The sequence below is a fragment of the Bacteroidales bacterium genome (genome assembly GCA_016707785.1).
In the GTDB taxonomy this organism is placed as follows: Bacteria; Bacteroidota; Bacteroidia; order Bacteroidales; family UBA4417; genus UBA4417.
The window spans coordinates 1-98629 of record JADJGZ010000020.1; the positions used below are offsets into that span (position 1 = coordinate 1).

Sequence of the window (98629 nt, forward strand, 5' to 3'; positions counted from 1 at the left end):
GCACTTTAGGGGCAGGTAAAGGGACCATTGTTGATTACCTCGTGAGTGTTCGTGGGTTCAAACACTATTCGGTAAGGGAATACATCAGCAGGGAGATAGTGAAACGAGGGCTCCCTGTAAACCGCGACAGCATGGTTGTGGTTGCCAATGACCTCCGCTCTTCTTATGGCCCCTCCTATATTGTAGACAGGCTTTTTGAAGAAGCCCTGCTTTCGGGTAACGACTGCGTGATTGAGAGCATACGTACCCCGGGAGAAGTGGAATCCCTGAGGGAAAAGGGAAATTTTATCCTGCTGGCAGTTGATGCAAGTCCCAGGCTTCGTTATGACCGTATTGTCTTAAGGAACTCCGAAACCGACCAGGTAACATTTGAAACTTTTATGGGTAATGAGAAAAGGGAAATGGATTCCAATGACCCCAATAAACAGAACCTGAGGAAATGTATTGAACTGGCCGACCATCTTCTGATGAACGACACAAGCATCGAAGACCTGACCCAACAGGTTTCCGGGATACTGAAGGCTTACCTGCAAAACTAATGTATTCAGGCAACTGAATCGAACAGTAATAATTTTCGTTATTTTGTAACTGCAACCTTTGCCCCTCATGTAACGATGAATCTCAGCCGGAATTTTAACCTGATTTTAGCCATTCTCCTGCTCCTGTTAATAGGCGTAGTTGGCATTTCAGGTTTTATGATGATTGAAGGGTATACGATGCTGGAAGCGGCCTACATGACTACCATCACTGTGGCCACGGTTGGATTTTCGGAAGTCCGTGATTTATCGGATGAAGGCCGGTTATTTACCATTATATTAATCATATTGAGCATTGGTATTTTCGCTTACTCCATATCCACCATAACCTCCTATGTTGTGGAGGGCAGATTAAGAAGCCTGTTTGAGGGCACAAAGAAAAATAATGAAGTCAAAAAGATGAAAGACCAGATCATAGTTGTGGGCTACGGCCGAAACGGGCAGCAGACTGTTCATGACCTACTGTTGCTTGGCAAACCGGTGGTTGTGATTGAAAAAGATCATGAAACCATCCTTTCCCATCAATCCACAAAAGTGGTTTTTATTGAAGGCGATGCCACTGAAGATGAGGTACTGGAAAGGGCAGGCATACAGAAGGCAGAGGCACTCATCACCTCTCTTCCCATCGATGCCGACAACCTTTATGTGGTGCTGACAGCACGTTCTCTTTGCCCTAATCTGAAGATCATCTCAAGGGCTTCGCATGATTATTCAGAGAAAAAGCTGAAAACAGCAGGAGCATCCCATGTGGTGATGCCTGAAAAAGTGGGAGGAACCTTTATGGCCAGCCTGGTTGCAAAACCCGACCTTGCCGAGTTCTTCCATCATCTTTCTATTGAAGGATCCGAAGGGGTTAACCTTGTGGAAGTAGTTTGCTCTGACCTCCCTGATGAATTCCAGGGTAAAACCATACACGATCTGAGCATCAGGCGGCTTACCGGCGCCAATATCGTGGGCTTCAGGACTCCGGAAGGGCAATACATCATTAATCCCGGTGGAGATACGGTAATGCTGCCCAATGCAAAATTGTTTGTCCTTGGAACCCCTGACCAGATTGAAAAAGTAAAGAAAATCATCCGGGAAAGAATTAACTGAGAAACGTTAAAAGACAATCTCAAAAAGCCGCTCAGAATCCAGAATATCTACCAGGTTTTTTCCATTCGACAAACCGACTTATGAACTTTAAACATTTTGTGAAGTTTAGACAGTTGGAAAACAAAATAAAAAAAAAATCAACACAACAAAAAAAAACAAACAACACTTTTTACTCCATTACATTTAACCTACAAAATGACAGATTCAACAACTTATATAAGGCCAACCTGGGACGAATATTTCATGGAAGTAGCCATGACCATCGCCAAACGAGCCACCTGTGACCGTGGCAGAAGTGGCTGTGTGATTGCCCGAAATAAACAGATTTTGGTGACAGGGTACGTCGGTTCACCTATCGGACTTCCGCATTGCGATGATGTTGGACATTTATTCAAGCAGGTAACCCATGAGGATGGCAGCACCACCAATCATTGTGTAAGAACAGTGCATGCAGAACAGAATGCCATTTGCCAGGCAGCAAGGTTAGGTATTTCGTTACTGGGTTCCACTTTATATTGCAGGATGACTCCTTGCCGCACCTGTGCAATGCTTATCATCAATTGCGGGATCGAAAGGGTGGTTTGTGAATTCAGGTATCATAATGGAACAGAATCTGAAGCTATGTTCAGGGAGGCGGGCATTCAGCTGGATTTTGTGAATGATGATGTCCTCAAATACGAAAAGCAGTAATTCTCAACCAGGAGTTCAGGAGATCTGATCTTTGGGTGTTTCATCAGGAAGATCCCTTCTGCGCATGATCAGGTGAAACGACCAGTATACCATATTCAGAAACAGTCCCATAAACAGGGTAACACCCCAGGCTTTAAGGTTATGCAGGGGATTGACGATGCTATCACGAATGTCGTATAAAATGGCTGAGGATTCAGTGATCACATCCCAGCTATTCCAGCGAAGGTAACGGCCAATGTAAATTCCGTATGCTCCCAGGAAAAGTAATCCTATTGTGGTGATTTTGAGGAATTTCTTCGGAATCCGAATAGCCAGGATTTTTTCAATGTCCCAAAGACTGAAGATACCGAAGAGCAAGCCCGTCCATGCAAAAGAAAGGATCAGCACCAGGTCGAACCAGAGGGGCATATTCTGGCTATGCCTGAGGTGAAACAGGTCTGTAAGAATATAGGGAGCATTCGGGAAAAACAACAGCCATAGCAGGATCAGCACAGTGGCCGCTCTTTTCTTCTTTCTGAGATTGGGATAAATCGAGAGAATACTGCTGAACAACCAGGGAATAAAAGCCAGGAACAGGTTCCAGTTCAGGAAGAGGAAAGTGGTTTTATCGGTATATACGAATCTGAAAACCGATAAGGCAAAGCAGGCAAAACTTATAAATCCCAGGAATAGTGTTTCTTCTAAACGATTTGCACTTTTAAGTTGTCGGATCATCAGTTATAGGGAGTATCAATAACAATATAGCCCTGCAAAGGTAGGTATAACCCTTTACCTGAAATATTAAGGTTTGTTAAAGTACTTCAGAATAAAAAGGGTCGTTCAATAGATCAACGAACTTATAAATGGTAAATAACCCCTGAATCCAGTCCGAAGGAATACTCGAATTCCCTGATAGGCGCATCCAGGATTGGGAAAAATGACCTTCTGTAATTGGGTTCGAACCTGATTGAAATCCGATCGTTTACAGGCAGTTCAATACCAGCACCCAGAGAACCACTCATATTGAACGCAGAAAAATCATAATCCATCCGGCTGGATGATTTTTTAACATGGCCATCATCATATTTCAGGAAGCTCACTGTTTTAGCCACCAGGAAAAGATCACAGTAAACTGCGGCAGCAACGTATACCTTGACCTTACCGGAATAAACATTGTAAGTACCTTTCACAGGTAATGAGAGGTAATAAAAATGACTGGAAGATTTGAATTTTCTTATACCCTCATCTACTTCAAAAATTATATCCCTATAGGTTGAACTGTAATGCCTGTCGGAGAAATTTAGGCCTGATTCAAAACTCAATTTATCATTCACCTTATAAAGAATGCATGCACCTGTTGTATATCCAAAGGATGGGATCTCCATATTATCGCGATAATCAGCCATACCATTCCACCCATCAGTGGCATGAAGCGAACGATAGGCATATTCAGGGGCAAAGCGTAATCCGGCCGACCACTTCCCAAAACCTGATTCACTTTGTGCAAAAGAAAATAATGGGAACAGTGACAATAAGGCCAGTAGAATCCTAAAAGAAAATACATTCAATAATTTATTCATGATAAAAGTAATAATAGTAGTTACGGTTTTATTTCAATTTTTGTTCCGATGGGCACTGATTTATAAAGTTCATCTACCTCTTCATTTGTCATGGCGATACAGCCCGCAGTCCAATCAAACCATCGCTGAAATTTTACCAATAAATCCCAGTCCATTCTTTAATCCATGGATCTTTATTTCTCCTCCAATGGGTTCCTTGTTTCCTTTATGTCTTTCGATATCCTGGTCATTTGGATAGGATATTCCAAGATTCTTATGATATCCACTATTGGGGTTTTTATCAAAAATCACATACGATCCTTCAGGTGTTCTCTTATCTCCCTCGCATTGCTTTGGACCAACAGGGTTTTTGCCTAAAGATATTTTATAAGTTTTGATGACCTTCCCAGCAGTATTTTTCCGACTTTTGTTGCGAGTCAATTTTTGACTCTGCCCTTTAAAGTGTCCGCCTGGCGCTCCGGGGCGGCGGGAGCACGTTGCCAGCATCGCGTCAATGAGGCGTTTGGGAGCATACCTGAGCCTTTGCAATTTTGTTGGTGCTTGTCATTGGCTCGGAAAACAGAGGTAAAACATCAAGGCATTACATAATATTAATTGGTTCTTCGGCCCCGGCGCCAAGTCTTTTGCCTATGATTCTTATCATATTTGCTGTTGTGGGATGTCTAGCTACTTAATTCTATCTTCACATTTTCTTCTTTCCCTTTCAATAAACCCGGGACAATCAGAGATTTTTCTATAGATTAAATGGTCTTTCATAGGCAAAATATGAGGCCTCCAGCCGAAAACATTCATCGAACCGGTCGTCCCTAACTGAAAAGTAAAACATTTTGCGATGGTTTGCCCGTCCTGATCGAAAAGAACGCCAATCACAGCCCATCCCGGGTAGATTCCGGGTTTGTTACAACATTTATCCCAATAAGCATCTTTGACACAAGGCATCGTTTTAAACCAGGAAGTAAGCGAATCTAGGCCAGGGGAATGGGTCACCTGCATGCCGCTCCCGGGGCCGTTATCATAGGTTACTCCATGCCTGTACTTGCGGGTTTCATGCTTTAATATCCGTTCCACTTTCCTGTAGTTTCCGTGTTGAACGGCATTGCAGAAAGGTCTGTTTGACTGTCCGAAAGTAACGTTCAGTGCCAGAAAGAGAATGAAAATTAAAGGGATAAATTTTCTCATCAGCAGGGTTAAAAAAGCAAACTATACCGAATTGGAGCAGGATTGCGAAAATTAATGAAATTCCTCCTCCCGGCAAAACTCAGTCTGTGCAGTTTCGGTCAGTTGAAGGATCGTAAACCTGGCAAGAATGAAAATACTACAACTTTCAAGCCATTGATTTACCATAAATGAAAATTTTGGGTACATAACCCTGTCAGGGTTTCCAACCCTGTCAGGGTTATGCTTCCTGGAAAAGCAAGTTACCTGAAAATTGCTGTTCCCCTGTCAATCCTGCCGTTCTCCGACTTCAGCCAGCCCCTGAACATTCCTGAGGTATTGAATACCATTGCAATATTTCCGTTTCTATCGATTCCGATGATGCCCCCATTGCCTCCCTGTTCTTTTAGTTTGGATTGAATTACATAGGTTGCGGCTTCACTGAGGCTCATTTCCTTGTATTTCATCAAGGCACTAATGTCATATGCAACCACATTCCTGATGAAAAACTCACCATGCCCGGTTGCAGAAATCGCACAACTTTCGTTATCCGCATAGGTACCGGCCCCGATAATAGGAGAATCCCCCACCCTTCCATATTTCTTCATCATCATCCCACCGGTGGAAGTCCCGGCTGCCAGGTTTCCCATCTTATCCAGTGCCACACAACCTACGGTTCCATGTTTCCCTTCCGCTTTTTGAATGGAATCCATTCTCGCTTTGGCTTTCTCAAAGTCGTTCCAGCGCTGTTCGGTGCGGAAATAGGAAGGGTCCACGATTTCGAGTCCCTGCTCTTTGGCAAAGAGTTCTGCACCCTTTCCTGTCAGCATCACATGGGGAGAGTTTTCCATCACTTTTCTTGCTGCTGATATCGGGTGCCTTACAGTTGTCATTCCTGCCACACTTCCAGCCTGATGGGTAGCACCATTCATGATACTTGCATCCAGCTCATTTTTCCCTTCTGCCGTAAAAACTGCGCCCTTACCGGCATTGAAAAGGGGGCAATCCTCCAGGAAACGGATGCATGCCTCCACAGCATCCAGACTGCTTCCCCCATTGCGCAGGATGCTATCTCCTATTTCCAGCGCACGGTTGAGGGAGTCGGTATAGATTTTTAACTTTTCAGGAGTGAATGCTTCAGCTGACAGATTCCCAGCCCCTCCGTGAATAGTAAGAGAATAATTCTCCTTTATGTTCTGAGCCTGAACTGAAGAAATCAACAGTATCATTACCAGGGAGATTGGCATCAGCAATAGTTTCAACTTCATAAGACCTATTCTAAAAATTATGAACAACTTAGTTCTTTCAGGCAAGCTTATTATTAAAAGGAATCACTTTCAATTTTGGGAAGATAGAAGCTTCACCAAAGGAAGCAATTTCATCGGGAATCCGTAAAAAAAACATCATATCCATACCTGACTATCATCATTAAAACAATCACCAGGAAAAGCATCCTGATGAAACTATTCCCTCTTTTCAGGGCCATCCTGCTGCCTGCCAGGTTTCCGGCAATATTGCACACAGCCATGAGCAGGGCAATCTCCAGTAAATAATTCCCCTGGCGGATAAAAACGATTAATGCAGAAATATTGGTCATACAGTTGATGAATTTGGCATAGGCAGATGCCGTCAGGAATTCAAAACCCAGGATAACCACAAACCCAAGGACAAAAAAGCTACCCGTCCCGGGGCCAAAAAAACCATCATAAAACCCCACGGAAACTCCGATAATGGAGCCAAAAACAATCTGTTTTTTTTCAGATAAATGCCTGGTTTGTATTGAACCAAGATCCTTATTGATAAAAGTATAAATCGCTATGAGGATGAGTATAACAAGTATCAGGGGTTTCAGCGTTTCCACATGAATATAGCTCACCACTTTTGCCCCGGTAAAGGAGGCTACAAAAGCAAAAAATGAAATAATAAATAAAAGTTTGAAATTAAATTTTATATGCCTTGAATATTGATAAGCAGCTACTGAAGTTCCTGATAGAGCTGCAATTTTATTGGTTCCAAAGAGAGTAGGCAGTGACTGACCCGGGAAATTTATGAGCAATGCCGGAATTTGTATGAGTCCACCTCCTCCAACCACAGAATCAATGAAACCGGCTATAAAAGAAAAAACCACTAATGCGATTAGTGTCAGGGTTGAATATTCCGAAAACAATTCCAAAAGATTCATTTCTCATTATGCATTAGCTGGTGTAGGAATATGCTCTGACCAATCACCCTTTATTCTTTAATTCTCAATAATCAAATCTTTAAGTTGGCTTGAATCCTAAAAACAGTCTCCATAGGGCAAGCCCTAAGTCCTAGAGGCCCGTTATGATTTGTTTTATGCTGATCAATCCCAGCAGGTCGGCAGAAAACACAAGAATGATGACAATGATCATCCATCGGACAAATCCCACACCCCTTTTAATTGCCATCCTGGAGGCAATCCAGGCACCCCCAATATTTCCGAGAGAATGGATCAGTCCGTATTCCCAGTGTACCTGTTTATTCAGGATAAACACCACAATAGCAGCCAGGGTATAAAGAAGCACAATATAAACTTTGATGGCGTTGGCTCTGACAAGGTCGAAGCCTGAACCAAGAACAATCCCGGCCAGCAGATAATATCCCACCCCAATCTGAATGAAACCTCCATAAATTCCAATCAGGAAAAAAATGACAACTTCTATCCATGAGACAGGCTTTTCTGTAAGATGCTTTCTTTCCTTAAGCCAGACAGAAGGTTTTACGATCACGAAGAACAGCATGATCAGCATGATCACTGCCATGGCTTTGCGGAAGAAGGTTTCGTTGATATCAACAGCGATCCATGCTCCCAATACTGAGCCGATAATAGTGGGGATCGCCAAAAGGGTTGATTTCCGCCAAGGGATCAGGTCTTTCTTCCCAAATGCCTGAACAGAGGTAATATTCTGAAAGATAACAGCAATGCGGTTGGTACCATTGGCCACATTGGCAGGCAATCCCAGCATCATCAGCACTGCAATACTTATCGCGGTTCCTCCTCCTGCCAGGGTATTGATGAACCCGACAAACAGACCCGAGGTAATCAGCAGGAAAATGGTGAACCAGGACATGAGCACTTATTAATATTGCGGGTAAATTTAGCAAGAGTTTTCAATCTGTGAATTAAAACCTTTTAGCCTCTTGACACTTACAAATGCTTTGTAGGATTTTTCCTGGCTTACCGTATTTATTGAAGAGGTGGTATTTTTTCACAGCTTTATAAATATTTTTACAATCTTTACAGAACAGTAAGATCAGCTTGATTCTTTATGATTCTCAAACCCATATCCAAATGATAAAATTGAATATTAAAGTATTGATTTCACTCTTTATCCTGGTGATGCCTTTGTTAGCTTTCACTCAAAAGGTCAAACATCAGTTTGAATTCAGCAACAGGGATTTTCTTTTGGATGGCAAACCGTTCCAGATCATCGGTGGAGAGATGCACCCAAACCGTATTCCTGCTGAGTACTGGCGGCATAGGATACAGATGGCAAAAGCCATGGGGTGTAATACCATTGCAGCCTATATTTTCTGGAATTATCATGAAGAGAAAGAGGGTGTTTATGATTTTACGACATGGAACAGGGACATCAAAAAGTTTGTGAACATAGCCAAGGAAGAAGGCATGTGGGTAATCCTAAGGCCAGGACCCTATGTATGTGCTGAATGGGATTTCGGTGGCATCCCTCCATACCTTTTAAAGATTCCTGATCTGAAAGTTCGCTGCATGGATTCCCGCTACATGAAAGCAGTAGAAAATTATATTACTGCCTTATCCAAAGAAATTCTTCCCCTGCAAATCACTGAAGGAGGCCCGGTGCTTATGTTGCAGGTGGAAAACGAATATGGGAGCTATGGGAATGACCGTGAGTACATGAAAACCCTTGAAAAACTCTGGAGAAAACAAGGGATAAGCATTCCATTTTTCACCGGCGATGGTCCGACGACCTTTATGCTTGAAGCTGGAAGTCTGCCCGGCTGTGCGGTTGGACTTGATTCGGGTTATGACCAGGCCTCTTTTGACCTGGCTTATAAAATGAACCCCGGAGTCCCGGTTTTTAGTTCAGAAACTTACCCCGGTTGGTTAACCCACTGGGGGGAGCAGTGGCAAAGGCCTGATACCGCCTCTTTAATGAGGGAGGTGCGCTTCCTGATGGACACCAAAAAGTCATTCAACCTTTATGTGATCCATGGCGGGACCAACTTTGGATTCACAGCCGGCGCAAATTCAGGAGGCAAAGGCTATGAACCCGATGTTACCAGTTATGATTATGATGCACCCATTGATGAACAAGGAAATGCTACGCCTAAATATATGGCTTTGAGAAATCTGATCGCCTCCTACCTTCCAAAAGGAGCATCTTTACCTAAAATACCATTACCCATTAAAGCCATTGAAACAGAGGAGGTTAAAATGTCAGTAAATGCCTCACTCTGGGATCATCTGCCCATGCCTGTTTCATCTGTTCAACCTGTCCCTTTTGAAAACCTGGGCCAAAACCAGGGATTTATGGTATATAAAACCAGGCTGATCGGCCATAAAAGCGGTAAACTTAAAGTCACTGAATTACACGACTATGCCACCGTTTTTCTGAATGGAAATTATATAGGATACCTCGACCGCAGGGAAGGCATACAAACCATAGATTTACCCGTTACCGAGCAGTTGAATCCAGAGCTTGAAATTCTGGTTGAAGGCATGGGTCACATCAATTTTGCCCAGGAAATCATTGACCGTAAAGGAATTACTGACCGGGTGAGCCTGAATGGAATGACATTGATGAATTGGAAGATTTACCAGTTACCTATGGACCAGGAATACCTTCAACAGTTAGGCCACTCAGCCGGGATCCCGGATGTATCAAAACCTGGTGTATTTTTTTCAGGGACGTTTGATCTTACAGAGGTTGGCGACACCTATTTTGACCTTTCCAGCTACAAAAAGGGTGTTGTATGGGTCAATGGACATAACCTGGGCAGGTTCTGGGAGATTGGCCCTCAAAAAAGGTTATTCTGCCCTGCGATATGGCTGAAAGAGAAGAATAATGAAATCCTGGTTTTTGACCTTCACCAAAGGCAGGCCGGGAACATCAAAGGTTTTACAAAAATGAATTAACAGATAGAACTTAGAATTCAATATCCAAGCCAAAGGCTTCCCTTCGGGAGTAGCCAGAATATTTTACAATCTGCTCAATATTTTGAAAATTATTCTGAATTCCTGGATTCTTGAATTCTGGATTCTTGAATTCTGGATTCTTGAATTCGGATTCTTGAAAATTCTACCATTAATCATTATTTTGTGAAATATAACTATCTCTTACATTTTCAATATTTTAAAAAAAATCTCCGGAAAAAGCGCTGAAACCCTATTACCTTTTGGGTGTTTCCGGATTAATGTACGATGGATTGTATAATCAGTCTTCCCTTACAATGACAGGGAGCACATGACATTCTACTGATTTACAAATCGTTGCATACAGTTTTTTACTTTGTACCTACTAAATTAGACTCATATAACTCTCTGCCGAAATGAACAAAACTGTAGTTTTCCTATCCCTTCTCTCCATTTTTTCCCTCACTTCCTGTATTAAAGATTTTGATGATCTCCCTGCCCCTGTGCCAGATAATCTGAAAGAGATCAATGTTTCATCAAATTTCGACTGGAATACCAGCAGAAATATTGACATCAACATTACCGGTCTTCCGACTCAGATACCGATTTTTTCGACACTGACCATCAGTTTGAATGATGGCAGTAACCTTTTCCAGATGAACCATGAAATGAGCAAGACCATTAAACTTGAGCTCGTAGTGCCCAATTTGGAAGAAAACATTAGGATAAAGTATGGTACTATGGAATATACCCTTCCGATTGAAAACAACAAAGTAGCATTCTCATTTATTCCAGAAGTCACTGATTAACCTCCAATTTCCAACTTTACGATGAAACGAATCCATACATACATTTTTGTAAGCAGCTTATTGTTTTCGCTCACGCTATTATCATCAAGAGCAATAGCGGATGTCACGCTGAACTGTGAATCAGGAAACCGGGCCATTGAGCAGGGCAACTGCTGGGGCTTTGGTGCCACCACCTATTCAAACCAGAATAACCTGGTGATTGCAGGCTCATGGTCAACACGGAGTAATTCCCTGACAAGTACCAGCTTGACTTCCTGCTGGATTAAAACACCCTGGATGAAAACAGGCAATGGAAATATCACTTTCCAGGCCCGCCTTGATGGCAATGGTAATGGGGTTTCCTCGAAGTCCATTGTGGTTTGTTATATCCCTTATGTTGCCAATGCATCCTATGGCGAAGGCACTGCTGTACAATTCTACACCTATAATTTCCCTTCCTTTAACAATACAACGATAAGAGATATATCCGTTCCAATCCCTGCTGAAATACAGAACTCCTCCGTTGTATATAAATTCAGGGTAAGCTTCATTGGACAAGGGGGCAATGAAAGAGCTTATTCTGATAATTATATTTTCCCGGGCACCTATTGGTCCGATCCATCCAACAACTGCGGTCCGATGAGCACTGTTCAGGATATGGATGGAGATGGAGTTGCAGACGATCAGGACAATTATCCAAATGATGCCTACAGGGCCTATAACAGCTTTTATCCTTCCTCCAGCTCATTCGGAACCCTGGCTTTTGAAGACAGTTGGCCTAATCGGGCTGATTATGACCTGAATGACATGATTATAGGCTATAAGTTCAATACAGTCACCAATGGGCAGAATAATGTAGTAGAGATACAGGGTAACATCATCACAGTAGCTTCAGGGGCTTCCTTTAAGAATGCTTTTGGTTTCCAGCTTGATGGTATTGCACCAAATAAAATAACCAGCGTCACCGGTAATTCGATCTCTTCAAATTCTATTTTCAATTTCAATTCCAATGGGCTGGAATCGCTCCAGACCTATGCGAATTGTATTGTTTTCGACAACTTCTACCAGGTAATGCAACATCCTGGATCAGGCACAGGAATCAATACCAGTAAAACCGCACCTTTTGTTGATTATGATACTTTAAATGTCAACATTGTTTTCATCGACCAGGGTGTAAATCCACCCGGGGGAACCGTGTCAGTTTCACAATTAAGTTCCAATGTTTTCAATTTTTACCTGGTTGTAAATCAACAACGCGGAAATGAGATCCATCTTGCAGACAGGATTCCTTCGAGCCTAGTGAATTCAATGTTATTCGGAGCGGGGAGTGATGATTCCAATCCCGCAGCAGGCAGATATTACAAAACCAGCAACAACCTTCCATGGGGCATCAACATTCCAAGGGATTTCAATTATCCAACTGAGAAGACTCCCATCAATGAGGCATACCTGCATTTCATGGACTGGGCAGGCAGCTCAGGGGTGAACTACCAGGATTGGTACATGAATCTTCCCGGTTACAGGAACAGCAACAATATTTATTAATAAACGCTTCCTCGTTTATGCAAAAAGGCAGCACCGGGAACGGGCTGCCTTTCTTCATTTGTGCATTCAGTTATTGAATTAATTTAAGATACCTTGAATCTGTACTTTTACATCCTTCATGAATTCACTGTAGGATTCCGGTCTCATCCGGTTAAGATACATCAGCAACATCCCGGGAATTAAATACTGCAAGGCCTTTTTCCTGTTTTCAACTTCATTTTTTGAGTAAATTTTTTGCTCAACACAACACTTCCAATCTTCAAGTGTAAGCTCTACTGGGAAGTCAAAAATCAAGTCTGCTGTAGGGTGCTTACTGCTGATCGTCGACATTCTTTCAAGATAAAACAGTTCAAAAATTCCGGGGTATTGCACAAAATAATCGATCAGAGCAGTGGTCAACGCCAGAATTCTGTCTTTACCCTCTGCAGATGATGCAGCTTTCTCCTTTGCGAAAGTCTCAGCCTCAGTCTGGAAATCTTTTACACAGATGAATACCAATTCCTTGATATCCTTGAAGTAATTATACAAAGTTGCATAGGAATAGCCTGCTCTTTCAGCGACTGCCCTGACATTAATACTCTTTAGACCTTCACCCTTTAACATTTCACGGGTGGCCTCAATAAAATAGGAACGAATTCTTTGCTCCTGGATTTCTTTTCTTTCCATCATTAAATATTTAACGATGCAAATATACTGAACATTGTTAAATAAACTAACATTGTTAAATAAATGAGAGTTCGATGTAAAGGATTACTATAACATATCTTCATGTCGTTCAAAATCAATAAGGTAATAAGGTTTGCTGCTATTATCGCCAGTAACTTTACTAAGGTTAAGAATTAATAATAAGGTTTTTAGTGATTATCAACCTTATCTTTTTCTTTTCAGAACCTTAGTAAAAAAAAGAATAAAATTAGATTTACTTTATTTCCTTATTTTCCAGTTACTTCTGAATTTATTCACATCGAATTCACGCTAATTTAAAAATTTTCTTACTCAAATAAAGTTGCATATTTTTGAAGAATAGCCTTAAGAAATTATGAAGTCCATTCCCCTGATTCTCCTTATTTGCCTATTACTTCAGATGGAAGTAGTTTCCCAGACTGAAGCCGACACTTATCAGTGGCCAACAGATTCATTGGTAAGAAAGAAACTTGATGCATGGCAGGATATGAAATTTGGTGTGCTGATATCCTGGGGGTTGTATTCACAAAAAGGGATACTCGAATCATGGGGGTTATGCCCCGAAGATGAAGACTGGATAGGAAGAAACGGCTACGCGGACTATTTCGGGTATGCCCGTGATTACAGGGAAACTGCCAGGATATTCAATCCGCATCAGTTTCAGCCGGAAAAATGGTCAGAAAACTGCAGGAAAGGAGGAGTGAAATACATGATCTTCGTCACCAAGCATCATGATGGGTTCTGTATGTTTGACAGTAAATTCACAGATTTTAAGATAACAAATCCTGATTATCCTTTCTCGGCTCATCCCCGTTCGAATATTGCTAAGGAAATTTTTTCCGCTTTCAGAAATGAGGGCCTTTCGGTGGGTGCATATTTCTCAAAACCAGACTGGAGTTCCAACGATTTCTGGTGGACTTATTTCCCGCCAAAGGACCGAAATCCCAACTTCGATATTACCAAACATCCCGAACGTTGGAATAACTATATTAAGTACACCCACAACCAGCTGAATGAGTTGGTTACTGATTATGGAAAACTCGATATTCTATGGCTGGATGGCTGCTGGGTAAGGCCATTAAATACACTGAATGAACGTGTGGAAGAATTTTGCAGGTATCCTTATGACATGGATATTGATATGGCTTCGATTGCTTCAAATGCCCGTAAAAAACAAGCCGGAATCCTGGTAGTAGATCGATGGGTACCCGGTCCATACGAGGATTATCTCACACCAGAACAAAAGACCCCTGACCAGGCATTGAGTGTTCCATGGGAAAGTTGCATCACCATGGCTACCGACTGGGGATGGACCCCGAATGCAAAGTATAAAAGTGCTGAACAGCTTATCCAGCTGCTGGTGAATATTGTAGCTAAAGGAGGGAACCTTTTGCTGGGTATTGGTCCGGATAAAGAGGGAGAATTCGATTCTATAGTTTATCAACGTCTCGAAACCATAGGAGCCTGGCTCGATCTTAATGGTGAAGCAATCTACTCAACAAGGCCTGTTGAGCCCTTTAAAGAAAAGGACGTAGCTTACACTTCAAGGGGTTCTGATACTTTGTATGCAATCTATCTCCCTGAGTTAACCAAACCCTTGATTCCGGAAGAAATATTCATCAGGACACAAATGCAGGACCAATTGAAAGTAACCGCACTTCATACCATGAAACCACTTAAATACAGAAAAACTAATGGAGGTATCTTTGTAGCAATTCCTGAAAAGCTAAGACTTTTGATGAGTAATCAACCCGCTTTCGTGATAAGAATCTGCAAGTAGGTGCATCTATTTATTCAATTCCGGCGAACCCGCTTTGTGTCTTTTGTTTAAAAGGCTATGACTGGCACCATAGGTAAAATACAACACAAGCCCAATCGCCAGCCATACTAAAAATCTCATCCAGTTAGTTACACCCAGTTCACTCATCAAATAAAGGTTGGTCAGTAAACCCAGGACAGGGATAAGTGACCACTGTCTTATGATAGCCATGGTGGTAACCCAGATGCTCATCAGGAAAAATATATAAACAGGAATATGAAGATAGGCTTGCTTCAGGGAGTCCATAAAACCAGAAACCAAACTGCTAACTTCCAGCATTCCGGTAAGGAAAAGGGCAAGAATGATCACAGTCCATAAAGGGATGAGGTAATGACGGCTGTTGAAATACGGTATCTTAAAACCTTTGGCATTCCTGTTTCCCCTGGGATTTAAGACCAGTATCCCGCCAGAAACCAAAATAAAAGCGAATAGTGTACCGATGCTGGTAAGATCAGTGACTTCAGTGAGATTGAGAAATAGTGAAGGGATGGCTACAATTAACCCGGCGACTATAGAAGCAAAGAAAGGGGTTTTATATTTGGGGTGCAGGCGGGAGAAAATGGGAGGAAGAAGTCCGTCGCGGCTCATACTCATCCATATCCTCGGCTGTCCTACCTGGAAAACCAGTAATACCCCAGCCATGGCAATCACAGCGCTAAAAGCAATAATGCCCGATAATTTGGTAAGGTGAAGCTTTTCAAAAGCATAAGCAAGCGGATCGGCCACTCCCAATTCGGAGGAAGATACCATCCCTGTAAGCACCAGGCTGATCAGAACATACAAAACGGTAGTAATTGCAAGGGAATAAATCATCGACCTGGGCAGATCCCTCCTGGGATTGCGGCATTCTTCAGCCGTTGTAGAAATAGCATCAAAGCCGATATAAGCAAAGAAAACACCAGAAACTCCTTTCAATACTCCGGTAATGCCATTGGGAGCAAAAGGTGACCAGTTATCCGGATCTACATAAAAAGCGCCTACCCCGATTACAAGCATCAAAATCCCAATTTTCAGCAAGACCATTAGGTCACCGGCTATCTTTGTTTCATAGATTCCTTTGAGCACAAGCCAGGAGATCAGAACTACAATTCCCAATGCAGGCAAATCACCAATGAGTCGCACTCCCTGGATGGCCGGTGCAGTATTCCATGCTTTGAAGGCTTCCTGTATCCCGGTATTCAGTTCATTGAATGATATCCCATTTTTCATGGACATAACTGCTTCAGCGTATCCCCTGGAGGCACTCAGGTAATCGATACACAGATATTCAGGGATATGAATGCCAAGTCCGTGCACTAACCCGGTAAAGTATCCTGACCAGGAAATAGCCACTGCAATATTACCAATAGCATATTCCATGATGAGGTCCCATCCGATGATCCATGCGATGAGTTCTCCAAAGCTGGCATAGGCATATGTATAGGCACTCCCGCTTATTGGGATTGATGAGGCAAATTCAGCATAACACATAGCAGAAAGTCCGCAGGCGATTGCTGTGAAAACAAACAAAAGAGAGACTGCCGGCCCCCCGCTGGCAGCGGCATTTCCAATGGTACTGAAAATCCCTGCACCAATTATTGCAGCTATTCCCATTGCGGTGAGGTCGAACACAGTAAGCGTCCGCCTCATGCCCGATTTTCCTGAAGAATCACCGGAATGTGAGAGCAGATCATGAACCGATTTCCGACGAAATAGTTGGGATCGCTGCATGAGTTTAATTTTTGTAAATGTATAACTTTCCTTTTGAACTGCTTACCGACTTCCGGCTTTTCAGGCCGTGTTCCCGCTATCCATTCATTACTTTAATTAAGATAAGTTCAAAATATTACGGCGTTTTTCGAACCATCCCAAAACCTGAAATCCTTTGAAAAATATCACGAATTATTATGGAGAATAAAATATTAAACATATGTATATATCTGTTTGTCATTAATTTAGAATCCAAAGCTCTAATGAATCTGAAACCTTTACTATTTCAGTAATCCTAATTTAAATTAGCTTCAATACGCCCTCAATTTCTTCCCATTTTGGGACATTTTCTCGAAAGAGGAATGAACATAAAAGAAAATTTCCTTGTTCACAACAGACTCAACATTTGCTTTCAGGCTCATTATATATTAGTTTTGTATATATGTAAAACTAATATATGTTACTGTCTCTGAATGAATCATAATGATGAAGTTGTATTAAACTCTTGCATAAAGAAGAATTAATTGCCCAAATAGATTATTCAAGTAACAATTTTTATAAAAAGGTTATTTATGATTGATCAGGCATTGACATTTCTCAGGGACGAACTTGCCTCTTATATATTGGCAAGGACTAACTCCAATAATGTGGAAGTGAAATTGACCAAACTGGTCAATGAAACCGGGAAATATGCCTTTGGAGAGGAAACCATTGCATTGTCAGTAATCAATCTTGAAGAAGACCGGACTTTCAAATCGCAATTACCGGAATATTCTTACGTGAATGGTCAGCATGTAAAGCTCGAGCCAGAACTGAAATTTAATGTACACCTTATGGTGGCCGCCAATTTTAATGTTTATGCTCAAGCCTGGAAGGCCATATCTCTTGTTTTAGCCTTTTTTCAATCCCATAGCTCTTTCTCAAGCCAGGAATACCCGGCTTTGAGCCAGACCATTGAGAAGATAACTGTTGAATTAACATCCCTCACTTACGAACAACAGAACCAGGTATGGGCATACATTGGGGGGAAATACCTTCCATCAGTCCTTTATCGTATCAGGTTGGTAGTGATCCAGGATGATTCCATATCAGGAATTGGTAAACCCATAACTCAAATTGAAACCAATCTCAAAAGTAAATGAGTACATCATTTGGCATACTATTCTCAGTGAAGATAGCACATTCCTATTATTCAGGAAACTGCCAGGATTTTGATTTTATCATACCCAGGGATTGTTCTGGTAAAGCCAGGAATTGCAGGATGATCATCAGGATTTTCAATGGGATATTATATGTACTTACCGAGAAACAGTCGGATGGTTCTCCTTTGGTATCAGCCCATGGCCAAACTTTTCGTTTTGGTCTCAGGCTCAAAAATCCTTTTTTCAGCAATTTTACCCAACTGGACTTCCCCGCGGGGTCTATTCCGTTGTATAGCAATGTGAGTGTGGTGAATCAACTGGACGCTGGTTCAGCAGTATTCATGACCGGTCCCCTTTTCTCCCATTCCATATCGAGGGTTAACCGACCAGTTACTATAACCCTGAAAGATAACGCCCAAAACGAAATACTGAACAAAGTACTGACAGATCCACTTGTAACAGATCCGCTTCCGGTGGATTTAAGGGATTATCCCTATGGACTATACCAACTCACTGAAAAGTATGCATCTATTACAAAGAAGTTTGGTTATTACCTTGATCCTGAATTAATCACTTCCAATCTTTTTGGACTGCTTGAGATTAAGGCTGATACCAGCTTCTATTCCGCCACACCTCCTGAATTCCAGGTAGCTTTTACTGCTAAAGAAGAAGTTCTCAAGTATTATGTAGTAGGTAAAAAATACACAACAACGGAGCTGAATAACGTCCTGGTTTCGGATGCAGGCTTCAATGAGGAATCAAGGCCACAGGTAGTCTTCACCAGGGTTAACCAGAACAATTTCACCGCAAATGACCTTCCACCCACGCTGCTGGCTGATTCCACGTCAAAGGTGGTGCTTTTCAAATCACAGGGAGTGGTGCGTCGGTTAGAAAAACCCAGGAAGAAAATTCAGTTAAGCAAAAGTACTGATTTAATTATCAAGCATTTGCCACAGCCTTCAATAGAACAGTCTAATTCTGATATGATAATCCAAATTTCAAAACCATAAAAAAACGCAATTATGGCAACCTACAAAACCCCTGATGTTTATGTGGAAGAGATTTCGATCTTTCCACCTTCCGTTGCTGAAGTTGAAACAGCAATCCCGGCATTTATCGGATACACCGAAAAAGCCATCCGGAAAACCGTGGATGATCTGATCCTCGAACCCACAAAAATATACTCCCTGAAGGAGTTTGAAACCTATTTCGGCTTACCTGAGGAAGACACTATTGCAATTTCAGTAGCAGATGACACTGCTACAGGAGGACTTGCCCTTGCAGGTTTTACGGAACCGGATGTGAAATATTTGTTGTATTTCAGTGTGAAGATATTCTTTGAGAATGGTGGTGGTCAATGTTATATTGTTTCCGTCGGTACCTACCAGGCAGTACCTGCTATAGACCTGAACGGTGACAATGGAACGGCAAAGCCAACCATGTATGGACTTAAAGACGGTCTCGACAAGATTTCCCTATTCGATGAGCCTACCATGATTGTGATTCCTGAAGCTGTTAAACTGGCAACTTCAGCTGAATACCAGACCCTGGTACAGGCTGTACTTTTGCAATGCAATACCCTTGGCGACCGTTTTGGGATCTTCGATATCTATGAGGGCGGTGTGAGTCTTGACAGTACAGCACTTTCCACTAACCGGGGCTATTTTGGCAACAATTTCCTGAAATATGGCGGTGCCTATTACCCCTTCATCAAGACTTCCATGAATTTTCATCTGAAGAGTGATGAGTCGAATGTAAGTGTTACTTATGGAGGTTCTACAGCGAATCTCGACACACTGAAAAGCACTAAGACAGCTGTATTCAATTTTGTAAGAAATGAATTGAAAAATCATTTCGTAGTGCTGCCACCCAGCGGTGCTATTGCGGGTGTTTATGCAAGCACCGACAGCAATCGCGGTGTTTGGAAAGCCCCGGCCAATGTAAGCCTGGCCAGCGTAGTAGAGCCGGTTATCAAACTGGATAATGCCAGGCAGGATGTGCTAAATGTAGATTCGGATACCGGAAAATCCATCAATGCTATCAGGGCATTTGCCGGGAAAGGCACCCTGGTATGGGGTGCACGTACCCTTGCCGGAAATGACAATGAATGGCGCTATATACCCGTCAGAAGATTCTTCAACATGGTGGAGGAATCGGTGAAGAAATCCACCTATTGGGCTGTATTTGAGCCTAATGATGCCAATACCTGGGTGAAAGTAAGGGGAATGATAGAGAACTATCTGACTCAGAAATGGAGGGAAGGTGCCCTGGCAGGAGCTACGCCCAAAGATGCATTCTTTGTTAAATGCGGCCTTGGAGTCACAATGACATCACAGGATATCCTGGAAGGACGCATGAATGTCGAAATCGGGATGGCTGCAGTTAGGCCCGCAGAATTTATCATTCTCAAGTTCTCCCATAAGTTACAGACATCCTGATAACCCGGGGAACCCTCTTCATTTCAGATGAGGAAAAGATTAGATAGCCTATTCATTTTCATTTGTTGAACCATCAAATCCTATTAATAATGGCAACCAAGACCTATCCATTACCTGTTTTTCATTTCACTGTTGAGTGGGGTGGAACCCGAATCGGATTCTCAGAAGTATCAGGCCTGACCCAGGAAAACCAGGCTATAGAATATCGGGATGGATCATTCCCTGAGTATTCTTCTATTAAAATGCCCGGATTAAGGAAATTTTCCAATATAACCCTGAAAAGAGGCATTGTAAAATCAGACAATGAATTTTTTAATTGGCTGAATACCATTAAACTGAATACGGTTGAACGTCGCGACCTTGTTATCAGTCTGCTAAACGAAGAACATGCACCGGTGATGGTATGGAAAGTTCATAACGCTTTCCCCGTTAAGGTAGAAGGCCCGCAGCTGAAGGCATCAGGCAATGAGGTGGCCATCGAGTCGATTGAACTGGCACATGAAGGCCTGGTTTTACAGAATGACTAATGGCGATCTACTATCCACCGGTTGGTTTTCATTTTAAGGTTGAAGTCCTTGGGATTTCTCCAAATGAAAGTGATACCCGTTTTACCGAGGTAAGCGGATTATCTGTTGAAGCAGGTATGGAAGAGGTGGCTGAAGGAGGAGAGAACAGGTTTATACAGAAGTACCCTGTGAATCCAAAGTATTCCGACCTGATCCTGAAACGTGGATTACTGGTTCATTCGGAAGTTACTGATTGGATTTTACGTTCGATCAATGACCTCGATATTCAGCCCAAAAACGTGGACGTCACACTCCTGAACGACAAGCATGAGCCTTTAGTCACCTGGCATCTTGTAAATGCATACCCTGTGAAATGGGTCATAGGTGATTTTAATGCCTCCGAAAATGCTGTAGTAGTAGAAACCCTCCAATTATATTACCAATATTTCACTGTCGACAAATCCTAAGCTATGCCAATCATTGTTGATGAAGTTGTTATTTCGGTAGAAGTCCCCAACCAGCCATCAGGCGCCACACCCGCACCTATTGTTGACCGGCAGTTGATCATTAATGAATGCGTGGAAAAAGTCCTGGAAATCCTGAAAGAAAAAAATGAACGATAGCCATGAGCGCAAGAGGAACCTTGGAACGACTTATTATTCAAGCTTATACCACTCCTGATTATTCAGGAAAAGCAGTGGATGAGTTTGAATCTTATGTAAATCCCAATGAAATAACACTTTCGTATGAAGTTGAATACGACAGTGCCCAGGGAACCGGGACTACAAAAAGCCGGATGGAATTCAAGAAGATGAAACCCGGTGATCTGACCCTGAATTTCTTTATCGATGGTACCGGGGCCAATGGAAGAAAGGCAGAAGTTCAGCAACTGGTAGAAAAGTTCCAATCAGTTACAGGCTATAACGGGGATATCCACCGGCCAAATTACCTGATCATTGTTTGGGGAACCATTCAAGTGAGGCGCTGTATCCTCAAAAGTGCGTCTATAGCCTATAAGATGTTCCGTCCGGATGGCATCCCCCTCAGGGCGGTGATAACGGCTGTATTCACCGATAATGCGGATGATCAGTCAAGGGTTGCAGAAGCACAGGACCAATCTCCCGACCTCACCCATATCAGGATGGTAAAAGCTGGAAGCTCCCTTCCGGCTATGTGTTATGAAATTTATGGTGATCCCTCCTATTATTTGGAGGTTGCCCGTGCCAACCGACTTGACAATTTCCGGAGACTGGTTCCGGGCAGTAAAATTTTCTTCCCTCCCCTTGAAAAGTAGACCATGCCAGAAGAAAGAACCATACCCGTCCCGGCAGAGCACCGCGAATTCACTGTTAAGGTGAATGGACGTGTCATTGAGAGGGTTAATCAACTTCTTTCTGCCAGTGTCACAAAAATGGCAGGAAAAATCAGTGCTGCCAGGCTGGTTTACCTGGATGGCAATGCATCTGCCGGAAGTTTCCCTCTTAGCAATTCGGATGTTTTTATCCCGGGGAAATCCATTGAGATAGAAGCCGGTAGCCAGGGGAATATCGTATCGTTATTCAAAGGAATTATCATCAAGCAAAGCATCAAAATCAGGGATCATTCTTCTCCTCAACTCATTGTCGATTGCCGGCATAAGGCAATAAAACTGACCGTTGGACGAAAGAATGCCTATTTTTTTGACAAGAAAGACAGTGAAGTAATTGAGACAATTATTGGGAATGCTGCTATACAGGGAACTATTGAGGATACCAGCGTAGTTCATAAACAACAGGTTCAGTATTATTCAACGGATTGGGACTTCCTGATGACGAGGGCACAAGCCAACGGAAAACTTGTGTACACGAATGATGATACTATTGTTGTTAAGAAGCCTGTTTACCCGGGGCAGGCTGTATTTACCCTTCATTATGGTGCCACTATCCTGGAAATGGATGCTGAAATAGATTCAAGGTATCAGTACAGAGGGGTAAAAAGTTTCTCCTGGGATGCTGCAAACCAGGAGCTGATTGAAAATGAGGCCAGTGACCCGGGCAACCAGGCTTCCGGTAATCTAAGTGCTGAAGATTTGTCAGAAACAGTCGGCCTGGATCATCTCCGTCTTCAACAGGGTATGCTTACCGAGGCTGAAGCCAGGGCCTGGGCAGATGCTAAATGGTATCAATCAGCTATGAATCGTGTTTCCGGCCGGATCAAATGTGAAGGTATTGGGAATATACAACCGGGAGATACAGTTCAATTAAGCGGGGTCGGCGACCGGTTCAATGGAGACCTGTTAGTGAGTGGAATACGGCAAAGCTTCGACCCGGCCGATGGCTGGAAGACAAATCTGCAATTTGGAAATGATGATTCCTGGTTTGGTTCAGATGACGAAATCACAGCACCAAAGGCAGGGGCCCTTTTGCCTGCAGTCAATGGCCTTCAGATAGGCATTGTTGTTGACAATGAAGATCCTGAAGGAGAATTCCGGGTGAGGGTTAAAATGCCTTTGGTTGACAATGCTGAAAGCGGCACATGGGCAAGGGTTTCCACTTTGGATGCCGGTAATCAGCGTGGGTTTTTCTTCCGACCGGAAGTGGGAGATGAAGTTATTCTGGGTTTCCTGGATGACGACCCCCGGCAGGCTATTATCCTGGGAATGCTGCATTCCTCAACATATGCAGCACCTCTGACAGGCAGTAATGAAAACCATGAAAAATTATACCAGAGCCGTGAAGGACTGAAACTATATTTCAACGATGAAAAAAAGGTTATTCGTCTGGAAACCCCGGCAGGAAAGAAATTCATTATGGATGACGGGGAAGAACAGTTGATTCGCTTGGAAGATGAAAATGGCAATAAATTCGAAATGAATGCACAGGGCATAAAGATTGAAAGTGCAATGGCCCTGGAATTGAAGGCAGCTACCGATCTGAAACTGGAAGGCTTGAATTTAGGTATCAAAGGCTCTGCTTCGATGAAGGCTGAAGCTTCAGGAAGCCTGGAATTATCGAGTTCCGGAAGTATGGTTATAAAAGGAAGTATTGTTCAAATCAACTAAATATAAATCAAGATGCCTGCAGCAGCAAGGGTTACAGATACAACCAACCATGGCGGCACCATTACAGGTCCAGGGGTACCTACCGTTCTTATCGGGGGAAAACCAGCTGCTGTAATGGGAGATCTGCATGTTTGTTCCCTTCCTCCTAACGGGCATCAACCTACTGTAAGCCCCTTCCCGGTTGGAAGCGCAACAGTATTGATCAATGGCAGGCCTGCACTGAGAACTTCAGATGCCTGCATTTGCGGGGCAATGGCACTTATCGGGGAACCACTGGTAATTATCGGAGGTTAAGAATGATTAAAGCAATTCAGCATGGAGACAGAAGCAGAAAACAAGATCTATACTTCATTCCTGGGTACCGGCTGGAGTTTCCCGCCGGAATTCAATAATGAATTACATACAGTGGTCATGACTTCCGATGAAGAGGATATACAGGCAAGTCTGAACATCCTGCTAGGGACAGCCGCAGGTGAACGTTTCATGAATCCAAAATATGGGCTGGATCTTCATTCCATGTTATTTGAACCGATGGGGACTACTGCCAGGACTTTACTCAAGGATCGCATCAGGATGTCGATACTGGTTTATGAACCACGCATCAACCTGATTTCCCTGGATCTGGATTCCAGCGCAGAACTTGAAGGGAAAATCATCCTCATACTAACCTATGAAGTAAGGGCTACCAATTCGCGCTTCAACCTGGTTTATCCTTTCTATTCAACCGACAGCAACGAATTGACAAGAACCATGGATCCCATTAACCGATAGTTTAGGAGTTATGGCTGAAAAAGATATCATACAGAAACTGATCTCTCAACCCGGACAATCGCAGGATATGCGTATGCCAAAGGAATTGGATATCCATTTTGCCGATCTGGATGAACGTACGGCCGAAGAGACCCTTTCCTATGCTTCAAAGTTTTCGGAACTCGTCAATTTCTTTAAAGAAAATACCTCAGCTCCTACTGGTGACTGGAAAGGATTCTTCCCTTCTGATGAATCTGAAATCAGGCTATTATTGTCAGACCCTGATGGAAAAATGGCCCCTCATCTTGCCCTATTCCTAGCTTTCAGAAGCATGTACGGAGAAGGGGCGATGGAATTGATGAACAGGATTACCGGGCGCCATCTCGATTTCTACTTCAAAGACATCCTAAGGCTTGAGTTAAAACCAGCCATCCCTGACAAAGTCCATCTGTTACCGGAACTTAAAAAGAACTCATCAGCCGTGCTTATTCGCCCCAGTGACCAGCTGACAGCAGGAAAAGATGCCATAGGGCGGGAATTGATATATTCCCCGTTGCGGGAAACAGTGATCAATGGTTCAAAGGTAGAGTTGCTGCAATCCGTCTTTTATGATAAATCCGGAAAAGGAATCATCCGTTTTGCACCTGTTGCAAATTCATCTGATGGTATCGGGGGCAAACTGAAACAGGAAGACCCTCAGTGGCCCGGATTTGGGAATGAACTTCTACCTCCGCTTGAAAATGGTTTTGCTTTTGCAAGCCCGATCCTCAAAATGAAAGAGGGTACACGGAAAATTCAAATCAGTCTTACTCTTGACAATGCCGACCAGGATACCCTCTCAGAGACAGCCCTCAAAGGTGCCCTGGAAGCTTATGTGAGTGGTGAAAAGAACTGGATAGGCCCATTTAGCCTGAAGCCAACCTGGCAGAAAGCCGGAAACCTCCTCCTTGAATTTACCGTTCCTGAAACCGAAAAAGCCATTGTCGGGTATAATCAAACTATTCATGGATACCGGTATTCAAGCCATCTCCCGATTGTCCAGGTTCTGCTGAATGTGTCGGATCCGGCAGTAAGTATCGGCTATAATGACCTGAATGAACTTGGCCTGCAGGGTGCGTCCCTATCGGTTGAAGTGACGGGCATTCATTCCCTGGCACTTGAAAATGATCTTGGCGCAATGCCCTCAGATAAACCGTTTAATCCTTTTGGTTCTATTCCTGTAAAAGGATCACGCTTCCATATAGGGAATGATGAAGCACTTTCCAAAAACCTTACTGAACTTTCGATTGAACTGAACTGGAAAAACCCTCCGGCCAATTTCGCCACTCATTACCAGGCATACCAGCTAAGCGTCAATAATGATAGTTTCACTGCTCATGTGGCATTTGATTATGGAGATAACAAGCATCATTCAAAGGCAGCCGTTGGATTATTTAATTCAGTAAATGCCACCCAGACACAAACACTGACTTTTATCTCAAGTCAACCGACTGTTTCGGCTTCTTTTTCAACAGGCAAGCACCTGGTCGCTCTAAAAAATTCAGGTTCAGCATGGTCGAAGGTACTCATCAAAAATTTTATAACCAGGAGACCTTACCTGGAATTATTCACTTCTGCTGCATTACCTAATCAGCCAGGTTTTATCACATTTACACTTAATCACAGTTTTTATCATGCTGAATTCAGGAAAAAATCAGTGGAGAATGTGGTTAATTTTGTGACAGGAGCCGGTGATCCTCCAAGTCCGTATGTGGCTTTGAATGAACCTTATACTCCTACCGTTCAGAAAATATCTCTCTCTTATAAAGCATCCACCGGCGAAGTCCCGATTTCCTCTGTTAAGGCAGAAGACTTCTCAAATGATGCTTTGGATTTCTTCCACCTGGCCTATTCCGGCCAAATGATAGAACATGCTTATCAAAGGAATCAGTTCAGTTACCTGGTGGATAAATCAGTTTCCCTTTTCCCATCCTATCCTCATGAAGGGGAAATGCTGATTGGAATAAGTAAACTGAACCCTGGGGACAGTGTCAGCATATTATTCCAGGTTGCTGAAGGCAGCGAGGACCCGGATATTCCACAGCAAGAGATCAGTTGGTCTGTATTATCCGATAATTACTGGAAACCCCTTTCAAAGTCGGAAGTAGTGCTGGATTCAACCAATGGTTTACTCACCAGTGGGATCATTCAATTTGTGATTCCAACAGATGCTACAACCGAACACACTCTCCTCAAACCGGGCCTGATATGGTTAAAAGCCGGAATGATCCGGAATATTACAGCTGTTTGCAACTTACTTTCAATAGACACCAATGCCATTGAAGCGGTATTCACTAATAACGGCAATGATCCGAACCACCTTCTTACTGCCCTCGAAGCCGGGAAAATTAAAAAGTTCAGGGATGGGGTTGCTTCTATAAAGTCCGTTTCTCAGCCCTACAGTTCCTTTGGTGGCAGCAGCATTGAATCTGATAAAGCATTTTATACAAGGGTTTCAGAACGATTGCGGCATAAAAACAGAAGCATCACTTCATGGGATTATGAGCGGATGATTCTGGAGTCATTCCCTGGAATACATAAAGTGAAATGTATCCCACATGCCCGTTACTTCGACGATTCGAAGAAATATTGCTGGCTTGCACCCGGATATGTGCTGATTGTTGCGGTTCCCGACCTCAGGAATAAAAATGCTGTGAATCCCTTACAACCAAAGGTCAACGGCCAAACCATCAGCCAGGTCACCGGAATGATCAACAAACACTCGGGAATGCAGGTAAATATCAGGGTGAAAAATCCAAGATACCAGCAAATTCGGGTTGAATGTAAGGTTAAACTCAGGCCGGGTTATGAATTCAACTTTTTCAGTGAAGAAATCAGCAGGAAACTGGTAGAATTTCTCTCACCATGGGCTTTCGATGGTAACAAGGAAATAAGCTTTGGCGGAAAAATTTACAAATCGGTGCTGCTCAATTTTGTTGAAGAACTTGACTGTGTGGATTTTATTGAAGACTTCTTCCTTTACAGTATCAGTGATGCCGCCGGGACTTCCGATGATTTGCAACAGGTGGAACCGGAAACACCGGACACCATATTGGTTTCAGCTCCCTCCCATTTTATTCATGAAGTCAAATAAGCACTATGCTATCGCAACTCACCATACCAAAAAAAGGGGGAACCCCGGATCACAGCCGGTTATATGCGATCGGGCTTGAACATGTGCAACAACTGTCCAATCAGATCTGGACGGACTATAATGTACATGATCCCGGGATCACGATCCTTGAATTGTTGTCATATGCATTGACCGACCTGGAGTACAGGGCTTCATTCCCAATGAAAGACCTGCTTGCTTCTCCCACCGATAATCTTGACAATATGGCCCGGCAATTTTTTACTGCCAGGCAGATTTTCCCTAATATGGCCCTGAATGTCAATGACTACCGCAAGATACTCATCGACCAGGAAGGTGTTAAGAATGCATGGCTTCATAAAAGATCATTATCCTATTTTGCTGATACCATCAGGGGGGAATTACTCCATACTCATCCCGGACTTGAAGGGATAGAAGAAGTTGAAATTTCCGGTCTTTATGATATTACTATTGATTATGAAGAATTTATCAATACGCCTGAACTAAAAGAGGCAACAAAGCAACGGGTGCTTACTTTACTTCATGCGAACCGAAACCTCTGTGAAGACTTTGTGGGTTATCATGAAATTGAGACTCAACTATTCAATCTGTGTGCTGAAATAGAGCTGGAACCGGATGCCAATGTCTCTGAAGTCAAAGCAGCTATCTATTTCCGGGTCAGCAATTACCTGAGTCCACCGGTTCATTTTTATTCACTGAGCGACATGGTTGGGAAGACCAGGATGGATGGCAGTAAATACACTCCCGACCAGGTATTCGAAGGCCCTGTACTAACCCATGGCTTCATTGACACTGACGAGCTGGATGCCAGTCAGTTAAGGACCAGTCTGCGACTATCTGACATCATCAGCGAAATCATGGACATCAAAGGTGTGATAGCGGTAAGGGATATAATTCTACTTCCTTTCAACCCTGAATCCGGCACATCTGCATCTGAAACCGGCAATAAATGGGTCATCCCTGTTGAAGAAGGGAAAAAACCAGTTCTTAATATTGATTTCCTTGATGATAGTTATACATACCTTAAATTCTTCAAAAGGAACATCCCTGTTTTTGCTGACCTTGAACAAGTAGTAGCCGCCCTCAGTAACCTGAAGCCAAAGAACAAGATTCTGCTTCCCTCTGAAAGTAATGATTTCCCCATCCCAATGGGTAAATACCGGAATCCCGGCAGCTATCTTTCATTCCAAAACCATTTTCCTGCTATTTATGGACTGGGTGAAGAAGGATTGGATGCAAAAGCAACAGAGAAAAGGCAAGCACTGGCATTTCAGTTGAAAGGGTACCTTTTGTTTTACGATCAGTTGCTGGCCAATTATTTTGCGCAGATAGGACATATCCGTGAACTGTTCACGACTGATCCTGAAATGCATCATACCTATTTCACGCAAGTGGTAGATTCATTTAATGACTTCCAGAAAATATACAAGCCTGCATTGATTGACCTTTCACCTACCCTTGAAACCATTTCATCCGATCAGGCGATTGATACAGGCAGAAGAAACCGTTTTCTCGACCACCTGATTTCCAGGTTTGCTGAAAGATTCAATGATTATGCCAGCATTGTTCACCAGGCTTTGGGAAGCAGCCAGGAAAGTATTGCAGCCGTTAAATGTGATTTCCTTGCGGGATACCGGCAAGTAAGCAGTGAGCGCTCAATGGCTTACAATTATACACTTACTGAAGAAACTGCTTTATGGAATAGCAATAATATTTCGGGCCTGGAATTCAGGATTTCAAAATTGATTGGGCTCAGAAATACCCTGAGAAGGAATCTGAGTGATTTCACTTTCACCATTTATTCAGAGATCGACCCCACTCCGGGAGATGAATTCAGGTTCAGGATCAGGCATAAAGATACAGGCAAGATCATCCTGAGTTCCAGTACCAATTATACCACCGAAGCCCTGGCCAGGGCTGAAATGCGCAGAGCCCTAAAGCAGGGAATGCTTCCATCGGGCTACGAAAGAAAGAGGACCATTGATGAACGTTTCTATTTCAATATAATTGATGGTTCAGGTGAAGTGATTGCACGGCGGATTGAATACTTCACTACTGAAGAGAAGATGAATGCCGCTATTGATAGCCTGATCTTCTATTTACAGGATCAATTCAGTGATGAAGGCATGTACCTGGTTGAAAATATACTGTTGCGGCCAGATCCTGAACACCCTGATGATCCATTCCTTCCCATTTGCACTTCCGAGCAGCAGACTTCCTGTTCGGATATGGACCCTTATTCCTACAGGATCCATTTCATACTCCCTGCTGAAAACGGGAGGTTCAGGAATATGCAGTTCCGGCAGTTTGTAGAATCTGTCATCAGGGAAGAAACCCCTGCTCACATACTTCCCAAGGTTTGCTGGATCAGTAAGGAAGATATGTCAATGCTTGAAACCACTTACAAGGATTGGATTTATCTAATCTCAGGCAAGGATATAACCAACAGGAAACAGAAACTTGAAGCATTCATCAAGGCATTGTATGAAGTGAAAAACACGTATCCATCGCAGTTGCTTCGTGATTGCAGGACCAATGAAGACAAGTTTATCCTTGGGCTTACTTCCCTTGGATCGCTCGAAAACGAAAACATTTAATGTTACTCGCTAAAATTCATTCCCATGGCACAGATTATTAAAAGTTTGGATGAAATCACCACCGGTTTTAGCTTCTTTGAAAAAGACCAGGTTTTAACAGCATCTCAACTAAACAGTATATCAAACTATTTCGATGACCAAACCCGTCTGACCCGCACTCAGTTATTGGGGGTGGGAATAGCCTGCGGTCTTGAGCCATCCATCCAGAGCAGGGTGGTGAAAATTGGTAAGGGCATGGGTGTCACGACGGATGGAGATCTGCTTTTCTTCACGGAGGACCAGGTATTTGATCGTTTCAGACCTTATGATGAGAAAAACCCGAAGTATCCTGCCTTTTATGTGGAAGAGAAAATGATTCCCCTGTTTGAGCTCGTTTCAAAGGATGCGAATGATAAGAGAACCATGCCCCTGAGCCGTTTTACTGAAGTTAGCGGGATTAAACTTTCATCGGCTGTGGCGATCCTTTACATGGAGAGCTACCTCTTTGATCCGGATGATTGTGCAGGCTCTGATTGCGATAACCTGGGAAAGGAATTCCGGAATACACCAAGACTCCTACTGGTTGACCGTCAGTACCTTGATTTATTGAAACATGGTATCAAAGCACCACATGACATTTATGATGCTTTTGAAGAAATTGTGGCTGAACGGCCAATGCTGACGGCTTCCATCAAGACTCAGTCACAGCTTACCCAGCAATACACTTCAGCTTGTGCATCCATGAGCAATAAGCTGGAAGTTCAATTGCAACAACTTTTCAAGAACGGTTCCTTTTTCCTTTCAGATGTTTATCCTGCCGACCCCTGGCCGGAATGGGCTAAGAAACTTGCAGAAATCCAAACCAGGTATCGCAGGGATGATACAGGGATCCAGTATTATTATGATTTCCTGAAAGACCTTGTTGATACCTTCAACGACTTCCTTGATTTGATTTTTGAAGACAGCACCTGGTGCAGCCCGGCGAAGGAAGCCTTCCCGAAACACTTGATATTGGGGACTCTTGGAAAAAATGGAATCAATGATCGTGACAGGACATCATTTTACTATTCACATCTGAGCAGCCATAGTCTGAATTCCAGGGAGCAGGCCCTGTTCCTGGTGAAAAAGCTGGATGTCCTTATTGAGGCCTTCCAACCCCCTGTGAACGCCAATTCTGAAATCAGGATCACTCCCGGAAAATCAGAATATTACAAGCTTGAAGAAAGGCCAATCCCTTATTACTACCAGGTCGACCGGACCCACCAGGTGCACCAGGCATGGAATTACCAGCTGAGCAGACGAAATAAAGGGAATTACAATTATTCCTATAATGCCCCTTTGTATAATGCACAAGGAGGTGCAGCCAATCCGCTTGGCTCACAGATCGGGAAATTTGATTTTTTCCGCATCGAAGGCCATATAGGGAAAGGGGTTGCTTCTGTTCATTCCTTCCTTGAGAGAGAAATCCGAAGGCTGAACCTCCCTTTTAACAGCCGTTCGATCATGTTGAGTGACGATCCCATAAAGCTGGTCATAAAACCCGGTTTCCTCTTTACTGACCTGCACAAACTTCATAACCTCATGCGACGGGATGTCCTGAATCAGCTGGATGAAGTAAAAAGATACAGTACCGGGTTAAAATCATTGGTTAAGACGAACCTTGAGATCCTGGATCCCGAAGATCGTGGAACCTTTGATCAGATTGCAGAAGGCAGGGATAATGATCTCCATAATTCCGTAGAACTTGCTTCCGTAAAACTAAGAGGAAGTTTCCAGGAGTATGAAAAGGTCAATACGGCCAATGATTCCTGGAAAAGCCATGTAGGAAACGCAATGCAACATTCAGGCAATTTCAAGGGACAACTTAGCATTGCGGCTAAGACTGAATTCAATACACCCTTTGACTCCCTGATCAGCAATCGCAACTTCGATTTACTTGATCACCTGGACGACCTCATTAAGGTGGATACAGAGAAACGGCAGAAACGACTTCTTTTTGGCAGCTATATCAATGAACATCCCGGGATGGAGCATAATGCCGGTGTGTCACGTGGCGGAACCTTTATTGTTTTATATGATGAAGCCGGCATTGTAATCGGCGATTTTATGATTCCCTATATGGAAATAGATGCTGACCAACTTGATGAAAGTGAACCACCACTGACCATTCGTCCGATCCGACCCGGCTTTGTGATTGATAAAGGGATTAACCTCTTCTCTCCTTTCGACAAAAAGGTTCGTTTAAAGCTGGAAACCTTTAAGAGTGTAGACCTGGATAACATCCTGAATTTAAGGGCTGATGCAATTAAGACCAATCTCGACACCACCTGGAATAACAGGTTCAACCAGCAGCAAAATGAATACTTCAATACCATCAAGGAATCCTGGGGAACGATGAGCAGTGCCCTTATCAAGACCAAGAGTGATCTGCTCACCGGCGATCTCGGAGGTATAAAGGACTCCGGTCTGGGAAAAGCGGTTAAAGATATGAAGTCCATGCGCGAGGTGCTGGCAGGTTATAAAACCAAGGCCGAACAGGTTACTGACCCTGTAGAAAAGGAGAAATATAATAACCTTGCGAATGTGATTGAAGATGATCTTTCAAAATCAATCACCGATCTCACCCAACAAATTGCAGATTCCGGGGAAGAACTTTCTGTTGGGACCGATGGATTTAATGCCATGCTGGAAGTAAATAACGGGCTTAGTGTGTTGAATACTGAAACCATTGTAACCCGAACCACTGAAAACCTCACCCAGCTCTCAGGCACCGGGCGGAAAGCGTCCTTCAACCTGATGCTCGGCAATATTTTGAAACGTTGATCCAACCATTTCTAATCTTTACGACATGGCCGCCCCCATTCACCGCATACGAAAACAGGTTTGGTCAGTAAGTACTGACAAAGCTGAAGATGCTTTTAATCTAAGAAAGCAATTGCGTGATGAATGGGAAAGCCTGTTGCTGCCTGTGTTTGAAAAAGTTTTCAACGAGGTAGCAGGAGGAGATGAAGTGATACATATTTCAAAATTATCCTTACAAATACGTGAATATCCTACTGCTGACCCTGAAGGAGAATTTCAGAAGACCATATACCGACAGTTAATGGAACAGTTAAAGCCAATCCAGGGGGAATCCATAGATTTTGCATCCAAAGGCAAGATTGTAACCCGCAAGGAGTATAACCGTGACGTATTCTTACATTACCTGGAAACAGGAAATCTGCCATGGGACGTCAATCATATCACCTCCTCTGAAATTAAAACTGAATTTCAAAAAGTATTGGATCATGAGAGAGATGCCATCTCGTCGTATATCAGGAGCAAAAAACCTGGTTCCGACTTTTTATTCCGATGGCTGCAAATCCTCCAGGATCATCCGGTGGTATTAGCCGAATGCCTGGAGAAAACCTTTCAATGTGCCGCCACTTTCCGATTTCTCCACCTGGATCCTGGAATTCCTGAAACCGGCTCCGGATTCATCGGGATTGTATGACAGGATCATGAAGGCAGCTATTTTGCTTGAGGATCTGATTCAAACACAACCTGACCTTAAAAGCAACAAAAGGAAAGTACCGGGAAGCCAGCCTGCTTTAATATCAGATCATGGCGAAGGAAACGACCTCACAGAATCAAAAGATTCTTCAAAGAACATAAATCAATCGATTAAGGAAACTGATACCCAGCCATTGGTGACTGACAGGACAGATATAAATTCCACCGATACAGCTGCTTCAACAAATAACGGATTACTGATGCATGAATCAGAACCTTTGGCCGGACTGATCCTTCCAAATGCCGGACTGCTGTTACTGCATCCTTTCCTTCCTGCATTATTCAGGCAGCTTGAATTGATATCTGGTGAGACATCAGTCCTAAAGGAAGAAATATTGCCAAAAGCAGCATCAGCACTCTACTTTCTTTCCAATGCCAATGAAGAACCAATGGAATTTGAAATCGGGTTTATCAAAGTGCTTTTAGGGCTTCACCCGATGCATCCACTTCCTTTGGCGGGTGGACTGCTAAATGATCAGGACAAGGAAGAATGTAATTCCCTGTTGTCTTCCGTGCTTTCTCACTGGAAAACTCTGGGAAACACCAGTGTTCAAGGACTACAGCAGTCTTTTCTGAACAGAAGAGGCCTTTTGAGCGAAAGTGAGAATCAGTGGAATGTAACCATAGAGCCGAAAGCCTTTGATTTATTGTTGGATCAGTTGCCCTGGAGCATCAGCATTATCAAGTTAGACTGGATGAAAAAACCAATATTTACGGAATGGCGGACAAATTAACATCTAACGCATCGGACCTGGAAATGGAAATGGCCTGGTTTACAGAAGTACTGGAAACCCGGCTAAATTTATATTTTGGAAAGAAAGAGAAGAATGAGATTTTGCAATTCCCAGCTCCTCCTGATCTTTCCGGAAGTGAATCGTATTATGCCCGCTTCGTGAGTTCACGCAACCTCACAATTCCTGAAAGATTAACACTGATTTTATCCCTTATTCCCCACATCAGGCCACAACTTCTGGATGTACTCTGGACCCAGAATACCACAACTTCACGGGGATTCACCGAATTCGGGGGATGGAAAGGAATCCATCATAGTGGGTTTATTCCAACAGGGGAAACAGCGGCCTTTATTATTGGAGGCGATGCTTTGGAAACACGCTTTGAAGTGACACGAATTTTTGAGGGGACACACCCATTTTCAAAACAGAATATCCTCTCACTTTCAACCGTTGCTCCAGGTGAGCCTGTATTAAGCGGGGCACTTACTGTCTCAGGGGAATACCTCAACTGGTTCCTGATGGGTATTGAGCGCAAGCCGAACTACAATATGGAGTTTCCTGCAAAGCTTATTGAAACCAGGCTTGATTGGGATCAACTGGTATTGCCGGCCTACACCCTGGAACAACTTGAAGAGATCAAACACTGGATTCTCCATGGAAAAACCCTGCTTCAGGAATGGGAAATGGACCAAAAGTTGAAACCGGGGTATACCAGTCTCTTCTATGGTCAGCCCGGCACAGGGAAAACCTTCTCAGCCTGCCTGCTGGGGAAACATTGCAACTGTGATGTTTACCGGATCGATTTGAGTATGATTGTTTCAAAGTACATCGGTGAAACCGAAAAAAACCTTTCCAGGATCTTTGATATGGCTGAGCATAAGAACTGGATTCTATTCTTTGATGAAGCGGATGCTCTTTTTGGGAAACGCACTAAAGTAGAGGACGCACATGATCGCTACGCCAACCAGGAAGTGAGTTACTTATTACAAAGGATCGAAGATTTTAATGGCGTGGTAATTCTGGCCTCCAACCTGAAAACCAATATCGACCAGGCTTTTCTAAGAAGATTTCAATCAGTGATTCATTTCCCTATGCCAAAACCTGCAGAGCGACTGAAGATCTGGAAACACGCTTTCTCTCCGAAATCAGTACTTGACAAGAAAGTGGATCTGGAACATCTTTCGGAACAATATGATATTTCAGGGGGCACTATTATGAATGTTGTGCGTTTTGCCTCATTAAAGGCACTTAGCAGAAACACGAATACCCTACTGAATGATGACCTCGAGGAGGGCATTCGAAGGGAATTCCTGAAAGAAGGAAAAAGTATTTGAATCTCTTTTATTAATCGCTTTCCCTCTCATTAACTATTGGAAATCAGAAAATGGAAGCTCTCTTGCAAAAAACAGTGAATCGTCCTGCTGCCATCACCCGGGCTGCAGCTCATCCTGTTGCGGGCAGAAGAATACTTCCGGCAACTAATCTTCATGTGGTGCGCTCCACAGAAAACAACATTCGGGATCACCGTGAAGAATCACAACCTCGTTCAAGACCTTCTGTCATAACATCAAGGCATTCTGCCAGGGAAGCTATCCCCAATAGCAACAGTACCGGGAACCAAAACCGGGAAGAAACGTCGTTCCAGTCACCTTATCTTCGCAGGTATGAAGAAAGTGGTATTTTCAGAAACCGGGAACAACAGGAGACCGCCCCCCCTGCAGAATCTGACCATGGAATTGAATCACCCATTACTACACCTGTCACACGCCAAAATGAGACTGCAACTGCCGGGGAACGGAATCTCATTCCTTTGCCGGGGTCAGTAAATACGCGTGAATCCAGCACTGAAAACCAGGCAGGAACCTCGGAAGCGGTTCATGCCCCAGCACAGCAGGCTGCTGAAGCGACAAGTGTTTCACAACCAGCTCCTGCATCAGGTCCGGCATTAAGCCCTGCTCAAATTGCAGCCATACACGAATCGGAACACATCCGAACTGACAGCCTCCAGACCGAAACCCGGACCCACCAGGTGGCGGAGTCAAGGAAACAAGTAACCCGTGAAACCCTGGGAGGAAGCCGGCGTGAGATTTCAGGATATTTTAATTCCAACAGGCAGATGCTGGAACAAACCATCAGTAATGGAAGAGAATCTGTTACCAGCCTGTTTACTATGGTGGTATCCGCTATTACCAATGGAAGCAGTGCCATTTTCAATATGGCGAATGCGCTGCTTGCCGGACTTCAGACCGGAATCCTCAGCCTTTTTGTTAACCTCACAGTAACAGCTGCTACCTTCATCAACCAGATCACTACGCAGATCACCCAAATTCTTCACTCCATCCCTGTGCCCAATATTCCCGGAATCAGTGAAATCCGCTCCCTGATAACAGGAATGCTTCATAGTGCGGCTAGATTGATAACAACCTTCATGTTGGCGGCTTTCTCTCTTTTGCAAAGAGCGGTGCAGAATATTATAGCCAGGGTCAGGAATTTCATGAACCAGCTATTTTCTTTGGTATCTCGTTTCCTTGCACATGTGATAAGCACTGTAACAAGAATGCTGACAAATGCCATGAACATGATGGATCAGGCATGGAATTTTGTCGTTCTTAGGATCAGCCAGGTACTGGATCGCCTGGTTTACCCAGTAGTTGACTTACTGGAAACAAGGATCATTCAAGCCATTGAAACAGGAAAGCAACGCACCCTCAACCTCATCAGGATGAATCGAACCTTATACCTGATGGCTTTGTCACAGGTGATCCACCCGGATCGAAGAAACCCACTGCCTGAAAGGGAAAAATCCAAAGATCCCATTGGGGAGATTCGTCAGTTAGGAAGGGATGCAAGCAGAAATAACAGGCTCATAATCACCACCTTTGAAATGGTTACCGGTGGGATTATTAATATGATCCTGGGATTCATCACCACAGAGGCTTCAAGGATCGGGCTGGAAGTGATGTCGTTGATCATAAGGATCAGCGGATTCATCCAGCAGATGATACAGACGGTTATAAACTCATTTATGATCATCTTCAATATTATAAATATCTATATTCAAAGTCTGTTCGCGCACCTTACCACGGTGATGGAGAAGGCTATCAGCTTCTTCTTTTCACTTTCCAGAAATGTGATTGATGGACTCAGTAATTTCACCCGTTCGGCGTTCGGACGAATCCGGAATGTTGTTGCCGGGGTTATCCAGGCGCTTTTCCGGTTTATACGGGGAAGTGTATCCGGAATCATTGAAGCAGTGGGTGCTTTCAATCCAAATGTTACCCGTGCTGAAATGCCGGATGCTCCAGTGGTAAATGCCATTAACCATGCCTATCCCAGGTCAATTACAACGGTTTTCACAACCCTCACCAGGGTTGTATCGGCATTTTCAAGGGTTATTGGTATTATTATTCCTTTGGCATTATCCCTCTTGCTTATCACAGTATTACAGTTTATACAAAGAGTGATGATGGCGCTTGCAGCATTATTGATCATTCCTCTTGTGAGTGCATTGATGAGGCTGCTCCTGATAATTTTAAGGCCCGGCAAAACCCCGGTAGCTCCCCCTGCGCCTCAACCAGAGTATGCCCCTGGAACAGGGATCACTGTTGACTACTCCGTACCATTGGTAAACAGCGATATACAAGCCTCAGAAGGAGAAAAGATGATCTTTGGTGTTGAAGGTGCTGACACTGATCGCCGAAAAGGGCGTACTCCTTCGGCAGGAGGCAGCCCGACAGCTCCGGCCTGGACGAATATCCCCGGAACCGGTCCTTATGAAACCAGGTATCAAGTGAGCGGGGATGCAGAATTCAATTCCTCAGGGTCCAGGCTGCAGCAACTTGTATTTTCTTCGCTGGAAACCAGGAATACCTATTTGTTTATTAAAGGCAACTGGGATAAAAAACGAATTACTGTTACTGCAACCCTTAAGGACAAAGCCCCTGCAACAGCAGCACCGGCTTCAGGGAGCACTCGTGACAGGGATAAAGTCATCCGCTGGACCATTCTGCCCCGGAAAAATCCTGCACCAACAGGTCTGAAGCGGGTTCAAGGACCAGGATCTGCCTTTTCCCCTGCGCCGGTTTCCTATGGATATGAAGCCACACCACCTCTTCCACCCAGAAGGCCAAGCTATCTGAATCAAACCGTTCTTGAATCATTTTCTAATACAAGGGCCCTCTTTTTCACTATGGCTGATCTGCGCCCTGAATGGAAAGCAGCCCATGCTTCCCTCGACACTCCTGATAAAGTGGCTATTCATCTGTATGGTACCAGTAATAACGGAACCTTTGTGTTTGATCATCATGACCGGATTTATGACAGGCATTCAGGATTCGGGGACACATCTCCATTTACTGATGCTGCACTTGCAAGGTCATCGGGAATTGGTTACAGTAAACGCCAGGTATATTCCTGCGGTGGGCGTTCTGTTGGCACAGCACTGATTGAAAGAAGAATTAATGATGCATCAGGAATCCAGGTAAGGAAAACAGGTCCATAAAAAAACCGGCTGCAAAAATGCAACCGGTGAACTAAAAAGTGCCTAGAGTGAGCTAGAGTGAACTAGAGTGCCTAGAGTGAGCTAAAGTGCCTAAAGTGAGCTAGAGTGAGCTAAAGTGAACTAGAGTTAGCAGAGAAATCTGAGTTCCTATTTATTTAAATTTCAATGGTTTACCACCACTTTCCGGGCCAGTTTCTGATCTCCGGAAGTAACAGATAACATGTAGATTCCTTCCTGAAGCTGACTTACGGGCACCTGTATTGTTTCATTGACTTCGTTGTTTTGAAGTTCCTTATGATAAACAACCTTTCCCAGCATATTGCTAAGTTGAACAGTAATGGCATTCTCTGTCCGAATGCCTGAAATTTTCACAAAGACTTTATCTGTAGCAGGATTAGGATAAACTGTTGCCTTGAGCTCTGCAGGTATTGAACCGATTCCCACTGATTTATTGGTGGCAATATTCGAACGGGAGCTACTGAAGTTTGATGCTTTGAAAGGAGTGCAACCGTTTGGATTAACCACTTCTACCATGTAGTAAATGGTTCCTGCTGGAGCATCCAGGTCAGTGTATGAATTAAAGCTGGAAGAAATGGAAGTAATCAGGCTCATCTGTCCCGGTGATGTGCCCCGGTAGATTGCATAGGAACCTACGTTAAAACCAAGGTAATCGGTCCATATCAGGTTCCAGGTACTGCCAACACCCTGATTGATGGATAAATGTATCGTCTGGTGTAAGTCCCCAGCCGGGAAAGTATGTCCTGCGCCATCTGTGAATCCAAGTTTATACCGGTAGGATTTCACAGCCGGGTTGGAACTGGTATCTGTAAAGGTTGAGAAATCACTGTAATTGAGGGTTCCAATAGGGTTATACACATCAGCTACATCGGTTTCCTTATAGACGACGAACTGGTTGATAAGTGGAGAAACAGGCTTCTCCCAAACAATTACATTGCGGTTGCTGGCACTATCCACGGTTACCATACAGATAGGGGTTTCAGGGAAGTTGAGCACACTGAAAGCATTGCTGCTCTGTGTCACAAAAGGAAGATAATAATCGCTGATCCTGATTTTATACTGGTCTGATTCAATCATAGGGGTAGTCCATTGGTAACTACCTGTAAGACCTGCATTTACAGGGAAATCGATGTAGTTCCAGTTCTGGCCGTTATCGGAAGAGTATTCCAGGAATAAATAAAATGAATTGGGGTTGTCGTAAGTCCAGTTAATGGTAACAGGTTGGTTGGTATTAAAGATTTCTCCTCCCTGAGGTGAGCTAAGGGTGATTACCGGGGTAGCAAGCAAAGTGAAGGTTCCGCTTAATCCGAATTTAGTAGGATCAGATGCATCCGAAACCCTGATCAGGCAGTTTGCAGAAGGAGTACCTTGCACTGTCCAGTAATAATAACCATTTGCCGCATCAATATCAGTAGCCATTGATTGCCAACTGGCTCCCCCATCTGTTGACAGGTCAATATTTACAAGGCTTATATCATTGGCTATCCATGAAAAATAGGACTCTTCCCCAATATAAAAAGCATCCCCGTCATTCGGAGAATTCATAATAACTGGTGGGGTAAAAATGGTGAAGTACTGATCACTTATATCAAAGGTAACCTCTGGATAATAAGGGTCATATATTTTCACGAGAACTTCACTGGAACTGAGGAAAGGAACATAAACCTGTGCTGATCCTCCGCCAGGTTCACTGTACCCGCTTCCCAGGTTCATCCAGTTAATACCTCCATCAATTGAATAATCGATATACAGGTAATAAGGAAGATTGGTCCCGGTCCATGAAACGTTTGCAATTTCCCCAAAGTTCCAGGTCTCACCTCCATTTGGGGTGGTTAATGTAAGTAAAGGGGTTTCCACAATGCTGAAAAAAACTTCTCCGAAAACGGTAGGCTCACTTGCCGAAGTCAACCTCAGCAAACACTGATCAGACAGTATATTTGGGATGGTCCAGGAATAATAAATCCCTGTAACATTGTCCGCAATCTCAGTCCAGCTGGCTCCTGCATTGGTAGAATAACTGATATTAACAGTATCGGCACCATAGGAATACCACGAAATATCCATCGGGCTATTCCGGTAGGTAACCTGTCCATTGAAGGGTGCATAAATATAAATATAGGAAGATTGTGCTATAGCACCCAGGTTCAGCAGCATCACCAACAAGGTAAAGCTAAGGATGTGCGGCTGAAATTGTAATAATCTGAGGGTATAAGTTTTCATGGGTTTTTGTTTAATGGTGTTTTGTAAATATTCAACAAAGAAAACATGGTTTTGTTCCCTGGCAAAAAGTATCTGGATGGGGCAGAATAAATGGGGACTGAATGGGAAATTTGATGGACTGAATATAAATTCACAAAAGTGGATACAGAAATTTGTCTTTAAATCTTGGAAACTTATACCCGTTTATATGCGAATTGTTGAGCCAGAGAAAAAACAGAATAGATTATATTTGTTAGTTGGCATCAATTTTAGGACAACAGAAATCGAATGACAGAAAGACCTAACATATTAGTAGTTTGTGGCAGAAATAAAAAGCGTAGCAGGACAGCGGAATACATTTTTAAAAATGATGACCGTTTCAATATTCGTTCAGCTGGACTAAGCCCCAAAAGTGATAGAAAAATTTCCGAAAATGATTTGAATTGGGCGAACATAATTTTTGTTATGGAAGCTGGACAACGAGCAAAAATATGGGGTCTATACAGACATTTAGAATTACCAACAATTGAAGTTCTCAACATCCCCGACAACTATGAATTTATGAATGAAGAACTTATAGAAATGCTTTCTGAAAGAATAAATGATAAGTTGAAAATAGTTTACAATATCTAGGACAATTGCAGTTTTACATATGGATATTAGAACAATGCGAGGAGCGTAAATGCCTATACGAAGGCTAGTACGAGCTTGATTCACGGAAAGAAAACCTCTTGGTTGATATTGAGTCAAGCTAGTCAAAAAAAACAATCATTTTGGAGCTTTCACTTTTTATTGGTTAATGCAAGTAAATAGTTAGTACATGAATTTCGAAAACCTGATTCAAAACCTTCGGGTTACTCATGATACCCTTTTAGATTCAGTATCTAAAGCTGTTAATACTGCCATGACCCTTCGTAATTGGCTTTATGGGTATTACATTGTAGAATACGAACAAAAAGGTGAAGATAGGGCTGGATATGGTGATAGATTGATTCGTTCAATTGAAAAGCAATTGAAAGATAAGGGTCAGAAAGGTATATCTTTTACCAATCTAAATATTTATCGACAGTTTTATCTTACATATCCTCAAATTGGAGCTGCTCTTCCTCATTATCTTAATAAACTCGCAAATATTCAGGCAGTGACTGAACAATCGAGTGATGGTAGAGATAATAAAATTATTCAGGCAGTGCCTGAACAATCTCAGGTTACAAATAATGATCCAAATCATCAGGCAGTGCATGATGAATTAAGAGTCCTGGATATCATAGCTATTCAGGTTTCAAATCAAACAAAAGGTGCTGATCCAAAACCCGGACTTAATCCGGTACGATTACTTCAAACATTATCATTTACTCATATAGTTGAACTAATTAAAATTGATGATCCATTAAAAAGGGCATTTTATGAACTTGAATGTGTAAAAGGTACCTGGAGTACAAGAGAGCTTCAACGTCAGATTGAATCACTATATTTCGAACGTTCCGGCCTTTCAAAAGATAAAAAGAAGCTATCTGAAATGGTTCGACTTCAAGCAGTTCAGCTTACACCTCATGATGTAATCAATAATCCTTTAACAATCGAGTTTCTTGGTCTTAACGACCGGACATTAGTAACTGAATCTGATCTGGAACAAGCCTTACTTAATCATCTCCAGGAGTTTTTGTTGGAATTGGGATATGGGTTCTGTTTTGAGGCTCGTCAAAAACGAGTATTAATTGATGGCGAATATTATTTCATCGACCTGGTATTTTATCACCGTATCCTGAAATGCCATGTACTTGTTGATTTGAAAATAGAAAAGTTCAAACATAGCCATGCCGGGCAAATAAATGCATACCTGAATTATTATCGGAATGAAGAAATGCAGGAAGGGGATAACCCTCCGGTTGGAATTCTACTTTGCACCGATAAAGGTGAAACAATGGCAAAGTATGCCACTGCCGGGTTGGAACATAGCATTTTTGTGCATAAGTATCAGTTAGCCCTGCCAAGTAAAGAAGAATTAGAACAGTATATTGCAAGGGAAATGCAATAGTCGCGAAACATCAGAAACAAGTATCCCGAATTAAATTTACCTTGCTACTCAGGCAGCCAACTTGAAAATAATGAGCTGATGATCATGGCATAGGAACAGAGAAAGATGCTTATTGAACCTCTGAATTCAGTTTGCAACCCGCTTCAACAATCCCTTCCACATCAAACCCACATTCCCTGTGTAATTCCTCCAGAGTACCCTGTTCAATGAAACGATCGGGAACTCCCAGTCGGTGAATTTCGGCAGAAAAGCCATGGTCATTTGCAAACTCAATTACAGCGCTGCCTAATCCACCAAGGATAGTACCGTCTTCAACAGTAATTACCTTTTTGAAGTTGCGGAAGACTGACAGGAGCAGATCCTCGTCTAAAGGCTTCAGGAATCGGATATCGAATAAGGCTGCATCAATTCCTTTCCCCATCAGTATTTCACAGGCGCTGAGGGCATAGTTTCCGGAATGTCCAATAGTAATTATTGCCAGGTCTTTCCCGTCACGAATTTTTCTTCCTTTCCCAACTGTCAATGCTTCGAACGGTTTTTTCCAGTCAGGACTGATGCCACGTCCCCTGGGGTAACGGATAGCAAAAGGCCCCATTCCCGGAAGCTGGGCAGTATACATCATATTCCTGAGTTCCAGCTCGTCCATCGGACTGCATATCGTGAGGTTGGGAATGGCTCTCAGGTAAGCAAGGTCATACACTCCATGATGGGTAGCTCCATCTTCACCAACCAGTCCGCCACGATCCAGGCAGAATACAACATTCAGTTTCTGGAGGGCCACATCATGAATCAACTGGTCGTAAGCCCTTTGCATGAATGTTGAATAAATATTGCAAAAAGGAATCAGCCCTCTTGCAGCCATCCCTGCGGAGAAAGTTACGGCATGTTGTTCAGCTATTCCTACGTCAAAAGCACGATGAGGCATTTTAGCCATCATCAGATTGAGGGAACAACCTGTTGGCATGGCTGGTGTGACACCTACTATTTTTTCGTTTTGTTCAGCCAGTTCAATGATCGTCTTACCAAATACCACCTGGTACTTGGGTGGTTGATTCTGGCACTGGGTTTCCTTTAATACCCCGGTTTCCTTATCAAACTGTCCGGGCGCATGGTATAAAGTCTGTTCTTTTTCTGCACGCTCAAATCCTTTGCCTTTGGTAGTAACAATATGCAACAGTTTGGGACCGGGGATATTCTTCAGGTCTTTCATCAGGTGGGCCAGACGAACAACATCATGCCCGTCAACCGGTCCGAAGTAACGGAATCCGAATGCTTCGAAAAGGTTACTCTCCTTGAGCAGGGTAGTTTTCAGTGCATTTCCGAACTGTTTAACCACAGCACGGGAATTGGCTCCATACCGGGTTTTTCCACCCATAAGGACCCATATTTTGTCGCGAAGGCGATTATAGGTCCGGGAAGTTGTAATATCAGTAAGGTAGTTCGATAATCCACCAACATTCTTATCGATAGCAATACCGTTGTCGTTAAGGATTACCAATAGGTTCGCCTTGGAAACCCCTGCATTGTTCAATGCTTCCATGGCCATGCCACCGGTCATGGATCCATCGCCGATAACAGCAATATGTTGTTGTTTCCTGTTGCCTGAAAGTGCAGAAGCAACGGCCATTCCTAAAGCAGCAGAAATGCTGGTTGAAGAGTGGCCGGTTCCAAAAGCATCATATTCACTTTCAGTCCTTCGTGGAAAACCGCTGATGCCTTTATACGTGCGATTGGTATAAAATATATCCTTCCTTCCTGTGAGAATTTTATGGGCATAAGCCTGGTGGCCTACATCCCAAATCAACTTATCATCAGGTGTATTAAAAACATAATGAATGGCCGTTGTTAACTCCACCACACCCAGGCTGGCACCCAGGTGTCCCGGGTTCTTTGAAATCACTTCCAGGATGAATTGCCTGATCTCAAGGCAAAGCCCGGGCAATTCCTCAACCGGGAGTTGTCTCAGGTCATAAGGTGAATTAATCTTCGAAAGTAAGGTACCTTGCGAAGGCGTCATGTTTGCTTGTTTGGAAGGTAAAAATACGCTTTTCCAGACAAACGTCAGAAATGAAGTGCTATTATTCGAGGATAGTTACAACCCTCTGTATTTAAGGAATATTAAGAAATGGTTAGAGATTGTATAAAAATGCTATTTCACGAAGAATTCAGAAGCCATCCGCCTCAGGCGGACAGAATCCAGAATAATTTTCCTAATAATGGTTCCACTTTTTCTATTCTGACTCCTGGATACTGAATTTTGAATTCTTTTTGTACTAAATTCTAATTTTAGACAGTTTCTAATATTTCGCTTCCCTTTCCTTTGCTTTATTCATCCATTCAGACACAACATTTTTCTTAAAAACTTCCTTATCAGCATTGAGTTTGGCCATGTCCAGCCCTATGTATTTCTGAGCTTTGGCTTTTGTAGCAATATCAGGATAGGGTACCTCTTCATTAAATCCTTTTTGTGCCAATAACCTGGCAAGTTTAACCCTTGCTTCCTGGGCATAGGTGATTCCATTGGCAATAATCCTGAGGGTTTCAACAGGTGCATGGAACGAAGCTCCATGGCTGGCAGCGGCAAAATCCCAACGCCATTGAGACTTCCTAATATCATTCAGAATTCCTTTCATCTGGACATCTGTTGCTCCCAGTTTCCAGGCTTTTTCTGCTTCAACATGGGCCCTGACCAACAATTCTTCAAGTTTATCCCGGTTTTCAATAATCTTATCCTGTCGGGAATACACGTCAGCCATCAGTTTATCAGCTTCTTCCCTGTGACATACCTGGCAGGAGTTGGCAATATTATTCAATGGGCTTTGAATATGATGGTCGGTGAATTTCTGTCCGCCTTCACTCTTATAAGGCATATGGCAATCGGCACATGCAACACCACGCTGGGCATGAATTCCCATCATAAATGTTTCATATTCCGGATGCTGCGCTTTTAACATCGGGGCTTTACTAAGCTGGTGGGTCCAGTCAGAAAACTCAATTTTATCATAGTAAGACTCAATGGATTCCGCAGAATACCCGTTATCCCAAGGGAAAGTCAGGTAGGCCGTACCTTCAATTTTGTGTTTGTCGAAATAATATTCCACATGGCATTGGGCACACACCAAAGTTCTCATTTCCTGATGGGTGGCTTTGGTAATATCTTTTCCCTGCCTGTTGAATGCTTCAATCAAGGCCGGACGGGTAATGATAAGGTTCATGGTTTTGGTATCATGGCAATCGCCACAGCCTATAGGGTTAACGATCTCCGGACCTTTCTGTTCCCAGGTTCCTTTATAGAAATCGGCGGGACTATTGGCAGTCATGAGCCTAACCACATCGGGACTTTTACAGCTCCAGCAGGTATTAGGCTGAGGACTGGGATTGCCTTCAGAAGGTGATCCTGTTCTGAGTGTATTTGTTATATCCTGAACCGCGTAATAATGGCCCCTGCCCTGCTTATAATCTTTTGAGAAACCATAACCCGCCCATAGGACTACGAGCCTGGGATCAATTTCCAGCATATCAATTACGGCATTTCCGTTATACTTGCTCCGGAAACCAGTGTCAAGGGTCTGGATATAGGATTGGTATTCGCGAGGGAAATTTTTGCCCCATTCTTCATTCCGGGGTTCACCCTGCTTGATTTCTACCATTGGTTTATAAACATATTCCTTTTCTGCCCTGCGATTGGTGATGGAGGTGGCAAGCATTCCAAGAAGGAACACGATTACAGCTGTTGCCAGGAAAAGAATCCAATAAAATAAGGGTTTGCGTTTGTTGTTTTCCATGATACCAGGTATTATTTGTTTTCATTGTTTTCTAAAATTTTCTGAAGCCATTCCGGAACAGGATTTTCCAGTGCCGGAACACGGGCATATGGCGTTGCAGAAAGACTATTCACTCTGCCATGTGGTGTTTCACGATGGCAATCCCAACATTCTCTTTCAGTCCTTTGAAGATAATAATCAGAATTTGCAAGGGCCTGCATATGAGGGACTTCAAGTAAGTTGCCATGACAACGGATACAATTCTGATGAACCACCTTCCTTCCTGCCTCTTTGATTTGGATCACCTGTGGTTCCATGCGAAGTGTGAACATAGTGGAATGCCGCATCCCATCCTTTGCTTTGAAAAAGTATTTATTAAAGACGTTGTTATGGGGAACGTGGCAGTCGTTGCAATTAGCTACTTCCCTGTGTGAACTGTGCTGCCATGAAGCGTACTGCGGATTCATGACATGACAATTGATGCACGTCTCAGGCTTGTCAGAAAGGTAGGAGGCAGCATTTGAAATAATAAATATGTAGATGGCTAATCCGGTAAAGATGCCTGAAAGTATTATCACCGGCAACTGCCATCTGCCGGGTGGTTTGAGATCTTGGATAAGTTTCTTCATAGAGATTATTTTTCGACCTTGAAAAATGTGGGATTAAACGATAGCATGACCCACGCCCATTGCTGGGTATCGTCCTTATTTCCTCCCTTAATTGCCTGAAGCGTTTCAGTACCAAACATCCTGGAATAACCGCCGGAGATCGCTAAATCAGGACTGAATGTATATGAACAAAGGATTCCTGCTTCGAAACCAAGGTAAGGATCCATACTTTGAGAAGGTTCAGATGCTTTTTTAACCGAAGCAGCGGCCCTGTAGTAATGAAGCTGGATTTCCGATGATAATTTCTCCTTCTTATAAACGACAGGAATATAGAGATCTGTCAATCCTACCCCTTTATGACTGCTGCCTGCATAGAAATAATCCATCCATCCGTTGAACTTATGCCCGGTTCCAAATAAGGTAGAAAACTCATGGTCTTTGGCATCAGGATTTACCTGGCTATTTCCGCTGAGATGCTGTATACCTGCTCCAAATGACCAGTTTGTCTGCATTAAATAGCTGATATCACCTCCAAGAAACCAGGCATTCTTATCGACACCCTTCTGGGATTGGCCTACCTGTAAATAGAATGAAGCACTGGCTTTCAGCTTCTTCCCATTAAATTGTAAAAGGGGTCCAAGGGTTTGAGAATAGCGGGTTTCCTGGCTCCAGACTGAATCAGCCATCACCGAAGCAGGCATTCCCAAATTCGCCAGGTAGAAACTTGCCACCAGTTTTCCGGGGTTCTCAACATGAATGTACAGGTATTGGAGTGCCTTGTAATTGGTGCCAAGTGAGTAATAATTGCCTGTATCCTTATCGCTGCTCTGATTATAGGCAAATCCCAACTGAATGGTATTGGTCTTCGTGGGATTGAATTTCAATAAAAAGGCATCATGACTCCTGGCTTGCTGATTCCAGTCTGATCCCCCGAATAACCTCTGATCATCATAAATAATCGGTTGCCGCCCTACTTTCATTGAGAAGTTTTCCGCGAAAAAATATTCTCCCCAGGCCTGATAAAGCATGGTTCCATTGAGATCCGATTTATTAGAGGTGACCACATCACCCCAGACCCTAACATCTTGTAATGAAATAGCTGATTTCAGTTTCTTGTTGGAATAAATCAGGTTCAGGCGGGTTCTCTGTGAAATCGAAAAAGCCGGATCAACTCCTGAACCAATCAGGGATTTATACCCCTGGCGATACTCAGCTCTTGGCCTCAATTGACCTGACATTTCAAAGGACTGTCCATTGACTTGCCATACTATAGCACAGAGAAATAATAAGAGATAGACTATTTTTTTCATTTATTAAGATTATTGGTACTTAATTGCTACAAATATAAAAAAGAGATTCTTAATTCCGAATACGGAACAAAGATTATTTTTAAACAGCTTAAATTAAGTGTATTCCCGGAAGGCTTTTTAAAAGCAAAAGTGGGGATTATAGGAAGCCCAGTTCCAGCAATCCTTCATCTGAGATCATTTGCCGATCCCAGGGTGGTTCAAAAGTCAGGGTAACTTTAACATCTGTAATACCATCGGCTAGTTTCACCTTTTCATGGACTTCAATAGGAAGGTCTTCGGCAACGGGGCAATTGGGAGAGGTGAGTGTCATTCGGATATGAGCAACTGAATCATTATCGATACTGATATCGTAGATAAGCCCCAGTTCATATATATTCACAGGAATTTCAGGGTCATAGATACTCTTGAGCACCTGCACAACCCTTTCACTCAGCATATTTTTATATTCAATGTTCTGCATCATAAGGTTCACGAGTTAACCAAATTTATTTTGTCAGGTAGTTTTCTCCTGGGCTTTATAAGCCAATGCATACAATTTGATTTGTTTGATCATTGATAGCAAGCCATTGCTGCGGGTGGGAGACAAATGATCCTTGAGACCGATTACATCCAGGAACTCAGTTTCTGCTTCTATGATTTCATCAGGGGTATGTCCGGAGAAAACACGGATCAGAAGGTTTACGATGCCTTTTGTAATCACGGCATCGCTATCTGCAAAAAATATGATCACCCCATCCTTGATTTCAGAATGTAACCAAACCCTTGACTGGCAACCTGTAATTAGGTTTGAATCAATCCGATACTTGTCTTCCAGCATCGGCAATGATTTGCCCATGTCGATAAGGTAATTGTACTTATCCATCCAGTCTTCAAAGCTGGAAAACTCCTCAATGATTTCTTCTATTGTTTCAGTAATTGTCATCTTTTCCTGGTATCCTGTATCAAATCTAGTTAAAAAGTTCTTTCACCTTACCAATCGCTGCAACCAGACGATCAATTTCCTCCCGGGTATTATAAAAAGAGAAGGAAGCCCTGATGGTTCCGATGATTCCCAGGCGCTCCATTAATGGCTGCGTGCAATGGTTACCTGTCCTGACGGCAATACCAAACCTGTCAATAATGGAACCGGCATCAAAGAAATGGATATCGTCGAGTACGAAAGAGATGATGCTTGCTTTTTGAGAAGCCGTTCCGATAATCCTGACACCGGGAATGGCTGATATTTTTTCGGTGCCATAATTCAGGAGATCTGCTTCCTGTTGACGTATGAATTCCCATCCTATAGATCCGATATAGTCTAAAGCAGCTCCCAGTCCAATGGCATCGGCAACATTTGGTGTACCGGCTTCAAACTTGTAAGGCAATTCATTAAAAGTAGTTTTCGCAAAGGTAACTTTAGAGATCATCTCGCCGCCACATTGGTAAGGAGGCATTTTTTCAAGCCATTCCTTTTTGCCAAAAAGTCCGCCTATCCCCATCGGGCCGTACATTTTGTGTCCCGAGAAGGTATAAAAATCGCAATCCAGTGCCTGAACATCTACAGGACCGTGTGAAAGGCCCTGAGCTCCATCAATCAGCACTGCAGCACCCGACTTCATGGGCCAGCCTGATAATTTCGCTGATAGGATTAATGGTTCCAAGGGCATTGGAAATATGATTGACCGCTACCAATTTTGTTCGGGCATTCAATAAACTTTTATATGCCTCTATATCGAGTTCACCATTATCAAAAATGGGAATTACCTTCAGAGTAGCATTTTTTCTCAGGCAAAGCTGTTGCCAGGGAACAATATTAGAATGATGTTCAAGAGTAGAAACTATAATTTCATCTCCTTCTTTCACAAAGCCTTCCCCAAAAGAAAAGGCTACCAGGTTGATAGCTTCAGTGGTTCCCCTTGTAAAGATAATTTCCATTGTGGAAGTGGCATTCAGGAAAGCAGCCATCTTATTCCGGGCAGCTTCATATGCCATAGTAGCTTCCTGGCTCATTTTATGAACCCCTCGGTGAACATTTGAATTAGCTGTGGCATAAAACTTACTAATGGCATCGATTACTGCAGCCGGCTTTTGAGTAGTAGCTGCATTATCAAAATAGGCCAGGGGCTGACCATAGGTAAGCTCTTTCAATATAGGGAAATCAGCCCGGATCTTGTCTAATGATGTATTCAAGGAGTGTGTTATTTAGACCTTTGTCATGTCAATATCAAAGGTAAGGCTTTTTTCCTGTGAACTACAATGGAGGACGCACTGGTCACAATAGGATAACTCTCCCCTTAATCGTTTCTTCACCATGTCATCTATCCTCTGCCTTAATTCCGGAATGTCAATCTTATTCACTACTTCGGCGGCAAAAGCATACATCAGCAAAATCCTGGCATTGTTCTCACTGATCCCACGGCTCCTGATATAGAACATGGCATCAGCATCGAGTTGTCCGACAGTAGCGCCATGACTACATTTTACATCATCAGCATATATTTCAAGGAATGGCTTGGTATCAATGGTTGCTTTATCAGTAAGCAGAATGTTCTTATTGGTCTGATAAGCATTGGTTTGCTGCGCATCTTTCCTGACAATCACATGTCCGTTGAAAACACCGCTGGCATGGTCATCAAGGATCCCCTTGAAAAGTTCATTACTCTGACAACGAGGTACGGCATGATCAATAAGCACCTGGTTATCAATATGCTGATTGCGATCCATCAGGTAAACGCCATAAATGTTGGCGGCGCAATTTTCCCCTGAAAGCTTCACATTTGTGCTGTTCCTGATAATCCCTCCATTCAGACTAATAGCGTTGGAAGAGAAGGTACTACCTTGCTCCTGCTGAACAAACAAAGTATTGATAAGGGTAGAATTCTCATCCTTGTTTTGAAGTTTATAGTGATCAAGGGTAGAATCTCTGTCGATATAAAACTCCGAAACTGAATTAATAAATGAAATCTTGTGATTAATCGAGTCGTCGCATTGAACTAGCTTGAGGTGACTGTTTTTCCCCAGTATCACCAGGTTTCTTGTCTGCAACATCAGGTTCTGTGCGCTATCCACAATGTTCACCATCTGAACGACATCAGGAACTGCAACACCATCAGGCACATAGATAAAGATTCCGTCTTGAGCAAAAGCTGTATTCAAGGCAGTCAGACCATCAGTCTCAACATTGGCATACTTCCCATAATGCTGGTTAATTAGTTCAGGGTATTTAAGGAAGGCTTTGGCAAGACTGCCAACGATCATACCATTTGGGAGGGTAGTCAGTGGACTGTTCTTATAGACATACCAACCATTAAGTTGTGCTACCAGGAAAGTTTCAAAATGAGGCACTTCACATTGGAAAATTTTTTCCAGGTCAATATTATTTCCCGGGCTTTCCATTGCCCATTCATAATCAGCAAGCAAAGCTTTCGATAAATCAGTTCCCCGCCATTTTTCCATCCTCGCTGTTGGAAAACCAAGATGTTTGAAATGGCCAAATGCCAATTGTCGCAATTCGGCCACATACGCTGAATCAGATCCAAAGAGGCTGGCTTGCCTTTCAATGAATATGGTTTCAAGATGACCCTGTAAATCGGCAACTATCCTAGTCTGTTCCATAATATCAACGTTAGCAGGACTATAGTTGACCTTTGATCCATTCATATCCTTTTTCCTCCAGTTCCAGAGCAAGTTCCTTACCACCACTTTTCACAATTCGTCCGTCGAACAGCACATGGACTACATCAGGAACTATGTATTCAAGCAGTCGCTGATAGTGTGTTATCACGATAGTAGCATTTTCTTTTGTGCGCAGTTTATTAACTCCTGTGGCCACAATACGAAGAGCATCGATATCGAGGCCTGAATCTGTTTCATCTAAAATGGCCAATGTAGGTTCGAGCATTGCCATCTGGAAAATTTCATTCTTCTTTTTTTCCCCGCCTGAGAAGCCCTCATTCACGGAGCGATTAGCAAGTTTATCCTGCAATTCAAGTAGCTTCTTCTTTTCTTCCATCCTGGCAAGGAATTCTTTGGCAGGAATCGGATCCAAACCCCTGTATTTCCTTTGCTCATTAATGGCAGTACGCAGGAAATTGGTGATAGAAACTCCCGGGATTTCCACCGGGTATTGAAACCCAAGGAATATTCCTTCACAGGCGCGTTCTTCGGTTGAAAGGCCCATAAGATCCAGCCCTTTAAAAGTGATTTCACCACTGGTTACTTCATAACCTTGCCTCCCGGCAATAACATAGGATAAAGTACTCTTACCGGTTCCATTTGGTCCCATGATGGCATGTACTTCTCCGGCATTCACTTCCAGGTTCACCCCTTTCAAAATTTCCTTCCCATTAATGGAAGCTGACAGATTCTTGATTGTAAGCATGTATTTTTTACTTATCAGTTGTTTGTGTGATTAATCGTTGGCTGAAGTCAAATTTAAAGCCTGAAATCAGGACTGTTTGTCAGCTGCAGGATTGGTGATATGGAGATTTAGAGAACATTTTGACTGCTTAATTTGAAGGTGGATACCAAGATGAAAAATCAGTCCTAACATTATCGCCTCTCACTTGAGTTTGTATTTTCAAATTCTCAAATTTTCAAATTCTTTTTATTAGTCTTTATCCAACGCTACCTTCAAGACTTATCGCCAGTAATTTCTGGGCTTCAACAGCAAATTCCATCGGCAGGTGTTGCAGGACTTCCTTGGCATATCCATTTACGATAAGTCCAATAGCACTTTCAGTACTGATTCCTCTCTGGTTACAATAGAAAAGCTGGTCATCAGAAATTTTGGAAGTAGTGGCTTCATGCTCAATTATTGAACTCTGGTTTTCGGCCTTGATATATGGGTAGGTATGAGCGCCACACTTATCCCCTAAAAGCAATGAATCGCACTGCGAAAAATTCCTGGAGTTTTCTGCACGTTTGATAATCTTGACCAATCCGCGGTAACTGTTATTGCTTTTACCGGCAGAAATTCCCTTTGAAATGATGGTACTCCTGGTATTTCTGCCAAGGTGCATCATCTTGGTCCCTGTATCGGCCTGCTGGTAGTTATTCGTGACTGCTACTGAGTAGAATTCCCCGACAGAGTAGTCACCCATGAGTACAACACTTGGGTACTTCCAGGTAATGGCTGAGCCTGTTTCCACCTGCGTCCAGGAAATCTTGGAATGACTACCCTTACACATACCGCGCTTGGTAACAAAGTTATAGATGCCACCAAGTCCTTCTTTATTTCCGGGATACCAGTTCTGAACAGTGCTGTATTTCACTTCGGCATCCTTCATTGCAATAATCTCGACTATGGCAGCATGCAATTGATTTTCGTCCCTCATCGGGGCAGTGCATCCTTCCATATAGGAAACATAGGCTCCTTCATCAGCAACAATCAGGGTGCGTTCAAATTGTCCGGTATTAGCTGCATTGATCCTGAAATAAGTTGAAAGTTCAATGGGGCAACGTACACCTTTTGGAACATAGCAGAATGATCCGTCACTGAACACCGCTGAATTGAGCGCGGCAAAATAATTATCAGTATATGGTACAACACTTGCCATATATTGCCTGACAAGGTCCGGATGGTTCTGAACCGCATCACTGAATGAACAAAAGATGATCCCATATTTGGAAAGGGTATCCGTGAAAGTAGTTTTGACAGAAACACTATCAATGACAGCATCAACCGCAACGCCACTTAAACGCTTTTGTTCTTCGAGTGAAATTCCCAGTTTATTGAATGTATCAAGTAATTCAGGATCAACCTCATCAAGGCTTTTCAGCTCCTTTTTACGTTTAGGAGCTGCATAATAAATGATATCCTGGTAATCAATCGGGGGATGATGAAGGTGAGCCCAATCAGGTTCTGTGAGAGTGATCCAGTGTCTATAAGCCTTCAATCGGAATTCAAGCAACCACTCAGGTTCTTTCTTCTTAATGGATATATAACGAACCGTATCTTCACTCAGCCCACGCGGGGCTGTCTCCATCTCAATATCCGTATAAAAACCGTACTTATACTCCCCTTGGGTTACTTCTTCCAGTATGTTATTTTGATCCTTTTCCATGGCACAGGAATAATCCCGAAACAGTTATTTGGTTTTAGTTTAAATAAAAACTGTCGGGCAAAATTAGCAATTAAACCCTAACAACGCATGAACTGCTGCTAGATATTTAACAACTACACAACATTTTAGTTCGTCCTGAAATATACCAATAAAGATATCCGGTACTTAATTATGTGTTTCATACATGATTAAGTGATTTCAGAGCGGATGATTTCAGATAAAATCTGCTCAAAAAGTATTTGACAGTCTATGAAAAGACCTCAGAAAATATATTAATGCATATGCGGACCATCTGGCGGTCTGCCATCATAACGGCCATCAAAGCGCCGCTCATTGGACTCAGGTGCCTTACCGGTGAAATTCCTCAGGTTATAGGTAAAAGAGAGCATAAAATACTGGCGCAAAACAACTGTATTGGCATCCTCAATATAGGTATCTGTCACAGTCCGGGTCAGACTCTTATTCTGATCCAGGATATCATAGCAGGATAGCTTTATTTCTCCTGATTTCTTCTTGAACAGTTTCTTCCCAAGGTTGAAATTCCATAATGTGTACCGATCCTGGAAATCGGAAGAGAGACCGCTATATTGCTGATAAGTCAAACTATTCTGAAAAAAGAACCCTTTCCAGAATTCCCAGTTGAACTGGACGGACCCGATCTGGAAAAAGTAATTATTATCAAGATCAGGTTGCAAAGTATTTTCTACCAGGTTATAATTCAGGTTGTAGGTGAATGTAAAATCAACCTTTTCATTGATATTGCTGCTGAGTACAGCGCCTAAATTGAGTCCGTAAGTATTTGAAGTGTTTGCCAGTGCATTGATCAAACTGGGAAGCCGGTTGTAGCTCACCCCTGTATTAAAATTCAGGTTACTTCTGATGGGTTTCACCGGGAATCCGAAAGTAAACAATGCCCTGGTATTCCATGCTCCATCCAGGTTTTGCGGAATGGTGAGTTGTGAACCTTTTTTCACTTCCTGCCCATTCACCAATGTATCATTGAATGCAACCAGCGTTGAATTCCCGATATAATCCTGGGTCATCTGGAAAAAAAGCATGGCAAAAAGATTCCTTGTCTTATCCTGGTTGGAATGAGAGAACCGGGTAGTCGCGAAATGTCTTACCTCCTGGTTCAGACCGGGGTTCCCGGTAGATAACAGTACCGGGTTTGAATTGTCGAGTACCCTTTGAAGCTGAGAAGTAGATGGTGCATTTGTACTGGCCCTGTATATCAGTCTGAGGTTAGTGACTTTTGAGAATTTATAGTTAACCATCAGGTTGGGCAGAATCGAATTGAACCCTACCTGTGTGGAATCTGCTAATGGGAAGCTGGTATTACCTTTGAGGTCAGCATATTGATAGGTTATGCCTGCATTCAGATTCATCTTCTCAGTCTGATAGAGATAACCTGTCCCAAGGCGATGCGTAAGGTATTCGTTGTCATAAATACTGGAAAGCAATGTATCGAATAAGGAATATTCCAATTGGTCACTGGCATAGTTATAGGTCTTCTTATCATTATCATTCTGTGACCAGGCAATATTATAATTCAATTGTACCTGGCTGTTTTTTCCAACAGGCTCTGTATAAACAAGATTGGATGACAGGCTTAGTCCATTGGTCAAAGACTTTCCAAACTGGTTTACCGTATCATTGGAAGAACCGGCTTGTTGCTGATAGTATATGCTTCGTGTATCTACATAATTTTCACGATACCTGTTGGAAACGCCTGTCCCAAGGTTGATAGAAACAGTCCGTCCCTTCTTCAGAAATTTATGACGATAAAGCAATTCGTTGTTGAAATTATATCCATCGGCCAGGCTTTCATTATTATTTGACGAGGTATTCAGCAGATTTTCAGGCAGGTATAAAGGCTCACCGGCAGTACTTGCCCCGGAAAAGCTATTGGATTGATTATCCTGTATGCTGAGCCGGGGTGTTAAGATGATCGAGTTATTGGAATCAGGATTGTATTCCACCCTTAAATTTAGCCGATGATTGGTATTATCAGTCCTTGAATTGCTTGACTCTTTGTAGTAGCGGGTATTTTCTCCCCCCAGGATGTACTGCCGGTTGATCAGCTTATCAGTGGATGTGATACCATTATTCAGGAAATAACTGACATTGAAGGAAATCTTCTTACCCCATGCATCTGTATAATTCACTCCAATGGCATTGGTACTGAATATTCCGCTCTGGGGGCCCATTTGAAAGTTCCCTCCTCCCATGCGTCCGCCTCCCATCCCGGGTTGCCTGCTATTCCCTGAACTCCCGATTACATCATCCGCTGAAAAATTCTGCTGATTTACGTTATTGCTCATCCCTAATAGGGTTATTCGCCTCTGGCCTTCAAAGAAATTAACATTCGCTCCCAGGAGATATCGGTCATCAGAGCCATACCCCGCGGAAAATTTTCCAAACTGCCCGGAATTCCTCGCATTCCTGGTGACAATATTCAATGTCTTTTGACCACTTCCATCATCAAAACCTGTCCATGCAGCCTGGTCAGAAAGTTTATCAAAGACCTGGATCTTATCCACCACTTCGGCGGGAAGGTTCTTCAAGGTTACTGAAGGATCTTCTCCAAAAAACTGTTTCCCATCCACCAGCACTTTTTTTACTTCTTCGCCATGGGCTTTTACAGTTCCATTTTCAACAGTGATGCCCGGCATTTTTTTAATCAGGTCTTCTGTGGATGCATCCTGGGTTACTTTGAAAGCATCGGCATTGTACTGGGTGGTATCACCCTTTTGTTCAGCCCTGACAGCCGTTCCCTGGATATCTATTTCCCCAAGACTGGTTGAAGCAGGTTTTAAAGAGATCTTTCCCAGGTTGGAACCCTTTCCGGTGCCAAATACCTGGGTGTATTTCTCAAAACCTATATAGGTTACCTCCAGCCGATAAGGCCCTTTCTGAACTTTCTCAAAACTGAAATCTCCTTCCCTGAGACTGCTGGAATAACGAAACTGGGTAGTATCCTTCATACTTACCAGTTTAATGGTAGCACCCACTAAAGGCTTTTGGTCTTCCTGGTTTAACAGGATCCCTGAAACAGTGAATTCCTGTGCCAGTAATCCTTGTGCAAATATGGAGAGAAGCAGGGAGAGAAGCAGGTTTTTCATCTTTTACTGACAATATTGATTTCGAACAATAAGGTTACTTTCGTTAGATCGGTTTTTAGGTGCAGGGATTAATGTTCAGAAAACTTTTTCTATACACTTTCTTACAATCTGTATTCTTTTCGATGCCAAAATTACTATCTATCCTGACTTATAAAGGAAATTGGAATAATTTAGTTTAGAATCAGTATAAAAACTATCTTGCTTCATGTACTTTTGCACAAAAATAGAGACATGCTTGAAAATCCAGGTCCCAAACGGACTGAACTTAGTGAATTGGGCGAATTCGGACTGATCAGCCATCTTACTTCCGGTATCGATATTATAAATCCCTCTACCATCAAAGGCATCGGGGATGATGCCGCTGTTCTTGACAATGGTAATAAACTCACCCTTGTCTCTACAGACCTGCTTGTTGAAGGGGTACATTTCGACCTTGCCTATACCCCACTTAAACACCTGGGATATAAAGCGGCGGCTGTCAATTTCTCCGATATCGCCGCTATGAATGGCACACCTACGCAACTTTATATAGGTTTATCCGTATCAAACCGATTCCCCCTGGAAGCGTTGGAAGAATTATATGAAGGAATTAAACTTGCCTGTGCTAAATATAAGGTCGACCTGGCTGGCGGGGATACCACTTCCAGCAAAAGTGGGTTGATCCTGGCAATGACAGTGACAGGAGTGGTAGAAAAAGAAAATGTAGTTTACAGAAATACCGCTAAGGAGAATGAACTCATTTGTGTAACAGGAGATCTGGGGTCTGCCTACCTTGGATTGCTTTTACTTGAACGGGAAAAACAGGTTTTCATGGCTGACCCTAACATGCAACCTGATCTGGAAGGCAATGATTACATCCTTGAGCGGCAGTTGAAACCGGAACCCCGGATGGATATTATCAGAAAACTGGCTGAAGCAGGTATAAAACCGGGATCGATGATTGACATCAGCGATGGGCTGGCATCAGAAATCCTTCATATATGTAATGATTCAGGCGTGGGATGCAGGATCTATGAAGAGAAAATCCCGATTGATGTTTCCACCGCTACTATGGCAACTGAGTTTAATATCCAGCCTGTTACAGCAGCAATGAATGGCGGGGAAGATTATGAACTTCTTTTTACTATTCCTATGAGCGATCTTGACAAGATAAACCAGTTCAAGGATATCAGTGTAATCGGACATATTACTGACGCTGCTTCTGGCTGTGGACTTGTGAGTCATGATGGTGTGCTGATTGAAATTACTGCCCAGGGGTTTAATCATATGACAAGCTAGAAGAATTCCCTTTTCAACCCGACACTTATCTTGTCACATTATTTAATTCAGCCGCCAAACATTGATGAATTAATTTCATCCCTATGCCTCCCAACTCCATAAAGCTGTCAAATATCATAAAGGACCTCCCCGACAGGGCAGGGGTGTACCAGTATTATGATAAGGATGACAAGCTTCTGTATATAGGCAAGGCGAAGAATCTGAAGAAACGGGTTTCATCGTATTTTACCAGGGATGGATCTTTGATCGGAAAGGTGAAAGTATTGGTCCAGAAAATCGAGGATATCCGGTTTATAGTTGTGGATACGGAATTGGATGCCCTTTTACTCGAGAATAACCTGATCAAGAAGTACCAGCCTCGCTATAATGTGATGCTGAAGGATGATAAAACCTATCCCTGGATTATTATCAAGAATGAACCTTTTCCAAGGGTTTTTTCTACCCGTCACCGGATGAAGGATGGTTCTGATTATTTCGGACCGTATGCCAGCGGGAAAATGATGTCAACGGTTCTTGACCTGGTCCGACAGTTATATCCGTTGCGAACCTGTAATCTAAATCTTAGCCAGGCCAATATCAATAAAAACAAGTACAAAGTATGCCTGGAATATCATATAGGTAATTGCCTGGGTCCCTGTGAGGGCCTGGAATCAGAAGAGGAATACCAGGTGAGGCTCCATGAGATCCGTAACATAATTAAAGGAAATATTTCCACTGTCAGGCAGCAACTCACCGAATTAATGAAGGAATATGCCGGCAATTATGAATACGAAAAAGCCCAGCTGGTAAAAGAAAAGATTGAACTCCTGGAACGATACCAGAGTAAATCATCTGTTGTAAATCCTTCCATTCATAATGTAGATGTATTCACTTTTTGTGAAGATGCGGGTAGCGGCTATGTAAATTTCATGAAGGTTGTGAGTGGCTGCATCATCCAGGCGCATACCGTGGAACTAAAGAAAAAGCTGGATGAGAGTCCGCAGGAATTGCTTACCATGGCTATGGCTGAGTTGCGACTGCGTTTTGAATCTGATGCCAAAGAGGTTATTGTCTCTTTCCTTCCGGAGGTTGAAATCCCCGGTGTAACATTTACCGTTCCTATCCGTGGAGATAAAAAAGCGCTCATCGAATTAAGTGAGAGGAATGCCAGGTTTTTTATGCTCGAAAAACACAAGCAGATGGAACGTGTTGATCCTGAGCGCCACAGTAAAAGGATCATGGAGCAGATGAAAAAAGATCTCAGGCTCAAAGATGAACCTCACAGGATTGATTGCTTCGACAATTCAAACATACAGGGTGCCTATCCTGTTGCGGCAATGGTTGTTTTCACCGAAGGGAAACCCAACAAACAGGAATACCGGCACTTTAACATCAAAACTGTTGAAGGACCGAACGATTTCGCTTCCATGGAGGAGGTAATTTTCAGGAGATACAAGAGAGTGCTGGAAGAAAACCAGCCCTTGCCACAGCTGATTGTTATTGATGGTGGGAAAGGGCAGTTGAGTTCAGCGATAACCAGCCTCGAAAAACTGGGGTTGAGAGGTAAAATTGATGTGATAGGCATTGCAAAACGATTAGAGGAAATTTATTACCCGGGCGATTCACTGCCTCTATATATTGACAAGAAATCCGAAACATTGCGTATCATTCAGCAGATCAGGGATGAAGCACATCGTTTCGGGATCACTCATCACAGGCAAAGAAGGGAAAAGGGCACAATCAGGACACAGCTTACCGGCATTGATGGAATTGGAGAGAATACTGCCCAGGCATTGTTACGGAAGTTTAAAAGTGTGAAAAATATTCAGAAAGCCAGTGAACAGGAAATTCAGGCAGTAGTTGGAAAAGCGAAAACAGCTATTATCCTGGAATATTTCAGGAAAAACGAAAAACCAGAGTCTTAGAAACTTCTAAATTATCAATATGTAGTACAATGAACAATGGTAAGATTAGAAAGTGGAACCATTAAGAGACCTTGACAATTGGATGACAAATCTCGGCAAAAAATAGCATTTTAGAATTTATTATAGAAAATGGGATTCAGAATTTCATCGTCTGAAGTAAACGCTCATCTGAAATATCTGAACATTTAAAATGACCCAAAGGGCATTCTTTTTTCCCATGTACCCCACATGGACGACAGGGTAATTTTTCATCCACTTCAAGGATATAGGAAGTATCTGACAGAGGTCCAAACCCAAATTCAGGTGTTGTTGAGCAGAAAATTGCAGCAACAGGAGCATTCATTGCTGAAGCAATATGCAGCGGTGCAGAGTCATTGACATAATTCATTCTTGCAGCCGATATAAGTGCCGCCGATTGCAGGAAACTTAATTTCCCGGCTACAATCTCTATATTTCGTTTAGGACATTCTTCTCTTATAGTTTGGCATAAGGGGATGTCGTTTCCCGCACCCAAAAGGTAGATTGTGAGGTCTTCAGGTAGAAGTCTGATCAATTGTACCCACTTTTTTACAGGAAATTGTTTGGTAAGCCATACAGAAGCTGGCGCAATACAAACATACCCAAGTCCCGGTTTCACAACTTTATAATCATCAGCCGAAGGGTAAAGAACAGGTCTACGGACTTTCTCTTTGACAAGTTCACTAATCAGGGAAAGATTGCGGTCAACCTCATGACGTATTGCGCCATCCAGATTCCCATATGAATGTTTCACAGCTTTTGTGAAAAGAAACGAAAGTGGATTTTTATCAAATCCGATCTTTACTTTCCCTCCGGAGAGCACGGTCATAAGTCCGGTCGTGAAAAATCGCTGTAAATTGATGACATAATCGTATGATTCGGCCCTGATAGAGCGGATTATCCTCAACAGGTTGATATATTTCTGCTCCTTTTTATTGAAGACCCATACTTTTTCAATATAAGGATGAGCAGTCAGCAATGTTTCATTACCCTTTCGAAGAAGAAAATGGATGGTACTATCGGGGTACTCTCTCCTGATAGATTCTACCAAAGGTGTGGCAAGGATCACATCTCCAATGAAGGCCGTTTGAATGATCAGAATCTTCATAATAATCTACCCGAATAACAAGCGAATTCTGTCTCCAAAGATACAGTAGTATAAGATTTGTTTAAACTGAATTTTTATGAAATCGCCCCAAAGGATTGGAAGTGCCCTTTGATGAAACCTATTGGGCGGGGGGGGGGAACCCCCCACCGCCCGGGGGGGGGGAGGGGGGGGGGGGGGGGGGGGGGGGGGAACCAGGGTTCAAAACCAGGGGGGGGGGGGGGGGTCAGGATCATTAATTCCGAAACCGACAAACCCATTGGAGTCGACGATAGGAGGACCCGAGGGGGTTTGGGTTCTCTACAGATCCAAAAATCAAAACTTACTTTTAACCTTTTTGATTTGCAATTATTTGATAAAAATATTACCCTGAATAAAAAGTATGTTTCAACAGTATTACTTTTATAGGGTTTAAAGGATTATAGCCAGGTCTATCGATTCTTCCTTCTCATAAAAATATTAATTTTTTAGCAAAAGCATGAAAATCCTTTTTACGCTACTCAGCCTTCTCCTTATACTACAGCTATCAGTAAGTTCCCAGGTTCTGATTAATGAAATTCAGACTTCGAACAAGAGTACCCTGGCTGATGAGGATGGTGATTATGAAGATTGGATCGAACTTTACAATGCAAGCAGCAGTCTCGTAAACCTTGAAAATTTCGGATTATCAGATAACCCTCTTGAACCCTTTAAATGGAAGCTTCCGAATGTTGAGCTTTCCCCCGGCGGACATTTACTGGTCTTCGCCTCCGGGAAAGATCGGAAACCTTTGTTGAATCATTGGGAAACTGCCATTTTTGCTGATGAAAGCTGGAAGTACTTTATAGGAACTGAGAATCCACCCTTTAACTGGAAAGAGAACAATTTCCCTGCTGCCGGATGGCTTGAAGGTCCGGGAGGTATAGGATATGGTGATGGAGATGATGGCACGGTTATTCCTCCAACCATTTCTGTTTATATGAGGAAAACCTTCCTGGTTCCGGATAAATCAGCAATCTCCTATTGCGTGCTGCATATGGATTATGACGATGGCTTTGTAGCTTATCTCAATGGTTTCGAAATAGCGCGATCCAACCTCACAGGGATTCCCCCTGCTTTTGATGAAATTACAACATCTGATCATGAAGCACAGATGTACCAGGGAGGGATACCCGAAGTATACCTGGTGGATTCTTTATTATTGAATGCTATTTTGGTCGATGGTCAGAATGTTCTTGCCATACAAACCCATAATTCCGGGGCTCTTTCCTCTGACTTGTCAAGTATTCCTTTCCTTTCTTTCGGAATCAAAAACAGTAATTCCTATTTTCAGCCGACTCCTGCCTGGTTTCCTGCCTATGCGGCCGGAGATTATCATACTAATTTCAAATTAAAGCATTCAGGGGAAACGGTTGTACTTTCCTCACCCAATGGTGATCTTCTTGACCAGGTACAACTCAGTTTCACTGATCTCGACCATAGTCAGTGCAGGGTTCCCGATGGTGGTTCCGGATGGTGTATCAGCATGAATCCGACGCCCGATGGTTCTAATAATTCTACCGTTTGTTATTCAGGATATACCGTTCGTCCGGAATTTACTACCGTTCCTGGTTTTTACAACCAGGAAACAGAAGTGGCAATTACCACCAGCAATCCCGGAAGTACCATTCATTATACAACGAATGGGAATATACCGAATGAAAGTGATCCGGTTTATAACTTACCATTGTATATCGGGTCCACAACAGTCATCAGGGCACGATGTTTCGGCCCTTCCGGATTTTTGCCCGGGAAGGTCAATACCGGGACTTTCCTGATCGGTGAAGCCAACCCAAAGCTGCCGGTGGTATCTGTATCGACCGATTCCAGTAATCTTTGGGATTTCTTTAGTGGAATCTATGTCACTGGACCCAATGCAGAGCCCAATTTTCCATTTTTTGGCGCCAATTTCTGGCAGCCCTGGGAAAAAGATTGCCATGTAGAGTATTTTGGGCCTGTCCAGGAAAGGAAATTTGAATTGGATGCAGGTCTCAGCATTCATGGTGGATGGTCCAGGGCATTTGCACAAAAGAGTTTTAACATTAAATGCAGGCCTTATTACGACAGTTCTGAAATCCATTACAAACTCTTTGGAGATAAGCCTATGATGGATTATTCCGGATTTATCCTGAGAAATTCCGGCAATGACTGGCTGAGCACTTTTATGCGGGATGCCCTGATGCAGCGGTTAATGAAGAAATCACATGTCGATTATACCGGCTATTGCCCCGCTGTAACCTACCTGAATGGTTCCTACTGGGGTATTTACAATATCAGGGAACGCAGCAATAAGGATTTCGTGGAATTAAACCACGGTGTTGATGCGGACAATGTGGACATGATTGAAAGCGACGGAATTGTAGCAGAAGGAAATTCAGACTCCTTCTGGGAGATGGTCGAATTCATGACCACACATGAGCTTTCATTACCCGAAAACTACGCCATAGCAGACTCCTGGTGGGATCTGGAGAATTTTGCTGATTATTTCATTGGCGAGACGTATTATGTAAATGATGACTGGATTGGTGACTGGACCAACAATATTAAGCTTTGGAGAGAGCGAAAAGCAGGCTCTGAATGGCGGTATATCTTCTGGGACCTGGATTTTGGCCTGGGGTATTACAGCGATTTTGCCCAAAACAAGCTGGCAGTAGCCATGAACCCACCCTATCCAACCCCGCATGCTGATATGTTCAGGGGATTACTGGAAAATGATGGCTTCCGTAAATATTTCATTAACAGGTATGCCGACCTGATCAATACGACATACCAGCCTGCCTATATGAGTACTTTTATTAATGAAATGAAGGATTCCATTGCAGCTGAAATCCCAAATGCATGGCTGCGCTGGAATGGATACAGTGATTCTACCGAATGGCTGAATAACATTGACTACATGAATTATTTCATTAGTAACAGACCGTCATTTGCACGCCAACACATCAAGAATACTTTTAATCTTGAAGCCTTAGTACAGGTTAAACTGGAGGCTCTTCCCTCAAGTGCCGGAGAAATCAAGATCAATACCATTATCCCGGAACCCTTACCCTGGACCGGCACTTACTTCGACGGGAATCCCATCACTATTACTGCTGTGGCGAAACCAGGCTACACTTTTGAATACTGGCTTCCAAATAGTTATATCTCCATGAATACCAGTCAGAGCCTCACCATCAACCTTGATCATTTCGATACCTTCAAAGCTGTATTTACAGGTTCTGCTGAGCCGGCAAAGGCCATCATCAGTGAGGTGAACTACCATTCCGATTCAACCATCAATGCAGGGGACTGGATAGAGCTGCATAATTATAGCAGCCAGCCATTGGACCTCACCGACTGGCATCTTTATGATTCACAAGCATTACCATGATTTCATTTTCCCAGTAAGTACCCTGATTCCGGCAAACGGCCACCTGGTTATTGCTGAAGAGCCGGTCAAATTCCAGCTGCAACATCCGGGAATCAGTTGTCTCGGGCCCCTGGGATTTAGCCTGAATAACAAACAGGAAACACTTAAACTGGTCGGCAGGCATGATGACACCATTTGCTCTTTTACTTATTACGATAGTATCCCCTGGTTAACCGCAGCGGATGGATATGGCCGTACCCTTGAATTTGAGAACTCCGGAAACAACATCAATGATCCGGAAAATTGGTTTACAGGATGTATGGGAGGCTCACCAGGCAGCGCATATTCTCCATGTGAGGATGAGCTGGTCATTTCTGAAATCAATTACAATTCAGCTGATTGGGCTGATGCAGGCGACTGGGTTGAGCTAAAAAATACCACAGCCACAACGCTCAATTTATCAGGTTGGAAATTCAGTGATAGCGATATTCAGCACCTATACACTCTTCCATCAGGAAGTAACATACTACCCGGAGAATTTATGGTCTTGTATTCAGATGCACAAAACTTTGCAACCACTTTCCCCTGGGTGAACAATAAATCAGGCCCATTTACTTTCGGGTTAAGTGGTTCAGGTGAAGCCTTGCGGTTATATGATCCTTCTGGCAAGCTTCGTTTTTCGGTGATCTATGATGATGAAAGCCCCTGGCCTACTGAACCGGATGGACAAGGTTATACCCTGGAACTGGCTGATGTCGGTGGGGTAATGTGTGATGGGAACAATTGGTTTGCAGGATGCCTTCAGGGTTCACCCGGTGGGCCTTATGTGTACCCATGCCATACCGCTGTTGATGAAACTGAGGTATCTGAATTTATCGTATTCCCAAATCCTGCCAATAGCCAGTTATTTATTCTGAACCAGTCAAATGAAGATGAAATAGCTGAAATACAGATCATGGATACTTATGGCAGGTTATTACTGGAAAAAAAGATGAATTTCCCGGGTAAAAATCCGGCAAGGTTACAACTGGATCTTCTGAGTACCGGTATCTATTTCTTAAAGATCCAAACTGAGAACAAAGACATCCCTGAAATTCATAAAGTGGTCATTTCAAGGTAATAACAATCCCAATCGCTCACTTCACAGAAATCGAAAACAAAAGACTTACTATGTATTCTCTCATTATGAAAAAATCTCTCTTAATTATTTGCTTACTCATGATTGTAATCTGTGCAGCAATGTCCCAGGATCAGTTGAAGAAATATGATATAGGTGATTCAGGCTGTTCTGCTTATTTTTATAATAATCCCGGACAAGCGGAGGTAAGCTTCTCACCTGATTCTTCAAAAGTCTACACACTTGAAAGCCTGGATGAATCAGGCAACACATATAGCATCATTGTGGTGGACCTTGCTATTGACCTTCCCGGGGAGGAAGTGGAAAATATACTGATCTCCTATCTCGATTACCTGAAAGAACAATTTGGAGTCCTTTCATCTGCAGGATATGGCAAAGGTCACAAGCTCGATACTCATGCCAGTGCAAAGGGGATCAATGATTTCTGGAGCAGCCAGGAAGATGATATTTCTGTAAAAGCTTGGGGAGATCCGGGCTATCTTGCTGTTATGATGGTATTTTCTGCAAAAGGCACAGATGTATTTTCGAAAAGCCAGGTGTTTTTCAATGGGTTTCGATTCCCTGGAGATTGATCAACTTCCCGAAATAAAAATGAAACAGGAGTAATAAATTTTAGCGGAAACCCACGAATTCATTCAAAAAAATTAGCCCATCTGAAATTCAGATGGGCTAATTCAATATTATAGATTATTTATTACCCTGCTAGGGTGAATTTAATAGGCATATTGAACTGAACGCGTACGGGTTTTCCACGTTGTTTTCCTGCATTCCATGAAGGCATAGCCTGTATAACGCGAATGGCTTCTTCATCACAACCTCCGCCTATTCCACGAAGTACCCTGACATCAGTAACACTTCCATTTCTTTCAACAACGAAAGTAACATAAACAGTTCCCTGGATACCACTTTCCTTTGCCATTTGGGGATACTTGATATTATCCATCAAAAACTTAATACGGGATTCATCGCCCCCTGGATAAGCGGGTGCATCTTCAACGACCGTAAAAATCTCAGCTTCTGATACTTCTTCTTCGGCTGCCTGCGTAGCAACAACAGGCGCTTTATACTCTTCCATAGCTGTATTATCATCAGCTTCAGCATCGATACTCAGATCATCATCAACAATAGCATCATTTTCAACGATATTGATGACTGTGGTAGAAACAGGTGGTGCTGGTGGAGGAGGTTGGTTCTGCTGCTGGGTAATTTGAATCATCTCTTCAGGAGTCTCGGCATTTTTACCTCCACTCATATCCTGAAATTCCTGTTTATCGTAGCTTTTATATTCAAAAGCCACTAAAGTGATGGCTAATGCAATGATTAATCCAAGCTGGAAAAAGAAACCTTTCTTGCTTTCAAGGTCTGCTTTTTCTGATTTTTTTAGTTCCATAATGTAATTTATTATGAATGAGATGATTGTGTTTTTCGATATGGAGGGTACTAAGATACGAAAAAAATTTATTTATTATTCCGAATTATTGAAAAAACCCTTTGCAAAAGCGGAATGTAAATAAACCAGCCACACTGCCAAGTGAATCAACCAGGAAATCACCCAGGCTGCCTGTTCTGTTAATGAAGACGCCCCACTGAAGGATTTCAGTTAACCCGCCAAGGCAAAGTGCTGTAATCAGGGATATGGATATAATTCTGCTTCTACTCCAATTGTTTTCTTTACTAAAGCTCCTCATCAAAAGAAAAGCAAAACCTGAAAAAATGAAGAAGTGCACAATTATATCCGGTGCAACCAGGAATTCAGGAATCCTGGGTATATCCTGCCCCGGTATCCCGGTAAGGACAAGGATACCGATTCCCCACGCGATGGCGGCTCCATAGCGTTTCACCAGCTTCGGAAGCACCATCCTTTCCAGGAGTTAATTATGCTTCTACCAGTTTCTGATAATCAGCCGCTGAAAGCAGCTCCTTGATTTCATTAACATCCTGGATTTTTACCTTAACGATCCAGCCTTCACCATATGGATCTTTATTGATCAATTCAGGATTATCTGACAGGTTCTCATTGTATTCAAGAATCTCACAGGCAACAGGAGCAAACATATCAGAGACCGTTTTTACTGCTTCTATCGTTCCAAAAGCTTCGCCGGTAGCAACAGCTTCGCCGATGGTATTCACCTCAATGAATACAACATCCCCTAACTGATGCTGTGCAAAATCGGTCACTCCTACAGTGCCTTCATCTCCGTTTAAGGCAAGCCATTCGTGTTCTTTGGTGTAATAAAGATTTTCAGGAATATTCATGGTAACAGTTTTTAATAAAGGGTCAAAATTACAGATTCGGGGAATATTTCAGACTATTTCCGGCAAGTTAGAATAATTCTGAATAAGTAACGGCTTTTAAAAGTTCAGACCATTCACTTTGGAGCCAACCTATTGATATTTATCGTGTTATATTTCTGATTTAAAGAAATTCTTATAATGACACTCGATGTATACAAAGAAGTATCAAGAAATTTCCTGATGAAGAATTATTATTCTGTAAACTACCTTTACTGCGCGAGGGTAAACCTCATGGAAACACCGGCATTGGTCGTGGATGTAGGTATCTGCGTAGATACATGGGGTTTGCTGATAGTCTGCTCATAGAAAAGCCTGATATTCAGCTTTGGACCCACCATATAATCGGCTGAGGTATTGATTGAGATCTGCCTGGTTCCGGTTGAAACCTGGTTGTCTCTTTGCTCAATTCGGCGTAATACGGTCTTATTATCACGGATGGAAACATCAGCCTTAACATTTAAATCGCTCTTCAGAGGAGTTTTCTTTCCTGTGCCCAGGGATCTCACTGTAAATTTCACATTTTTAAACCGATAACCCAGTCCTGTTACAAATTCATTGCTGCGCATCTCTGTGAGCTGGTTATTGACAAAGCTCAGTGAGAGGTTTCGGGTTTTCTTATATTCAATCCTGGCCATGAAACTGTTTTTCATGGTTGCATCAATTCCGAGGAACGGACCAAACTGTTCAGTAATCGTGATAACATCCATCCTGTTGGAAGGGATGAAATTCCTTGCATCATCCAGTGCTGAAGCAAATCCGTCGGTCTCGCGGTATTCAATGTCACTCAGGAATCCTCCTACCGAATAATTTGAACGATAGGCATGAGAAATATTGAAGGACTGGAAATAGTTCCGGAGCACTTTGATTCCCTGGCTCGCATTGTAAGTGATACGCCAGTTAGGCATCGGGATTGTCAGGAAGGGGGTAAGTTTCATTTTACTCGGATCACGGCCTGCATAGGCAGCCAGGAATGCACCCATGAGCACCTGCGGCTGTGTGGAACCATATCCACTCGGGAAACCCAGTGAATCATACCCGATGGAATTGGGATTATCCGCTGCCAGACGGTCGGCAATGGTTTTACGGTAATCAAGCATCTGCTCAAATACAGGACTCACATCTTCATCGTTATCCTTACTAAAAGCGGTAGGCCACATCAGGTACGACATACTGAAGGTTCCTCTTTCCTGTGCAGAAGTTGAACCAAAAGTACCCTCACTGTTTGCCTTGTAATACTCCTGGTAGGTGCGGGAAAAACTGCGGTCGGCATTCACCTCAACTTTCAGATTCCTGGCCGGCTCCAGGTTAGCCCTGAAGGTGAGCGAATTGGTATGCCTTACTATATATGGATTATTCAAAAGAGTATCTGCACTTAACCAACCATTGCTACTGGCCATATTTCTGATATCCTTCTGACTTCCCATGATAAATCCGAGACCAGGTGCATTTGCTTTCCAGTCATTCCCCAATACACTTACCTCTGGTGTGAAACCGGGGAGTAAAATGCCATTGGTTTCATTATAGGTAATGTTCGCATCCTTCAGCGACATCATAACTCCAAGGAACTGGGTTCCTATGATTTTTAGATAGTCTTTCTTTGGTTTTGCGTCTGCTGAATCAGCAGGCAATAAATCACCTTCTGCAGGGGCATCGTCTTTCTTTGCATTTTTGCCTTTCTCTTCTTCTGCACCCTTTCCTTTACCCGGCATTGCAGGGCCTTTTGGTGTCTGGCCCTGAGCCTGGAGAGCAGAACTTGCTTTTTTGAGGAAGCCGACTTTATTATACAGGGTTGTTAGCCTGATCCCTCCATTCACCTGGATGTTGTTGGAGTTCTCAATGGTATTCCCGAATTTGGCCTGTAACGACCTGGGAGATGCTTCCCAACGATACATAATGCCGTACTTAACAGAAGCATTCATCCAGTTCAACATCTTGATCTTACTGAATGGAAGCATATAGTTCACATTCGCAATCTGGTTGAACCGACTGAGTGAACCGAATCCCAGGATGGAAGTCTTTACTGTATCCCTGTAAGCTTCATAATTTGTATTTCCCTTTTCAAACCCTCCGGGGGGCTCATAGATATATGATATTACATTGGCTGAATAATCGAGCTTCAGTGATTGGGAAATATCATACTTGAGGTCATAAACACGCGTCCAGTCCCACTTTTTGGTATAGCTGGGCACAAGAATGATCAATGCATTGCTCTTATTCCTCACCAACCTTCTTTGGTATTCCCTCAGCATATCCGACCGGAAAGATAATAACCTGGGCAAATAGTAGAAGTTAAAATCACTCAGCAACTGAAGATTTTTGCTCTTAATGATCTTTTGGAATGGTTTTACATTTTTGGGGTTGGTTGAAAAGTTATAACCTAATCCACCCCTGTATACTTTCTTTTTATCTGATTCAATATCGATGTTATGCCTTTTGATCTCAGCATAAGCATATGAAAGGTCAAAATTCTCCACATCCCAGAGTTGTGGCTTTCCTTTAGCACCTAGCCGGTCTTTCCTGACATTCATGAAATTCAGATTCTGCCTCTCTGTAACATCAAGGGTCTTTTCACGAAGAGAATCTTTCTGAGAACCTGACATATCTTTCACCTGTTCTTTGTAATCAATATCAGGATCCAAAGGATTATACTGCGGATTACTAACCGTTTGGGAATAGTCGTAGTGCATCGGAATCCTGATCCCTGCCTTTTCAGGAAGGAATTTTCCCAGTTCCAGGTTGGTGGCAAAATCGATCTGGCGAATGGCTTCTTTCTGACGCTCATTTACCTTTTTCTCAATGCTTCCAAATCCAGGAGTACTATAAGCTCCTGAAAGTACCATATTACCAAGGTCGGCAAGATTGGTGGCAAAACGTGCAGTAGCAGCCCATCCTGATTTTTCATTGAAGTCGGTAAGGCGAAGTTCATTTACCCAGACTTCAGCACATTTGGGCTGACCATCGTCTTCATTTCCTAAAGATGGGTTACGCCTCGGATTGCGGATACCTACCATAAATGCCCGGATATCACTTAAACTTGGCAAACCAACAATGGTGATCTTATTCTGTCCGTCGCGCACAACATAAGGTGTGGTGATACTGATAGTCGACCCGGCTCTATCCATAGCCTCATTTCTAACCTTCTTTGCATTGATCAGCTTGGCCAGTTCAATATCCATTTCATTGGTGGAAGGCCAGATAGTTCTATCGTCACTGGCGGTTGTACCCCATGGAGTGAATTCCAACGGGATCTCATATTCGTAATAATTGGAAGTAAAATCGGAACCAATCCTGACAAAAACAGTCAGATCACCGTGTTTTAATTCCTGTCCTTCAATGCTTTTTTCAGCATGGAGATACATGCGTAAATGCTTGTAATCCCTGAAATCAAAATCTGTTGTCTTGAAAGCTCCGCGGGCATCACCGTCCATCAGGTCACAAGTCTTGAGAACCATAGCCTGCTCATTCAACTGCTGATAATTGGTGGTAGCAACATTGATTTCTCTTTCGATGCCCGGTGGCAATACATAGGGAATGGGAACGCGGGCACCATTTTCTTCGACTGAAACTGTTGAGATATCAAAAGTCGTGGCATCCTGGTTGGGATCAGGAATATATTCACCCGGTGCAAGTAAGCTGTTATAGTATTTTCTCCATTCACCCCTTTCAAGTTCGAGGGAGGCGAAGCGACATACGATCGGTTTGTTGAAATTCTTCAGGAAAACACGGATAAAACGGATAGATTTGAAATCCTGGATATTCCCCACCACCCTGTCAGGTTGCTGAAGTGGAATTTTAAACTGGTACCAGCGGGCATTAATAGATCCGCCATTTTCAAGTTTTAAGCCTGATGCCTGGGTTGAAGCCGGGGTGGCATGATACATGTCAGTGATATAGTTTTCACCTACTACCATAGCCTCTGGCCTCAACTGAACCACATACTGGAAGTAGCGTTCCTGGTCGCTTAATGTATTATCCCGATTAATATCCTCCACATTCGGAGCCCGGGTAGCAATGGTTTCACCACTACCAACAGGCGAATTTCCTTCTACGCCGTTATAGTTTTTATAACGCTGAACAACACTGCTATAGAGCGGATCTTCATCATAATCGCCGCCAAGAAAATGATGATAGTTATCTGCTGCAGGGTCGAGGGTATCTTTGATATAAGCTTCTGATCCCGGGCCATACTTGTTCAGGATTTTCTGCAGGAAATTAAAGCCATTAAATGTAAATCCCTGTTCATCTCTACTTGATAATCCATCATATCCAACATCCTGGAATGGACGAGATTCATCTTTTGTATCGAAGGATTCAGTAATTGCCTGCATAGTGGGCACCCTGCCCCAGATAGTCGTATCAACATTCTTCACATCAGGGCTGGTAGGCAATCCATTTTCAAAGGATTTTCTGCCATCACGAAGGATATCTTCCGAAATATCCCCAAGGTTAAAGTACAATTCTCCCCCGGCATTTAATGAGTCCTCGCTAAAAGGATCCATCAACCAGAAGGTGATATACTCCACATTGGCGGCTTCAAAGTCAGAGGTCTGAACTTTACTCATGATCCCTCCCCAGCGCGAAGCGGGTTCTTTCAGCAATCCTTTATCATCAATACCGGCTGAATACCCTGTCCCTTCCACATCAAAATTATAAGGACCACGTTCTTCAGGGAAGAAGGCAAGGTTAAACATTGGGATATTCAACGCCTGGTTATTGGGGGTCTGGGAATTAGGGAACAATTCGGTTTGGTAAATTACCCTCACAGAGTTCTTCGAAAGTTCTTCCCTGGTTATATTTTTAGGTCTGCGTGTGCCTCCCCTGTCATAAAAGACGGTGGCATCGATATTATACCAGGCCAGTTTCCCGCGGTTGAAACCATAAGCCAGTCCTGTACCCGGTGCGGCTTCAGGAAACATACTGCTGGTGTACTGCCCCTGGGGAGTACTTGCCAGGAACCATGCCCCGATGGTATTCAAAGAAATAGTCGATTTAGCTCCTTCAAAGTCATCAATATAGGATGTTCCGGCTTTCCCAACAGCTTTCGAGTGGCCAGGAATAAACTGGGCAAATTCCCCGTCGAATTTGATCTTTGAAACGGTCTTTGTACTATAGAAAGGAAGCTTGTCAATCATCTTGGTGATGAATCCGGATTCTTTCTGATAGTTAACACTCATTCCCCATATGGTGTTGGAAATGGGTTCATCTCCATAATTGGTCTTTTGAGTAATCGGCCTTTCATAAAGGTTCATAATTGTACCACCCAGCAACAGGTCTTTGCTAACCTTATAATCCACATGGGTTCCCATTAATGTCTGGCTATAGACATTAAACATTGAATTATTCTCTAAGGAGATATTGATCGGTGTCCCTGAGTTGAGTATCCCTTCGTTGATAATCTTCACCCTGCCTAAGGTATAATCCACGGTATAATCCTGGTTCTCAACAAGCGGAACCCCTCCGGCTGTAACCTTTACGGAACCCTGTGGAACATTCAGTGCATTTAAAGAAATTTCCGAACCTGATTCTGATTTATATTGTCCTTCAATAACGAATTTATTCTTTTCAGGGAACTGCTGAGCCCCCGTCTTTGTCATCGTATATAAAGAATCGTAACAATACTTATCAGCTAACGCTTTGTTATTCAGCTTATTCCTTAGGTAACTGCCAAAAGGTTCAAGTACAGGGAAGAATATCCTTCCATTTGAGGACTGAATAGTTCCTCCATTCCTGGCTGCATTGTCGAGGAAGTCAAAAATACCGTCATGAGGAGGATTCAACTGGGGATCCAGGTTATCAAATCCCATCAGTTGGATAAGGGGAGTCCCTTTCACTCCATCCGGGCCTTCTGTAAAATACCCCGTTGGCACTGCATTACTGTTTCCTGAATAGAGAATATTGAGAATGAAATCTTCTTTATTTACATTGTATGCCTGGATGCTGTAAACATTCTTCATCATCAGGTTCCACATTGGGATATGCGTATTCACTGCGGTACTTTTCAACAGCTTAACCATAAGACTTTTTGTGGTTCCAACCCCTCCATCACTGAATTCACCCACCTGGAAATAAGTGCTATCGCTTCCAATAACTGTATATTGATAGGCAACAGCCAAGGTCTGGTCAGAATTCAGGGTTGTATTCAGTGAAATGAACCCAAGCCTGCTATTGAAGGAATATTCAGTAGCATTCAGTTTACGGGCGCTTTCAATTTTTTCAAAATCAACTCCGGGTACAAACCCTTTGTTGAGTGTAAGATATTCCGTGACAGTATTGATATCCCTGATCTGGCTGGTATCCATCTGGATGATCAGGTCATTGGCTTCATTGTTGGGATATGGGAGGGTGGTAGTGGGGAGAACATTACTATTATAGGTATTGATTTCTCCCAAATCCTGGAAGGCCACAATATTGCGGTTTTCAGTAACGGCAGCACCTATATTGGTCACCCAGACTTCAAGCTTGGTTATATTGATATTTGATGTAACAACTGGTAATGTTGATAAGGCCTGGTCATAATGGTCACGAAAATACTGCCCCACGAAAAAGTGCCTGTTTTCTTCATAGTCGAGGGTGCGGACAGAGAATTTAGAAGTCTGAGCACCCCCCTGGACTGAAATATTCTCAGTCTGGCTTTGTTGTTGTGAGAAAACACTGGTTACGGTAGCTTTCCCAAACTGAAGCTGGGTCTTTATCCCGAATAAGCTTTGACTGCCGGTAATGAGGGTACTGTTTAAGGGCAGGTTGACATTCCCTGCTTCCACCAGTTTGATAATCTCATCTTCTTTACCTTCATACTTCAACTTCAATTTATTCTCGAAATCGAAGGTAGCTTCAGTATTGAAATTGGTATTAAATTCAATTTTATCACCAATTTTAGCGAGAACGCTCATCTGAATTTTTTCCTGGAAATCAAAGTTGGTGGTGCGACGAAGGCGTTGGTCGATAGCTGGGTCGTCCCTGCGATTGGAAAGGATCCCAAATGTTAATTCAGCACTTCCCTGTGGCCTGATATCAATGGTATTCCCACCAAAGACACGATCAAATAATTGTCCTCCCAACCGAATCTGGGGAATAATACCTTGCCTTGCCGGACCACTCGATGATTTAGACTTTTCAATCCAATATTTATCGACTGATTGTTTAAGGTCCCAGTTTTTATACTCATCAAAGGAAAGTGAAGCCGGGAGTTTGTAATCCATTTCCCCTATCTTCCGGGTAAAGGTGTATTCTTTTGAGGTCGGGTCGTAGATCACATCCTCCTTGACATTGGAGGGATTTTTAAGATATAGTCCGCTCTGGTTTGATCTTTCGTAAGGATTGGATTCATCCTCAAATGGGAATCGTAAGGTAGTATCGTCGTTATCCGTTGAATCAGGTGGCATGGTAAGCCGACCTTCCATCCGTGGACCCGAAGAAAGTCCAAGGGTCAACTGAAGCCCCCAACCTAAGGTAAGGATTACAATGATTGTGGAAAACCTGAATATATTTTTGATGTAACTCTTCAAGTCGGGCTTTTAATTATGCGGTTTAATGTGGCGAACCTGATAGATTAATGATTCAAAGTAGCCAGAGGTTATTGTCGAATTAAAAAAAAACTTCCCTGCCTCCTATTTTCAGAGGATTTTCAGGGCTCCTTTCACCAAATGCTCGACTGTAATACCGGTTCCATCGGCTTTTACAACCTGGTCGATAGCTTTTTCAGCCATAGCTTTATTAAAGCCAAGCATCACCAATGCAGATAACGCCTCCTGCCTGTTGGTATTGTGTGGACTGCCTAAAATTTCCCTTATCGGGGAATCTTTCTGCATCTTATCTTTCAAATCAATAATAATCCTTAAGGCCGATTTTCCTCCAATCCCTTTAATGGATTGAAGAAGTTTAACTTTTTCGTTGACGATGGCATCAGCCACTTCATCCGGGCTTAAGGCAGAAAGAATCAACCTGGCTGTATTAGGCCCTATTCCTGAAACCGATATAAGGTGCTGAAAAACAGTGCGTTCCTGTACATCTGCGAAGCCATAAAGAACCATTGCGTCTTCCCGGACTACCAAATGGGTGTACAAACGGCCACTCTCCTTCCCAACCATTTTGGAGTAAGTATTTAATGATATATTGACCAGATAGCCAATACCCTGGCAGTCGATAACTGCACCTGCAGGATTCAGTTCGGCAATTTTTCCTTCAATAAAGGCGTACATCAGGCAGACTAATGAAATTAAACGGCAATTGGATGCCGCTGCAAAAATAACATTTTCTTTCAACCTCTTTATTCAGACTCATTTCAAATTGATTAAGGAGTGAAAAAACCATTTGAATCTGCCTCAAAAAGCAATACTTTTTATGTTCCTTTGTTCAACATTTTCTGATACTGCAACCTATTGTTAAACAAATAGATACATGAATACTTTATTAAGAAAGAATGCCTTAAGTTATCATGCTGAAGGCCGACCGGGAAAAATTGAGGTGATCCCTACAAAGCCTCATTCAACACAACGTGATCTTTCATTGGCTTATAGCCCGGGCGTCGCGGAACCTTGTCTTGAAATCCAGGCTAATCCATCAGATGTTTATAAATACACAGCTAAAGGAAACCTTGTTGCTGTAATTTCAAATGGTACGGCTGTCCTGGGATTAGGTGATATTGGTGCTGAAGCCGGAAAACCTGTAATGGAAGGAAAAGGCTTACTTTTCAAGATTTACGCTGATATAGATGTATTTGATATTGAAATCAATGAGAAGAATGTTGATAAGATCGTAGAAACCGTAAAAGCCATATCCTGCACTTTTGGGGGTATTAATCTTGAAGATATTAAGGCTCCGGAATGTTTTGAAATTGAAGAGCGGCTAAAGGCAGAGTTGGATATTCCTTTGATGCATGATGATCAGCACGGTACAGCCATTATCACATCTGCCGGGCTTTTAAATGCCTTAATCATCACCGGCAAAAAGATAGAAGACATAAAAATTGTAGTAAACGGAGCAGGGGCCTCTGCAATTTCATGCACCAAGCTATATGTAAAGCTGGGAGCAAGAAAACAGAATATCATTATGCTCGACAGCAAAGGCCCATTGAACCACAAAAGGACCGACCTGAATAAATATAAAATGGAGTTTGTCACCGATCGGGATGTGAATACCCTGGAAGAAGCCCTCATCGGGGCAGATATGTTCCTCGGCCTTTCAACAGCAGGTGTACTGAAACCTGAATATCTCCTCAAGATGGCTGACCATCCCATTATTTTTGCCTGTGCAAACCCGGTTCCTGAGATTTCATATGAACTGGCAATGGCTACCCGCGATGACCTGATCATGGGAACCGGTCGTTCCGATTTCCCAAACCAGGTAAATAATGTACTGGGATTCCCCTATATTTTCAGGGGAGCCTTAGATGTAAGAGCTAAAGGGATCAACGATGAAATGAAACTGGCCGCTGCTTATGCCCTTGCCGAGTTGGCCAAGCTACCTGTACCGGAAGAGGTGAATATTGCCTACAATGTCAGGAACCTTAAATTTGGGAAAGATTATATCATACCTAAACCCTGTGATCCACGACTAATTATGCATGTGGCACCAGCTGTTGCTAAAGCAGCCATGGATTCAGGAATTGCAAGGAAACCCATCGAAGACTGGAATGCTTACCAGGAAGAACTTGGAAAACGCCTGGGACTGGTGAATCCATTGATTCAGCAGATAAAAGGTAAAGCCAAAAGAGATCCCAAGCGACTGGTATTTGCTGAAGCTGAAAACTATAAAGTATTGAAAGCGGCAGAAATTGTAATGGAAGAAGGAATTGCTCATCCAATCCTGTTGGGGGATAAAAACCTGATCCTTTCAATGATCAAGCAATTTGAACTGGAACTGCCGGGTGTGGAAATTATTGATCCTTCAGCCGAAGACCAGGCAGAAAGAAGGCAACTTTTTGCCACTCAGTATTATGAAAAAAGAAAGCGCAGAGGAGTAAATATGCAGCTTTCCCTCGATTATATGACCCACAGGAATTATTTTGCCCCTTCGATGGTGGAAAACGGACTTGCAGATGCCATGATCTCGGGTTTGACGACCAGTTATCCTCAAACCATCCGCCCTGCTTTGCGCATCATCGGTAAAAAGAAGAATACCAAGGTGATTTCCGGGATGTATATCATGCTTACTAAGAAAGGCCCTTTCTTTTTCGCAGACACTACCGTCAATATGAATCCTTCGGTTGAAACATTGATGGAGATAACCCTCCAGACTGCAGAAGCCGTTCGGCAATTCAATATTGAGCCCAGGATTGCCATACTCTCCTACTCCAATTTCGGATCAGTGGAAGGAAATATTCCTTTGAAAGTAAGGGAAACAGTCGCCAATCTGCATGCACAACACCCTGATCTTATTGTGGATGGAGATATGCAGGCCAATTTTGCGATTAATACCGAAATGCTGAAGGAACATTTCCCATTCAGTAAACTTGCAGAAGGTGGTCCTGCTAATACTTTGATCTTCCCATACCTCACTGCAGGTAACATTGCTTATAAACTGATGCAGGAACTGGGTGGCGCAGAAGCAATCGGGCCGGTATTGATGGGACTGGATAAATCTATTCATGTACTTCAGATGGGATCATCAGTAAATGAAATCGTTAATATGGCTGCAATTGCAGTAATTGATGCCCAGGCACATGAACAAGCCTGATGATAAAGCATGAACACTATATTGTAGGAATCAATTTTTAAAAAAGTCAAAATCCCCGGAGAAATTCAGTCTCCGGGGATTTTTATTTGTGGTAAAATCTGAGAGTAAAATCCCTGGAAAACATATTCAACCTTTTTTTATCTAAATATATGTCAATTTGTAAATATTTTATACTTTCGTACTCAGGCTAACGTTTTAAATCAACTGATGAGTCTGTTTACAAGGATCAGTATGGTTACACCGGGCGCATTTAAATATCTTCCATACAAAATACATTGAAGAATTAATGGGAATTAAAAATCATTAGCCATTACCTTTGTTTTGCCATTTGAATGTACTTACTTGATTTATCAGATCTTTATATCATTCTCTAAAGAAAAAAAGCAATAACCAATGAAAAAAATCACTGTAATTGGAGCAGGTAATGTGGGTGCAACCTGTGCCAATGTTATCGCAAACAAGGACCTGGCCCGCGAAGTTGTCCTTGTGGACATCAAAGAAGGAACTGCTGAGGGTAAAGCGCTTGACATCTGGCAGACTTCCTCCATCCTGAATTTCAACACGAGGGTTGTAGGGGCAACGAATGATTATTTAAAGACCAAGGGTTCAGGAATCGTTGTGATCACATCCGGACTTCCCCGTAAACCTGGAATGAGCCGCGATGATTTGATCAAGACCAATGCCCTGATCGTTAAGGAAGTTACTGAAAAAGTGATCAGGTACTCCCCGGAAGCCATCATTATCATTGTTTCCAATCCGCTCGACGTTATGACCTACTGTGCCTATAAGGCTGCCTTAAAGGACGAGCGCAAGGTTTTTGGAATGGCCGGGATCCTGGATACAGGACGGTACAAAGCCTTCATTGCAGATGCATTGAAGATCTCCCCGAAAGATATACACTCCATGTTATTAGGAGGACACGGAGATACCATGGTTCCACTGCCCAGGTACACTTCTGTTGGAGGAATCCCGGTAACTGAACTGCTGAATAAGGAAGAAATTGACAAAATTGTAGAACGTACCCGTAAAGGAGGAGGTGAACTGGTAAACCTGATGGGAACCTCCGCATGGTATGCCCCGGGTGCTGCTGCAGCCCAGATGGTTGAAGCTATTGTTGACGACCAGCAACGCATCTTCCCGGTATGTGCAAAACTAAATGGGGAATATGGCGTAAAAGATGTATTCCTTGGCGTACCGGTAAAATTAGGAGCCAATGGTATCGAGGAAATCATCGAACTCAAACTTACAAAAGATGAAAAGAAAGCTGTGGAAGAATCCGCTGCTTCCGTAAAATCCATGATGGATGTCCTTGATGGAATGAATATTTTTGAATAATCCGTTCTGAAATTCTGAAAAGCGTCCTCAAAAAGGGCGCTTTTTTTATGAATTATGCCGTATCTATTTCATTTTGCGAATTCAAATTCACAATTGGATGGCAAACTATAGTTTTTAAGTTAGCTTGTTTTTCAGTATTTTCGAATAAAATTGAAACTAAACCACAAAAATGAAAATTGTAGTTTTAACCGGTGCCGGTGTCAGTGCTGAAAGTGGTATCCGCACTTTCCGTGACAGTGGCGGATTATGGGAAGAACATCGCATAGAAGATGTGGCAACCTTTGATGCCTGGTTGCGAAATCCTGCACTTGTCCTTGAGTTTTATAATCAAAGAAGAAAACAACTCCTGGAGGTAGAACCAAACCCGGCTCACTATGCTTTGGCAAAACTCGAATCGAAATATGATGTGGAAATCATCACACAAAACGTGGACGATTTACATGAACGTGCCGGTTCAACAAAGGTCCTTCATTTGCATGGTGAGCTCAAAAAATCAAGGAGCACAATAGATGACGACCTTGTATACCCCATCAAGGGATGGGAATTGAAACAGGGTGATACCTGTGAAAAAGGCTCACAACTCAGGCCACATATCGTATGGTTTGGAGAAGCAGTGCCCCTGATAGAAGAAGCAGCTGAAATCACCTCCACTGCTGATATCTTTGTAGTGATTGGCACTTCACTTAATGTATATCCCGCGGCAGGACTGATTCACTATGTGAAACCATCAGTCCCAAAATATCTGATCGATCCGAATGCAATGAATATCCCGGGGATTGGCAACCTGTCAATTATCTGCGAAAAAGCAGGAATCGGGGTGCCTGTTTGGGTGGAAGATCTGATGAAAGGTTGATAAAAGAATCTTTAATACCAACTTTTGCCCTTAATGCCGGTATTATAAGCACTTATGTAAAATCACTCCATACACTTCAGAAACCTTATCTCACTTTATGAACTCCAGGCATTTGAGCTCATTCATGTCCAAAATGGAACGTGAATTGAGTCCAAAATGGTCGGCTGACGGACACGGACTTACGCGGATTGAATTAACAATATAGCTCACTCTAGCTCACTTTAGCTCACTCCAGGCACTACCGACACCAAACACCGTCGGGTCCTGCAGACACTGCCGGGTTTTTCGGACTTTTGACTTCAATTCACCCCCCAGCTCACTTTAGTGCACTTTAGCTCACTCTTGGCCCTCTGGCTCACTTTGGCAATTAGAGAGAGGTTTTTGTCAATTTTCCCGGGTATTGCAAGTCATATAGACATGGTAAATAAGTGATATTGAACCCTTCCAGGGTTCTGACCTTTATCCCTTTTACTTTTATTGATATTTGACCCTTCGGGTCAGAGTGCTTTCTTTTCTAACCCACGGGGTGGGGGTTTTTTGGTTCCGGGAGTGGGGGCCCCCGCCCCCCCCCCCCGACCCCAAACCCAAACCCCCAAGAATCCCAGGGATTCCCTGCGCCTTCAATGACACCAGCCCAATGCTACACCTGGAATCCCGAAGGGATTCAACATCAATAACACCAGGAGTCACCAAACAGATCCAAATGAAGCCCTAACAGTCCAGAATCCCGAAGGGATTCAACATCAATAACACCAGGAATCGGTTCCAAACAGATCTACCAAATGAAGCCCCCAGCAGCATAAAATCCCGAAGGGATTCAACATCAATAACACCAGGAGTCAGTCCCCAACAGATCCACCAATGCAGCCCTAAGCACCCTCAAATCCCGAAGGGATTGAATATCAATAAAAGAGGTGGTGTCAAACGGTCAACTCCAAACCCTTCAAATCCATTTTAGTTTTAGGAGTGATCTATACTTCCTCTGAAATGCTTAATTTTGTCGGTTCATCTACTCCCTATGCGACAGAGATTATTTTTCGGTTTTTTATTATTGGGGTCACTTTTGCTGACAGGAGCATGCTCTAAAGAAGAAGATTATTCAGCCCGTGACAAACAGATCATAGAGGACTATCTTGCTGCCAAAGGACTTACTGCTACTGCCACTCCCGAAGGTGTTTACTACCTGATTGAAAATCCGGGTAGCTCCGATCATCCTTCTGTTTTTTCAACAGTAAAAGTCCATTATAAAGGCTACCTGACTGATGGAACTGTATTTGATGAAACTACAGGTACATCACGGACTTTTGGCCTTTCACAAACCATCACAGGCTGGCAGATCGGCATTCCCAAATTCGGGAAAGGGGGAAAAGGCAAGCTGTTCATCCCTTCCGATTATGGCTATGGAGCGTCTTCCAGTGATAAGATCCCGGCCAATTCTGTATTGGTTTTCGACATTGTTCTTTCTGATTTCTATTAAACCGAATGATCCTGCTCTCCAAAAGAACTTCCGATCCCCCGGATGAAGCTGTAGCTTTCAGGAAAGCGGCTGACTATTGTGCCGCCCAGGATCATTGTATCAGTGAGGTAAAGGATAAACTTAAACATTGGAATGTTGACCATACTCACGTCGGGAAGATTCTGGAGAGGTTATTAAGTGAGGGATTTATTGATGAGCAAAGATATGCGAAGGCATTTGCCAGGGGGAAATTCAGAAATCTCCAATGGGGAAGGATAAAAATCAGGTATGAACTCCACTCCAAAGGTATACCTGAACAGATGATCATAAATGCGCTTGAAGAAATTGAAGAAGAATCCTACACTCAATGCCTGATTGAACTTGCAAAGAAAAAAATAAAAACCCAGGGAAGTTCTGAACCCCTAAAAGTGATGCGTTTTCTGGCCTCTAAAGGGTTTGAGCCCGAATTGATCAGGAAAACTATGAAGAGAATTTGAAAATGAAAGGATGTAGAATGTCGGATGTCTAATGTCGGATGTGGAATGTTGGATGTGGAATGTCGGATTGAGGATGTGGAATGTCGGATTGAGGATTGTGGATTCTTGATATAAAATGAAACGAAAAAATATAAATCCGGTTCAATTCTCAGCACCTGGCACTCAGAGTAAAGGCTCAACTTCGTGGCACCCTACCCCCCAGGCAACGCCCAGATGGCACTCAACGACACTGGAATTTGGACTAGCAATACCCTGGACTTACATACAAACATAATTTGAATTACCAATCATTAATAATACCCAGATGATAAACACTGAAAACCTGAAAGATGCCGCAAAGAGGCTTGATGCCCTGAGGAGGTTCCTTTGACATCGATAATAAATTAGCCCAAATTGCAGAAGAAGAAAAAGTAACGCATGAACCTGGTTTCTGGGACGATCCCAAGAAAGCAGAAATCATCATGCGAACAATCCAGGAGAAGAAAAGCTGGACTGAAGACTACCACAAAGCCTATGCAGGATATGAGGACCTCGTAGTTCTTTTCGACTTTTACCAGGCTGGTGAATCCACAGAACAAGAGGTGGAACAATATTTTGCAGGTTTGATGAAGTCGATTGATGCCCTCGAATTCAGGAACATGCTTAACAACGAGGAAGATAAACTCAGTGCTATCCTGCAGATCAACTCTGGTGCGGGTGGGACTGAAAGCCAGGACTGGGCCCAAATGCTGATGCGCATGTACATCCGGTGGGCTGAAAGGAATAACTATAAGGTAAGGGAACTCGACCTGAATGAAGGTGATACAGCCGGAATCAAATCCGTTTCTCTTGAAATAGAAGGAGACCATGCTTTCGGATACCTGAAAGGAGAGAATGGAGTCCACCGACTGGTGAGGCTCTCCCCTTTCGACTCAGCCAACCGCAGGCACACCTCTTTTGCATCAGTATATGTATATCCTGTTGTAGATGAGAATATTAACATCCTTATCAATCCCTCAGATATCACCTGGGATACATTCCGCAGCAGCGGCCCTGGTGGACAGAATGTGAACAAGGTGGAAACGGCTGTCAGGTTACGTCACGAACCCACCGGGATTATCATTGAATGCCAGGTAACACGCTCACAGTTGCAGAACAGGGAAAAAGCATTGCAGATGCTGAAATCACAGCTGTATGAGATCGAGTTACGCAAAAAGAAAGAAGCAATTGCCGAAATCGAAGGGAAAAAGAAGAAAATCGAGTGGGGCTCCCAGATACGCAGTTATGTGCTTCACCCCTATAAAATGGTGAAAGATCTCCGGACGGATTATGAAACTTCCAATGCCTTTGAAGTGCTGGATGGCGATCTGAACGATTTCATAAAGGCATTTCTTATGGAATTTGGAAGGGATTCTGATTAATTCTCCGGATTCAGCCACTGTTTACCAATGCTTTAAATCATGAAGCGGTTACAGAAGGACGATATCATCAGCATAGCCGTAATGGCTTTGCTGGCATTGCCAATTCTGTATCTCTCCTTCTTTGTTGAATTTGAAAGGGAAAGTGGTGATAATATCGTTCATTACTATTTTGCCCGGTATGCGCCCCTGGACCCCATACGGTACCTGGACCTATGGGCAAAACCTGTCTTTACCTTATTAGCCTCACCCTTTGCCCAGCTGGGTTTCCCGGGGATGAAGCTATTCAATGGGTTGGCAGGATGGTTTTCTGCCTTGCTGGTTCTTTTAGCAGCAAAAAAACTCAAACTTCAAAACCCCTGGCTGGCACCGGTATTTCTCTTCTTTGCCCCTACCTACTTCATTTTGCTTTTTTCCGGCTATACTGAACCCCTCTTTGGATTGTTCCTGGTACTTGCTTTCTACCTCTTACTTTCCAAAAAATACATCCCTGCAGCGATCGTCGTTTCATTCATGCCGTTCATACGAACCGAAGGTGTGATGTTCATTGTAATTGCTGCCGCATTTCTTGTTTGGGTAAGGGCCTGGAAATCCATACCGTTCCTGGTTGTAGGACCGCTTGTTTTCAGCCTTGCTGGTTGGATCGCAGGTAAAGATATCTTCTGGATCATTACTGAGATTCCTTATAAAGTACATAGCAATTATGGGAGTGGCACTCTTACTCATTATGCAGAACAATGGCTGCTCACAGTTGGGGTTCCACTGGCCATAAGTAGTGTTTCAGGCATTCTGCTCCTGTCGTTCCATCTCCTGGCCCGAAAGATCAAGGAATTTCCAAAAGAATATACTTTGTTGCTGGTATTATTCCTTGCTAATTTCCTGTTCCATACACTCACATGGTACCTGGGACTGTTTACAGCCTTCGGTTTGATCCGGATTATTATCCCATTGGCACCTTTAGGAGCACTATTCTCCTTATATGCCATGGGTTTTCTCAGCCAACAGAAACATATTGTTTTCAAACTACTAACGATCGCATTTTTAAGCTTTGTAATAATCTTCCCTTTTCTGCACAACCCGGCTTCTTTTAATTTCAAAAAGGATTTCTCACAAAAGCCTGAATTACTGATTATGAAAGAGATCAGCCAGAAAGTGAAACAAGATTACCCGGCTTACCATTTGTATTATTCTGAACCCTACTTCAGCCATGCAATGGGAATCAACCATTTCGACCTTAGCTTACATAATAATTTCTCTGAAATGCCGCTGGAACAGATTCAATCACCAGCACTGATCATTTGGGATATCTGGACTTCAGTAAGTTTTGCCCCTTATGTTCACGATTTTGAGCATAACCCAGACTTTAAGTTGATCCATTCCTACGTAAATCCTAAAGACAGCACAGAAGTACTCTTCAGATTGTATCTTAAAGAGTAGAGAAAGGCAACCGTTTCATCTTTCCGGCTCATATTATAAATCCCTTTAATCCTATAGAAATGATCACCATTTTTCACAATCCGAAATGTCGCAAATCCCGCGAAGGACTTGAATACCTTAAAAACAAAGGACTTGAATACCAGGTGATTGAATACCTGAAAACCCCATTCAGCAGGGAATATTTGAAGGAGGTACTGATGAAACTTAATGCCAGGCCTTTTGATATTGTGCGGACACAAGAGGATGTTTTCAAAGAAAAATTTCGGGGGAAATCCTTTACCGATGAAGAATGGATCACCATTCTGCTGGAAAATCCAAAACTGATTCAGCGCCCCATTGTGATGAAAGGCTACAAGGCTGTGCTTGGACAACCTGCCAATGTGATTGATAAAATTCTGTGATCCCGGAAAAGAAAAATCACTAACTTACGCTTGGTTAAGGATACAGCTGCCATTATCCGGAAGTGTCATTTTATCAAATTCTTAGGTCATGGCAGCAAACCGGTTATCCTGAGAAACAGCCATAAAAATTCAGCAATAAACTCAACATCATGAACACTCGAATTGAAAAAGACACCATGGGACCGGTGGAAGTACCGGCCGACAAATACTGGGGTGCCCAGACTGAACGTTCCAGGGGAAACTTCAAAGTAGGTCCTGAAGGCTCGATGCCGAAAGAGGTGATTCGGGCTTTTGCCATTCTAAAAAAGGCTGCTGCAATGACCAATATGGATTTAGGGGTTCTTTCTGCAGAAAAAAGTGAGTTGATTGGTAAGGTGTGCGATGAAATCCTCGAAGGAAAACTTGATGATCAGTTTCCGCTGGTGATCTGGCAGACAGGATCAGGAACTCAAAGCAATATGAATGTAAATGAAGTTGTCAGCAACAGGGCACATGTCCTGACCGGTGGAGTGCTGGGTGAAGGCAAGAGTCCGTTGCATCCCAATGACGATGTGAATAAATCACAAAGCAGCAATGATACCTTTCCCACCGCCATGAGCATTGCTGCCTATAAAATGGTGGTTGAAACAACCCTGCCCGGGGTTCAGCTCCTTCGCGATACCCTGGCAAAGAAATCGGCTGAGTTCGCACACCTGGTGAAAATCGGGAGGACCCATCTGATGGATGCAACACCCCTGACGCTGGGACAGGAATTCTCCGGTTATGTATCCCAGCTGGATCATGGAATCCGGGCGCTGAAAAACACACTCCCGCACCTTTCAGAACTTGCACTGGGGGGAACAGCAGTCGGGACCGGGATCAATGCCCCAAAAGGATATGCTGAACTGGTTGCAAAGAAAATTGCCGGGTTGAGCGGTTATCCTTTTGTGACTGCTGAGAATAAATTTGAATCACTTTCCGCTCATGATGCCATTGTTGAAGCTTCCGGGGCTTTAAAACGCCTGGCTGTGAGCCTTATGCATATAGCAAATAATATCCGCCTCCTGGCTTCCGGTCCACGCTGCGGCATAGGGGAACTTCACCTGCCAGAGAATGAGCCTGGATCCAGCATTATGCCCGGGAAAGTCAATCCAACCCAGAACGAATCCTTGTCGATGGTCTGTGCACAGGTGATTGGCTGCGATGCCGCAATTACCGTTGCCGGCACCCATGGCCACTTCCAGCTGAATGTGTTTAAGCCGGTCATGATCTACAACTTCCTCCAGGCTGCAAGACTCATCGGTGATGCATGCGTATCCTTCAATGATCATTGTGCCATCGGTATTGAAGCTATCGAAAGGAATATCGCCAACCACCTTGAAAACTCCCTCATGCTGGTAACTGCACTCAACACCCATATAGGGTATGAGAATGCTGCAAAAATCGCCAAGAAAGCCCATAAAGAAGGGACCACCCTCCGGGAAGCCGCATTGGAACTGGGATTGCTTACTGATGAACAATTCACCGAATGGGTGGATCCGAGGAAGATGATTTAAGATTGTCATATATAGTAGTACCCTAAGAATCCATCCGCCAATTGGCGGACAGAATCCAGGAGCCTGCCCGACTGACCAAAAAAGGCCTTTTTGGAAGATAAACTGGCCGGTCAGGCGGGCCAGATAGGAAAATTTTACAGTTCTTAAATGTCAATTGTCTTGGCCTGAAAGTAGGTTTGCAGAAAAAGTAAACTAAAATCAGAATATACAAGTCGCTGAGCCCTGTTAAGCTATCTTCACAAAAGTGAATTCAATTGAGCTGATTCTACGGTTAAATTGGAGGTTGCACAAAGTGAAATTAAGAATTCAATTGTCATGCTGAGCCTGACAGTTAAGTTAGTTTGCATCAAAAAGTGAAATTATTCCCTTTTTCAATTGTCATGCTGAGCCTGACGGTTAAGCTAATCTTCAACAAAAGTGAAATAACCTTTTAACCGTCAGAGTCGAAGCACGACAATTGAAATACTTTTCTTCTAACCCAATAAAAAAGCGTACTTTTGCGCGACAAATCAAAAATTCCATACCGGGATGTAGACAATTAAGTACATACGATCAAAAAACGGGGCTATTCCTATGATTCAGACCATTAAAATCGGCACCTTACGGTGGCATAATATCCAGAACCCTACCGATGAGGACCTGGACTTCCTGAAAGACAATTTCCACTTCCACCCCCTTGATATTGAAGACTGTAGAAGTGTAAACCAACGCCCTAAGATCGATATTTACGACGATTACTACTTTCTTATCCTCCACTTCCCTTCTTATGACCGCTGGAACCGCTTCCTTAAAACCAAGGAAGTAAAGGTATTCTGGGGCGAGGATTATGTGATCACCATCGGTAAACCCCATTGGGTAGTTACCAGTTTGTTCGATAGTGCCAAGGAACATAAGGATCCATACGAAATTCTGGAAGCCGGTACTTCCGATGCCTTACTTTACAAAATCCTTGAAAAGCTGATGCAGGAAACCTTATCCCTGATCAGCAAACTGGGAATTGAAGTAGAACTGATCAACCGGGACCTGTTCAATAAAAAGGCTGATAAAACCATCGAACGGATCTCCCTGACCCGAAGAAATATTATCCTGCTAAATACCATCTTCAAGCCTCAACTCAGGCTCTTCCAGAAATTTGAAAGCGGCGCCATTGAAGGGTTTGCCGAAAGCATGGAAGAATACTGGGGAAATATCCTCGACTACTACCAGAAAATGTGGGATATGATCGAAGATTATGAGGAATTAATTGAGGGCTTATCGAAAACCTTCGATTCGATGCAGACCAACCGCAGCAATGAGATTATGAAAACCCTCACCCTGATCTCATCAATCCTGCTCCCCCTCACCTTCCTGGCGAGCCTTTACGGTATGAATGTGGAATTACCTTTTGGCCGCTCTCACAGCTTTTTCTGGGTACTGATGGGCACCATGGTGCTGATCACCGGAGGATTTATCTTCCTTTTCAAGCGAAAAACTGGATGTAGGGAAGATGGTTTCTTCCTTTTAGGATTCTGTGATTAAGAGGCGGATTTGCTGCTGCAGCATGAATGGAGCAACCTGGGAAAGGAATCCAAGAATCCAAGAATCCAGAAGTCAGAATGTTTTTGCTTTATGGTTTAAGTAGATACGTTACTTCTTCTAACCTCTTCATTTACAAAGACATTCATCTTTATTTTACAGATTTCTCTCTTTTCTGCACATCGAAGTATTCTGGATTCTGTATTCTGGATTCTGTATTCTTTCCCCAAAGCTACATTTCATCATCATCACGCTGCCCCATGATCTCTTCCTGCTTCCTGATGGATTCCTTATGCACCAGTTGCAACATTTTCAACAGGAAATCCTTGCTTAGCCCCATCCTTTCCCCCATACCCAGGCGGTCATAAATGATCTCACTCCAGCGCCGGATCTGAAGAACAGTGATATTATTCTGCTTCTTGTACTGACCAATCTCCTCAACAATGGTCATCCGCTTTGAAAGGGTATCGATCAGTTCGGCATCGATTTTATCAATTTCATGTCGTAGCTCTTCAAGATGGGTCTCAAATTCCTGGTCTCCCTGAAACTGCCTCACCATTAAATTCTCCAGCATCAGTTGCAAGGCTTCGGGCGTGATTTGCTGCTCTGCATCGGTTAATGCTACTTCCGGGTGGACATGAGACTCAATCATCAGTCCTGACATCCCCAGGTCGAATGCTTTCTGTGAAATTCCCTGTAACAGGTCTCTTCGTCCACTAATATGGCTGGGGTCACAGATTATGGGTAACCCGGGGACCTGCCATTGCAAATCGATAGGGATCTCCCACATAGGGTGATTCCTGTAAATAGAATGTTTATAGTAATAAAATCCCCTGTGTATCGCTACAAGTTTAGTGATGCCCACTGAATTCAACCGTTCCAGCGCCCCCATCCATAATTTAACATCCGGGTTCAAAGGGTTTTTGACCATGACCGGGATATCCACCCCTTTGAGTGATTCAGCCAGCTCCTGCACAGAAAATGGATTCACAACCGTTCGGGCTCCAATCCATAAGATATCAATCCCATGTTTCAATGACTTCTCCACGTGGTCGGGACTGGCCACCTCCACCGTGGTAAGCAAGCCGGTTTCAGCTTTCACTTCCCGCATCCATTCAAGACCTTTGGTTCCTACGCCTTCAAACTTGGAAGGCCGGGTCCTGGGCTTCCAGATTCCTGCCCTGAATACCCTGACTTGCGGAATACGCGACAAAGCACGCGCCGTAGTGAGCAATTGCTCATGACTCTCAGCACTGCAGGGACCACTGATCACCAGCGGCAGGTGCGAAAAAGGCAACCAATCCTTTAAGGGTGTAATATCAAATTGCATCTTCTCTGACTAGACGGTAAAATTAGAACAATTCATGAAGTTTTTGATTGAAATTTGGACTTCTGACATAAATGGCCCTGCATTGAATTACCTTTATACAAACTAACAATTAATGAATAGTATAAAGTTGCAATAAAAATTGCAGCTTCCGGATTGGAATCTTTATGGTATGCCAAACTGGATAAAGAGTCAGTATTTTTTTTAACTTTGCCCTCCACGCAAAAATGAAGAACTGACAACTAATTAATTTTGAATACTTTATGTCATTGACCAAACGAACAAAAATAGCGGAAATTTTAAGGAATTATGCAAGTATTGGCATAGGTTCCTCACTTACCATTAAAGGATGGGTGAGAACGAAAAGAGGGAATAAGAATGTTGCATTTATTGCAGTCAATGACGGTTCCATTCAACATAGTATCCAGGTAGTGGCCGACCTGGCCGGGTTTGATGAAGAAACCATGAAGCTGATCACTACGGGTTCATGCCTTTCTGTTACCGGCACCCTGGTGGAATCACCGGGATCGGGCCAGTCTGTTGAGATTCATGCTACAAGTATTGAAGTATATGGCACAGCAGATGCCGAAACATATCCCCTGCAGAAAAAGGGGCATACCCTTGAATTCCTTAGGGAGATCGCACACCTTCGTCCAAGAACCAATACATTCGGAGCCATTTTCCGCATCAGGCATCATATGGCTTTTGCCATTCACAACTATTTCAACGACAGGGGCTTCTATTACCTGCATACACCCATCATTACCGGTTCAGATGCCGAAGGTGCCGGAGCCATGTTCAAAGTAACCACCCTCGATCTGGACCATCTGCCAAGAACAGAAAATGGTGAGATCAATTATGCTGAAGACTTCTTCGGAAAAAGCACCAATCTCACGGTATCCGGACAATTGGAAGGTGAACTGGGTGCTATGGCCCTTTCTGAAATCTATACCTTCGGACCTACTTTCAGGGCGGAAAACAGTAATACTCCCCGTCACCTGGCTGAATTCTGGATGATTGAACCGGAAATGGCTTTCTATGACATCATAGACAATATGGACCTGGCGGAAGATTTCCTGAAATACCTGATCCGCTATGCCCTGGAACATTGCATCGATGACCTGGAATTCCTCCAGAAAATGTATGATGCTGAACTGATCGAACGATTGAAGATGGTGGTGGACAACGATTTCACCCGCCTCAGCTATACAGAAGCTATTGATATATTGCTAGCATCCGGACAGAAGTTCGAATTCCCTGTAGGATGGGGAATCGACCTGCAGTCGGAGCATGAAAGATACCTGGTGGAGAAACACTTCAAAAAACCGGTGATTCTTACCAACTATCCTAAGAGTATCAAGGCTTTCTACATGAAACAGAATGATGACGGGAAAACGGTAAGGGCGATGGATGTGTTGTTCCCCAGGATTGGTGAAATCATTGGAGGTCACAACGCGAGGAAAATTATGACGTTCTTTACAACCGCATCAAGGAAATGGAGATTCCTGAAAAGGATATGTGGTGGTACCTTGAAACCCGGAAGTTCGGAACAGCTCCACACTCCGGATTTGGACTCGGTTTTGAAAGATTAATATTGTTTGTTACCGGAATGGCCAACATCCGCGATGTGATACCATTCCCCAGGACTCCAATGAATGCTGAATTTTAATAAAAACGAACCACTACTCGTTTACTACCCGCTACTCAAAGAAGGTGTTTGACTTACCTTTAAATAAAGTCAAGACTATAAATCGCTTATTGATATGTTAAACCAGCGACTTCAGCAGAAAATGCTGCAAAAGCTTTCCCCTCAGCAGATCTTGCTGATGAAGCTTCTGCAGATCCCGTCATTGGCGCTTGAGCAGAGAATTAAACAAGAGATCGAAGAAAACCCGGTACTTGAAATCTCTGATGAATTTGACGATGATAATGCTGAAGCCGGTGAAGAACCTGTTGATTCTGAGATTGACCAGACCAAGGAGACCGACGAAGATTATGATGTTGATATAAGCGATTATCTTGATGAAGATGATATTCCTGCCTATAAACTGGAAGCCGGAAACCAGTCACAGGATGATGAACATAAGGAAATCCCCTTTGTCTCCGGTACCACCTTCCATGAAATGCTGATTTCCCAGCTGGGAATGAAGAAACTCAACCCCACTTACGAAGCCATCGCACTGACCATCATCGGGAACCTTGATGATGCCGGTTACCTGCAAAGGGACCTCAATGCCATGGTTGATGATCTTGCCTTTACTCAGAATATTCATACTTCAAAAGAAGAAATCGAGAAAGTGCTTTCCATCGTCCAGGAGCTTGACCCACCGGGAGTTGCAGCCCGCAACCTCCAGGAATGCCTGCTGCTGCAGCTGAAACGTGAGCCCCGCACTCCTGCCGTCATTTTTGCTACCACCATTATGGACCGGTACTTCGAAGAATTTATCAAGAAACACTATGAGAAAATTCTGAAAAGAAGCCATGCCAAGGAAACCGACCTGAGAGATGCCATTCATGTGATCCTTCAGCTCAATCCTAAACCGGGTAACTCCATGAGCGACTCCTCCCGGGTGAATCACTACGTTGTTCCCGATTTCGTGATCACCAACAAGGATGGGGAACTTGAACTCACCCTGAACCAGCGGAATATGCCGGAACTAAGGCTGAACAAGACCTATATGGATATGTTGGAAGCCTACAACGAAAATCATGGCAAAAGAAATGTGAATGGTCAGCGGGATGCCGTTTTATTCATCAAACAGAAAATTGACTCCGCCAAATGGTTTATTGATGCGATCAAGCAAAGGCAGAACACTTTGTATGTGACCATGAAAACCATTTTGGAATACCAGTATGATTATTTCCTCGATGGTGATGAAACCATGCTCCGGCCTATGATCCTGAAAGATATTGCAGAAAAGGTTAACCTCGATATTTCTACCATCTCGCGCGTTGCGAACAGCAAATATGTGCAAACTCCTTTCGGTACTTTCCTGTTAAAGAGCTTTTTCTCCGAATCCATTCAAAATGAACAGGGAGAAGAGGTTTCCACCCGCGAAATCAAGAAGATCCTTTCCGATTGTATTGCTGCCGAGGACAAGAGCCGTCCGCTTACCGACGAAGAACTCACGGTAATCCTGAAACAAAAAGGATATCCTATTGCCAGGAGAACCATTGCCAAATACAGGGAACAACTGCTGATTCCGGTTGCCAGGCTCAGGAAAACCGTATAAGCAGAGTCCCTGATGGAATCCCGCCTTGCTTCATTCCTTTCTTACATCCTGCACCCTTTGCTGGTTCCGACCTATTGCATGCTGGTCCTGCTGAACCTTCCGCTATTTCTTTCCTTTACCCTTTCATTGGAAGCCAAAGCCTGGTTGATCTCCCTGGTTTTTGCCTTTACATTCATCGCACCTGTAGCCATTATCCTCACCCTTTATTTCTTCAGGATGGTGGATTCCATTGAACTGGAGAAACCCTCCCAGCGGACGCTTCCACTGATCTTTACTTCACTGTCGTATATGGGACTGCTTTACATCCTCCGTTCGACCTCTTTACCTGATTATCTTCTATATATGATCTATGGTGCCCTGTTCACCTTGCTGGCCGGGATGCTGATCAATCTATTCTATAAAATCAGTCTGCACACCCTTGCCTGGGGGGCTGCAGTGGCCTCTTTTGCAGGATTAGCAATGAAGATGGGAGTTGAACTTCTGCCCGTTATCATACCCGGGCTGTTACTTTCCGGAATCACAGGCTTTGCAAGGTTAAAATTAAACGCCCACAATCCACCCCAGGTTTATCTCGGGTTTATTGTAGGCGTTATCATCATTTCCCTGATAACTTTTACCCTATAATCAGAAGGGCTTTAAAGTGATCCCTACTGAAATAGGGTAGATCTGAGGACCCATATCTTTTTCAAAGACGGATGGGATTTGGTAATAGGCTGTAAGTCCGAACCATTTATACCCGAAGGTGGCAAATGGGCCATAATGCATATTTTCGATATTGGGTAAACCGATGGATTTTTCCTTCACTGTTAATCCATTTCCTGTGAGGGAGGTTCCTTTATACTTTGAATGGTCGTTGATGCTCCAGCCTACCTTGAATCCAAGGGTAGCATGAAGCTTATTTGATGATTTATACTGGAATCCGAAGGGTATATCCACATATGTGATGGAGAGTTTTGAGCTCTTTAAGGTGATTTCACTGCTTCCTACTTTCGCAGGGACATTATAAAAATAGGATTTCTGATTGGCATCCAGCCCGATGAGCGCCTTATGGTAGAAGTTATGTGCACTCAATCCTGTACCGACAAAGAAGAACATATGGCCTTTGCGGTCCATGGGGAAGTTATAGGTAAGATATACATCCACGCCCTGGTTGATTTTCCTGGGGCTGATGGAATCCGGTACTCCCATCCAGAAGTCATTGAACAGTGTGGTACTCAGGCTGAAACGCTTACGGATGGATTCGGCAGATGGTTTTTGTGCAAAAGTGCTGAGGGCAATGATAGCCAGCATCATAAAGATGAAAACTCTTTTCATATAAATGGATTTGGAGCAAAGATACTAGAAAATAACGTGGAGGTGGTGTGGGGATTGTTTTGTTGGGAAGATTTAAGATTGGGTACAGTGCTGGTGCTGAGTGCTGGGTGCTGGGTGCTGGGTGCCCCAAAGGGGAGCCTTTGGCTTGGATTGTGGATTGATAGGTGTGAAGTAAACTTTTCATTTTTCACCTGCCCGACTGACAGAATAATCCTAATTTATGCACAATTCCCTCGGTCAGGCGGGTTTTTCATTTTGCATTTTGCATTTTGCATTTTGCCTTGGGAATCTTCGGGTTTGGGCGCTGGCTGTCTTGATGGAACGCGGATCATCTAACGCGGATTTACGCGAATAGATTTGTGTTTATTTGTGGGTCATTTGTGTTATTTGTGGCTTTTAATTGCAATAAAGCACTTACCTCCCAAATATGCACGAACTGACATCCGCGTAAATCAGCGCAGCACTCAGCACCCGGCACCCGGCACTTTGAACCAATGGCTCCCCATGGGTCCTGATCTCCATTACCTATAACAAGAAAGAAAAAAACCGCTCTTGAGATTTTGTGGAAAAATTGTACATTTGCAGCCTAAATGGCAACCGATACTTCGGTAAAGGTTTCCCGGGCCTATAGCTCAGTTGGTTAGAGCACCTGACTCATAATCAGGTGGTCCCTGGTTCAAGCCCAGGTGGGCCCACAAGAATTGACAAGGGTTTCAGAAGGTTGACTTTTTGAAACCCTTTTTTATTTGCATACAATTTGCATACATTTTTCGAATTATTCTAGGATCAACTTACTACTAGTTTAGATAAACGATAGACTGTAATCCCCTACGTATGCCAAGAGATGAAACTTAATGAATGCTTTGATATTAGCCACCTTTTCCTACGGATTAATTAGGCAGATTTTAATGTTTGCTTATTATTGATAAACTCAATTGGTAGCTTTTTTCCTCAACTGTCATCGGTGTGAAAGTTGTTAAAATGATCAATAAATTCTACGATTTTTCTAACCGGATTAATATTGTCTAAGATATTCATATCAGGTACAGCTTATCTGAATGATAGATTAAACTGTTCAACATAGATGCTCTGGGTAGATTTGCCTTTCTGAATGCTAAAATGTTAATGCACGAGTACACCTTAGGTAAATTGAAAGGATTTGATCTTGATGTAGTAAAATCTGAACATGATTTAGAAAGAGAACAACCTATAAGAGGAATTAGAGTACGTGCCAAATTTATAGGTGTAGGTGTTAACACTGCACAGAAACTCAAAAATGAAGGGATCATCTCTTTTTTAAAAAAATGGTAGAATTGCACTGTTTGACAGGGATCAAGGTTAAAAAAGCGATATCAGAGTTTAATATATTGAAACAAGGTAATCATTAATCCATCATAAGGGAGTTTTCTAAAGAAATCAATCATAATACTAATCTGGCTTTGAGATCTAAATCCATTAATCTGCTCTGTAATGCTTGAAACTTGCTAAAAGTTTGTTTGTCACAAAGCCTTGCTCAGAAAGTGTAACCATTCCAAATTTTTCTCAAATAAGTTATTCACCTTGTAAACAACTTTCTGAAAAATTATCTATATTTGGTTTGGCTGTTCTGTTTAAAAGTAACAGAAAATCTTCTATAATATATATAATATTCTTAAGTGAATTGGGTACTTAAAAACCAAATTGAATAAGTTTAAACCTAGCATCTTGCTCTCATGCTATCAACTACATTTCTTTCTAGTATATTCGATATGTTATGTGGAATATTAATAGTACAGCAATTAATAGAAAAATCAAAAATTATAGCGCCAATACACCTCATATGAAACGGCTATACTCTCAAACTTCCACTCACAGTTGAGCATATAAACTAGTTGGGTACAATTCGAAGAAAAATAAAAAAATGGAGAAGATCATTACATTGATACTATTTATTTCACTTATATCTCAAGCTGGATATACTCAAAAAGAAGTAGGAGAAAGATCAATAAGATCTTGTTATGATACTTTATCAAGCTTTCCAGAGATAGGAACAAACTTTAATAAGCATCAGTTTGATAATTGGGAATACCAATTAGTAAATAGTTCTGATATCTTGCCGTCAAAGTGTTTTGTTTATGAAAAAGTAAATTTTGAAATAGCTATTTCAACCAATAATATTGTCGAATATATCGGAACTACTGATCCTACTTTTAAAACTAAAGATAGCATTTCTATCAATAATACCTTAAATGATTTGATAACGAGATACAGGCTACACTCTACCAGGCTTTTAGCTTGTGCTTCTTGGCAAAAGAATTACTAAATTCCTAGTCAGTGCTTCTAAGGAAGTTGAGTAAATAAAAAGTTTGCAGCGTGTAGCC

Annotated in this window: 72 protein-coding genes, 1 tRNA gene and 3 pseudogenes; 47 read left to right on the forward strand and 29 right to left on the reverse strand. The window is 43.0% G+C overall.

Features of this window, described 5'->3' with window-relative positions:
- The 3 genes from IPH84_12215 to IPH84_12225 all read left to right on the forward strand — a co-directional run.
- The coding region (locus IPH84_12215) for a hypothetical protein (protein ID MBK7173971.1) at positions 1-539 on the forward strand (539 nt) is incomplete at its 5' end.
- Positions 540-614: 75 nt separating this feature from the next.
- The gene (locus tag IPH84_12220; protein MBK7173972.1) at positions 615-1631 is read left to right on the forward strand and encodes a potassium channel protein; all 1017 of its coding nucleotides are present in this window, start codon (positions 615-617) and stop codon (positions 1629-1631) included.
- A gap of 195 nt (positions 1632-1826) precedes the next feature.
- Positions 1827-2321, forward strand: coding sequence for a cytidine/deoxycytidylate deaminase family protein (locus IPH84_12225; GenBank protein ID MBK7173973.1), 495 nt, complete (start codon positions 1827-1829; stop codon positions 2319-2321).
- A gap of 15 nt (positions 2322-2336) precedes the next feature.
- Here IPH84_12225 and IPH84_12230 read toward each other — a convergent pair whose 3' ends face one another.
- From IPH84_12230 to IPH84_12260, 7 genes and pseudogenes are all read right to left on the reverse strand, one after another.
- Positions 2337-3035, reverse strand: coding sequence for a DUF1361 domain-containing protein (locus tag IPH84_12230; GenBank protein MBK7173974.1), 699 nt, complete (start codon positions 3033-3035; stop codon positions 2337-2339).
- Between the two features lie 122 nt (positions 3036-3157).
- Positions 3158-3880, reverse strand: a complete 723-nt coding sequence (locus tag IPH84_12235) for an outer membrane beta-barrel protein (protein MBK7173975.1) — start codon at positions 3878-3880, stop codon at positions 3158-3160.
- Between the two features lie 20 nt (positions 3881-3900).
- Positions 3901-4366: pseudogene (locus tag IPH84_12240) on the reverse strand (L,D-transpeptidase family protein).
- A 180-nt stretch (positions 4367-4546) separates the two neighbouring features.
- Positions 4547-5059: a hypothetical protein gene (locus IPH84_12245; GenBank protein MBK7173976.1), complete on the reverse strand. Its 513-nt coding sequence runs from the start codon at positions 5057-5059 to the stop codon at positions 4547-4549.
- A gap of 239 nt (positions 5060-5298) precedes the next feature.
- Positions 5299-6303: an isoaspartyl peptidase/L-asparaginase gene (locus tag IPH84_12250; protein MBK7173977.1), complete on the reverse strand. Its 1005-nt coding sequence runs from the start codon at positions 6301-6303 to the stop codon at positions 5299-5301.
- Positions 6304-6413: 110 nt separating this feature from the next.
- Complete coding sequence (locus IPH84_12255; protein ID MBK7173978.1) at positions 6414-7217, reverse strand: TSUP family transporter; 804 nt, start codon at positions 7215-7217, stop codon at positions 6414-6416.
- A 130-nt stretch (positions 7218-7347) separates the two neighbouring features.
- Complete coding sequence (locus IPH84_12260) at positions 7348-8127, reverse strand: sulfite exporter TauE/SafE family protein (protein MBK7173979.1); 780 nt, start codon at positions 8125-8127, stop codon at positions 7348-7350.
- Between the two features lie 269 nt (positions 8128-8396).
- Between IPH84_12260 and IPH84_12265 the strand changes: the two genes are divergently transcribed.
- The 3 genes from IPH84_12265 to IPH84_12275 all read left to right on the forward strand — a co-directional run bounded on the left by IPH84_12265 (position 8397) and on the right by IPH84_12275 (position 12505).
- A complete protein-coding gene (locus IPH84_12265; GenBank protein MBK7173980.1) occupies positions 8397-10175 on the forward strand; it encodes a beta-galactosidase in 1779 nt (592 codons plus the stop codon).
- A 413-nt stretch (positions 10176-10588) separates the two neighbouring features.
- The gene (locus IPH84_12270) at positions 10589-10981 is read left to right on the forward strand and encodes a hypothetical protein (protein ID MBK7173981.1); all 393 of its coding nucleotides are present in this window, start codon (positions 10589-10591) and stop codon (positions 10979-10981) included.
- Positions 10982-11002: 21 nt separating this feature from the next.
- Positions 11003-12505: an LruC domain-containing protein gene (locus IPH84_12275; protein ID MBK7173982.1), complete on the forward strand. Its 1503-nt coding sequence runs from the start codon at positions 11003-11005 to the stop codon at positions 12503-12505.
- Positions 12506-12583: 78 nt separating this feature from the next.
- On the opposite strand, the gene IPH84_12280 is transcribed toward IPH84_12275, so the two are convergent.
- Positions 12584-13171: a TetR/AcrR family transcriptional regulator gene (locus IPH84_12280; GenBank protein MBK7173983.1), complete on the reverse strand. Its 588-nt coding sequence runs from the start codon at positions 13169-13171 to the stop codon at positions 12584-12586.
- Positions 13172-13544: 373 nt separating this feature from the next.
- Between IPH84_12280 and IPH84_12285 the strand changes: the two genes are divergently transcribed.
- A complete protein-coding gene (locus IPH84_12285; GenBank protein ID MBK7173984.1) occupies positions 13545-14969 on the forward strand; it encodes an alpha-L-fucosidase in 1425 nt (474 codons plus the stop codon).
- A 6-nt stretch (positions 14970-14975) separates the two neighbouring features.
- Here IPH84_12285 and IPH84_12290 read toward each other — a convergent pair whose 3' ends face one another.
- Positions 14976-16718, reverse strand: coding sequence for an amino acid permease (locus IPH84_12290; GenBank protein ID MBK7173985.1), 1743 nt, complete (start codon positions 16716-16718; stop codon positions 14976-14978).
- Positions 16719-17269: 551 nt separating this feature from the next.
- Here IPH84_12290 and IPH84_12295 point away from each other — a divergent pair.
- The 17 genes from IPH84_12295 (at position 17270) to IPH84_12375 (ending at position 39087) form a co-directional block, all read left to right on the forward strand.
- A complete protein-coding gene (locus tag IPH84_12295) occupies positions 17270-17839 on the forward strand; it encodes a DUF4255 domain-containing protein (protein MBK7173986.1) in 570 nt (189 codons plus the stop codon).
- Positions 17836-18849: a hypothetical protein gene (locus IPH84_12300; protein MBK7173987.1), complete on the forward strand. Its 1014-nt coding sequence runs from the start codon at positions 17836-17838 to the stop codon at positions 18847-18849. The genes IPH84_12295 and IPH84_12300 overlap by 4 nt, the downstream gene beginning before the upstream one ends.
- A 12-nt stretch (positions 18850-18861) precedes the next feature.
- On the forward strand, positions 18862-20277 hold the full coding sequence (locus IPH84_12305; protein ID MBK7173988.1) for a phage tail sheath family protein: 1416 nt from the start codon (positions 18862-18864) through the stop codon (positions 20275-20277).
- Positions 20278-20366: 89 nt separating this feature from the next.
- Complete coding sequence (locus IPH84_12310; protein ID MBK7173989.1) at positions 20367-20804, forward strand: phage tail protein; 438 nt, start codon at positions 20367-20369, stop codon at positions 20802-20804.
- A complete protein-coding gene (locus tag IPH84_12315) occupies positions 20804-21250 on the forward strand; it encodes a phage tail protein (protein ID MBK7173990.1) in 447 nt (148 codons plus the stop codon). Before IPH84_12310 ends, IPH84_12315 begins: the two co-directional genes overlap by 1 nt.
- A gap of 3 nt (positions 21251-21253) precedes the next feature.
- On the forward strand, positions 21254-21406 hold the full coding sequence (locus IPH84_12320) for a hypothetical protein (GenBank protein ID MBK7173991.1): 153 nt from the start codon (positions 21254-21256) through the stop codon (positions 21404-21406).
- A gap of 2 nt (positions 21407-21408) precedes the next feature.
- Positions 21409-22077, forward strand: a complete 669-nt coding sequence (locus IPH84_12325) for a hypothetical protein (protein MBK7173992.1) — start codon at positions 21409-21411, stop codon at positions 22075-22077.
- A gap of 3 nt (positions 22078-22080) precedes the next feature.
- Positions 22081-23823, forward strand: coding sequence for a type VI secretion system tip protein VgrG (gene vgrG / locus IPH84_12330; protein ID MBK7173993.1), 1743 nt, complete (start codon positions 22081-22083; stop codon positions 23821-23823).
- Between the two features lie 12 nt (positions 23824-23835).
- Positions 23836-24117 (forward strand): PAAR domain-containing protein, encoded by a 282-nt coding sequence (locus tag IPH84_12335; GenBank protein ID MBK7173994.1) that lies wholly within the window; start codon positions 23836-23838, stop codon positions 24115-24117.
- A gap of 21 nt (positions 24118-24138) precedes the next feature.
- Entirely contained in the window at positions 24139-24594 is a 456-nt protein-coding gene (locus IPH84_12340) for a GPW/gp25 family protein (GenBank protein ID MBK7173995.1), read from the forward strand.
- Between the two features lie 10 nt (positions 24595-24604).
- Positions 24605-27706 (forward strand): baseplate J/gp47 family protein, encoded by a 3102-nt coding sequence (locus IPH84_12345; GenBank protein ID MBK7173996.1) that lies wholly within the window; start codon positions 24605-24607, stop codon positions 27704-27706.
- Positions 27707-27711: 5 nt separating this feature from the next.
- Entirely contained in the window at positions 27712-30321 is a 2610-nt protein-coding gene (locus tag IPH84_12350; protein MBK7173997.1) for a diguanylate cyclase, read from the forward strand.
- 24 nt (positions 30322-30345) lie between these two features.
- The gene (locus IPH84_12355; GenBank protein ID MBK7173998.1) at positions 30346-33123 is read left to right on the forward strand and encodes a hypothetical protein; all 2778 of its coding nucleotides are present in this window, start codon (positions 30346-30348) and stop codon (positions 33121-33123) included.
- A gap of 25 nt (positions 33124-33148) precedes the next feature.
- The gene (locus IPH84_12360) at positions 33149-33793 is read left to right on the forward strand and encodes a hypothetical protein (GenBank protein ID MBK7173999.1); all 645 of its coding nucleotides are present in this window, start codon (positions 33149-33151) and stop codon (positions 33791-33793) included.
- On the forward strand, positions 33717-34586 hold the full coding sequence (locus IPH84_12365; protein MBK7174000.1) for a hypothetical protein: 870 nt from the start codon (positions 33717-33719) through the stop codon (positions 34584-34586). Before IPH84_12360 ends, IPH84_12365 begins: the two co-directional genes overlap by 77 nt.
- Positions 34571-35920: an ATP-binding protein gene (locus IPH84_12370; protein MBK7174001.1), complete on the forward strand. Its 1350-nt coding sequence runs from the start codon at positions 34571-34573 to the stop codon at positions 35918-35920. The genes IPH84_12365 and IPH84_12370 overlap by 16 nt, the downstream gene beginning before the upstream one ends.
- A 50-nt stretch (positions 35921-35970) precedes the next feature.
- Complete coding sequence (locus tag IPH84_12375) at positions 35971-39087, forward strand: hypothetical protein (GenBank protein ID MBK7174002.1); 3117 nt, start codon at positions 35971-35973, stop codon at positions 39085-39087.
- A 162-nt stretch (positions 39088-39249) separates the two neighbouring features.
- Here the strand turns inward: IPH84_12375 and IPH84_12380 are convergent, their stop codons facing one another.
- A complete protein-coding gene (locus tag IPH84_12380; protein MBK7174003.1) occupies positions 39250-41325 on the reverse strand; it encodes a T9SS type A sorting domain-containing protein in 2076 nt (691 codons plus the stop codon).
- A gap of 267 nt (positions 41326-41592) precedes the next feature.
- Between IPH84_12380 and IPH84_12385 the strand changes: the two genes are divergently transcribed.
- Both IPH84_12385 and IPH84_12390 read left to right on the forward strand, forming a co-directional pair.
- Positions 41593-41937, forward strand: coding sequence for a protein-tyrosine-phosphatase (locus IPH84_12385; GenBank protein ID MBK7174004.1), 345 nt, complete (start codon positions 41593-41595; stop codon positions 41935-41937).
- A 187-nt stretch (positions 41938-42124) separates the two neighbouring features.
- On the forward strand, positions 42125-43342 hold the full coding sequence (locus IPH84_12390) for a DUF1016 family protein (protein MBK7174005.1): 1218 nt from the start codon (positions 42125-42127) through the stop codon (positions 43340-43342).
- A 109-nt stretch (positions 43343-43451) separates the two neighbouring features.
- Here the strand turns inward: IPH84_12390 and IPH84_12395 are convergent, their stop codons facing one another.
- The 11 genes and pseudogenes from IPH84_12395 to IPH84_12445 form a co-directional block, all read right to left on the reverse strand.
- The gene (locus IPH84_12395; GenBank protein MBK7174006.1) at positions 43452-45359 is read right to left on the reverse strand and encodes a 1-deoxy-D-xylulose-5-phosphate synthase; all 1908 of its coding nucleotides are present in this window, start codon (positions 45357-45359) and stop codon (positions 43452-43454) included.
- A 280-nt stretch (positions 45360-45639) separates the two neighbouring features.
- Positions 45640-47127: an ammonia-forming cytochrome c nitrite reductase gene (nrfA, locus tag IPH84_12400; protein MBK7174007.1), complete on the reverse strand. Its 1488-nt coding sequence runs from the start codon at positions 47125-47127 to the stop codon at positions 45640-45642.
- An 11-nt stretch (positions 47128-47138) separates the two neighbouring features.
- The gene (gene nrfH, locus IPH84_12405; protein ID MBK7174008.1) at positions 47139-47735 is read right to left on the reverse strand and encodes a cytochrome c nitrite reductase small subunit; all 597 of its coding nucleotides are present in this window, start codon (positions 47733-47735) and stop codon (positions 47139-47141) included.
- A 5-nt stretch (positions 47736-47740) separates the two neighbouring features.
- The gene (locus IPH84_12410; GenBank protein MBK7174009.1) at positions 47741-49024 is read right to left on the reverse strand and encodes an alginate export family protein; all 1284 of its coding nucleotides are present in this window, start codon (positions 49022-49024) and stop codon (positions 47741-47743) included.
- Positions 49025-49160: 136 nt separating this feature from the next.
- Positions 49161-49487 (reverse strand): DUF59 domain-containing protein, encoded by a 327-nt coding sequence (locus tag IPH84_12415; GenBank protein MBK7174010.1) that lies wholly within the window; start codon positions 49485-49487, stop codon positions 49161-49163.
- Between the two features lie 30 nt (positions 49488-49517).
- A complete protein-coding gene (locus tag IPH84_12420) occupies positions 49518-49946 on the reverse strand; it encodes a SufE family protein (protein MBK7174011.1) in 429 nt (142 codons plus the stop codon).
- 25 nt (positions 49947-49971) lie between these two features.
- Positions 49972-51193: pseudogene (locus tag IPH84_12425) on the reverse strand (cysteine desulfurase).
- Between the two features lie 12 nt (positions 51194-51205).
- On the reverse strand, positions 51206-52663 hold the full coding sequence (sufD, locus tag IPH84_12430) for a Fe-S cluster assembly protein SufD (protein MBK7174012.1): 1458 nt from the start codon (positions 52661-52663) through the stop codon (positions 51206-51208).
- Positions 52638-53384: a Fe-S cluster assembly ATPase SufC gene (gene sufC, locus IPH84_12435; GenBank protein MBK7174013.1), complete on the reverse strand. Its 747-nt coding sequence runs from the start codon at positions 53382-53384 to the stop codon at positions 52638-52640. The genes sufD and sufC overlap by 26 nt, the downstream gene beginning before the upstream one ends.
- Positions 53385-53619: 235 nt before the next feature.
- Positions 53620-55068: a Fe-S cluster assembly protein SufB gene (sufB, locus tag IPH84_12440; protein MBK7174014.1), complete on the reverse strand. Its 1449-nt coding sequence runs from the start codon at positions 55066-55068 to the stop codon at positions 53620-53622.
- 272 nt (positions 55069-55340) lie between these two features.
- Positions 55341-58190 (reverse strand): outer membrane beta-barrel protein, encoded by a 2850-nt coding sequence (locus tag IPH84_12445; protein MBK7174015.1) that lies wholly within the window; start codon positions 58188-58190, stop codon positions 55341-55343.
- Positions 58191-58421: 231 nt separating this feature from the next.
- Here IPH84_12445 and thiL point away from each other — a divergent pair, with 231 nt between their 5' ends.
- Entirely contained in the window at positions 58422-59468 is a 1047-nt protein-coding gene (gene thiL / locus IPH84_12450) for a thiamine-phosphate kinase (protein MBK7174016.1), read from the forward strand.
- 83 nt (positions 59469-59551) lie between these two features.
- Entirely contained in the window at positions 59552-61372 is a 1821-nt protein-coding gene (gene uvrC / locus IPH84_12455) for an excinuclease ABC subunit UvrC (protein ID MBK7174017.1), read from the forward strand.
- 136 nt (positions 61373-61508) lie between these two features.
- On the opposite strand, the gene IPH84_12460 is transcribed toward uvrC, so the two are convergent.
- Positions 61509-62498: a glycosyltransferase family 9 protein gene (locus tag IPH84_12460; GenBank protein MBK7174018.1), complete on the reverse strand. Its 990-nt coding sequence runs from the start codon at positions 62496-62498 to the stop codon at positions 61509-61511.
- 475 nt (positions 62499-62973) lie between these two features.
- Here IPH84_12460 and IPH84_12465 point away from each other — a divergent pair, with 475 nt between their 5' ends.
- From IPH84_12465 to IPH84_12475, 3 genes are all read left to right on the forward strand, one after another.
- Positions 62974-65883 (forward strand): CotH kinase family protein, encoded by a 2910-nt coding sequence (locus IPH84_12465; GenBank protein ID MBK7174019.1) that lies wholly within the window; start codon positions 62974-62976, stop codon positions 65881-65883.
- Complete coding sequence (locus IPH84_12470) at positions 65861-66982, forward strand: lamin tail domain-containing protein (GenBank protein MBK7174020.1); 1122 nt, start codon at positions 65861-65863, stop codon at positions 66980-66982. Before IPH84_12465 ends, IPH84_12470 begins: the two co-directional genes overlap by 23 nt.
- A gap of 65 nt (positions 66983-67047) precedes the next feature.
- Positions 67048-67572, forward strand: coding sequence for a hypothetical protein (locus IPH84_12475; protein ID MBK7174021.1), 525 nt, complete (start codon positions 67048-67050; stop codon positions 67570-67572).
- A gap of 122 nt (positions 67573-67694) precedes the next feature.
- On the opposite strand, the gene IPH84_12480 is transcribed toward IPH84_12475, so the two are convergent.
- The 5 genes from IPH84_12480 to ruvA all read right to left on the reverse strand — a co-directional run bounded on the left by IPH84_12480 (position 67695) and on the right by ruvA (position 77493).
- On the reverse strand, positions 67695-68390 hold the full coding sequence (locus IPH84_12480) for an energy transducer TonB (GenBank protein MBK7174022.1): 696 nt from the start codon (positions 68388-68390) through the stop codon (positions 67695-67697).
- 85 nt (positions 68391-68475) lie between these two features.
- Positions 68476-68859: a VanZ family protein gene (vanZ, locus tag IPH84_12485; protein ID MBK7174023.1), complete on the reverse strand. Its 384-nt coding sequence runs from the start codon at positions 68857-68859 to the stop codon at positions 68476-68478.
- Positions 68860-68875: 16 nt separating this feature from the next.
- A complete protein-coding gene (gene gcvH / locus IPH84_12490) occupies positions 68876-69256 on the reverse strand; it encodes a glycine cleavage system protein GcvH (GenBank protein MBK7174024.1) in 381 nt (126 codons plus the stop codon).
- 248 nt (positions 69257-69504) lie between these two features.
- The gene (gene sprA, locus IPH84_12495; protein ID MBK7174025.1) at positions 69505-76800 is read right to left on the reverse strand and encodes a cell surface protein SprA; all 7296 of its coding nucleotides are present in this window, start codon (positions 76798-76800) and stop codon (positions 69505-69507) included.
- Between the two features lie 108 nt (positions 76801-76908).
- Positions 76909-77493 carry a Holliday junction branch migration protein RuvA gene (ruvA, locus tag IPH84_12500; GenBank protein MBK7174026.1) on the reverse strand — a complete coding sequence of 195 codons (585 nt, stop codon included), beginning with the start codon at positions 77491-77493 and terminating at the stop codon, positions 76909-76911.
- Positions 77494-77692: 199 nt separating this feature from the next.
- Between ruvA and IPH84_12505 the strand changes: the two genes are divergently transcribed.
- From IPH84_12505 to IPH84_12550, 10 genes are all read left to right on the forward strand, one after another.
- Complete coding sequence (locus IPH84_12505) at positions 77693-79969, forward strand: NADP-dependent malic enzyme (GenBank protein MBK7174027.1); 2277 nt, start codon at positions 77693-77695, stop codon at positions 79967-79969.
- A gap of 393 nt (positions 79970-80362) precedes the next feature.
- A complete protein-coding gene (gene mdh / locus IPH84_12510; GenBank protein MBK7174028.1) occupies positions 80363-81304 on the forward strand; it encodes a malate dehydrogenase in 942 nt (313 codons plus the stop codon).
- Between the two features lie 169 nt (positions 81305-81473).
- Positions 81474-82157 (forward strand): NAD-dependent deacylase, encoded by a 684-nt coding sequence (locus IPH84_12515; protein ID MBK7174029.1) that lies wholly within the window; start codon positions 81474-81476, stop codon positions 82155-82157.
- Positions 82158-83175: 1018 nt separating this feature from the next.
- Positions 83176-83634, forward strand: coding sequence for an FKBP-type peptidyl-prolyl cis-trans isomerase (locus IPH84_12520; protein ID MBK7174030.1), 459 nt, complete (start codon positions 83176-83178; stop codon positions 83632-83634).
- Positions 83635-83639: 5 nt separating this feature from the next.
- Entirely contained in the window at positions 83640-84110 is a 471-nt protein-coding gene (locus IPH84_12525) for a RecX family transcriptional regulator (protein MBK7174031.1), read from the forward strand.
- 304 nt (positions 84111-84414) lie between these two features.
- Positions 84415-85510 (forward strand): peptide chain release factor 2 gene (gene prfB / locus IPH84_12530; protein ID MBK7174032.1). Its coding sequence is split into 2 segments (ribosomal slippage): positions 84415-84477 and positions 84479-85510, totalling 1095 coding nucleotides; the frame shifts between segments, so codons are not numbered across the junction.
- A gap of 39 nt (positions 85511-85549) precedes the next feature.
- Positions 85550-86944 (forward strand): hypothetical protein, encoded by a 1395-nt coding sequence (locus tag IPH84_12535; protein MBK7174033.1) that lies wholly within the window; start codon positions 85550-85552, stop codon positions 86942-86944.
- Between the two features lie 59 nt (positions 86945-87003).
- On the forward strand, positions 87004-87345 hold the full coding sequence (gene arsC / locus IPH84_12540) for an arsenate reductase (glutaredoxin) (GenBank protein MBK7174034.1): 342 nt from the start codon (positions 87004-87006) through the stop codon (positions 87343-87345).
- Between the two features lie 149 nt (positions 87346-87494).
- Positions 87495-88880, forward strand: coding sequence for a class II fumarate hydratase (gene fumC, locus IPH84_12545; GenBank protein ID MBK7174035.1), 1386 nt, complete (start codon positions 87495-87497; stop codon positions 88878-88880).
- Between the two features lie 573 nt (positions 88881-89453).
- On the forward strand, positions 89454-90398 hold the full coding sequence (locus IPH84_12550) for a magnesium transporter CorA family protein (GenBank protein MBK7174036.1): 945 nt from the start codon (positions 89454-89456) through the stop codon (positions 90396-90398).
- 229 nt (positions 90399-90627) lie between these two features.
- Here the strand turns inward: IPH84_12550 and IPH84_12555 are convergent, their stop codons facing one another.
- Complete coding sequence (locus IPH84_12555) at positions 90628-91725, reverse strand: bifunctional 3-deoxy-7-phosphoheptulonate synthase/chorismate mutase type II (GenBank protein ID MBK7174037.1); 1098 nt, start codon at positions 91723-91725, stop codon at positions 90628-90630.
- A 260-nt stretch (positions 91726-91985) separates the two neighbouring features.
- Between IPH84_12555 and asnS the strand changes: the two are divergent.
- The 3 genes and pseudogenes from asnS to IPH84_12570 all read left to right on the forward strand — a co-directional run bounded on the left by asnS (position 91986) and on the right by IPH84_12570 (position 95579).
- Positions 91986-93391 (forward strand): annotated as a pseudogene (gene asnS, locus IPH84_12560) (asparagine--tRNA ligase).
- A gap of 94 nt (positions 93392-93485) precedes the next feature.
- The gene (gene rpoN / locus IPH84_12565; protein ID MBK7174038.1) at positions 93486-94955 is read left to right on the forward strand and encodes an RNA polymerase factor sigma-54; all 1470 of its coding nucleotides are present in this window, start codon (positions 93486-93488) and stop codon (positions 94953-94955) included.
- A 12-nt stretch (positions 94956-94967) separates the two neighbouring features.
- A complete protein-coding gene (locus IPH84_12570; protein MBK7174039.1) occupies positions 94968-95579 on the forward strand; it encodes a hypothetical protein in 612 nt (203 codons plus the stop codon).
- Here the strand turns inward: IPH84_12570 and IPH84_12575 are convergent, their stop codons facing one another.
- Positions 95580-96269 carry an outer membrane beta-barrel protein gene (locus tag IPH84_12575; protein ID MBK7174040.1) on the reverse strand — a complete coding sequence of 230 codons (690 nt, stop codon included), beginning with the start codon at positions 96267-96269 and terminating at the stop codon, positions 95580-95582.
- A 621-nt stretch (positions 96270-96890) separates the two neighbouring features.
- Here IPH84_12575 and IPH84_12580 point away from each other — a divergent pair.
- From IPH84_12580 to IPH84_12590, 3 genes are all read left to right on the forward strand, one after another.
- A tRNA-Ile gene (locus IPH84_12580) sits at positions 96891-96964 on the forward strand.
- Between the two features lie 454 nt (positions 96965-97418).
- On the forward strand, positions 97419-97580 hold the full coding sequence (locus IPH84_12585; protein ID MBK7174041.1) for a hypothetical protein: 162 nt from the start codon (positions 97419-97421) through the stop codon (positions 97578-97580).
- 589 nt (positions 97581-98169) lie between these two features.
- The gene (locus tag IPH84_12590) at positions 98170-98571 is read left to right on the forward strand and encodes a hypothetical protein (GenBank protein ID MBK7174042.1); all 402 of its coding nucleotides are present in this window, start codon (positions 98170-98172) and stop codon (positions 98569-98571) included.
- Positions 98572-98629: the final 58 nt, after the last annotated feature.

Bases quoted from the DNA above. Each gene is read 5' to 3' on its own strand.
- IPH84_12220 (MBK7173972.1), top strand. From the start codon at position 615: ATGAATCTCAGCCGGAATTTTAACCTGATTTTAGCCATTCTCCTGCTC.
- IPH84_12225 (MBK7173973.1), top strand. From the start codon at position 1,827: ATGACAGATTCAACAACTTATATAAGGCCAACCTGGGACGAATATTTC.
- IPH84_12230 (MBK7173974.1), bottom strand. From the start codon at position 3,035: ATGATCCGACAACTTAAAAGTGCAAATCGTTTAGAAGAAACACTATTC.
- IPH84_12235 (MBK7173975.1), bottom strand. From the start codon at position 3,880: ATGAATAAATTATTGAATGTATTTTCTTTTAGGATTCTACTGGCCTTA.
- IPH84_12245 (MBK7173976.1), bottom strand. From the start codon at position 5,059: ATGAGAAAATTTATCCCTTTAATTTTCATTCTCTTTCTGGCACTGAAC.
- IPH84_12250 (MBK7173977.1), bottom strand. From the start codon at position 6,303: ATGAAGTTGAAACTATTGCTGATGCCAATCTCCCTGGTAATGATACTG.
- IPH84_12255 (MBK7173978.1), bottom strand. From the start codon at position 7,217: ATGAATCTTTTGGAATTGTTTTCGGAATATTCAACCCTGACACTAATC.
- IPH84_12260 (MBK7173979.1), bottom strand. From the start codon at position 8,127: ATGTCCTGGTTCACCATTTTCCTGCTGATTACCTCGGGTCTGTTTGTC.
- IPH84_12265 (MBK7173980.1), top strand. From the start codon at position 8,397: ATGCCTTTGTTAGCTTTCACTCAAAAGGTCAAACATCAGTTTGAATTC.
- IPH84_12270 (MBK7173981.1), top strand. From the start codon at position 10,589: ATGAACAAAACTGTAGTTTTCCTATCCCTTCTCTCCATTTTTTCCCTC.
- IPH84_12275 (MBK7173982.1), top strand. From the start codon at position 11,003: ATGAAACGAATCCATACATACATTTTTGTAAGCAGCTTATTGTTTTCG.
- IPH84_12280 (MBK7173983.1), bottom strand. From the start codon at position 13,171: ATGGAAAGAAAAGAAATCCAGGAGCAAAGAATTCGTTCCTATTTTATT.
- IPH84_12285 (MBK7173984.1), top strand. From the start codon at position 13,545: ATGAAGTCCATTCCCCTGATTCTCCTTATTTGCCTATTACTTCAGATG.
- IPH84_12290 (MBK7173985.1), bottom strand. From the start codon at position 16,718: ATGCAGCGATCCCAACTATTTCGTCGGAAATCGGTTCATGATCTGCTC.
- IPH84_12295 (MBK7173986.1), top strand. From the start codon at position 17,270: ATGATTGATCAGGCATTGACATTTCTCAGGGACGAACTTGCCTCTTAT.
- IPH84_12300 (MBK7173987.1), top strand. From the start codon at position 17,836: ATGAGTACATCATTTGGCATACTATTCTCAGTGAAGATAGCACATTCC.
- IPH84_12305 (MBK7173988.1), top strand. From the start codon at position 18,862: ATGGCAACCTACAAAACCCCTGATGTTTATGTGGAAGAGATTTCGATC.
- IPH84_12310 (MBK7173989.1), top strand. From the start codon at position 20,367: ATGGCAACCAAGACCTATCCATTACCTGTTTTTCATTTCACTGTTGAG.
- IPH84_12315 (MBK7173990.1), top strand. From the start codon at position 20,804: ATGGCGATCTACTATCCACCGGTTGGTTTTCATTTTAAGGTTGAAGTC.
- IPH84_12320 (MBK7173991.1), top strand. From the start codon at position 21,254: ATGCCAATCATTGTTGATGAAGTTGTTATTTCGGTAGAAGTCCCCAAC.
- IPH84_12325 (MBK7173992.1), top strand. From the start codon at position 21,409: ATGAGCGCAAGAGGAACCTTGGAACGACTTATTATTCAAGCTTATACC.
- vgrG (MBK7173993.1), top strand. From the start codon at position 22,081: ATGCCAGAAGAAAGAACCATACCCGTCCCGGCAGAGCACCGCGAATTC.
- IPH84_12335 (MBK7173994.1), top strand. From the start codon at position 23,836: ATGCCTGCAGCAGCAAGGGTTACAGATACAACCAACCATGGCGGCACC.
- IPH84_12340 (MBK7173995.1), top strand. From the start codon at position 24,139: ATGGAGACAGAAGCAGAAAACAAGATCTATACTTCATTCCTGGGTACC.
- IPH84_12345 (MBK7173996.1), top strand. From the start codon at position 24,605: ATGGCTGAAAAAGATATCATACAGAAACTGATCTCTCAACCCGGACAA.
- IPH84_12350 (MBK7173997.1), top strand. From the start codon at position 27,712: ATGCTATCGCAACTCACCATACCAAAAAAAGGGGGAACCCCGGATCAC.
- IPH84_12355 (MBK7173998.1), top strand. From the start codon at position 30,346: ATGGCACAGATTATTAAAAGTTTGGATGAAATCACCACCGGTTTTAGC.
- IPH84_12360 (MBK7173999.1), top strand. From the start codon at position 33,149: ATGGCCGCCCCCATTCACCGCATACGAAAACAGGTTTGGTCAGTAAGT.
- IPH84_12370 (MBK7174001.1), top strand. From the start codon at position 34,571: ATGGCGGACAAATTAACATCTAACGCATCGGACCTGGAAATGGAAATG.
- IPH84_12375 (MBK7174002.1), top strand. From the start codon at position 35,971: ATGGAAGCTCTCTTGCAAAAAACAGTGAATCGTCCTGCTGCCATCACC.
- IPH84_12380 (MBK7174003.1), bottom strand. From the start codon at position 41,325: ATGAAAACTTATACCCTCAGATTATTACAATTTCAGCCGCACATCCTT.
- IPH84_12385 (MBK7174004.1), top strand. From the start codon at position 41,593: ATGACAGAAAGACCTAACATATTAGTAGTTTGTGGCAGAAATAAAAAG.
- IPH84_12390 (MBK7174005.1), top strand. From the start codon at position 42,125: ATGAATTTCGAAAACCTGATTCAAAACCTTCGGGTTACTCATGATACC.
- IPH84_12395 (MBK7174006.1), bottom strand. From the start codon at position 45,359: ATGACGCCTTCGCAAGGTACCTTACTTTCGAAGATTAATTCACCTTAT.
- nrfA (MBK7174007.1), bottom strand. From the start codon at position 47,127: ATGGAAAACAACAAACGCAAACCCTTATTTTATTGGATTCTTTTCCTG.
- nrfH (MBK7174008.1), bottom strand. From the start codon at position 47,735: ATGAAGAAACTTATCCAAGATCTCAAACCACCCGGCAGATGGCAGTTG.
- IPH84_12410 (MBK7174009.1), bottom strand. From the start codon at position 49,024: ATGAAAAAAATAGTCTATCTCTTATTATTTCTCTGTGCTATAGTATGG.
- IPH84_12415 (MBK7174010.1), bottom strand. From the start codon at position 49,487: ATGATGCAGAACATTGAATATAAAAATATGCTGAGTGAAAGGGTTGTG.
- IPH84_12420 (MBK7174011.1), bottom strand. From the start codon at position 49,946: ATGACAATTACTGAAACAATAGAAGAAATCATTGAGGAGTTTTCCAGC.
- sufD (MBK7174012.1), bottom strand. From the start codon at position 52,663: ATGAATGGATCAAAGGTCAACTATAGTCCTGCTAACGTTGATATTATG.
- sufC (MBK7174013.1), bottom strand. From the start codon at position 53,384: ATGCTTACAATCAAGAATCTGTCAGCTTCCATTAATGGGAAGGAAATT.
- sufB (MBK7174014.1), bottom strand. From the start codon at position 55,068: ATGGAAAAGGATCAAAATAACATACTGGAAGAAGTAACCCAAGGGGAG.
- IPH84_12445 (MBK7174015.1), bottom strand. From the start codon at position 58,190: ATGAAAAACCTGCTTCTCTCCCTGCTTCTCTCCATATTTGCACAAGGA.
- thiL (MBK7174016.1), top strand. From the start codon at position 58,422: ATGCTTGAAAATCCAGGTCCCAAACGGACTGAACTTAGTGAATTGGGC.
- uvrC (MBK7174017.1), top strand. From the start codon at position 59,552: ATGCCTCCCAACTCCATAAAGCTGTCAAATATCATAAAGGACCTCCCC.
- IPH84_12460 (MBK7174018.1), bottom strand. From the start codon at position 62,498: ATGAAGATTCTGATCATTCAAACGGCCTTCATTGGAGATGTGATCCTT.
- IPH84_12465 (MBK7174019.1), top strand. From the start codon at position 62,974: ATGAAAATCCTTTTTACGCTACTCAGCCTTCTCCTTATACTACAGCTA.
- IPH84_12470 (MBK7174020.1), top strand. From the start codon at position 65,861: ATGATTCACAAGCATTACCATGATTTCATTTTCCCAGTAAGTACCCTG.
- IPH84_12475 (MBK7174021.1), top strand. From the start codon at position 67,048: ATGAAAAAATCTCTCTTAATTATTTGCTTACTCATGATTGTAATCTGT.
- IPH84_12480 (MBK7174022.1), bottom strand. From the start codon at position 68,390: ATGGAACTAAAAAAATCAGAAAAAGCAGACCTTGAAAGCAAGAAAGGT.
- vanZ (MBK7174023.1), bottom strand. From the start codon at position 68,859: ATGGTGCTTCCGAAGCTGGTGAAACGCTATGGAGCCGCCATCGCGTGG.
- gcvH (MBK7174024.1), bottom strand. From the start codon at position 69,256: ATGAATATTCCTGAAAATCTTTATTACACCAAAGAACACGAATGGCTT.
- ruvA (MBK7174026.1), bottom strand. From the start codon at position 77,493: ATGTACGCCTTTATTGAAGGAAAAATTGCCGAACTGAATCCTGCAGGT.
- IPH84_12505 (MBK7174027.1), top strand. From the start codon at position 77,693: ATGAATACTTTATTAAGAAAGAATGCCTTAAGTTATCATGCTGAAGGC.
- mdh (MBK7174028.1), top strand. From the start codon at position 80,363: ATGAAAAAAATCACTGTAATTGGAGCAGGTAATGTGGGTGCAACCTGT.
- IPH84_12515 (MBK7174029.1), top strand. From the start codon at position 81,474: ATGAAAATTGTAGTTTTAACCGGTGCCGGTGTCAGTGCTGAAAGTGGT.
- IPH84_12520 (MBK7174030.1), top strand. From the start codon at position 83,176: ATGCGACAGAGATTATTTTTCGGTTTTTTATTATTGGGGTCACTTTTG.
- IPH84_12525 (MBK7174031.1), top strand. From the start codon at position 83,640: ATGATCCTGCTCTCCAAAAGAACTTCCGATCCCCCGGATGAAGCTGTA.
- IPH84_12535 (MBK7174033.1), top strand. From the start codon at position 85,550: ATGAAGCGGTTACAGAAGGACGATATCATCAGCATAGCCGTAATGGCT.
- arsC (MBK7174034.1), top strand. From the start codon at position 87,004: ATGATCACCATTTTTCACAATCCGAAATGTCGCAAATCCCGCGAAGGA.
- fumC (MBK7174035.1), top strand. From the start codon at position 87,495: ATGAACACTCGAATTGAAAAAGACACCATGGGACCGGTGGAAGTACCG.
- IPH84_12550 (MBK7174036.1), top strand. From the start codon at position 89,454: ATGATTCAGACCATTAAAATCGGCACCTTACGGTGGCATAATATCCAG.
- IPH84_12555 (MBK7174037.1), bottom strand. From the start codon at position 91,725: ATGCAATTTGATATTACACCCTTAAAGGATTGGTTGCCTTTTTCGCAC.
- rpoN (MBK7174038.1), top strand. From the start codon at position 93,486: ATGTTAAACCAGCGACTTCAGCAGAAAATGCTGCAAAAGCTTTCCCCT.
- IPH84_12570 (MBK7174039.1), top strand. From the start codon at position 94,968: ATGGAATCCCGCCTTGCTTCATTCCTTTCTTACATCCTGCACCCTTTG.
- IPH84_12575 (MBK7174040.1), bottom strand. From the start codon at position 96,269: ATGAAAAGAGTTTTCATCTTTATGATGCTGGCTATCATTGCCCTCAGC.
- IPH84_12590 (MBK7174042.1), top strand. From the start codon at position 98,170: ATGGAGAAGATCATTACATTGATACTATTTATTTCACTTATATCTCAA.